This window comes from Pedococcus ginsenosidimutans, assembly GCF_039544395.1.
Classification (GTDB): domain Bacteria; phylum Actinomycetota; class Actinomycetes; order Actinomycetales; family Dermatophilaceae; genus Pedococcus; species Pedococcus ginsenosidimutans.
The window spans coordinates 393,576-506,533 of record NZ_BAABLO010000001.1; the positions used below are offsets into that span (position 1 = coordinate 393,576).

At 72.5% G+C, this 112,958-nt stretch carries 106 protein-coding genes, 2 tRNA genes and 1 other RNA gene (2 of these 109 cut by a window edge); 43 read left to right on the forward strand and 66 right to left on the reverse strand.

Annotation, left to right across the window (positions count from 1 at the left end; translation table 11 throughout):
• The 5 genes from ABEA42_RS01955 to ABEA42_RS01975 all read left to right on the forward strand — a co-directional run.
• On the forward strand, positions 1-245 hold the 3' portion of the coding sequence (locus ABEA42_RS01955; protein ID WP_345500787.1) for a hypothetical protein. It extends 109 nt beyond the left edge of the window; 245 of the gene's 354 nt are visible here — the last part of the coding sequence; its start codon lies beyond the left edge, outside the window; it ends in the stop codon at positions 243-245.
• Positions 242-1,771 (forward strand): sodium/solute symporter, encoded by a 1,530-nt coding sequence (locus tag ABEA42_RS01960; RefSeq protein ID WP_345500788.1) that lies wholly within the window; start codon positions 242-244, stop codon positions 1,769-1,771. The genes ABEA42_RS01955 and ABEA42_RS01960 overlap by 4 nt, the downstream gene beginning before the upstream one ends.
• Positions 1,772-1,975: 204 nt before the next feature.
• Positions 1,976-2,308 carry a DUF485 domain-containing protein gene (locus ABEA42_RS01965; protein ID WP_345500790.1) on the forward strand — a complete coding sequence of 111 codons (333 nt, stop codon included), beginning with the start codon at positions 1,976-1,978 and terminating at the stop codon, positions 2,306-2,308.
• Positions 2,305-3,948 (forward strand): solute symporter family protein, encoded by a 1,644-nt coding sequence (locus tag ABEA42_RS01970; RefSeq protein WP_345500792.1) that lies wholly within the window; start codon positions 2,305-2,307, stop codon positions 3,946-3,948. The genes ABEA42_RS01965 and ABEA42_RS01970 overlap by 4 nt, the downstream gene beginning before the upstream one ends.
• Positions 3,949-4,088: 140 nt before the next feature.
• Complete coding sequence (locus tag ABEA42_RS01975; RefSeq protein ID WP_345500794.1) at positions 4,089-4,721, forward strand: AMIN-like domain-containing (lipo)protein; 633 nt, start codon at positions 4,089-4,091, stop codon at positions 4,719-4,721.
• Here the strand turns inward: ABEA42_RS01975 and ABEA42_RS01980 are convergent.
• A complete protein-coding gene (locus tag ABEA42_RS01980) occupies positions 4,696-5,694 on the reverse strand; it encodes a hypothetical protein (RefSeq protein WP_345500795.1) in 999 nt (332 codons plus the stop codon). The genes ABEA42_RS01975 and ABEA42_RS01980 overlap by 26 nt on opposite strands.
• 140 nt (positions 5,695-5,834) lie before the next feature.
• On the opposite strand from ABEA42_RS01980, the gene acs reads away from it, so the two are divergent.
• From acs to ABEA42_RS01995, 3 genes are all read left to right on the forward strand, one after another.
• Entirely contained in the window at positions 5,835-7,835 is a 2,001-nt protein-coding gene (acs, locus tag ABEA42_RS01985; RefSeq protein WP_425571967.1) for an acetate--CoA ligase, read from the forward strand.
• Between the two features lie 97 nt (positions 7,836-7,932).
• Positions 7,933-8,301: a hypothetical protein gene (locus tag ABEA42_RS01990; RefSeq protein ID WP_345500796.1), complete on the forward strand. Its 369-nt coding sequence runs from the start codon at positions 7,933-7,935 to the stop codon at positions 8,299-8,301.
• Between the two features lie 93 nt (positions 8,302-8,394).
• Positions 8,395-8,838: a ferritin-like domain-containing protein gene (locus ABEA42_RS01995; RefSeq protein ID WP_345500797.1), complete on the forward strand. Its 444-nt coding sequence runs from the start codon at positions 8,395-8,397 to the stop codon at positions 8,836-8,838.
• Here ABEA42_RS01995 and ABEA42_RS02000 read toward each other — a convergent pair.
• On the reverse strand, positions 8,813-9,610 hold the full coding sequence (locus ABEA42_RS02000; protein WP_345500799.1) for a glycerophosphodiester phosphodiesterase family protein: 798 nt from the start codon (positions 9,608-9,610) through the stop codon (positions 8,813-8,815). The two genes, ABEA42_RS01995 and ABEA42_RS02000, sit on opposite strands and share 26 nt — an antisense overlap.
• A gap of 171 nt (positions 9,611-9,781) precedes the next feature.
• On the reverse strand, positions 9,782-10,624 hold the full coding sequence (locus ABEA42_RS02005) for an IclR family transcriptional regulator (protein WP_345500800.1): 843 nt from the start codon (positions 10,622-10,624) through the stop codon (positions 9,782-9,784).
• Positions 10,625-10,728: 104 nt separating this feature from the next.
• Here ABEA42_RS02005 and aceB point away from each other — a divergent pair, with 104 nt between their 5' ends.
• Positions 10,729-12,336, forward strand: a complete 1,608-nt coding sequence (gene aceB / locus ABEA42_RS02010) for a malate synthase A (protein WP_345500801.1) — start codon at positions 10,729-10,731, stop codon at positions 12,334-12,336.
• Positions 12,337-12,406: 70 nt separating this feature from the next.
• Here aceB and ABEA42_RS02015 read toward each other — a convergent pair whose 3' ends face one another.
• The 23 genes from ABEA42_RS02015 to ABEA42_RS02125 all read right to left on the reverse strand — a co-directional run bounded on the left by ABEA42_RS02015 (position 12,407) and on the right by ABEA42_RS02125 (position 40,112).
• Entirely contained in the window at positions 12,407-13,720 is a 1,314-nt protein-coding gene (locus ABEA42_RS02015) for a guanine deaminase (RefSeq protein ID WP_345500803.1), read from the reverse strand.
• Entirely contained in the window at positions 13,717-14,556 is an 840-nt protein-coding gene (gene xdhC, locus ABEA42_RS02020; RefSeq protein ID WP_345501411.1) for a xanthine dehydrogenase accessory protein XdhC, read from the reverse strand. The genes ABEA42_RS02015 and xdhC overlap by 4 nt, the downstream gene beginning before the upstream one ends.
• Position 14,557: 1 nt before the next feature.
• Entirely contained in the window at positions 14,558-17,017 is a 2,460-nt protein-coding gene (xdhB, locus tag ABEA42_RS02025; protein ID WP_345500805.1) for a xanthine dehydrogenase molybdopterin binding subunit, read from the reverse strand.
• Positions 17,014-18,513: a xanthine dehydrogenase small subunit gene (locus tag ABEA42_RS02030; RefSeq protein WP_345500806.1), complete on the reverse strand. Its 1,500-nt coding sequence runs from the start codon at positions 18,511-18,513 to the stop codon at positions 17,014-17,016. The genes xdhB and ABEA42_RS02030 overlap by 4 nt, the downstream gene beginning before the upstream one ends.
• 203 nt (positions 18,514-18,716) lie before the next feature.
• The gene (locus tag ABEA42_RS02035) at positions 18,717-19,451 is read right to left on the reverse strand and encodes an aspartate/glutamate racemase family protein (protein ID WP_345500808.1); all 735 of its coding nucleotides are present in this window, start codon (positions 19,449-19,451) and stop codon (positions 18,717-18,719) included.
• The gene (locus tag ABEA42_RS02040; protein WP_345500809.1) at positions 19,448-20,995 is read right to left on the reverse strand and encodes an NCS1 family nucleobase:cation symporter-1; all 1,548 of its coding nucleotides are present in this window, start codon (positions 20,993-20,995) and stop codon (positions 19,448-19,450) included. Before ABEA42_RS02040 ends, ABEA42_RS02035 begins: the two co-directional genes overlap by 4 nt.
• A gap of 98 nt (positions 20,996-21,093) precedes the next feature.
• A complete protein-coding gene (locus ABEA42_RS02045; RefSeq protein ID WP_345500811.1) occupies positions 21,094-21,783 on the reverse strand; it encodes a GntR family transcriptional regulator in 690 nt (229 codons plus the stop codon).
• Positions 21,784-21,837: 54 nt separating this feature from the next.
• Positions 21,838-22,680 carry a bifunctional allantoicase/(S)-ureidoglycine aminohydrolase gene (locus ABEA42_RS02050; RefSeq protein ID WP_345500813.1) on the reverse strand — a complete coding sequence of 281 codons (843 nt, stop codon included), beginning with the start codon at positions 22,678-22,680 and terminating at the stop codon, positions 21,838-21,840.
• Positions 22,677-24,074: an allantoinase AllB gene (gene allB, locus ABEA42_RS02055; protein WP_425571969.1), complete on the reverse strand. Its 1,398-nt coding sequence runs from the start codon at positions 24,072-24,074 to the stop codon at positions 22,677-22,679. The genes ABEA42_RS02050 and allB overlap by 4 nt, the downstream gene beginning before the upstream one ends.
• A 14-nt stretch (positions 24,075-24,088) precedes the next feature.
• Positions 24,089-24,970 (reverse strand): fumarylacetoacetate hydrolase family protein, encoded by an 882-nt coding sequence (locus ABEA42_RS02060; protein WP_345500815.1) that lies wholly within the window; start codon positions 24,968-24,970, stop codon positions 24,089-24,091.
• A gap of 11 nt (positions 24,971-24,981) precedes the next feature.
• Complete coding sequence (locus ABEA42_RS02065) at positions 24,982-26,112, reverse strand: glycerate kinase (RefSeq protein WP_345500816.1); 1,131 nt, start codon at positions 26,110-26,112, stop codon at positions 24,982-24,984.
• Positions 26,113-26,119: 7 nt separating this feature from the next.
• A complete protein-coding gene (gene gcl / locus ABEA42_RS02070; protein ID WP_345500818.1) occupies positions 26,120-27,898 on the reverse strand; it encodes a glyoxylate carboligase in 1,779 nt (592 codons plus the stop codon).
• A 73-nt stretch (positions 27,899-27,971) separates the two neighbouring features.
• Positions 27,972-28,856: a 2-hydroxy-3-oxopropionate reductase gene (locus ABEA42_RS02075; RefSeq protein WP_345500819.1), complete on the reverse strand. Its 885-nt coding sequence runs from the start codon at positions 28,854-28,856 to the stop codon at positions 27,972-27,974.
• Between the two features lie 27 nt (positions 28,857-28,883).
• Positions 28,884-29,717: a hydroxypyruvate isomerase family protein gene (locus ABEA42_RS02080; RefSeq protein WP_345500821.1), complete on the reverse strand. Its 834-nt coding sequence runs from the start codon at positions 29,715-29,717 to the stop codon at positions 28,884-28,886.
• 158 nt (positions 29,718-29,875) lie between these two features.
• The gene (gene uraH / locus ABEA42_RS02085) at positions 29,876-30,199 is read right to left on the reverse strand and encodes a hydroxyisourate hydrolase (RefSeq protein ID WP_345500823.1); all 324 of its coding nucleotides are present in this window, start codon (positions 30,197-30,199) and stop codon (positions 29,876-29,878) included.
• Entirely contained in the window at positions 30,199-30,693 is a 495-nt protein-coding gene (gene uraD, locus ABEA42_RS02090) for a 2-oxo-4-hydroxy-4-carboxy-5-ureidoimidazoline decarboxylase (protein WP_345500824.1), read from the reverse strand. Before uraD (ABEA42_RS02090) ends, uraH begins: the two co-directional genes overlap by 1 nt.
• Positions 30,690-32,624, reverse strand: a complete 1,935-nt coding sequence (uraD, locus tag ABEA42_RS02095) for a 2-oxo-4-hydroxy-4-carboxy-5-ureidoimidazoline decarboxylase (RefSeq protein WP_345500825.1) — start codon at positions 32,622-32,624, stop codon at positions 30,690-30,692. The genes uraD (ABEA42_RS02090) and uraD (ABEA42_RS02095) overlap by 4 nt, the downstream gene beginning before the upstream one ends.
• A gap of 90 nt (positions 32,625-32,714) precedes the next feature.
• Positions 32,715-34,097, reverse strand: a complete 1,383-nt coding sequence (locus ABEA42_RS02100) for a nucleobase:cation symporter-2 family protein (protein WP_345500826.1) — start codon at positions 34,095-34,097, stop codon at positions 32,715-32,717.
• A gap of 22 nt (positions 34,098-34,119) precedes the next feature.
• Positions 34,120-35,037, reverse strand: a complete 918-nt coding sequence (gene pucL, locus ABEA42_RS02105; RefSeq protein ID WP_345500828.1) for a factor-independent urate hydroxylase — start codon at positions 35,035-35,037, stop codon at positions 34,120-34,122.
• Between the two features lie 190 nt (positions 35,038-35,227).
• A complete protein-coding gene (locus ABEA42_RS02110; protein WP_345500829.1) occupies positions 35,228-35,737 on the reverse strand; it encodes a helix-turn-helix domain-containing protein in 510 nt (169 codons plus the stop codon).
• Between the two features lie 109 nt (positions 35,738-35,846).
• On the reverse strand, positions 35,847-36,470 hold the full coding sequence (locus ABEA42_RS02115) for an HNH endonuclease signature motif containing protein (protein ID WP_345500830.1): 624 nt from the start codon (positions 36,468-36,470) through the stop codon (positions 35,847-35,849).
• 958 nt (positions 36,471-37,428) lie between these two features.
• Positions 37,429-38,694 (reverse strand): DUF6986 family protein, encoded by a 1,266-nt coding sequence (locus ABEA42_RS02120; RefSeq protein WP_345500832.1) that lies wholly within the window; start codon positions 38,692-38,694, stop codon positions 37,429-37,431.
• On the reverse strand, positions 38,691-40,112 hold the full coding sequence (locus ABEA42_RS02125; RefSeq protein ID WP_345500834.1) for an NAD-dependent malic enzyme: 1,422 nt from the start codon (positions 40,110-40,112) through the stop codon (positions 38,691-38,693). Before ABEA42_RS02125 ends, ABEA42_RS02120 begins: the two co-directional genes overlap by 4 nt.
• A gap of 129 nt (positions 40,113-40,241) precedes the next feature.
• Here ABEA42_RS02125 and ABEA42_RS02130 point away from each other — a divergent pair, with 129 nt between their 5' ends.
• Positions 40,242-41,099, forward strand: coding sequence for a PaaX family transcriptional regulator (locus ABEA42_RS02130; RefSeq protein WP_345500835.1), 858 nt, complete (start codon positions 40,242-40,244; stop codon positions 41,097-41,099).
• Here ABEA42_RS02130 and ABEA42_RS02135 read toward each other — a convergent pair.
• The gene (locus ABEA42_RS02135) at positions 41,065-41,496 is read right to left on the reverse strand and encodes a RidA family protein (RefSeq protein WP_345500836.1); all 432 of its coding nucleotides are present in this window, start codon (positions 41,494-41,496) and stop codon (positions 41,065-41,067) included. The genes ABEA42_RS02130 and ABEA42_RS02135 overlap by 35 nt on opposite strands.
• 80 nt (positions 41,497-41,576) lie before the next feature.
• Between ABEA42_RS02135 and ABEA42_RS02140 the strand changes: the two genes are divergently transcribed.
• From ABEA42_RS02140 to ABEA42_RS02180, 9 genes are all read left to right on the forward strand, one after another.
• Positions 41,577-42,482: a fumarylacetoacetate hydrolase family protein gene (locus ABEA42_RS02140; protein WP_345500838.1), complete on the forward strand. Its 906-nt coding sequence runs from the start codon at positions 41,577-41,579 to the stop codon at positions 42,480-42,482.
• 37 nt (positions 42,483-42,519) lie between these two features.
• Positions 42,520-43,005, forward strand: a complete 486-nt coding sequence (locus ABEA42_RS02145; RefSeq protein WP_345500839.1) for a cupin domain-containing protein — start codon at positions 42,520-42,522, stop codon at positions 43,003-43,005.
• Positions 43,002-43,925, forward strand: coding sequence for an acyl-CoA thioesterase (locus ABEA42_RS02150; RefSeq protein WP_345500841.1), 924 nt, complete (start codon positions 43,002-43,004; stop codon positions 43,923-43,925). The genes ABEA42_RS02145 and ABEA42_RS02150 overlap by 4 nt, the downstream gene beginning before the upstream one ends.
• A complete protein-coding gene (locus tag ABEA42_RS02155) occupies positions 43,925-45,622 on the forward strand; it encodes an AMP-binding protein (RefSeq protein WP_345500842.1) in 1,698 nt (565 codons plus the stop codon). Before ABEA42_RS02150 ends, ABEA42_RS02155 begins: the two co-directional genes overlap by 1 nt.
• Positions 45,619-48,027 (forward strand): bifunctional salicylyl-CoA 5-hydroxylase/oxidoreductase, encoded by a 2,409-nt coding sequence (locus ABEA42_RS02160; RefSeq protein WP_345500843.1) that lies wholly within the window; start codon positions 45,619-45,621, stop codon positions 48,025-48,027. The genes ABEA42_RS02155 and ABEA42_RS02160 overlap by 4 nt, the downstream gene beginning before the upstream one ends.
• Entirely contained in the window at positions 48,024-48,446 is a 423-nt protein-coding gene (locus tag ABEA42_RS02165; RefSeq protein WP_345500844.1) for an acyl-CoA thioesterase, read from the forward strand. Before ABEA42_RS02160 ends, ABEA42_RS02165 begins: the two co-directional genes overlap by 4 nt.
• 123 nt (positions 48,447-48,569) lie before the next feature.
• Positions 48,570-49,910, forward strand: a complete 1,341-nt coding sequence (gene nhaA / locus ABEA42_RS02170; RefSeq protein WP_425571970.1) for a Na+/H+ antiporter NhaA — start codon at positions 48,570-48,572, stop codon at positions 49,908-49,910.
• Between the two features lie 63 nt (positions 49,911-49,973).
• Positions 49,974-50,369, forward strand: coding sequence for a phage holin family protein (locus ABEA42_RS02175; RefSeq protein WP_345500847.1), 396 nt, complete (start codon positions 49,974-49,976; stop codon positions 50,367-50,369).
• Positions 50,370-50,433: 64 nt separating this feature from the next.
• Positions 50,434-51,348 (forward strand): alpha/beta fold hydrolase, encoded by a 915-nt coding sequence (locus ABEA42_RS02180; RefSeq protein WP_345500848.1) that lies wholly within the window; start codon positions 50,434-50,436, stop codon positions 51,346-51,348.
• 89 nt (positions 51,349-51,437) lie between these two features.
• On the opposite strand, the gene ABEA42_RS02185 is transcribed toward ABEA42_RS02180, so the two are convergent.
• From ABEA42_RS02185 to nth, 3 genes are read right to left on the reverse strand one after another with little or no spacing between them, the layout of a single operon-like run.
• On the reverse strand, positions 51,438-52,649 hold the full coding sequence (locus ABEA42_RS02185; protein WP_345500849.1) for a MarP family serine protease: 1,212 nt from the start codon (positions 52,647-52,649) through the stop codon (positions 51,438-51,440).
• Entirely contained in the window at positions 52,650-53,348 is a 699-nt protein-coding gene (locus ABEA42_RS02190) for an NUDIX hydrolase (protein ID WP_345500851.1), read from the reverse strand.
• Positions 53,345-54,061, reverse strand: a complete 717-nt coding sequence (gene nth / locus ABEA42_RS02195; RefSeq protein ID WP_345501415.1) for an endonuclease III — start codon at positions 54,059-54,061, stop codon at positions 53,345-53,347. The genes ABEA42_RS02190 and nth overlap by 4 nt, the downstream gene beginning before the upstream one ends.
• 208 nt (positions 54,062-54,269) lie before the next feature.
• Here nth and ABEA42_RS02200 point away from each other — a divergent pair, with 208 nt between their 5' ends.
• The gene (locus ABEA42_RS02200; protein WP_345500852.1) at positions 54,270-54,947 is read left to right on the forward strand and encodes a Crp/Fnr family transcriptional regulator; all 678 of its coding nucleotides are present in this window, start codon (positions 54,270-54,272) and stop codon (positions 54,945-54,947) included.
• Positions 54,948-55,056: 109 nt separating this feature from the next.
• On the opposite strand, the gene ABEA42_RS02205 is transcribed toward ABEA42_RS02200, so the two are convergent.
• From ABEA42_RS02205 to ABEA42_RS02220, 4 genes are read right to left on the reverse strand one after another with little or no spacing between them, the layout of a single operon-like run.
• Complete coding sequence (locus ABEA42_RS02205; protein ID WP_345500853.1) at positions 55,057-55,881, reverse strand: MBL fold metallo-hydrolase; 825 nt, start codon at positions 55,879-55,881, stop codon at positions 55,057-55,059.
• Positions 55,878-56,714 carry an NUDIX hydrolase gene (locus tag ABEA42_RS02210; RefSeq protein WP_345500854.1) on the reverse strand — a complete coding sequence of 279 codons (837 nt, stop codon included), beginning with the start codon at positions 56,712-56,714 and terminating at the stop codon, positions 55,878-55,880. The genes ABEA42_RS02205 and ABEA42_RS02210 overlap by 4 nt, the downstream gene beginning before the upstream one ends.
• A gap of 12 nt (positions 56,715-56,726) precedes the next feature.
• Positions 56,727-57,203 carry a RidA family protein gene (locus ABEA42_RS02215; RefSeq protein WP_345500856.1) on the reverse strand — a complete coding sequence of 159 codons (477 nt, stop codon included), beginning with the start codon at positions 57,201-57,203 and terminating at the stop codon, positions 56,727-56,729.
• 3 nt (positions 57,204-57,206) lie between these two features.
• Positions 57,207-57,362, reverse strand: a complete 156-nt coding sequence (locus ABEA42_RS02220) for a DUF4177 domain-containing protein (protein WP_140742397.1) — start codon at positions 57,360-57,362, stop codon at positions 57,207-57,209.
• 35 nt (positions 57,363-57,397) lie between these two features.
• Between ABEA42_RS02220 and ABEA42_RS02225 the strand changes: the two genes are divergently transcribed.
• From ABEA42_RS02225 to ABEA42_RS02235, 3 genes are read left to right on the forward strand one after another with little or no spacing between them, the layout of a single operon-like run.
• Positions 57,398-58,171, forward strand: a complete 774-nt coding sequence (locus ABEA42_RS02225) for an alpha/beta hydrolase family protein (RefSeq protein ID WP_345500858.1) — start codon at positions 57,398-57,400, stop codon at positions 58,169-58,171.
• Between the two features lie 9 nt (positions 58,172-58,180).
• Positions 58,181-59,230, forward strand: a complete 1,050-nt coding sequence (locus tag ABEA42_RS02230; RefSeq protein WP_345500860.1) for an ArsA-related P-loop ATPase — start codon at positions 58,181-58,183, stop codon at positions 59,228-59,230.
• Entirely contained in the window at positions 59,230-60,396 is a 1,167-nt protein-coding gene (locus tag ABEA42_RS02235) for an ArsA family ATPase (protein ID WP_345500861.1), read from the forward strand. Before ABEA42_RS02230 ends, ABEA42_RS02235 begins: the two co-directional genes overlap by 1 nt.
• Before the next feature lie 97 nt (positions 60,397-60,493).
• Here ABEA42_RS02235 and ABEA42_RS02240 read toward each other — a convergent pair whose 3' ends face one another.
• The gene (locus tag ABEA42_RS02240; protein WP_345500862.1) at positions 60,494-60,826 is read right to left on the reverse strand and encodes a WhiB family transcriptional regulator; all 333 of its coding nucleotides are present in this window, start codon (positions 60,824-60,826) and stop codon (positions 60,494-60,496) included.
• A 311-nt stretch (positions 60,827-61,137) separates the two neighbouring features.
• On the opposite strand from ABEA42_RS02240, the gene ABEA42_RS02245 reads away from it, so the two are divergent.
• Positions 61,138-63,597: a transglycosylase domain-containing protein gene (locus tag ABEA42_RS02245; protein WP_345500864.1), complete on the forward strand. Its 2,460-nt coding sequence runs from the start codon at positions 61,138-61,140 to the stop codon at positions 63,595-63,597.
• Positions 63,598-63,654: 57 nt separating this feature from the next.
• On the opposite strand, the gene ABEA42_RS02250 is transcribed toward ABEA42_RS02245, so the two are convergent.
• A complete protein-coding gene (locus tag ABEA42_RS02250) occupies positions 63,655-64,119 on the reverse strand; it encodes a GatB/YqeY domain-containing protein (RefSeq protein WP_345500866.1) in 465 nt (154 codons plus the stop codon).
• Between the two features lie 75 nt (positions 64,120-64,194).
• Here ABEA42_RS02250 and ABEA42_RS02255 point away from each other — a divergent pair, with 75 nt between their 5' ends.
• Positions 64,195-65,124 (forward strand): metallophosphoesterase, encoded by a 930-nt coding sequence (locus ABEA42_RS02255; protein ID WP_425571971.1) that lies wholly within the window; start codon positions 64,195-64,197, stop codon positions 65,122-65,124.
• A gap of 106 nt (positions 65,125-65,230) precedes the next feature.
• A tRNA-Pro gene (locus ABEA42_RS02260) sits at positions 65,231-65,307 on the forward strand.
• Between the two features lie 78 nt (positions 65,308-65,385).
• Here ABEA42_RS02260 and ABEA42_RS02265 read toward each other — a convergent pair.
• The 5 genes from ABEA42_RS02265 to ABEA42_RS02285 form a co-directional block, all read right to left on the reverse strand.
• Complete coding sequence (locus ABEA42_RS02265; RefSeq protein ID WP_345500869.1) at positions 65,386-66,048, reverse strand: Type 1 glutamine amidotransferase-like domain-containing protein; 663 nt, start codon at positions 66,046-66,048, stop codon at positions 65,386-65,388.
• A 132-nt stretch (positions 66,049-66,180) separates the two neighbouring features.
• Positions 66,181-66,513: a hypothetical protein gene (locus ABEA42_RS02270; protein ID WP_345500870.1), complete on the reverse strand. Its 333-nt coding sequence runs from the start codon at positions 66,511-66,513 to the stop codon at positions 66,181-66,183.
• Positions 66,514-66,543: 30 nt separating this feature from the next.
• Positions 66,544-67,923: a DUF4331 domain-containing protein gene (locus tag ABEA42_RS02275; RefSeq protein WP_345500872.1), complete on the reverse strand. Its 1,380-nt coding sequence runs from the start codon at positions 67,921-67,923 to the stop codon at positions 66,544-66,546.
• A gap of 3 nt (positions 67,924-67,926) precedes the next feature.
• On the reverse strand, positions 67,927-68,199 hold the full coding sequence (locus ABEA42_RS02280; RefSeq protein WP_345500874.1) for a hypothetical protein: 273 nt from the start codon (positions 68,197-68,199) through the stop codon (positions 67,927-67,929).
• Positions 68,200-68,366: 167 nt separating this feature from the next.
• On the reverse strand, positions 68,367-68,585 hold the full coding sequence (locus ABEA42_RS02285; protein ID WP_345500875.1) for a hypothetical protein: 219 nt from the start codon (positions 68,583-68,585) through the stop codon (positions 68,367-68,369).
• Between the two features lie 374 nt (positions 68,586-68,959).
• On the opposite strand from ABEA42_RS02285, the gene ABEA42_RS02290 reads away from it, so the two are divergent.
• The gene (locus ABEA42_RS02290) at positions 68,960-69,538 is read left to right on the forward strand and encodes a TMEM165/GDT1 family protein (protein ID WP_345500877.1); all 579 of its coding nucleotides are present in this window, start codon (positions 68,960-68,962) and stop codon (positions 69,536-69,538) included.
• Here the strand turns inward: ABEA42_RS02290 and ABEA42_RS02295 are convergent.
• Entirely contained in the window at positions 69,535-72,669 is a 3,135-nt protein-coding gene (locus ABEA42_RS02295; RefSeq protein WP_345500879.1) for a sensor domain-containing protein, read from the reverse strand. The genes ABEA42_RS02290 and ABEA42_RS02295 overlap by 4 nt on opposite strands.
• Positions 72,666-73,250, reverse strand: a complete 585-nt coding sequence (locus ABEA42_RS02300; RefSeq protein ID WP_345500881.1) for a hypothetical protein — start codon at positions 73,248-73,250, stop codon at positions 72,666-72,668. Before ABEA42_RS02300 ends, ABEA42_RS02295 begins: the two co-directional genes overlap by 4 nt.
• A 259-nt stretch (positions 73,251-73,509) precedes the next feature.
• On the opposite strand from ABEA42_RS02300, the gene ABEA42_RS02305 reads away from it, so the two are divergent.
• Positions 73,510-74,595 carry an S-(hydroxymethyl)mycothiol dehydrogenase gene (locus tag ABEA42_RS02305; RefSeq protein ID WP_345500883.1) on the forward strand — a complete coding sequence of 362 codons (1,086 nt, stop codon included), beginning with the start codon at positions 73,510-73,512 and terminating at the stop codon, positions 74,593-74,595.
• Positions 74,596-74,606: 11 nt separating this feature from the next.
• Positions 74,607-75,260, forward strand: coding sequence for an MBL fold metallo-hydrolase (locus ABEA42_RS02310; RefSeq protein WP_345501417.1), 654 nt, complete (start codon positions 74,607-74,609; stop codon positions 75,258-75,260).
• A 63-nt stretch (positions 75,261-75,323) separates the two neighbouring features.
• Here ABEA42_RS02310 and ABEA42_RS02315 read toward each other — a convergent pair whose 3' ends face one another.
• The gene (locus ABEA42_RS02315; protein ID WP_345500885.1) at positions 75,324-75,470 is read right to left on the reverse strand and encodes a hypothetical protein; all 147 of its coding nucleotides are present in this window, start codon (positions 75,468-75,470) and stop codon (positions 75,324-75,326) included.
• A 93-nt stretch (positions 75,471-75,563) separates the two neighbouring features.
• Positions 75,564-75,812, reverse strand: a complete 249-nt coding sequence (locus ABEA42_RS02320; protein WP_345500886.1) for a DUF2630 family protein — start codon at positions 75,810-75,812, stop codon at positions 75,564-75,566.
• A 188-nt stretch (positions 75,813-76,000) separates the two neighbouring features.
• On the opposite strand from ABEA42_RS02320, the gene ABEA42_RS02325 reads away from it, so the two are divergent.
• The 3 genes from ABEA42_RS02325 (at position 76,001) to ABEA42_RS02335 (ending at position 77,992) form a co-directional block, all read left to right on the forward strand.
• Positions 76,001-76,552, forward strand: a complete 552-nt coding sequence (locus ABEA42_RS02325) for a hypothetical protein (protein ID WP_345500888.1) — start codon at positions 76,001-76,003, stop codon at positions 76,550-76,552.
• 61 nt (positions 76,553-76,613) lie between these two features.
• The gene (locus tag ABEA42_RS02330; protein WP_345500890.1) at positions 76,614-77,177 is read left to right on the forward strand and encodes an RNA polymerase sigma factor; all 564 of its coding nucleotides are present in this window, start codon (positions 76,614-76,616) and stop codon (positions 77,175-77,177) included.
• Entirely contained in the window at positions 77,174-77,992 is an 819-nt protein-coding gene (locus tag ABEA42_RS02335; RefSeq protein WP_345500891.1) for a hypothetical protein, read from the forward strand. The genes ABEA42_RS02330 and ABEA42_RS02335 overlap by 4 nt, the downstream gene beginning before the upstream one ends.
• 9 nt (positions 77,993-78,001) lie before the next feature.
• On the opposite strand, the gene ABEA42_RS02340 is transcribed toward ABEA42_RS02335, so the two are convergent.
• The 7 genes from ABEA42_RS02340 to ABEA42_RS02370 form a co-directional block, all read right to left on the reverse strand.
• Positions 78,002-79,732, reverse strand: coding sequence for an AMP-binding protein (locus ABEA42_RS02340; protein ID WP_345500892.1), 1,731 nt, complete (start codon positions 79,730-79,732; stop codon positions 78,002-78,004).
• A 12-nt stretch (positions 79,733-79,744) separates the two neighbouring features.
• Positions 79,745-80,944 (reverse strand): pyrophosphate--fructose-6-phosphate 1-phosphotransferase, encoded by a 1,200-nt coding sequence (locus ABEA42_RS02345; RefSeq protein WP_345500893.1) that lies wholly within the window; start codon positions 80,942-80,944, stop codon positions 79,745-79,747.
• Between the two features lie 43 nt (positions 80,945-80,987).
• On the reverse strand, positions 80,988-81,872 hold the full coding sequence (locus ABEA42_RS02350) for a L,D-transpeptidase family protein (RefSeq protein WP_345500894.1): 885 nt from the start codon (positions 81,870-81,872) through the stop codon (positions 80,988-80,990).
• Positions 81,869-82,819, reverse strand: a complete 951-nt coding sequence (locus ABEA42_RS02355) for a M15 family metallopeptidase (protein WP_345500895.1) — start codon at positions 82,817-82,819, stop codon at positions 81,869-81,871. Before ABEA42_RS02355 ends, ABEA42_RS02350 begins: the two co-directional genes overlap by 4 nt.
• Positions 82,820-82,939: 120 nt before the next feature.
• A complete protein-coding gene (locus tag ABEA42_RS02360; protein WP_345500896.1) occupies positions 82,940-83,821 on the reverse strand; it encodes a LytR C-terminal domain-containing protein in 882 nt (293 codons plus the stop codon).
• A 185-nt stretch (positions 83,822-84,006) separates the two neighbouring features.
• Positions 84,007-85,098 carry an aspartate-semialdehyde dehydrogenase gene (locus tag ABEA42_RS02365; RefSeq protein ID WP_345500897.1) on the reverse strand — a complete coding sequence of 364 codons (1,092 nt, stop codon included), beginning with the start codon at positions 85,096-85,098 and terminating at the stop codon, positions 84,007-84,009.
• Positions 85,095-86,375, reverse strand: a complete 1,281-nt coding sequence (locus ABEA42_RS02370; protein WP_345500898.1) for an aspartate kinase — start codon at positions 86,373-86,375, stop codon at positions 85,095-85,097. Before ABEA42_RS02370 ends, ABEA42_RS02365 begins: the two co-directional genes overlap by 4 nt.
• A 341-nt stretch (positions 86,376-86,716) precedes the next feature.
• On the opposite strand from ABEA42_RS02370, the gene ABEA42_RS02375 reads away from it, so the two are divergent.
• The 4 genes from ABEA42_RS02375 to ABEA42_RS02390 all read left to right on the forward strand — a co-directional run bounded on the left by ABEA42_RS02375 (position 86,717) and on the right by ABEA42_RS02390 (position 91,725).
• A complete protein-coding gene (locus ABEA42_RS02375) occupies positions 86,717-87,958 on the forward strand; it encodes an MFS transporter (protein ID WP_345500899.1) in 1,242 nt (413 codons plus the stop codon).
• A gap of 45 nt (positions 87,959-88,003) precedes the next feature.
• A complete protein-coding gene (locus tag ABEA42_RS02380; RefSeq protein ID WP_345500900.1) occupies positions 88,004-89,614 on the forward strand; it encodes a B12-binding domain-containing radical SAM protein in 1,611 nt (536 codons plus the stop codon).
• A gap of 66 nt (positions 89,615-89,680) precedes the next feature.
• Positions 89,681-90,595: an ABC transporter ATP-binding protein gene (locus ABEA42_RS02385; RefSeq protein ID WP_345500901.1), complete on the forward strand. Its 915-nt coding sequence runs from the start codon at positions 89,681-89,683 to the stop codon at positions 90,593-90,595.
• Positions 90,592-91,725 (forward strand): ABC transporter permease, encoded by a 1,134-nt coding sequence (locus tag ABEA42_RS02390; protein WP_345500902.1) that lies wholly within the window; start codon positions 90,592-90,594, stop codon positions 91,723-91,725. Before ABEA42_RS02385 ends, ABEA42_RS02390 begins: the two co-directional genes overlap by 4 nt.
• Before the next feature lie 19 nt (positions 91,726-91,744).
• Here ABEA42_RS02390 and ABEA42_RS02395 read toward each other — a convergent pair whose 3' ends face one another.
• From ABEA42_RS02395 to ABEA42_RS02410, 4 genes are read right to left on the reverse strand one after another with little or no spacing between them, the layout of a single operon-like run.
• Positions 91,745-92,296: a DUF5063 domain-containing protein gene (locus ABEA42_RS02395; protein WP_345500903.1), complete on the reverse strand. Its 552-nt coding sequence runs from the start codon at positions 92,294-92,296 to the stop codon at positions 91,745-91,747.
• Complete coding sequence (gene recR, locus ABEA42_RS02400) at positions 92,289-92,888, reverse strand: recombination mediator RecR (protein WP_345500904.1); 600 nt, start codon at positions 92,886-92,888, stop codon at positions 92,289-92,291. Before recR ends, ABEA42_RS02395 begins: the two co-directional genes overlap by 8 nt.
• Before the next feature lie 26 nt (positions 92,889-92,914).
• A complete protein-coding gene (locus ABEA42_RS02405) occupies positions 92,915-93,448 on the reverse strand; it encodes an SRPBCC family protein (RefSeq protein WP_345500905.1) in 534 nt (177 codons plus the stop codon).
• Between the two features lie 4 nt (positions 93,449-93,452).
• On the reverse strand, positions 93,453-95,801 hold the full coding sequence (locus ABEA42_RS02410) for a DNA polymerase III subunit gamma and tau (protein ID WP_345500906.1): 2,349 nt from the start codon (positions 95,799-95,801) through the stop codon (positions 93,453-93,455).
• 140 nt (positions 95,802-95,941) lie between these two features.
• On the opposite strand from ABEA42_RS02410, the gene ABEA42_RS02415 reads away from it, so the two are divergent.
• Together ABEA42_RS02415 and ABEA42_RS02420 are read left to right on the forward strand one after the other, a co-directional pair.
• Entirely contained in the window at positions 95,942-96,634 is a 693-nt protein-coding gene (locus tag ABEA42_RS02415; protein ID WP_345500907.1) for an ABC transporter ATP-binding protein, read from the forward strand.
• A complete protein-coding gene (locus ABEA42_RS02420; protein ID WP_345500908.1) occupies positions 96,631-98,037 on the forward strand; it encodes a hypothetical protein in 1,407 nt (468 codons plus the stop codon). The genes ABEA42_RS02415 and ABEA42_RS02420 overlap by 4 nt, the downstream gene beginning before the upstream one ends.
• 148 nt (positions 98,038-98,185) lie before the next feature.
• Here the strand turns inward: ABEA42_RS02420 and ffs are convergent.
• Positions 98,186-98,282: signal recognition particle sRNA small type (ffs, locus tag ABEA42_RS02425), an RNA gene on the reverse strand.
• A gap of 86 nt (positions 98,283-98,368) precedes the next feature.
• Here ffs and ABEA42_RS02430 point away from each other — a divergent pair.
• Together ABEA42_RS02430 and ABEA42_RS02435 are read left to right on the forward strand one after the other, a co-directional pair.
• On the forward strand, positions 98,369-98,830 hold the full coding sequence (locus ABEA42_RS02430) for a DUF3817 domain-containing protein (protein ID WP_345500909.1): 462 nt from the start codon (positions 98,369-98,371) through the stop codon (positions 98,828-98,830).
• A gap of 41 nt (positions 98,831-98,871) precedes the next feature.
• Positions 98,872-98,959: transfer RNA gene (locus ABEA42_RS02435), tRNA-Ser, on the forward strand.
• 179 nt (positions 98,960-99,138) lie between these two features.
• Here the strand turns inward: ABEA42_RS02435 and ABEA42_RS02440 are convergent.
• From ABEA42_RS02440 to ABEA42_RS02480, 9 genes are read right to left on the reverse strand one after another with little or no spacing between them, the layout of a single operon-like run.
• A complete protein-coding gene (locus tag ABEA42_RS02440; RefSeq protein ID WP_345500911.1) occupies positions 99,139-100,080 on the reverse strand; it encodes a BadF/BadG/BcrA/BcrD ATPase family protein in 942 nt (313 codons plus the stop codon).
• A gap of 13 nt (positions 100,081-100,093) precedes the next feature.
• Positions 100,094-100,996: a carbohydrate ABC transporter permease gene (locus tag ABEA42_RS02445; RefSeq protein ID WP_345500912.1), complete on the reverse strand. Its 903-nt coding sequence runs from the start codon at positions 100,994-100,996 to the stop codon at positions 100,094-100,096.
• A complete protein-coding gene (locus ABEA42_RS02450; RefSeq protein ID WP_345500913.1) occupies positions 100,993-101,892 on the reverse strand; it encodes a carbohydrate ABC transporter permease in 900 nt (299 codons plus the stop codon). Before ABEA42_RS02450 ends, ABEA42_RS02445 begins: the two co-directional genes overlap by 4 nt.
• Positions 101,889-103,181 carry an ABC transporter substrate-binding protein gene (locus ABEA42_RS02455; protein ID WP_345500914.1) on the reverse strand — a complete coding sequence of 431 codons (1,293 nt, stop codon included), beginning with the start codon at positions 103,179-103,181 and terminating at the stop codon, positions 101,889-101,891. Before ABEA42_RS02455 ends, ABEA42_RS02450 begins: the two co-directional genes overlap by 4 nt.
• Entirely contained in the window at positions 103,178-104,248 is a 1,071-nt protein-coding gene (locus tag ABEA42_RS02460; RefSeq protein WP_345500915.1) for an N-acetylmuramic acid 6-phosphate etherase, read from the reverse strand. The genes ABEA42_RS02455 and ABEA42_RS02460 overlap by 4 nt, the downstream gene beginning before the upstream one ends.
• Positions 104,249-104,297: 49 nt before the next feature.
• Complete coding sequence (locus tag ABEA42_RS02465) at positions 104,298-105,191, reverse strand: MurR/RpiR family transcriptional regulator (protein ID WP_345500916.1); 894 nt, start codon at positions 105,189-105,191, stop codon at positions 104,298-104,300.
• Positions 105,192-105,220: 29 nt separating this feature from the next.
• Positions 105,221-106,945, reverse strand: coding sequence for a serine hydrolase (locus tag ABEA42_RS02470; RefSeq protein ID WP_345500917.1), 1,725 nt, complete (start codon positions 106,943-106,945; stop codon positions 105,221-105,223).
• 18 nt (positions 106,946-106,963) lie between these two features.
• Positions 106,964-108,328, reverse strand: a complete 1,365-nt coding sequence (locus tag ABEA42_RS02475; protein WP_345500918.1) for an exo-beta-N-acetylmuramidase NamZ family protein — start codon at positions 108,326-108,328, stop codon at positions 106,964-106,966.
• A gap of 17 nt (positions 108,329-108,345) precedes the next feature.
• Positions 108,346-110,169: a glycoside hydrolase family 3 protein gene (locus ABEA42_RS02480; RefSeq protein WP_345500919.1), complete on the reverse strand. Its 1,824-nt coding sequence runs from the start codon at positions 110,167-110,169 to the stop codon at positions 108,346-108,348.
• A gap of 190 nt (positions 110,170-110,359) precedes the next feature.
• Here ABEA42_RS02480 and ABEA42_RS02485 point away from each other — a divergent pair, with 190 nt between their 5' ends.
• From ABEA42_RS02485 to ABEA42_RS02495, 3 genes are all read left to right on the forward strand, one after another.
• Positions 110,360-110,926 carry a hypothetical protein gene (locus tag ABEA42_RS02485; RefSeq protein WP_345500921.1) on the forward strand — a complete coding sequence of 189 codons (567 nt, stop codon included), beginning with the start codon at positions 110,360-110,362 and terminating at the stop codon, positions 110,924-110,926.
• A gap of 8 nt (positions 110,927-110,934) precedes the next feature.
• Positions 110,935-111,315: a VOC family protein gene (locus ABEA42_RS02490; protein WP_345500922.1), complete on the forward strand. Its 381-nt coding sequence runs from the start codon at positions 110,935-110,937 to the stop codon at positions 111,313-111,315.
• Between the two features lie 88 nt (positions 111,316-111,403).
• Positions 111,404-112,958, forward strand: partial view of a propionyl-CoA synthetase gene (locus ABEA42_RS02495; protein ID WP_345500923.1) — the 5' portion only. It continues 353 nt past the right edge of the window; only the first 1,555 of its 1,908 coding nucleotides appear in the window; its start codon is at positions 111,404-111,406; the stop codon falls past the right edge of the window.

Sequence of the window (112,958 nt, forward strand, 5' to 3'; positions counted from 1 at the left end):
TGATGTCGGCCCAGCTCCGGCTGGCCGGGATGGTCCTGGCCTTCGGGGCCGTGGGTCTCGGCGGACTGCCGCTGCTCTTCCTGCTGGTCCCCGCGACGCGCACCCTCGAGATCGGCCGGATCCCGTTGCCGTGGCTCGTGCTCGGCGTCGTCGTCTACCCCGTCGCGCTCGTCGTCGCCCGCTACTACGTGCGCCAGAGCGAGCGCATCGAGGCCGAGTTCTCGGCCGCGGTGGGACGTCGGTGAACACGGCGTACGGCCTCGTCGCCATCGCCCTCGTCTGCACGGTGACGCTGGCCATCGGCGCGTTCGGGCTCAGGCTGTCCCGCACGACGAGCGACTTCTACGTCGCCGGGCGCACCGTCACGCCATACCGCAACGCGAGCGCCATCGGCGGTGAGTACCTTTCTGCCGCAAGCTTTCTCGGCATCGCCGGGCTGGTCTACACCAACGGGCTCGACATGCTCTGGTTCCCGGTCGGCTACACGGTCGGCTACGTCGTGCTGCTCGTCCTCGTGGCCGCGCCGCTGCGCCGGTCGGGCGCCTACACGCTGCCGGACTTCGCCGAGGCGCGCCTCGAGAGCACCGTGGTCCGGCGTCTGTGCTCGGTGCTCGTCGTCGCCATCGGGTGGCTCTACCTCCTGCCCCAGCTCCAGGGCGCCGGCCTCGCCCTGGGCGCCGTGACCGGGGCGCCGAGCTGGGTCGGCGGCCTCGTGGTGGCCGTCGTGGTGGTCGCCAACGTCGCGGCCGGGGGCATGCGGTCGATCACCCTCGTGCAGGCCGTGCAGTACTGGGTGAAGCTCACCGCCATCGCCGTGCCCGCGTTCGTGCTGCTGGCCGTCTGGCTCCGCGACGGGTCGCCCGCTCCCGCGGTCGCCGCGCAGGGCACCGGGTGGGCCGAACCGCTGGGCGGCCTTGCCGGGCAAGGACATCCGGTCTACTCGACCTACAGCCTGCTGCTGGCGCTCGCCCTCGGCACGATGGGCCTGCCACACGTGCTGGTGCGCTTCTACACCAACCCCGACGGCCGGGCCGCCCGCCGCACGACGCTGACCGTGGTGGCCCTCCTCGGCGCGTTCTACCTCTTCCCCCCGCTGTACGGCGTGCTCGGCCGGGTGTACCTCCCGCTGCTGCCCCACGGCGTGGCTCCCGACACGCTGGTGCTGCGGCTGCCCGGGGTCATGACGCCCGGCACCGGGGGCCAGCTCCTCTCGGCGGTACTGGCGGGCGGGGCCTTCGCTGCGTTCCTGTCCACCGCGTCGGGGCTGACGATGTCGGTGGCGGGGGTGCTCGACCAGGACCTCCTGCGACGCAGGCTCGGCCGGGTCACGGGTGACGACTTCACCGTGGTGCAGGGGTTCCGCCTCGCCACGGGCCTGGCGGTCCTGGTGCCGTTCGTGGCGTCCCGGCTGGTCGAGCCCGTGGGGCTGGCCACCATGGTCAGCCTGGCCTTCGCGGTGGCGGCCTCGACCTTCTGCCCGCTGCTGGTGCTCGGCTCCTGGTGGCGCGGACTGAGCACCGTGGGTGCCGCCGCGGGCCTCGTGGTGGGCGGCGCCTGCGCGGCGACGGCAGTCGCCGCGACCGTGCTGGCCGGCCCGATCCCGGGGTGGCCCGGGGCATTGCTGGGCCAGCCTGCGGCCTGGTGCATCCCCATCGCCTTCGCCACCGCGGTGGTCGTCTCCCTCGCCACCCCGGGGCGGGTGCCGCGGCACACCGCGCGCACCATGGTCCGCCTGCACACGCCGGAGGACCTGGTGCTCGACCGCGACTGACCTGCCGCTCGGCGTCGCCAGCCGACCGTTCGGCGCAGGGGAGCCGTCCACCCGCCGACCGCACCCCCCGTACGGCGCGGGACCCCGCGGCGTACCTCCCGCGCCGGCGCCGTCGCCGCCACAGTGGCGCGCAGGCCGCCCACCGCGGCCCCTGTGGTCGTCTCGCACGGCGGCCACGCCACGTCACCCACCTGGAGGTGTCCCGTGAGCAACGACGCTCGCACGGATCACGACCCCTTTGTCGACCTGCAAGGGTCGCAGGAGTTCGCGGAGCTGAGGTCCCGGTTCCGCAAGTTCGTCTTCCCGCTGACCGCGCTGTTCCTGGCGTGGTACTTCCTCTACGTCCTGCTCTCGACCTACGCGCCGGGGTTCATGGGCACCAAGGTGTTCGGCAACGTCAACATCGGGCTCATCCTCGGCCTCGGCCAGTTCGTGTCGACCTTCGCGATCACGATCATCTACGTGCGCTGGGCCGACCGTGAGTTCGACCCGCGCGCCGCCGAGCTGGCCAGGACCATCGGGGAGGACCACCGATGAGCGCTGCTGTCGCACCCTCGCTGCTGCCCACGGCCACCAACGTCGGCAGCCCCACCCTCAACATCACGATCTTCGGCGTCTTCGTCCTCATCACGCTCGGCATCGTCATCCGGGCGTCGAAGAACAACCGCAGCGCAGCCGACTTCTACGCCGGTGGGCGCGCGTTCACCGGACGGCAGAACGGCATCGCCATCGCCGGTGACTACCTGTCCGCGGCGTCGTTCCTCGGCATCGCGGGAGCCATCGCCCTCAACGGCTACGACGGCTTCCTCTACTCGATCGGGTTCCTCGTCGCGTGGCTGGTGGCGCTGCTGCTCGTCGCCGAGCTGCTGCGCAACGCGGGCAAGTACACGATGGCCGACGTCCTGTCGTTCCGGCTGAGGCAGCGGCCGGTCCGCATGGCCGCGGCGATCTCCACCCTCGCGGTCTGCTTCTTCTACCTGCTGGCGCAGATGGCCGGCGCCGGCGGCCTCGTCGCCCTCCTGCTGGGCATCGACGACAAGGCGGGACAGTCGCTGGTCATCGCGGTGGTCGGCGTCCTGATGATCGCGTACGTCCTCATCGGCGGCATGAAGGGCACCACCTGGGTGCAGATCATCAAGGCGGTCCTGCTCATCATCGGGGCGGGCGTCATGTTCCTGTGGGTGCTCGGCAAGTTCGGGCTCAACCTCAGCACGCTGCTCGGTGACGCCGTCCAGGCCTCCGGCGGGAAGAAGGTGCTCGACCCCGGCCTGCAGTACGGCAAGAGCGGCCTGACCAAGATCGACTTCATCTCCCTGTCGCTGGCGCTGGTCCTCGGGACCGCCGGCCTGCCGCACGTGCTCATGCGGTTCTACACGGTCCCGTCCTCGAGGGAGGCCAGGAAGTCGGTCGAGTGGGCGATCTGGCTCATCGGCATCTTCTACCTGTTCACCCTCGTGCTCGGGTACGGCGCCGCCGCACTCGTGGGCCCCAAGGCCATCGCGGCCGCACCGGGCAAGGCCAACTCGGCCGCGCCACTGCTCGCCTACGAGCTCGGCGGCGAGCTGCTGCTCGGCATCATCTCGGCGGTCGCCTTCGCGACGATCCTCGCGGTCGTCGCAGGCCTGACCATCACGGCGAGCGCGAGCCTGTCGCACGACATCTACAACTCGGTCATCAAGGAGGGCACCGCGTCGGCGGAGGAGGAGGTCCGGGTCGCGCGCATCACCGCGGTCGTCATCGGCATCTTCGCCATCCTCGGCGGCATCCTCGCCAACGGGCAGAACATCGCGTTCCTCGTGGCGCTGGCGTTCGCGATCGCGGCGTCCGCCAACCTGCCGACGATCCTGTACTCGCTGTTCTGGCGGCGCTTCAACACCCGTGGGGCCCTGTGGTCGATCTACGGCGGCCTCGTCACGGCGCTGACCTTGATCGTCTTCAGCCCCGTGGTGTCGGGCAAGCCCGTCGACGCCGCGACCGGCAAGTCGCTGTCGATGTTGCAGGGCACCGACTTCCACTGGTTCCCGCTCGACAACCCCGGCATCGTCTCCATCCCGCTGGCCTTCGTCCTGGGCTGGCTCGGGACGGTGACCAGCAAGGAGTACAACGCCGCCAAGTACGCCGAGATGGAGGTGCGCTCGCTCACCGGTCACGGGGCCGAGAAGGCGACCACCCACTAGGCGAACCCGGTCCGGCGCCTCGCCGGACCGGCCCCGGACCACGGTGCCGTGTCCCCGCAGGAGGGGACACGGCACCGTGCACTCCCGGTCAACCGCGGTGGGGCGCAGGACGTCCATGGGGTGTCCGAAGGGAGGACGCCATGAACACCACGAACACCGTGGGCAGCACCAGCAGGACCCGAACCACCCGCCTGGCGATCCGGTCACTCGCGGTGGCCGCCGCCCTGGGCGGCATACCCGTCGCCGCGTCGACCACGCTGCCCGCGACCGCATCGACCACCTCCGCCACCACCTCCGCCACCACCGCTGCCGCGCCGTACTGCGGCATCACGTGGGGCTCCCTCGCGAAGACGTCCAGCCGGATGGTCCCGGGGCCCGTCACGGGGGTCCGTTCCGGCCGCCACACCTGCTACGACCGGCTGGTCGTCGACCTCGGGGGCAGGGCGCCCGGCTACACCGTGAAGTACGTCAGCAACGTCTACACGCAGGGCCAGGGCGCGCTCGTGCCGCTGCGCGGCGGCGCCAGGCTGCTCGTGGTCGCCAACGCCCCGGCGTACCGGCCGGACGGCACCGCGTCCTTCGTCCCGAGGAACCGCAGGGAGGTCGTCGACGTCACCGGCTACACGACCTTCCGCCAGGTGGCGTGGGCCGGCACCTTCGAGGGCTACACCTCGATGGGGCTCGGGGTGCGGGCACGACTGCCGTTCCGGGTCTTCACGCTCACCGACGCGACCACGAGCCGCCTCGTCATCGACGTCGCCCACCACTGGTGACGCGACCGCCGGACGACCAGCTCGACGCGTATGGGGCCCTGCCGTGGGTGGCGCGCCCCGACCGGTAGCGAGGTGGTCGTCCGCCGGCCGTCACCCGGCGCCCGCCGGGCTTAACCCGGCGCCCGCCGGGCGTCAGACGGCGGAGGGGGGAGGAGCGGCGGCGCAGGGCGCCATGGCCGGCTCGCAGCACCACGATGACCACGGCCAGGACCGCCGCGGTGACGAACCACCGGGTCGACGACGACGCCAGCGCCTGGGAGTGCGTCCACCACTGGGTCCGCACGAAGTCCCACGCGGCGTCGGCCACGGTGCGCGCCTGCTGGCCCACGGGGACACCGCCGGCGCCGGGGCGCACCAGGTCCCAGCCGTAGGACAGCGCCCTGGCCAGCAGCGCGAACACCAGCCACGTCACCACGAGGCGCACGAGGCTGAGCAGCGTCGGCGCGACCCGCTGCCAGGTCGCGACCGCGAACGGCAGCGCCAGGGCCAGAGCCAGCGCCAGCCCCCGGGGCCAGGTCGCCGGCGATAGACCCGCCACGACGGCCAGCACGGTGGCCGCCGCCAGTGGACCCTTGGCCCCTCGCGCCCCAAGGAGGATCCCGACCAGGGCCGCCCCACCGAGGAGCACGGCGAGCACCTCCTGCTCGTGCGGGTAGCGGCCCGTCGGGGTGTCGACCAGCCAGCCGAGGCCGCTCGCGAGGACGACCACCAGCAGCCTCGGCCACGGTGAGCGCACGAGCAGGGAGACCGAGGCGGCGGCTGCGGTGGCGCCGAGGAACAGCGCGTCCCCCGCGAAGACGTCCAGCGGGAGGTGCGGCCACGGGCGGACGCCGAGGAAGCCCACCGGCCACCACAGCAGCGCACCCGCGAGGAAGCCCAGGACCGGCAGCGCCCGGCGCACGGAGGCTCGCCGGGTCGACCCCGTCGAGCTGCGGCGGGACTGGTCCGACGTCGTCGTCGTGGTCGTGGGCACGGCCTGCAGGCTAGCCGCTCGGCGAGGCCCGGTGGCCGTCGGACGACCGCGCCGACCGCTCCCCTTGCAGACCGGGCCCGTATGCGGGTTGGCTGGGAGCCGCAAGCCACCGACGTCTTCACCCCTTCCCAGGAGGAACCGTGCCCGAGACCGCGTCCGAGAGCGGGACCACGAGCCCGTCCGCCAGCCAGCCCGCGAGCCAGGCACCGGAGCAGGACCTGTCCCCCTCGCCGGAGTTCGCGGCCGGCGCCAACGGCACCGCGGAGCTGTTCGAGCAGGCCGAGGCGGACCACGAGGGCTTCTGGGCCACCCAGGCGCGCGAGCGCCTCACCTGGGCCAAGGACTTCGACCGGACGCTCGACTGGAGCGAGGCACCGTTCGCCAAGTGGTTCGTCGGTGGCGAGCTCAACGTCGCCCACAACTGCGTCGACCGCCACGTCGACGCCGGCAACGGCGACCGGGTGGCCATCCACTTCGAGGGCGAGGGCGGCGACACCCGCACCATCACCTACGCCGAGCTCCAGAAGGACGTGGCGAAGGCCGCCAACGCCCTGGAGTCCCTCGGCGTCGCCAAGGGCGACCGCGTGGCGATCTACCTGCCGATGATCCCCGAGGCGGTCGTCTCGATGCTGGCCTGCGCCCGCATCGGCGCCCCCCACTCGGTGGTCTTCGGGGGGTTCTCCGCCGACGCCCTGCGCACGCGCATCGCGGACGCCGAGGCCAAGGTCGTCATCACCGCCGACGGCCAGTTCCGGCGCGGCAAGCCCGCCCCGCTGAAGCCCGCGGTCGACGCCGCCGTGACGGGCGAGAGCCCGGTCCACAAGGTCCTGGTGGTCAAGCGCACCGAGGGCGAGGTCGAGTGGGACGACGCCCGTGACGTCTGGTGGCACGACGTCGTCGACAGCGCGAGCGACCAGCACGAGGCGGTGCCCCACGACAGCGAGCACCCGCTGTTCATCCTCTACACGTCGGGCACCACGGGGAAGCCGAAGGGCATCTTCCACACCACCGGCGGCTACCTCACGCAGGCCGCATACACCAACTCCGTGGTCCACGACGTGCACCCGGAGAGCGACGTGTACTGGTGCACGGCCGACATCGGCTGGGTCACCGGCCACTCCTACATCGTCTACGGCCCCCTGGCCAACGGGGCGACGCAGGTCATCTACGAGGGCACCCCGGACACCCCGCACCAGGGCCGCTGGTGGGAGATCGTCGAGAAGTACAAGGTCTCGATCCTCTACACCGCGCCCACGGCGATCCGCACCTTCATGAAGTGGGGTGACGACATCCCCGCGAAGTTCGACCTGTCGTCGCTGCGGGTGCTGGGGTCGGTCGGCGAGCCGATCAACCCCGAGGCCTGGCTCTGGTACCGCAAGCACATCGGCGGCGACAGGGCCCCCATCGTCGACACGTGGTGGCAGACCGAGACCGGCGGCATCATGATCAGCCCGCTCCCCGGAGTCACCACGCTCGAGCCGGGTTCGGCCCAGCGCCCGATCCCCGGCATCAGCGCGGAGATCCTCGACGACGAGGGCCAGCCGCTGCACGACCCCGAGGCCGTCGGCTACCTCGTCCTCACCAAGCCGTGGCCCGGGATGCTGCGGGGCATCTGGGGCGACCCGGAGCGTTACCGCGAGACGTACTGGTCGCGGTTCGGCGAGAAGTACTACTTCGCGGGCGACGGCGCGAAGTACGACGAGAAGGGCAACATCTGGCTGCTGGGCCGGGTCGACGACGTCATGAACGTGTCGGGCCACCGCCTGTCCACCGCGGAGATCGAGTCGGCGCTGGTGTCGCACCCGTCGGTCGCCGAGGCCGCGGTCGTCGGCGCGACGGACGAGACCACGGGCCAGGCGGTGTGCGCGTTCGTGATCCTGCGCGGCGGGTTCGCCGACCACGGCGACGAGACCGTGCAGGAGCTGCGCAACCACGTGGCCAAGGAGATCGGCCCGATCGCCAAGCCCCGCCAGATCATGGTGGTCGCCGAGCTGCCCAAGACGCGCTCGGGCAAGATCATGCGACGCCTGCTGCGCGACGTGGCCGAGAACCGCGAGGTCGGCGACGTCACGACCCTGGCCGACTCCTCGGTGATGAACCTGATCAAGCAGGGGATGTCGGGGTCCTCCTCAGAGGACTGACCGACACCGGGGTGCCGTCGCCTGGCCTGGTCGGGCGTCGTCTCGATGCCAGCTCTGGTGGACGTCGTCCACCAGTCCTACATCGCATGATGGTGCAGTGACGGCCTTCTACCTCTACGTCCCCGCCGTGGTGCTCGCGGTCTGGCTCGGGCACGCGGCGTGGTCGTGGACGCGCCCACACCGGCGCGACCCGTTCGGCGTGCTGCTGCTCGCCGGGCTCCCGGTGGCGACCCTCGTGGCGTTCGTCGCCTTTGCACTGGCGCACGACCCGGAGCGGGGCCAGTACGACGCCCTGCCGCGCGGCGACCACGGGGACCTTCGCGTCCGGCTGCTCGTCGTCGTCCTCGAGCTCGTCGCGGCAGGCGTGGTCGTGCTGGCGCTGGAGGGGGTGCTCGCCGCGGTACGGACGTCGCGGCGCCGTCGGGTCGGGTCGGCGCCACCCGTCCGGGTGCCCGAGGGCTCCTGAGCTCGACGAGGCACCGCAGGTCAGGGTGTGTCAGGGTCGAGGTCCGACACGCCGGCACGGATGCAGGGCCGGCCGACACGAAGGAGCACGTCCATGTCAGCTGACGAGAAGGTCGCCAAGGACCTCGTGGAGACCCTCAAGGACGGCCGCAACGGTTTCGCGTCCGCGGCGGAGAAGCTGCGCGACAGCGAGCGGCCCGAGGTGGCCGCCACCCTCCAGCGCCTGTCCGAGCAGCGCGAGGCGTTCGCCCGCGACATCGTGGCCATGGGGCACGAGTACGGCGACGACGTCGAGGAGAGCGGGTCGGTGGCGGCTGCGCTGCACCGCGGCTGGCTCTCGCTCAAGGACGCCCTCACCGGCGATGACGCGTCGGGCGTGCTCGGCGCCGCGGTGACCGGGGAGGACCACGCGGTGTCGGAGTACGAGAAGGCCCTCGCTGAGGACCTCAGCGACGGCTTCCGCTCGGTCGTCCAGCAGCAGCACTCCGCCATCGTGGCCGCCCGCGACGAGGTCAAGGCGCTGCAGCAGGCGTCCTGACCGGTGCCCTCGCGCCCGCGGGCAGCCACTGCCCGCGGGCGATGAGCACCTCACGCAGCAGGTCGGGTCGGTCGGTGATGACGCCGTCGACCCCGGCGTCGAGCACCCGGTGCATGTCCGGGACGTCGTCGACGGACCACACGACGACCCGCACCCCGATGCGGTGGGCGCCCTCGACGAGTCGTTCGACGAAGACAGGCACCCTGCCGAGGCGCAGCGGCACGTGGGCGAACTCCCCCGTGGCCAGTCGCGGTGACGGCCTCGCCCCGGTCCGCGACGACGACACCAGGGCGGACAGCGAGCGCCAGCCGAGCGCGGTACGCACCCCCGGCACCTCGCGCCGCACCGTGGCGAGCGCACCGTCCCAGGCTCCGGCGAGGCAGACGCGCTCCCGGATTCCCCTGCGCCGCAAGAGCTGCACGAGCGGCGCGATCGCGGCACGGTCCTTGAGGTCGATGGTGAAGCGCGCGTCGGGGAAGGCCTCCAACGCCTCGGCGAGGGTAGGCACCGGCTCACGCCCGTGGACGCGCAGGCGGCGCAACGCGGCGAGGTCGTGGTGCCGCACCTCTCCCCTGCCGTCGGTGACCCGGTCGAGCGTGGCGTCGTGGAAGCACACCAGCTGCCCGTCGGAGGTCAGGCGCACGTCGGTCTCGAGGTAGCGGAGCCCGAGCGCCGAGGAGAGCCCGAAGGCCGCCAGCGTGTTCTCCGGGGCGAGGGCGGCCCCGCCCCGGTGGGCGAGGGCCAGGGGAGCGGGCTCGGAGCCGTAGGCCATGGCCCCAGCCTGCCGTCGGCGGCGACTCCGGTGGACCGGGATCCGGCCCCCCGGGCCAGAGTTCACCCGTGGGGCGGCAACCGTTCGCCTGCTGCTGCGGCCCCGGTCACCGCGGGACCCCGGAGGGCCCGGTCACCCGTGAGGCTCCCGGGGGCCGCAGTCACTCCGGGATCAGGACGACGCGGTCCCGCGCACCTGGGCGGAGATCGCCTCCGCGGCGCGGTGCAGCGGGCCCGTGGCTCGCGCCACGAACTCGTCGGTCACCCGGGTCACCGGTCCGGACAACGACAGGGCGAGGCGCTGCGGGGTCTCGGGGACGACCACCGCCACGCACCGTACGCCGACCTCCTGCTCCCCCTCGTCGAGGGCGTAGCCGCGCCGGCGGGTGCGCTCGAGCTCCGCGGCGAACTCCTCGGGGGTGGTGATGGTGTGCTCGGTGCGGGCCGGCATGCCGGTGCGGGCGAGGAGCGCCCGCACCTGGTCGGGGTCCATGTCGGCCATGATCGCCTTGCCGACGCCGGTGGAGTGCGGCAGCACCCGCCGACCGACCTCCGTGAACATCCGCATCGAGTTGCGCGAGGCCATCACCTGCCCGACGTAGACGACCTGGTCGCCGTCGAGCATGGCCAGGTTGACCGACTCGCCGAGCTCGTGGGCGAGCTGCTCCATGTGCGGTCGCGCCCAGCGCCCGACCATGCGCGACGTCGTCTCACCGAGGCGGATGAGGCGTGGGCCGAGGGAGTACTGGCGCGACGCCTCCTGCCGCACGTAGCCGAGGTCGACGAGGGTCCGCACGAGGCGGTGGATGGTCGGCAGCGGCAGGTCTGCGTCGTTCGCGAGCTGCGACAGGCTGATCACGCCGCCGGCGTCGGCCATCGTCTCGAGGATGGCGAACGCGCGCTCGAGCGACTGCACGCCGCCCGTCTTGGCGGGAGCGGCGGCGGTGTCCGCGGCAGCGCTGGCCGCGGTGGTGTCCGTGGCAGCGGTGTCCGCGGCGCCCTGGCCGGTGCTCATATATCTCTCCCCACGCGGCGAATGAGAAGAAGATTCCGTATCATGGAACTATCCTAGTGCACCGAGCACGTGCGACGCCCTTCGACAGTGAGGATGAGCCACCGATGTCCGACATCACCGTGACCGGGGGCCCGGTCGAGCGCAGCGACGAGGTCCTGACGCCCGAGGCGCTCGCCTTCCTCGCCGAGCTGCAGACCCGGTTCGGCCCGCGCCGCGACGAGCTGCTCGCCGCCCGGAGGGCACGGCGCGAGGAGGTCTCGAAGACGGGCCGCCTCGACTTCCTCGAGGAGACCAAGGACGTCCGCGAGGCTGACTGGACCGTCGCCGAGGCACCCGCCGACTTCCGCGACCGCCGCGTCGAGATCACCGGCCCCACCGAGCGCAAGATGGCGATCAACGCCCTCAACTCCGGCGCGAAGGTCTGGCTCGCCGACCTCGAGGACGCCAACACCCCCCACTGGGCCAACGTCGTCGGCGGCCAGGTCAACCTGCGCGACGCCGTCCGCCGCACGATCGCCTTCACCTCCCCCGAGGGCAAGGAGTACGCGCTCAAGGACCCCGACGCCGTACCGGTCATCGTCCCGCGCCCCCGCGGCTGGCACCTCGACGAGCAGCACCTGCAGCTCGACGGCAAGCCGCTCGTCGGTGCCCTCGTCGACTTTGGCCTCTACTTCTTCCACAACGCCACCGAGCTCCTCGCGCGCGGCAGCGGGCCCTACTTCTACCTGCCGAAGATGGAGTCCCACCTCGAGGCCCGGTTGTGGAACGACGTCTTCACCTTCGCCCAGGAGCACGTCGGCGTGCCGCACGGGTCCATCCGCGCGACCGTCCTCATCGAGACCATCCCGGCCGCGTTCGAGATGGACGAGATCCTCCACGAGCTGCGCGACCACGCCGCCGGCCTCAACGCCGGCCGGTGGGACTACCTGTTCTCGATCATCAAGTACTTCCGCGACGCCGGGCCCGAGTTCACCCTCCCCGACCGCAACGCCGTCACCATGACCGCGCCGATGATGAAGGCCTACAGCGACCTGCTCGTCAGGACCTGCCACCGGCGCGGGGCGTTCGCGATCGGTGGCATGGCGGCGTTCATCCCGAGCAAGGACCCCGAGGTCAACGAGCAGGCCTTCGCCAAGGTCCGCGCCGACAAGGAGCGCGAGGCCGCCGCCGGGTTCGACGGCTCCTGGGTGGCCCACCCCGGCATGGTCGAGCTGTGCAAGGAGGTCTTCACCGACGTCCTGGGCGACGAGCCCAACCAGCTGGCCAAGCAGCGCGACGACGTCACGGTCACCGCCGACGACCTGCTCGCCGCCGGCCTGACCCCCGGCGACCGCACCGAGGAAGGCCTGCGCGGCAACATCACCGTCGGCATCGCCTACCTCCAGTCCTGGCTGCGCGGCAACGGCGCCGTCGGCATCCACAACCTCATGGAGGACGCCGCGACCGCAGAGATCTCGCGCTCGCAGATCTGGCAGTGGCTGAACAACGAGGTCACCCTCACCTCCGGCGAGAAGGTCACCCGCGAGCTCGTCGACCGCCTCGTCGAGGAGGAGTACGCAGCGCTGCGCGAGTCCGTGGGCGAGGAGGCCTTCGCCCAGGGCGAGTGGGAGGCCGCCCGACGGCTGTTCGTCGAGTGCGCGCTCGACCCCGACTTCCCCGACTTCCTCACCCTCCCCGCGTACGACGAGGTGCTCGAGCTCGAGAAGGCCTGACCCGGCCGTCGGCGCACCTCGCCGACGAGCGACGGACGCCCGCCCCCTGCAGGGGGCGGGCGTCCGTCGTTCAGCGGCTCGCGGGGCGGCGGAACCGTCCTGCGGCGATCTGGTCGCCCCCGACCCAGACGCCCTCGATGTCGGTCGTGGTGCCGAGGGCGAACACCTTGGCCAGGGCGTCGAGGGTGGAGCGGGCGTTGCCGAGCCCGACGTCGAGCGGGTTGCCTGCCTGCGGCAGCACCCACACCGCGTCGAACTGCTTGCCCACCGACAGGTCGCCGACCTCGTCGGCCAGCCCGAGGGCGTCGGCGCCCGCCGCTGTCGCCAGCCAGAGCAGGTGCGCCGAGGTCAGAGCCACGCCTTCAGCGGCGAGCAGCTGCTGCATGAAGTAGGCCTGCAGCCCCTCCTTGAGCAACGAGAAGCCTGTCCCCGCACCGACGTCCGAGCCCAGCGCCACGCGCACGCCGTGGTCGAGGTGCCGGCGGAGCGGGAACAGCCCGCTGCCCAGCGCGGAGTTGCTCGTCGGGCAGTGCGCCACCGAGGCGCCCTGGCTCGCGAGCAGGGCCAGCTCCTCGTCCACGGGGTGCACGTTGTGGGCGAGGACCGAGTTGCGGTCCACGAGGCCGTGGTTGGCGTAGGTGTGGACGTAGTTGGTGCCCCCGAACAGGCGCCGCACCTCCGCGACCTCGAAGAGGTTCTCGTTGACGTGCGAGGTGAACCACGACCCCTGGACCTCCTTGAACGTCGCCGCGCACGACTCGAGCATCGCGTCGCTCGCGGAGAAGGAGAACCGGGGTGTCACGGCGTACCGCAGGCGCCCGTGGCCGTGCCAGCGCTCGGCGAGGCCCCGGGCCTCGCCGTAGGCGCGGTCGGGGGTGGACAGGAGCTCGGGTCGCAGGCTGCGGTCGGAGACGACGAGCCCGGTCGTGACGCGGAGCCCGGCGACGTCCGCCGCGGCGAACATCGAGTCGACGGCGGTCGCGAAGTGCGACCCGAAGACGAGGGCGCTGGTGGTGCCCGCGTCGACGAGGCCGGTGACGAAGTCGCGGGCGACACCCTTGGCGTAGGCGACGTCGGCCAGCCGGGCCTCCTCCGGCAGGGCGCACTGGTCGAGCCAGTCGAGCAGCGGCATGCCGAGGCCCCCTATGACCCGCACCTGGGGGAAGTGCACGTGCGTGTCGACGAACCCGGGCAGCAGCATCCCCCCGGGCAGGTCGATGACGACCTCGTCAGGGTGCTCGGCGCGCACCGCGGCGAACGGTCCGCGCGCGGTGATGACCCCCGCCTCGTCGACGACGATGCCGCCGTCCTCCTCGGCGCGGAGGCCACCCCCGGCGAACGGGTCGACGGGGGTGTCCACCAGCCGCGCCCGGTAGAGGGTCACGTGGTCACCCCCTCGTGGGCCGCGGGGGCCACGGCCGCCCGCTCGGCCTCGAACACGCCGACCAGGGCCGCGGCCACGCTGACGGCGATGGTCGCCGGTTCCTTGCCCGTGAGGCCCGGAAGACCGATGGGAGTGGTGATCCGCTCCAGGTCTGCTGGCGAATGACCTTCTGCCGCAAGGCGTTGTCGGAACCTGCTCCACTTCGCGGAGGAGCCGATGAGGCCGATGGACGCCAGGTGGCCGCAACGCAGGGCGGTGTCGCACAGCGCCGCGTCCTCGGCGTGGTCGTGGGTCATGACCAGCACGTGGGTGCCGCGTGGCACCTGCCCCAGGACGAGCTCGGGCACCGGGGCATGGTGGACGTGCACACGCGCGACCGCATCCTCGAGCGCGGCGAGCCGGCGGGCCTCCACCTGGTCGGCGCGGGAGTCGACGAGGTGAAGCTCGATGTCGTGGCGGGACAGGATGTGCGCCAGCTCCAGGCCGACGTGCCCCATCCCGAAGATCGCGACCGAGGGTGCGACAGCCAGGGGTTCGAGCAGGATGACGACCTCGCCACCGCAGCACTGCTGGCCGTGCTCGGCCCGTGCCTTGTCGTTGAGGGACAACGAGATCTGCGCAGGAGCGGTTTCTCGGTGCTCGAGCATCGCCCGGGCCCGGGCCACCGCCGTGGCCTCGAGGTTGCCGCCGCCGATGCTGTCGAAGGCCTCGTCGGCGGTCACGACCATCTTGGCGCCGGCGTCCCGCGGGGCGTGGCCCCGCACGGTCACGAGTGTGACCAGCACCCCGGCGCGGCGCTCACCCCGCAACCGCTCGACGGCTGCCAGCCAGTGCACGTCAGGCCCCACCGGTGGAGCCCTGCGCCGCGAGCTCGGAGTGCGGCCGCAGCGGCCGGTCGTCGGCGTCGGGCTGGTCCGGAACGATCCCGGGGGCGCCGTCGACCACGTGGCCGTGCTCGGGCTGCCCGGCGCCCCCGCGGCGGGCCTGCTCCAGCGCCCACCACACGGCCTCCGGTGTCGCGGGCGACGCCAGGTCGACGCTGGTGCCCGCTGGCCCGAACGCCGCCGCGGCCTGCCGCAGGGCCTCGCGCACCGAGAAGGCCAGCATGAGGGGCGGCTCGCCGACCGCCTTGGAGCCGTAGACGGCACCGTCCTCGTGGGCGCGCCCGAGCAGCGCGACGTTGAAGACCTCGGGCATCTCCGAGAAGCTCGGCAGCTTGTAGGTGCTGGCGGCCTGGGTCGCGAGCCGTCCCCGGGTCGGGCGGTCGCTCTCGTCCCAGCGCAGGTCCTCCAGGGTCAGCCAGCCCGCGCCCTGGACGAACGCGCCCTCGACCTGGCCGATGTCGACCAGCGGAGACAGGCTGTCGCCGACGTCGTGGACGATGTCGACGCGGCGCGTGCGGTAGGCGCCGGTGAACCCGTCGACCTCCACCTCGGTGGCGGCGACGCCGTACGAGAAGTACTTGAACGGCGAGCCGTGCATGAGGGAGGAGTCCCAGTGCAGGCCCTCGGTGCGGTAGAAGCCGGCCGCCCACAGCTGGACCCGCTGGAAGTAGGCCTGGTTGACGAGCTCGGCCCACGGCACCGACTCGCCGCCACCGACCGAGGTCACCAGTCCGTCGGCGAACCGGATGTCCGACGGGTGCACCCCGAGCCGCCGCCCGGCGACCTCGCGCAGCCGCTCCAGGACCTGCTCGCAGGCGTTCTTGACCGCGCCGCCGTTGAGGTCGGCGCCCGAGCTCGCGGCAGTGGCAGAGGTGTTGGGCACCTTGTCGGTGCGGGTGGGGGCGAGGCGGACGGTCGACAGCGGCACGCCGAGGGTGGTCGCCGCCACCTGGAGCATCTTGGTGTGCAGGCCCTGGCCCATCTCGGTGCCACCGTGGGTGACCAGGACCGAGCCGTCCTTGTAGACGTGGACGAGCGCGCCCGCCTGGTTGAACGCGGTGAAGTTGAACGAGATCCCGAACTTCACCGGCGTCATGGCGAGCCCGCGCTTGGTGTGCTCGTGCGTGGCGTTGTACTCCGCGATCTGCGCCTGGCGCGCCCGGACGTCGCCGGTCTCGAGGACCTGGTCCCAGCAGTAGCCGGTGCGCTCGGGGTGGCGCACAGGCTGTCCGTACGGCGCGCTCTGGCCCTCCGCGTAGAAGTTGCGGCTGCGCAGGTCGATGGGGTCGATCCCGAGCAGGGGCGCGCACCGGCCGAGGATGTCCTCGATGACGAGCATCCCCTGAGGACCACCGAACCCACGGAACGCGGTCTGGGAGGTCTTGTGCGACTTGGCGATCCGGCCGTTCACGCGGATGTTGGGGATCCAGTAGGCGTTGTCGATGTGGCACAGCGCCCTGGCGAGGACCGGCTCGGACAGGTCGAGGCTCCACCCGCCGTCGGAGGTCAGCGTCGCGTCGAGCGCCTGGAGGTGGCCGGCGTCGTCGAACGCCACCCGCCACTGGGCGTGGAAGCCGTGCCGCTTGCCCGACATGGTCATGTCCTGGTTGCGGCTGAGGCGGAGCCGCACCGGGCGGCCGGTGAGGCGGGCGCCCAGGGCGGCGATGGCGGCGTACCCGTGCGGCTGCATCTCCTTGCCCCCGAAGCCGCCTCCCATGCGCAGGCACTGCACCGTCACCTCGTTGCTCGGCACGCCGAGGACGTGGGCGACGATGTCCTGGGTCTCGGTGGGGTGCTGGGTGCTGCTCTGGATGAAGACCTGGCCGTTCTCGTCCACGAGGGCGAGGGAGGCGTGGGTCTCGAGGTAGAAGTGCTCCTGGCCGGCGAACTCGAGCTCGCCGCTGAACACGTGGGCGGCGCCGTCGAACCCGGCATCGACGTCACCACGCTCGACCTTGGGGCGCGCGCCCTGGAAGCTGTCGGCGGCGATGGCCTCGCGCACGGTGACGATCGCGGGCAGGGGCTCGTAGTCGACCTCGACGGCCAGCGAGCCCAGGCGGGCGGCCTCGAGCGTCTCCCCCAGCACCCAGCAGACGGCGTGCCCGTGGAACATCACCTCGGACGGGAAGAGCGGCTCGTCGTGCTTGACGCCCGCGTCGTTGACCCCGGGGACGTCCTCGGCCGTGAGCACGCGGACGACCCCCGGCACCGCGAGGGCGGGCCCGGTGCGCAGCCCGGTGACCCGGGCGTGGGTGTGCGGCGCCTGCACGGGGTGGGCATGCAGGACACCGTGCGTGCGCTGGACGAGGTCGTCGGTGTAGAGCGCGTGGCCGGTGACGTGCAGGGCTGCCGCCTCGTGGGGGATCCCTTGTCCGACAACGGGGTTCGCGGGGCGCTCGGAGAGTGCACTCATGCTCCCACCTCCTGCGGGGTCGCGGTCTGGGCATGCAGCTTGAGCAGGGCGGTGCCGAGCATCGCCGAGCGGTAGGGCGCGCTGGCCCGGTGGTCGTCCATGGGGGTGCCCTCACGGGCCATGACCTCGGCCGCCTCGCGGGCCACGTCGGTGGTCCAGGGCCTGCCCTCCAGGGCGGCCTCGGTCGCGAGCGCGCGGATCGGGGTGGCGGCGACGCCACCGAGACCGATGCGCGCCTTGGCGACGACGCCGTCCCGCACGTCGAGGGCGAAGCCGACGGCCACGCTGGAGATGTCGTCGAACCGCCGCTTGGCGATCTTGTGGAACGCCGTCGTCGTGCTGACGGGCATCGGGATCCGCACGGCGCGGATCAGCTCGTCGTCGCGCCTGACCGTCTGCCGGTAGCCGGTGAAGTAGTCGGCGAGCGGCACCTCCCGGTCGCCGGCGGCGGACGCCAGCACGACCACGGCCTCCAGCGCCAGCAGGGCCGGTGGGGTGTCACCGATCGGCGAACCGGTCCCGAGGTTGCCGCCGATGGTGGCGCCGTTGCGGATCAGCCGTGAGGCGAACTGCGGGAACAGCTGGTCCAGCAACGGGACCCGGCCCTCGAGCAGGCGCTCGCACTCGGTCAGGGTGAGCGCCGCGCCGAGCTCGACGACGTCGTCGCCGACCTCGAACGTGCGCAGCTCGGGCAGCCGGTCGATGCCGATCGCGTACGGCGCGCGGGAGCCTCGCAGGTTGACCTCGACCCCCCAGTCGGTGGACCCGGCCACCAGGACGGCACCGGGGTGCTCGGCGAGCAGGCCCAGCGCCTCGGGCAGCTCCGCCGGGCGCGCGTAGGTGCCGGTCGTCCCCACGAGCCGCGTGGCCGCCGCCGGCGGCGGGGGCGATGCCTGCCGCGCGGCGTACGGGTCGCTTGCCTCGGGGGCGCCGAGGGCGTAGGCGGCGTCGCGGATCGGCCGGTAGCCGGTGCAGCGGCACAGGTTGCCGCTGAGGGCGTGGAGGTCGAAGCCGTTGGGGCCGCACTCGTGGGCGTCGTGCGGCGCGGCACCGCCCTGCCCGCTGGTCGAGGCACCGTCGGAGCCACCGTCCACGGCTGCGCGGTCCGGCCGGTAGTACTCGGCCGCCATGCTGCAGACGAAGCCGGGCGTGCAGTAGCCGCACTGCGACCCGCCGCGCACGGCCATCTCGCGCTGGACCGGGTGCAGGGCGTCGGGGGACCCCAGCCCCTCGGCGGTGACGACCTCCTGGCCGTCGAGGGCGGCGGCCGGCAGGAGGCAGGCGTTGACCGCCGTCCATCGGGTGCCGTCGCCCGTGCCGTCGGGTCGCGCCACCATGACCGAGCAGGCGCCGCACTCCCCCTCGGCGCAGCCCTCCTTGGCCCCCGTCAGCCCCTGGCCGCGGAGCCAGTCCAGCGCGTTCGTCGCCGGGTCCGTGCCGTCCAGGGAGCAGGGCGCCCCGTTGACCGTGACCCGGTGTCCGTCGTTCGCAGCCATCGCGCGCTCCCGTCGCCCCGTCGTTGGGGTCCATCATCCACCAGCCCGTGCGGGCGGGTGCATGGTTGCGGTGCGTGGGGCGGGCCGTCGGTTATCCATGCAGAACAACGGTCGCCGGAGGTGCTGACGACGGTAACCTCAACAAACTGTTGATTCAAGGGTTTCGTGGACCCGGTTCCGCGATGTGGGACCGGGTGGCCCCCTCACCGCCGGCCGAAGCCGGCCAGCAGGCCCGTGTACGCCTTGGGGGGCGGTGGCGCGAGCTCCCCGTGGGTCGACGGGCGAAGGCCCTGCCGGACCAGACCCTCGGCCATCACGGTCGCCGCGGCCACCCCGTCGACGACCGGCACGCCCAGCTCTGCGGTGAGCAGCTCGGGCAGCCCGGCCATGCCCGCGCAGCCGAGCACGATCGCGTCGCTGCCGTCCTGGGCCATCGCCGTCTTCGCGAAGGCGAGGATCACGCCGTACGTCCGGTCGCGGTCCTCCTCGAGCTCGAGGACGGGGATGTCGCAGGCGTGCACCCCGGCGCACTGGCGCTCCAGGCCGTAGACGCGCGCGAGGTCCCACGCACGGCCGACGGTCCGGCTCAGCGTCGTCACGACGCTGAACGAGCGGCCCAGCAGCGACGCGGTCTTCATCGCGGCCTCGGCGATGCCGATGACCGGCCTGGACGCCACCTCCCGGGCGGCGTCCAGGCCGGGGTCCCCGAAGCAGGCCAGGACGAAGGCGTCCGCCTCGGCGTCCTCGCGGATGACCTCGAGCAGGCCGGGCACCGCGAGCGCCTCGTCGTAGTGGCTCTCGATCGACGCGGGGCCCATGGCGGGCGTCCGGCCCGTCACCACCGTCCCCGGGCCGGCGACCCGTCGGGCCTCGCCCTCGATGAGGGCGGTCATCGACGAGGTGGTGTTGGGGTTGATGACGCTGATCCGGATGGTCACTTGACGCACGTCTTCTGGTCGAGCGGGCGGTCGGAGACACCCATGCGGGGAGCGAGCAGCGCGTAGGCGACGAAGCCGACACCGCACCCCATGAACCAGCTGTAGTCGTCGAGGACCTTGGCCCCGGGGACGAAGACGACGGCCAGGGCGCACAGGGCCGCGAGGGCCGTGGCCCAGATGGCGGGCGGGTTGTAGCCGCGCTTGTAGTGGTAGGCGCCGGACGGGTCGAGCGTGAACAGGTCGTCGACGCAGACGCGCTGCTTGTGCACGACGTAGTAGTGGGCGATGAGCACCCCGAAGAGCGGGCCGATGAACGCGCCGAGCGTGTCCAGCGTGTAGTGGATCGTCTCGGGGCTGTTGTAGAGGTTCCACGGGGTCAGCAGCACCGACCCGACGGCGGCGATCATGCCGCCCATCCGCCAGCTGATCTTCTGCGGCGCGACGTTGGAGAAGTCGAACGCGGGGCTGACGAAGTTGGCGACGATGTTGATGCCGATGGTGGCGGTCGTGAAGGTCAGGGCGGCCAGCACGAGGGCGTAGGTGTTGTCGATGTGGCCGACGGTCTCGACCGGGTCGGTGATGAGCTTGCCGTAGACGGGCAGCGTCGCCGCGGCGGTGAGGACGGTCAGCAGGGAGAAGAAGACGAAGTTCACCGGCAGGCCCCAGAAGTTGCCCTTCTTGACGGCCTCGAAGGTGCGGCCGTAGCGGGAGAAGTCACCGAAGTTGAGCATCGGACCGGAGAAGTAGGACACCACCAGGGCGGTCGCCGCGAGCATGGTGGTGAACACCTGGGTGCCGCTGAGGCTGTGGTCCGACAGGTTGAGGTCGACGCTCCAGCCCGCCTTGGAGAGCAGGTAGACGCACAGCGCGATCATCACGACGTACACCGCCGGGCCGGCGAAGTCGATGAACCGTCGGATGGTGTCCATGCCGGTCCAGAACACCGCCGCCTGGGCCACCCACAGGATCGCGAACGTGACGTAGCCGAGCGCCGACAGGCCGAGGAAGCCGTGCTGGCCGACGTTCGACCAGGGCTCGAGCCCCGGCCAGATCCGCACGAGCAGGATGTCGAGCGAGGCCGAGGCGAGGTAGGTCTGGATGCCGTACCAGGCCACGGCGATGAGGCCGCGGATGATCGCGGGGATGTTGGCGCCGAGCACGCCGAACACCGAACGGCAGATCACCGGGTAGGGGACGCCGGTGCGCTGGCTCGGCTTGGCGACGAGGTTGCAGAAGAAGAGCACGATCGAGATGCCGACGATGAGGCAGACGAACACCTGCCAGCTCGTGAGGCCGAGCGCGAACAGGCTGCCTGCGGTGATGTAGCCGCCGACGCTGTGCACGTCCGACATCCAGAACGCGAAGATGTTGTACCAGGACCAGTTCTGGTCCTCCAGCGGTGCGAGGTCCTCGTTGGCCAGGCGCGGGTCGTAAGCGGGCTTGATCAGCCCGGTCCCCGCTCCGTGGTCGTGGGGGCCGTGGTGCGTCGCGTAGCCGGCGGCCTCGGCGGCGGACTCGGTGAGCGGCTGCTGGATCTGGGTCATGCTGACCTCCCGGTCTGAAGTTGCTCAAACCCTAGGGAGACAACGGTTTCCGGGGAATGTCGTGAACCGTATATCTGCGTATATCTGTTGCGCCGCGGTTAACTCTGGCCGCCGCGCGTCACGGCGGCGCACAGTCGCTCGTGGTGGGCCAGCGCGGTCTCCCGCAGCCGGTCGGCATCGCGCGCGACGAAGGCCGCGAGCATCTCCTCGTGGTCGGCCCGCATGTCGGCGCGCTCGGCCTCGGTGGTCCGCATCATCGTCTGCACGGGCTCGGTGACGTTCCAGGCGATGTCCAGCATGTGCAGCAGGCGCGGCATGCGGCACGGCTCGAGCAGGGCCATGTGGAAGTCCCTGCTCGCCCGCTGGAAGCCGTCGGCATCGGCCGCCTCGACCGCCGCGCCCATGCGGGCGTGCGCCTGCGCGGCCCGCTCGTGGTCCGCAGTGCCGGCGTTCCTGACCGCGGCGTCGAGGGCAGCCGCCTCGAGCGCGCCCCGCACGACGTACAGCTCGTCGATCTCGGCCGGGCTCAGCTGGGTCACGGTGTAGCCGAGCCGTGGCTGGTGGTCGAGCAGCCCCTCACCCAGGAGGGTCTTGAGCGCCTCCCGGACGGGGATGAGGCTGACGCCGAAGAACGCAGCCACGTCGTCCAGCGGGATCGGGCTGCCCGGGGGCACCTGCCCGGACGCGATGACCCGGCGCAGCTCCGAGAGGACCTGGGGCCCGGAGACGTACCCGTCCGGGCGCACGAGCAGGCCGACGATCCCCGACCGTCGACGCGGCTGGGTCATCGCACCTCCTCGAGGTCGGGTTGCTGCGGCTGGAGTCCGCCGACTCCCCCCGGGTCAGACCAACTGCCTGCTCAGCACCGCGTGCCGGTTGACGTCCTTGTAGAGCAGGTAGCGGAAACGCCCGGGACCTCCTGCATAGCAGGCCTGCGGGCAGAACGCCCGCAGCCACATGAAGTCACCCTCCTGCACCTCGACCCAGTCGTTGTTGAGCAGGTAGACGGCCTTGCCCTCGAGGACGTAGAGCCCGTGCTCCATCACGTGGGTCTCGGGGAACGGGATCGCCCCGCCCGGCTCGAAGTTGACGATGTTGACGTGCATGTCGTGGCGCACGTCCACCGGGTCGACGAACCGCTGGGTGGTCCAGGCGCCGTCGGTGTCGGGCATCTCGCGGCCCTCGACGTCGGCCTCGTTGGTCACGAACGCCTCGGGCACGTCGATGCCGTCGACCCGCTGGTAGGCCTTGCGGACCCAGTGGAAGGTCGCGGCCTCGTCGCCGGTGTTGCGCAGGGTCCAGCGCTGCCCCGGGGGCAGGAACGCGTAGCCGCCCGGCGCCAGCCGGTGCTCGTCGTCGTCGAGCGTGAGCGTGAGGCTGCCGGCCACGACGAACAGCACACCCTCTGCGCCGGGGTCGCCCTCGGGCCGGTCCGACCCGCCTCCGGGCTGGACCTCGACGATGTACTGCGAGAACGTCTCGGCGAAGCCCGACAGCGGCCGCGCGATCACCCACAGCCGGGTCTGCTCCCAGAAGGGCAGCTGGCTCGTGACGATGTCGGTCATCGTGCCGCGCGGCAGCACGGCGTAGGCCTCGGTGAACACCGCGCGGTCGGTGGTCAGCTGCGTCTGCGGCGGCAGGCCCCCCTTGGGCACGTGGTACCGGGGCGGGGTGGGGGCGGTCATGGCTGTCCTCTCCTCAGGAGCTGCCCGCGCGGGGCGGCGTCGGTGTCGACGGGTGTGCCGTGCAGCCAGGTCTGGCGCACGACCCCGGTGAGCTCGCTGCCGGCATACGCCGACACGGGGTTCTTGTGGTGGAGCGCGGTGACGTCGACGGTGAAGCGCTCGTCGGGCGCGAAGACCACGAGGTCGGCGGTGGCGCCCACCTCGATCCGGCCGCGGTCGTGCAGGCCGACCTGGTCGGCGGTGTTGCGCCCCATCCAGCGGACCACGTCGACGAGGTCGTGGCCGCGCCGGCGCGCCTCGGACCAGATCGCGGGCAGGCCCAGCTGGAGCCCGGCGATGCCGCCCCACGCCTGGGCGAAGTCACCCACGTCGAGGAGCTTGAGGTCGGCCGTGCTGGGCGAGTGGTCGGACACGATGGTCGCGATGGTGCCGTCGGCGAGACCCTGCCAGAGCCGCTCGCGGTTCTCGTGCTCGCGGATCGGCGGGCAGCACTTGTACTGCGTGGCGCCGTCGGGGATGCCCTCGGCCTCCAGCGTGAGGTAGTGCGGGCAGGTCTCGACCGACAAGGCCAGGCCCTCGGCACGGGCCCCGGCCAGCACGGGCAGGGCGTCGGCGTCGGAGAGGTGCAGGATGTGCGCCCGGCCGCCGGTGTCGCGCACGGCGTCGACGACGGTGCGGATGGCGCGCTCCTCGGCCTCGCGCGGGCGTGAGCCGAGGAAGTCGGCATACGCCCGACCGCCCGGCGACACCGACGCGTCGATCACCTCCGCGTCCTCGGCGTGCACGATGAGCAGCCCGTCGAACGACGCGATCTCGGCGAGGGCCTCCCGCATCTCCGGGGTCGTGAGGTGGGGGAACTCGTCGACCCCCGAGTGCAGGAGGAAGCACTTGAACCCGAAGACCCCGGCGTCGTGCAGCGGCGCCAGGTCGGCGACGTTGCCCGGGACCGCGCCGCCCCAGAACCCCACGTCGACCCACGACTGGTCGCGCGCCACGTCCTGCTTGGTGCGCAGGGCGTCGACGGTCACGGTGGGCGGGATGCTGTTGAGGGGCATGTCGATGATCGTGGTGACGCCGCCGGCTGCCGCAGCCTTGGTGGCGCTGGCGAAGCCCTCCCACTCGGTGCGACCCGGCTCGTTGACGTGCACGTGGGTGTCGACCAGGCCCGGCAGCAGCACCTCGTCGGGCGCCAGCTCCACCACGCGCGTGCCGTCCGCGACCTCGGCGTCGTACGGGTCCACCGCCACCACCCTGCTGTCGGCCACCACGACGGTGGCCGCCACCTCGCGGTCGCCGACCACGGCCCGTCGGGCCCGGAACGCCACCTGCTCGGCCACGGGGATCCTCTCGCTCGACGGCGGCGCCGGGGTGCCCGGCGCGCGACTGCCTGCCATGTAACCAGTACCGGTCATCCTGCCGCTGCCTCCTCGTCGAGGGCGATGGTTCCGTACCCGGGGTCGACGACCCTGGTCCGTTGCTGCCCGAGGACTCCGCCGTCCGCCTCGACCACCTGTCCGTGCCGCAGGTAGGGGCGCGGCTCGGGCCGGCCCATCGCGACACCGGCCGGGGTGCCGGTGAGCACCACGTCGCCGGCCTCGAGCGTCATCAGGCCGCTGGTGTAGCAGAGCAGCTCGCCGATCCCGAAGACCATGTCGCAGGGGCTGCCGTCCTGGCGCAGGTCACCGTCGACGGAGAGCCGCAGCCGCACCCCGCCCACACCCGGCGACCCGAGCTCGTCCGGCGTCACCAGCCACGGGCCGAGCGGGCAGAAGGTGTCGGCCGACTTGCCCTTGGTCCACGTCCCGCCGCGCTCGAGCTGCAGCGCGCGGTCGGAGACGTCCTGGGCGAGGACGTATCCCGCCACGGCGGCGAGCGCGCGGTGCGGGTCGCACTCGCCGCGCAGGTCGCGCCCGAGGACCACGCCCAGCTCGACCTCGTAGTCGGTCGTGGTCGAACCGGGGAGCATGACCACGTCGTCGGACGGCCCGCTGACCGACGTGGGCGACTTGAGGAAGACGACCGGCTCGGCCGGCAGTGGCATCCCCGCTTCGGCCGCGTGGTCGCGGTAGTTGAGCCCGATGCCGACGACCTTGCCGGGGCGGGCGACCGGCGGACCGAACCGCAGGGTGCTCGCACCCGGCGGTGGGGCGAGGCCGGGCAGCGTCGACGGGTCGAGGTCGGCGAGCGAGGCGAGGAACGCCGCGTCGACGTCCTGGGTCAGCCCTGCCAGGTCGAGCAGTGCGCCGTCGGCGGCCACGACCACCGGCCGCTCCGCGCCGGGTGCACCCACCCGGGCGACCCTCATGACGCACCACCGAGGTGGTCGCGGGCGATCCGTGCCCCGATCCGCTCCAGGAGCGGTCCGGGTCGTTCGAACGCCTCGCGCTCGTCGCCGGCCTCGGCCAGCAGCGGGTACGCCGCGCCGATACCGGCCGCGCGCAGGGTCGCCTCGTCGAGGGCGACGCGACCTGCCACGGCGACGACGGGGACGCCCTTGTCGCGGGCCATGGCGGCGACGGCCGTGGGGGCCTTCCCGCGCAGGCTCTGCACGTCGAGGGAGCCTTCGCCCGTGATGACGAGGTCGGCGGCGCACACGGCGTCGGCGAGCCCCGTCAGCCCGGCCACGAGGTCGGCGCCGGCCTGCATCCGGGCACCGAGGACGGCGAGCAGGGCGAACCCCACTCCCCCCGCGGCTCCGGCGCCCGGCTGGTCACGCAGGTCACGCCCCGTAGCCTCGGCCACGACGTCGGCCCATGCCGACAGCGCCAGGTCGAGGGTCTGCACGTCGTCGGGGCCGGCCCCCTTCTGCGGGCCGTAGACGGCCGCCGCGCCGTGCGGGCCGGTCAGCGGGTTGTCGACGTCGCACGCGACGACCAGCTCTGCGTCGGCGAGCCCGGGGTGGAGCTCGGAGAGGTCGAGCGACACCACCTCGATGAGGGCTCCCCCGCCCGCGTGCAGCGCCCGGCCGCGCGGTCCGCTGACCCGGGCGCCCAGCCCCTGCAGCATCCCCGCCCCGCCGTCGGTGCCGGCGCTCCCGCCGATGCCGACGACGACCCGGCGACAGCCGGCGTCCAGTGCCGCGGCCACGAGCTCGCCGGTACCGCGGCTGGTGGCGGTGAGCGGCGCGAGCCCACCCTCCCCCAGCCGCGCGAGTCCCGACACCTCGGCCAGCTCGACCACCGCCTCGTCCCCGCGCCGCCCGTAGGAGGCCCAGCACGGCACACCGGTCGGGCCGGTCGCACGCACCGGCACCCGCTCGAACCCGGCGGCCTCCGCCGCGGCCAGCGTCCCGTCGCCGCCGTCGGCCACGGGCACGACGGTCACCTCGACGCCCGGGACGACCGAGCGGAGGCCCACCTCGAGGTGGGCCGCCACCTCGGCGGCGGTGAGCGTGCCCTTGAACTTGTCGGGGGCGAGCAGGACGCGGGGCACGGCCGCCTCAGTCCAGGTTCGCGAAGACGGCGGTCGGGGCGTGGTCACCGTGCTCGGCGAGCTCCTCGAACTCCGTGACGTTCGCGATCGAGGTGCCCATCGACACGTTGGTGACGCGCTCGAGGATGACCTCGACCACCACGGGCACGCGGTACTCGTGGGCCATCACCTGCGCCTTCTCGAGAGCCGGGAGTATCTCTTCGGGCTCGGTGACGCGGATCGCCTTGCAGCCCAGTCCTTCCACGACCTTGACGTGGTCGACGCCGTAACCCCCGACCTCGGGGCTGTTGAGGTTGTCGAAGGACAGCTGCACGCAGTAGTCCATGTCGAACCCGCGCTGGCTCTGGCGGATGAGGCCGAGGTAGGCGTTGTTCACCAGGACGTGGACGTAGGGGACGTTGAACTGCGCCCCGACCGCGAGCTCCTCGATCATGAACTGGAAGTCGTAGTCACCCGAGAGCGCGACCACCGTCTCGTCGGGGCAGGCGGTGGCGACACCGATGGCCGCGGGCACGGTCCAGCCGAGCGGGCCCGCCTGGCCGGCGTTGATCCAGTGCCGGTCCCGGTAGACGTGGAGCAGCTGGGCCGCCTGGATCTGCGACAGCCCGATCGTCGAGACGTAGCGGACGTCGCGGCCGAACGCGCGGTTCATCTCCTGATAGACACGCTGCGGCTTGATCGGGGTGACGTCGAAGCTGGTGCGCCGCAACAGGGTGCGCTTGCGCTGCTGGCAGGCGTCCGCCCACTCGGAGCGGTCCTTGAGGCGGCCGGCGTCGCGGCGCTCACGGGCAGCGGTGACGAACAGCTCGAGGGCCGCCTTCGCGTCAGAGACGATGCCGTAGTCGGGCGCGAAGACCCGGCCGATCTGGGTGGGCTCGATGTCGACGTGGACGAACGTGCGCCCGGCTGTGTAGGTCTCGAGGTCGCCGGTGTGGCGGTTGGCCCAGCGGTTGCCGATCCCGAGGACGACGTCGGACTCGAGCATCGTGGCGTTGCCGTAGCGGTGGCTGGTCTGCAGGCCCACCATCCCGGCGTTGAGGCGGTGGTCGTCCGGGATGGTGCCCCAGCCCATCAGGGTCGGCACCACCGGGACACCGGTGAGCTCCGCGAGCTCGACGAGCAGGTCGGCCGCGTCCGCGTTGATGACACCGCCACCGGCCACGATGAGCGGCCGCTCCCCTGCCTCGAGCAGGTCGAGCGCCTTCTCCACCTGCGCGCGGGTCGCGGCGGGCTTGTAGACCGGCAGCGGGGCGTAGGTCTCGACGTCGAACTCGATCTCGGCCATCTGGACGTCGATCGGCAGGTCGATGAGCACGGGGCCCGGCCGGCCGGAGCGCATGAGGTGGAACGCCTGCTGGAACGTGCCCGGCACCTGCGCCGGCTCCAGCACCGTGACCGCCATCTTGGTGAGGGGCTTGGCGATCGAGGCGATGTCGACGGCCTGGAAGTCCTCCTTGTGCAGCTTGGCGACCGGCGCCTGGCCGGTGATGCACAGGATCGGGATCGAGTCGGCGCTGGCCGAGTAGAGCCCGGTGATCATGTCGGTGCCGGCCGGGCCGGAGGTCCCGACGCAGACGCCGATGTTGCCCGGCTTGGCGCGGGTGTAGCCCTCGGCCATGTGGGAGGCGCCCTCGACGTGCCGGGCGAGCGTGTGGTGCAGGCCGCCGTTCGTCTTCATCGCCTTGTAGAAGGGGTTGATCGCCGCCCCGGGCAGGCCGAAGACGTTGGTCACCCCCTCCTTCTTGAGGATCTCGACGGCCGCTTGGGCCGCGGTCATGCGTGCCATGGTGGTGCTCCTGGTCCGGGGTGGTCTGGGTGCTGTCGGTGTGCCCTGGGGGCGTGGGGCCGGCGGCCTCGGGTCAGCCGGCGAGGCGGCCGGAGAGCCGCTCGACGCCGCGCAGGAGCGCGGAGTGGTCGAGGCCGCCGTCGCCGTTGGCGCGGGCGGAGGCCATGAGCTGGGCGACGAGGGCGCCCAGGGGTACGACGACGCCGGCCTCACGGGCCGCGGAGGTGACGATGCCCATGTCCTTGTGGTGCAGGTCGATCCGGAATCCCGGCGTGAAGTCGTGCTTGGCCATGTTGCCCCGCTTCTGGTCGAGCACCTTCGACCCGGCCAGACCGCCGCCGAGGACGTCGAGCGCCGCCTCGAGGTCCACGTCGTAGGCGTCGAGGAAGGTTACGGCCTCGGCGAGCGCCTGGATGTTGGCCGCGACGATGAGCTGGTTGGCCGCCTTGACCGTCTGGCCCGCGCCGTTGCCGCCGACGTGGACGACGGTCTTGCCGACGCCGTCGAACAACGGCTTGGCCTCCTCAAAGTCGGCGCCGTCGCCGCCGACCATGATGGACAGGGCGGCGTTCTTCGCCCCGGCCTCGCCACCCGACACCGGGGCGTCGAGGAGGCGGAAACCCTTCTCCTTCGCGGTCTTCGCGAGCTCCGCGGTGACGTCGGGCCGGATGCTCGAGAAGTCGATGACGAGGGTCCCGGGCTTCGCACTGTCGAAGACCCCGCCCTCCCCGGTGAGGACGTCCTGCACGTCGGGGCTGTCCGGGACCATGACGGCGACGACGTCGACGTCCTCGACCGCCTCGGCGACCGAGCCGGCGGCGCGGCCCCCGGCGTCCACGAGGGGCTGGGTCTTGTCGGGGTGCAGGTTGTAGCCGACGACGTCGTGCCCGGCCTGCTGGAGGTGGACGGCCATCGGGCTGCCCATGATGCCGAGGCCGATGAAGGCGATGCTGGTCATGTCGTTCTCCTCGAAGGGTTGTCGTCGTCAGTTCGCGTGGCGGCGCTCGCGGGGGAGCCACGCCAGGCTGTCGGGGGTGGACGCGGTGGTGGGCTTGTACTCGAGGCCGACCCAGCCGGCGTACCCGCGCCGGGCGAGGTGGCCGAGGTGCCGTTGCAGGTCGAGCTCGCCCGTGCCGGGCTCGCCGCGCCCGGGGAAGTCGGCCACCTGCACGTGGAGCGTGCGTTCCGCGTACGCGGTGATGGCCGCCTCCACGTCGTCGCCGTTGGCGGCGAGGTGGAACAGGTCGAGCAGGAACCCGACGTTGACCGCACCCGTGGCACGCACGTCGTCGACGACGGCGACGGCGTCGGCCGCGGTGCGCAGCGGGTAGGGCTTCGGACCGCTCACGGCCTCGACGAGGACGCCGGCGCCGATCCGGTCGGCCGCCTTGGCCGCGAGCGCGATCGACTCGCGGCCGAGCTCGTCCTGCTGCTGCGGCGAGGCGCCGTCGACGCGGTTGCCGAAGAGGGCGTTGAACGCCTGGACACCGAGCTGCTCACCGATGCCGACCGTGACGTCGACGTTGTCGCGGAACTGCTGGACCCGGTCGGGGACCGAGAGCACCCCGCAGTCGGGGCCGGCGAGGTCGCCGGCGAAGAAGTTGAGCCCGACCAGCCTCACCCCCGCGTCGCGCACCGCCGCCACGAAGGCGTCGACCTCGGTGTCGGAGGGGACCGGCTGGTCCGGCCAGGGCCACCAGAACTCGACCGCGTCGAACCCGGCCGCCTTCGCCGCCGCAGGGCGCTCGAGCAGCGGCACCTCGGTGAAGAGCAGCGAGCAGTTGGCCTCGTAGCGCAGTCCGTGGTCGGGAGTCGTCATGGCGTTCAGTCCGATCTGTTTTCCGTATTGCGGAATTTGTTTTCCAACTAGTGAGAGGTTATGAGGAGGCGGCGGACGCCGTCAACGGTCGGCACCCGCTGTCTCACGCTCCGGCCCGGATATATCCGGGCGTCAGCGCCACGCGGTCCGCGACCGGCTCAGCTGCCCCGGTAGGTGCTGTAGCCGTAGGGGTTGAGCAGCACGGGCACGTGGTAGTGCGGGTCGCCCGTGACGGTGAACACGACGACGACCTCGGGGTAGAACCCGGGCACTCCCCGGGCGGCGAAGTAGCTCCCGGAGGCGAACCGCAGCCGGTAGTCCCCGGGCTCCAGGCGTTCCGGGCCGATCGACGCCACCCGCCCGTCGCCGTCGGTCACCCCGTCACCGATCGCCGTGCCGTCGAGGCCCTCGAGGACCACACCGATCCCGGCGGCGGGCCGGCCCAGGCTGGTGTCGAGGACGTGCGTGGAGAGGGTGCTCATCACGAGACCACCTGTCGGAGTCGGAGCAGCGCGATCTCGCGCAGCTGGGTGACGGTCTCGGCGCGCTCGGCGTCGTCGTCGTTCTCGAGCCGGCGCCGCAGCTCCGCCAGGATCTCGGGAGCCGACCGGCCGGCGGCCCGGATGAGGAACACCCGGTCGAACCGCTCCTCGTACGCGGCGTTGCCGGCGGCGAGCTCGCGCGCGACCCCGTCGTCCGACGGGTCCACCCCCGCCTGCTCGCGGGCGCTGAACGCCGCGTGGTGCTGGGGGCTGGAGGCCCGCTCACCGATCCGGGGGTGGCCGGCGAGCGCGGTCGCGAGCTCGTGGTCGTCGAGGTGGGCGGCCGCGGTGGCGGCCGCCTCCTCGAGGGCCGGCCAGTCGGCGTACGGGCGCTCGTCGCGCACCGCGGCCACCCAGCGGGGCACCGGCAGGCACGCGGCCAGCCGCTCGTCCACCTCCTCGGGCGGAAGGGCGTTGAAGTCCTCCAGGCTCATGGGCTCTCCAGGGACCGGGTGCGGGCGGAGTGGATGGGGTTGGCGTCGGCGACGAGGTCGTCGAAGCGGTACCCCGCGATCTTGGCAGTCTCCACCAGCGCGGCGGCGTGCTCCTGCGCCGGCGAGTTGGCCAGCCGCTGCCACCCGGTGCGGACCACCTGGTCGAAGGAGTCACGGTCGCGCACGCAGGTGACGAGGGGGAAGCCGAAGCGCTCGCGGTACCGGGTGGTGAGCTCCGAGAGCTCGCCGTGCGCCTTCTCGTCGAGGCGGGTCAGGCCGAGGCTCGACTGGTCGCGCAGGGAGTCCTCGCCCTCGCCGCCCTCGGCCACGCTCTCGGCGCCGAGGTCGGGGTAGGCGTCGATGAGGGCACGCTGCTCCTCCTCCGTCGCGGAGAACAGGGCCTCCTGGAAGGAGCGGCGCAGGTCGATGGTGTCGGCGAACGGGCGCGAGTCATAGGCCCGCTCGACCGCCCACCGCGGCCCCTGGAACAGGCCACCGAACGTGTCGACGAACTCCTCACGGGTCATCTCGTTGACCTGCGACAGCCGCACGAGCCGGCCCGGCGCCCCCGCCACGGCAGGGCCGCGGTCGGAGCCCACGTGGTGGAACAGCAGGTTGAGCACGATGGCCGTGATCGACCCCAGGGTGATGCCGGAGCCGAGGATGATCTGCGCCCAGCTCGGGACGGCCTTGGCGACGTCGGGCTGGGCCGTCACGTACATCGCCAGGCCGACGCTCGTCGCGACGATCACGACGTTGCGGTGGTCGTGGAAGTCGACCCGGGAGAGGGTCTGGAAGCCGACGACGGCGACCGTGGCGAACATCGCCAGCGCGGCACCGCCGAGGACCGGGTGCGGGATGCCGGCGACGATCGCGCCGGCCTTGGGGATGAGGCCGATGACGATCATGATCAGGCCGGCCGTGGCCACGACGTAGCGGCTCTTGACGCGGGTGAGCCGCACCAGGCCGACGTTCTCGGCGAAGCAGGTGTAGGGGAAGGAGTTGAAGACACCGCCGATCGTGGTGGCGAGGCCGTCGGCCCGCAGGGCGCGGGCGATGTCCTCACGGCCGATCCGCTTCTCGACGATCTCGCCGGTGGCGAAGACGTCACCGGTGGTCTCGACGGCGGTGATGAGCATGACCACGACCATCGAGATGATCGCGGCGACCGAGAACTTGGGCCAGCCGAAGTGGAACGGCGTGGTCACGCCGATCCAGCCGGAGCCCGCGACGCTGTCGAAGTGCGCGTCACCGAGCGCCCAGGCCACGAGCGTGCCGACGACGAGGCCGACGAGGACGGCCACGGTCGCCATGAAGCCCTTGAAGATCCGCTGGATGGCGACGATCAGGGCGAGCGTCCCGAGCGCGTAGGCGAGGTTGCGGCCGCTGGTGGGGTCGAGCGTCGGGCCGGCACCACCGGCGGCGTCGGCTGCGGCGACCGGCAGCAGCGCCAGGCCGATGATCGTGATCACCGAGCCGGTGACGACCGGTGGGAAGAACCGGATGAGGCGGCTGAAGTAGGGCGCGATGAGCAGCGTGAACAGGCCCGCGACGATGACCGCGCCGTAGATGACGAGCAGCCCGTCCGTGCCACCACCGGCCGCGAGGCCGATCGCGATCATCGGCGACACCGCCGTGAACGTCACGCCCTGCAGCAAGGGCAGCCGCACTCCCACCTTCCAGAACCCCACCGACTGGATGATCGAGGCGATGCCGCAGGTGAACAGGTCGGCGTTGATGAGGTGGATGAGCTCCTGGGTGCTGAGCCCGATCGCGCTGGCCAGCAGGATCGGGACGATCACCGCGCCGGCGTAGAAGGCCAGCACGTGCTGGAAGCCGTAGACGGCCAGCTTGGGGACGGGCAGCACCTCGTCGACGGGGTGGCGCGAACGTCGCGGGGAGGGAGCGGGTCGAACGGTGGCTGCACTCATGACAGGCACCTTCCTGTGTTCGGGAGGGAGGGTGGAGCGGGTGGTCGAGCGATTGCGTTGGAGCAGTGGCCGGAGCCGCAGGTGGAACGGTTAGTGCTTGCGCAGGGCGCTCGCCTGGTCGGGTCGGACCAGCACGGGTGGCGCGCCGGACACCACGGAGGGCGAGCGCCCCACCCCGCCGCGCATGACGTTGAAGAACAGGTTGAGCAGCACCGCGACCAGGCTGGCGGCACTGATGCCGGAGTCGAAGATCGTGGCGAACCACTGCGGGAACTCGGCGTAGAAGGCGGGGACCGCGATGGGGATGGTGCCGACACCGAGGGCGGTGGCCACCAGGACGATGTTGAGGTTGCCGTCGTAGTCGACCTTGGACAGCGTGCGTATGCCGCTCGCGGCCACCGAGCCGAACAGGACGATGCCGGCACCGCCCAGGACGGGCTGGGGCACACCGGCCACGACGCGACCGAGTACGGGCAGGAGGCCGAGGGCCACCAGTACGGAGCCGCCGGCGGTGACGACCCACCGGCTGCGCACGCCGGTGATGGCGACGACACCGACGTTCTGGGCGAACGCGCTGGCCGGGAAGCTGTTGAAGACCGGGGCGATCGCCGTCGCGAGCATGTCGGCGCGCAGGCCGTCACCGACACGGCGCGGACTGGTCCCGGTGCCGACGATCTCACCCACCGCGAGGATGTCGGCGGTCGTCTCGGTCATGATCACGAGGATGACGATGATCATGGAGATGATCGCGCCGACCTCGAAGACCGGCGTCCCGAAGTGGAACGGTGTCGGGAAGGCCACCCAGCTCCCCGTCCCGACCCCGGAGAAGTCGGTGCGGCCGAGGGCGAGGGCGAGCACCGTGCCGACGACGATGCCGAGCAGGATGGACAGCCGGCTCACCGGGCCCTGCACCAGGCGCGAGAGCAGCAGGATGACGAGCAGGGTGAAGGCGGCCAGCCCGATGTTGCCGACCGAGCCGTAGTCCGGCGCCTTGTCGTTGCCGCCCATCGCCCACCGCACCGCGACCGGGAAGAGGGACAGGCCGATGACGGTGATGATGACCCCGTTGACCACGGGCGGGAAGAAGCGCACGACCTGGCTGAAGAACGGGCTGATCGCGAGCCCCACGAGCCCGGCCACGATGATCGAGCCGAACACCGCGGGCAGCCCTCCCCCGCTCGTGGCGACCGCGGTCATCGTGGAGACGCTCGCGAACGAGATCCCCTGCACCAGCGGCAGCTGCGAGCCGAAGAACGGGATGCCGACGCTCTGCAGGATCGTCGCGAGGCCGCTGACGAAGAGGGCTGCCGAGACCAACAGGGCGATCTCGGTGCCGTGCAGGCCGGCCGCACCGCCGACGATGAGCGGTGGGGCGATAACGCCGCCGTACATCGTCAGGATGTGCTGGACGCCGTAGGCGTAGGTGGACGCGAGCGGGAGCCGCTCGTCCTCGGGACGTGTCGTCGTTGACACGGGAGGCACCTGGTCCGACCGGTCAGCAGAAGCCGGGGACGGTGAGCCAGGCGTCGCCCGGGTCGCTGCCGTCCTCGCGCTGCACGGTGGCCTCGATGAGGCCGTAGGGACGGTCCGCGGCGATGAAGACCTCGCCGGGGTTGTCGAGCCCGAACGGCGACAGGTCGACGAGGAAGTGGTGCTTGTTGGGGGCGGAGAACTTGATCTCGGCGACCTCGGGGTGGGCGGCGAGCACCGCGGACCCCATGGCGTAGAGGCTCTCCTGCAGCGCCCGGCTGTACGTCGTCGCGAACGTCTCGAGCATCACCTGGCGGATGTCGTCGAAGGACTTGTTCCAGTCGGTGCCGTCGGCGACGGCGTCGTCCTCGTAGCGCCAGCGGGCGACCAGGGAGGTCGCAAGGATCCGGTCGTCGGTCTCCTGCAGCGTCGTGTAGTCGTCCTTGAGGAAGCCCTTGAACTCCGAGCCGGTCGACTTGAGGACGACGAGGTCCTTGACCCCGGAGACCACCCAAGCCCTGGTCCCGTCGCCGGTGCGCTGGCGGGTGACGACCGTGGTGCGCACCTCGCCGCCGCGCTTGACGAACGCGTGGTCGTGACCGGCGCCGCCGACGTCGATGCGGTCCCAGGCGTACTCCTCGACCTCGATCCGGCTCGCGGTGGCGGCCGGCGTCACGGCGAGGAACCGGTCGCCGAGGGTCAGCGCGTAGTCCTCGGGCGAGGTCACGCCGTGCTCCTTGGCGAACGCGAACGCGGTGTTCTTCTGCGTGTCGGTCGGCAGGACGTTGGCCTGGTCGCCGGTCTCGTGGGCCGCGCGGAAGTCGCCGCGCAGGGCGGTCGAGACGTTGAGGTCGCGGATCTCGTGGCGGGCCGTGTCGCGGTAGATGCGTACGACGCGGTTCTCCGCCTTGCCGTACTGGTTGGGTCCGAGGACGAAGCTCATGGTGCTCCTTGGGGCTGCGGTGCCGTGGACGGGGCGGGCGGGCCGGCGGGTGGTGGCCGGTCGTGCCGCGGGCGCAGAGTTGGCGTCCTGTGTCATATCGCGTCTCTTCCGTGATGCGGAAACGCGTTTACGAATAGTGGAACATTAGGACGGCGGCCCCCGTCCGTCAACAGTTTGTTGAGAAAATTCGTCAGGACTGTGCGGCGTCGGTCTCGCGGATGCGGTTCAGGTAGTTGTAGACCGTGAAGCGGGTCAGGCCCAGCGCCTCCGCGACCGTCTCGGCCGAACGCCGCATCTCGAAGGCCCCGCGCTCCTCCAGCAGCCGCACCGCGTGCTGCTTCTGGGCGCGCGGCAGCCCGGACAGGCTGCCGCCGAGCTCCCCCTCGACCTCGGCGATGAGACGGGCCAACCCGTCGGAGAGGTCGGTCGTGACCCCCACCACCGGGGGTGCGACGTCAGCGTCGAGGTCACTGACCGTCAGGGTCACCCGCGTCGCCCCGTGCGCCAACGCCCCCTTGATCGCTGCGCCGACAGCGTCCACGACCACCTGCGCGTCGCCCTCCACGGACGTGCCGAGCGGGCCGAGGTCGGGGGTCAACCCCACCTGGCGCAGCGCGTCGGCGGACGCGGTGACGTGGGAGGGCAGCTGGTCGTCCTCACCGTGGAACGGCTCGGTCGTGAACTCCACCCGGACGCGCATGGCGTCACGCTACTTCCCCCGGCCCGCAGCCACGTTCAGGGCCCGGGCCTGCGGTGCCCCACCGGTCCGGATGAGGGCTCTCGGTCGGCGCGCACGCCGACCGGCGGGGTCAGAGGACGCGGACCAGGCCGCGGTCGGGGTTGGCGGGATCGTCGAGCCAGGACACGAACTCGGGTTCAGGTTCTGGTGGTGGCACCGCCGTGAGGTGTCGTCGGCCGAGGGCGGTGTCGGGTGGGAGCTCGAGGTCGGTCCATCGGAGGGGTCCGCCGGTGGGTGGGCGGTATGCCGTGCGAGTGTCGTCGAGGTCGAAGTCCGGGTCCCCCTCGGGTGGTGGGGCGGTCTCGCCCGGTCGGGGTGGGCGGATGGGCAGGCCGTAGCGGTTGGTGACTACCAGCCCGTCGGGGCGGGTGGGGTCGACGGTGATGGTGTGGTCGCCGCGGTCGATGCCGTCGTGGTGGGTGGGGCAGAGCAGGACCTGGTTGTCCACGTCGGTGCGGCCACCGTCAGACCACGCCTCGAGGTGGTGCACCTCGGTGAACGCGGTGGTGGTGCAGCCGGGGAACCGGCATCCGCGGTCGCGGTCGGTGATGAGGCGTCGGGTGCGGTCGGGCAGGATCCGCATCGCCCGACCCACCGACACCGGTGTGCCCTCGGTCTCCCAGACGGGCCGCACCGTGCCGTCGCTGATGAACCGTCCGAGCAGCCGCAGCGGGATCGCGTGACCACCGGACACCCAGGCGCCGTCGGTGTCCAGGTGCAGTACACCCGGTAGTGCGACGCCCGGCTGGTCGACGTCACCGACGCCAGGGACCGGTTGGCCATCTCCTCCAACGCATCGGCGTAGGTGGGCAGGCCTGCGTGCCGGTCGTCCTCCGCGACGTGGTCGACAACGGTGTCGGCAGCTGCGGTGTCGCGGCGGCGGGTGAAGAGCGCGTCCTTCGCTTCCTTCACCGCCTGCTCGACCAACGCGCCGACGGTCGCGGGGGCGGAGTACCGCAGCTGGAACCGGCCGTCGGCGTCGTAGTGCATGAACAGCTCCGGCTTCGCGCACGCCCGCTGCTCTGACACCGACCTGGGGTCGGCCGGGACCAGCGGGTCCTGCAGGCCGGCGCTGGTCGTCGCATCGGTCGCCTCGTCGGCGTCTGCGGTGTCGCCATCAGTGTTGGTGGGAGGGGGCGCTGGGAACGCGTGCCGGGCCACCGCGCGGCGCAGCTGCGGCACCGTCGCTTCCCGGGCCAGGGCGGTGACCGACGCCTGGTACCCGGCCGGGACGGCGCGGGCGATGACCGCGACCTGGTCCAGCGACAGCTCACCCGCGCCCAGCGCAGCGGACGCCTCGACCAGCTCGGACCTCCGCCGCGCGACCCGCACCACGTCGCCGGCGTGCGCCGGCGACAACCCGGCCCGCACGACCAGGTAGTGCTCCGGGGTCTTGAACCCACCATCACCCCAGTGCGGTCCTCGATCAGCTCGGCAGCGATGTCGACCAGCTCCGCCTGCGCCCGGTTCAACCGCCCCGCCACGGCCGCGGTCCGCGCCCACAGCTCCTGCTGCCGGCGGTGCCGGGACTGCGCGAGCGGGCTGGTCGGCATACCTCAATCGTACAGGTGTTCGAACAGCAACGGGAGGGCTGTCCCCACGAAAATGCTTGCAGCGCAACCCGATCCGTCGACGGCAGGACAGCGCAGCGGCTACTTGGCGCGTCGGGCGAGCACGTCCATCCGAGCGCGGTCGATCCCCGTGAGGGCCTCGACCTCGTCGGCGTCGACGGCCCCACAGTCCAGGCCCCGCACGACGAAGTCGGCCAGCGCCCTCGCCGTCGCGGGCTCGTCCATGACACCGGACTCGAGGCTGCCCACGTAGTTGCGCAGCCGCTCGGCGGCCGCCGGCAGCCCCTCGCGGTAGAAGGCATAGGTCGCGGCGTACCGGCTGGGGAGCTGGGCGGGGTGGAGGTCCCAGCCCTGGTAGTAGCCGCGCTCGAGCGACCGGCGCACGAGGCGCGCGTGGAGGGCCCAGGCCGCGTGGACCCGGTCGCGGTCGCCCACGGGCAGGACGTTGGTCGAGCCGTCGGACAGCCGCACCCCGGTGCCGGCTGCCGCGACCTGCATGACGGCCTTGGCGTGGTCTGCCGCAGGGTGCTCCATCGACTGGTAGGCCGCTGCGATGCCGCACGAGGCCGAGTAGTCGTAGGTGCCGTAGTGCAAGCCGGTGCACCGACCCGCGGCCGAGTGGACCATCCGGGCCACCAGAGCCGTGCCGTCGGGGCCGAGGATGGACTGCGGCGTCTCGACCTGGATCTCGAAACTCATTGCACCCGAACGCAGCCCGAGCCCGGACTCGAGTCGTTCGCAGGCCAGGACCATCGCCTCGACCTGGTCGACGGACGTCACCTTCGGCAGGGTCACCACGAACCCGTCGGGCAGCCGCCCGTCGACCGTCACGGCCTCGATGAACCGCGCCAGGCTGCGCACACCACGGGCCCGGGTCGGTGCCTCGAAGCTCTTGAAGCGAATCCCGGTGAAGGGCGCTGCGTCCCCCGCATCGAGGGAGGCCAGCAGGGCTGCGGCGGCCTCGTCGACCGCGCCGTCCTCCTCGTCGTCGTCGCGCGCGCCGTACCCGTCCTCGAGGTCGATGCGCAGGTCCTCGACCGGCTCGCTCGCGAGCTTGGCGCGGACACGGGTCACCACCTCGTCGGCGAGGTGGACGGGCAGCCCGAGCACGGCGGCGTACTCCGCGGCGCTGCCGGCGTGCTCGTCCATCGCAGCGAGCGCCTCCTTGCCCCACCGGGGCACCAGGTCGGCGTCGTACCTGTCGGCCGGGACGTAGACGGTGTGGACGGGCTGCCGCTCCGCCCGCTCGCCCGGGAACCCCTTGGCCAGCAAGGCATCCGCTTGGGCGAGGTGGACGTCGATCTCGTCGGTCAGGGCGGTCGCGTCGAAGGTCGTGCGTGCAGTCATGCGTGGGCGTCCTCGGGGTCGTCGGTGTGGCGTTCATGGGCGCCCGCGGCGTGCCGCACCGCAGCCGCGACAGCAGGCGCGACGTCGGGGTCGAAGACGCTGGGCACGATGTAGCTGGCGTTGAGCTCGTCGCGGTGCACGCAGTTGGCGATGGCGGTGGCCGCGGCGATCATCATGTCGTCGGTGATGTCGCTGACCCCGGCGTCGAGCAGCCCCCGGAAGAAGCCGGGAAACGCGAGCACGTTGTTGATCTGGTTGGCATAGTCCGAGCGCCCGGTGGCGACGACGGCGGCGTGCCGGCTGGCGGCGACCGGGTCGACCTCGGGGTCGGGGTTGGCGAGCGCGAACACGATCGCGTCCGGGGCCATGGTCGCGACGTCGTCGCCGTCGAGGAGGTTCGGCGCCGACACCCCGACGAACACGTCGGCACCGGCGAGGACCTCCTTGAGGGTGCCGCGGACGCGGCGGGGGTTGGTGTTGCTGGCGATCCACCCGCGGAACTCGTCGCGGTGCTCGGCGTCGGGGTCGAGCGCGCCGTGCCGGTCGCAGCCGACGATGTCGGTCGCGCCCTGGGCGTCGAGCAGCCTGATGATCGCGTGGCCCGCGGCGCCGACACCGGAGACGACGATGCGGACGTCGCCGATGTCCTTGCCCACCACGCGCAGGGCGTTGGTCAGCGCCGCCATGACGACGATCGCGGTGCCGTGCTGGTCGTCGTGGAACACCGGGATGTCGAGCTCGTCGCGCAGCCGGCGCTCGATCTCGAAGCAGCGCGGGGCCGAGATGTCCTCGAGGTTCACGCCGCCGTAGACCGGGGCGAGCGCCTTGACGATGGAGATGATCTCCTCGGTGTCCTGGGTGTCGAGGCAGACCGGCCAGGCGTCGACCCCGGCGAACCTCTTGAACAGGGCCGCCTTGCCCTCCATGACCGGCAGGGCTGCGGCGGGGCCGATGTTGCCCAGGCCCAGCACCGCCGAGCCGTCGGTCACCACGGCCACGGTGTTGCGCTTGATCGTCAGGCGGCGGGCGTCCTCGGGGTTGGCCGCGATGGCGAGGCAGACCCGGGCGACCCCGGGGGTGTAGGCGCGCGACAGGTCGTCACGGTGCTTGAGCGGCACCTTGGGGTTGACCTCGAGCTTGCCGCCGAGGTGCAGCAGGAACGTGCGGTCGCTGACCTTGCGGACCTTGACGCCCGGCACCGCGGCGATCGCGGCGGTGATGCGCTCGGCGTGGTCGGCGTCGGAGGCGTTGCACGTCACGTCCACCACGAGGCCCTGGGCGCGGGACTCGACCACGTCGAGGGCGGTGAGGGCGCCACCGGCGTCGGCCACCGCCGCCGCCAGCGTCCCCGTGGTGTCGATGGCGGCGGGCGCCTCGGCCCGCACGGTGATGGAGTAGCCCGGGCTCGGTGCTGCCATCTGACGACCTCACAATTCCACGATATGGATTTCGGCTTCTGTCCTACGGAAGACTAGAGGCGCTGACCGGCAGCGGACAAGGACCGGTCCGACCCGTGACCGGCCGCGCGCGCCGGATACATTCCTCCCGTGACGACGACGGAGCTCGACGGGGGCACGGAGCGGGGGGCACTGCCCCCACGCGCGCTCATCGTCACGATGCTCGGGTTGTACGTCCGGGAGTTCGGCGGCTGGATCAGCGTCAGCGCCCTCATCCGCCTCATGGCCGCGGCCGGTGTCGACGAGCAGGCCGTCAGGTCCTCGCTGTCGAGGCTGAAGCGCCGGGGGATCGTCGAGGCCGAGCGTCGGGCCGGCGTCGCCGGCTATGCCCTGTCGGAGTACGCACGGACCGTGCTCGAGGTCGGGGACCGCCGCATCTTCGCCCAGCGCGAGCAGCAGGCCCGCGACTGGGTGGTCGTGGTCTTCTCCGTCCCGGAGTCGGAGCGCCAGAAGCGGCACGCGCTGCGCTCGCGCCTGTCCTGGCTCGGGTTCGGCACCGTCTCCTCCGGGGTCTGGATCGCGCCGGGCCACCTCGCGGACGACGCGCGCGAGGTGCTGCTCGGCGACGGCCTCGACCCGTACGTCGACCTGTTCCGGGCGGAGTACCTCGCCTTCGGCGACCCTGCCGCCAAGGTCGCCCGGTGGTGGGACCTCGACTCCCTCGAGCAGCTCTACACCGACTTCCTCGACGCGCACGAGCCCGCCCGCGCAGCGTGGGAGGCACAGCGACACGTGCCGCCGGGGCCGGAGGCCTTCGCCGACTACGTCCGGGCCCTCACCGCGTGGCGCCGGCTCCCCTACCTCGACCCGGGCCTGCCGACCGACCTGCTGCCCGCGTCGTGGTCGGGCACCAAGGCTGCGGAGACGTTCTTCGAGCTGCACCGCCTGCTCGCCGGCCCCGCCCACGACTTCGTCACTGCGGAGGCCGGAGCCGCTCGTCAGGGATGACGGCGACGCCGACGATCTCGATGAGCGCCTCGGGCTGCCACAGCGCCGTCGTGCCGATGCCCGCCATCGCGGGGTACACGGGTCCGGCCAGCTCGCGCCAGGCGCGGCCGATCTCGCGCCCGTGCGCCTGGTAGTCGGGGATGTCGGTCAGGTAGATCGTGATGCTGACGAGGTCCTCGGGGACACCGCCGGCCTCGGCCAGGGTGGTGAGGACGTTGGAGAACGCCTGCCGGAACTGCTCGACGATCCCACCCGGGACGATCTGCATCTGAGCGTCGAGCGCCGTCTGGCCGCCGAGGTAGAGGGTGTTGCCCGACAGCGTGCCGTGCGAGTAGCCACTGGGCGTCGGCAGCGAGGTGGGGTTCACGGGGACCGGGGACAGCGGGTGGGCGGGCATCGAACCTCCAGGGACGGTGGGCGTGGTCCGAGCCTAGCCGACCTATTGACGTTTGACGACGGTCGTGAAAATCTCGCTATATGCAGTTCGGCACCGTCGCCCACGCGGGCACGACCCGCGCCGCCGCCCTCACCGACGACGGCTGGCGTGCGCTGGCTGCCCCTGCCGCGCGAGCCGGGGACCGTGACGGGCACGACGCCGACGGGCACGACGCCGAGGGGTACCCAGCGGACCTGTCCGCCTTCCTCTCCGCCGGCGGCGCACTGTCGTCCGACGCGCCGCTGGGCGAGGTGCTCGCGGGCGCCGAGCCGCTCGCCCCGCTGCCGCGACCGGCCAAGGTCATCTGCTGCGGCCTCAACTACGGCGAGCACATCCGCGAGACCGGTCGCGAGCTGCCGAGCCACCCGACCCTGTTCGTGAAGTACGCCGACAGCCTGGTCGGCCCGACCGACGACGTCTGCCTGCTCGCCGGCACCGACGTCGACTGGGAGGCCGAGCTCGCCGTGGTCGTCGGCGCGACCATCCGCCACGCCGACCGGGTCACCGCTGCAGCGGCCATCGCGGGCTACACCGTGGCCAACGACGTGTCGGTGCGTGACTGGCAGTACCGCACCCTGCAGTGGTTCCAGGGCAAGGCGTGGGACGACTCGACCCCGACCGGCCCCGTCGTGGTGACGCCGGACGAGGTCGACCCCACGGCCGGGCTCACGATCACCTGCCGGGTCAACGGCGAGGAGGTGCAGCGCGACAGCACGAAGACCCTGGTCTTCGACAGCGCCGACCTGCTCGCCTACATCTCGACCTTCACCACCCTGCGTCCCGGCGACCTCGTCCTCACCGGCACCCCCGGCGGGGTCGGCACCGCCCGGGACCCGCAACGGTTCCTCGCCGACGGCGACGTCCTCGAGACCGAGGTCGAGGGAATCGGCCTGCTGCGCAACACGATCCGCCTGTCCCCCAACCCGAGCCTGACCACCCGAGCCTGACCACCCGAGCCTGACCACTCGACCGAGGAGACCCACCGTGGAACCCGACTTCAGCAAGTACGAGCTCGAGGGCGACAACTCGATCTACGCCGACGTCAACGGCCTCGTCGTCCCGGTCGTCACGCGGGGCGGCCTGGAGGCCGGCGACACCGGGCAGTCCGGCGGCGCCACTCGGATCAGCGGCGTGAGCATCCAGCACACGCCGGCACGGCGCCTGTGGTTCGGGAAGGTCAGCAACGAGGCGGGGTACCGGTCGGTGCCGCACCACCACGGCGAGGCCGAGACCGGCGGCTACGTCCTGTCGGGCCGCGCGCGCATCTACTTCGGCGAGCGCTTCGAGGACTACATCGACATGGCCGAGGGCGACTGGGTGTTCGTACCCCCCTTCATGCCCCACGTGGAGTGCAACCTCGACCGCAACAACCCGCTCACCTGGATGACCGCCCGCACCCCGGAGAACATCGTCGTCAACCTCCCCCAGGTCCCCGACGCCGACCTCCGCCACTGGTCGGACCGCCCGTGACCCCCACCTCCGAGGTCCTCACCCGGGCGCTCGCCCTCGCCCCCACCGAGCCGCAGCACTTCGACGTCGCGTTCACCGCGACGACCCAGCCCTGCCCGTGGCCGAAGGCCTACGGCGGCGACATGGTCGCCCAGGCAGCCGCGGCCGCGATGCTCACCGTCACCGACGGCAAGACCCTGCACTCGATGCACAGCTACTTCATGCGTCCCGTCGACATCGGCGCGCCGGTCACCTACGAGGTCGAGGTGCTGCGCGACGGCCGCGGCTACGCCACCCGCCAGGTGCGCGCCTTCCAGAACGGCAAGGCCGCCTACACCTGCCTGGCCGGCTTCGCCGCCGGTGAGGACGGGGGCCGGTACGCCGCGTCGGCGCCGTCCGGCCTGCCTGCGCCTGACGAGCTGCCCGGCTCCGCGGAGTACCTCGCCGACCGTGAGGTGGGCGGGGGCTCGACGATGACCGAGGAGTCGAAGGAGTACTGGTCGGGCGGCCGCAGCTTCGACATGCGCCACGTGCCGGGGCCGGTCTACCTCGAGGTCGACGGCGGCAGCGCCGCGCACCAGGCGTTGTGGGTCAGGCCCTTCGACGCCCTGCGGCCGGTCGACGGGCTCACCGACACCCAGCGCGACCTCGCCGCCCTGGCCTACGTGTGCGACTACACGATCCTCGAGCCGGTGCTGCGCGTCCTCGACCTCCCGTGGGCGGCGCCCGGGCTGGTCACGGCCAGCCTCGACCACGCCATGTGGTTCCACCGCCTGCCGGCACCGGGCGTCCTCGACGGCTGGCTGCTCTACGCGCAGGAGGCCGTGGCCGCCGACTCCGGTCGCGGTGTCGGCCTCGGCCGCTTCTTCACCCCCGACGGTGAGCACCTCGCCACCGTCGTCCAGGAAGGCATGATCCGCGCCACCTCCGGAGGTCACTGATGTCGACCACGCCAGACGCCGCCGACGCGACGGCCACCCTCTCGCCGAGCGGGCACACCGACACCTTCGCGCGCGACCACCTCCCGCCGGTGGAGCAGTGGCCCACGCTCGAGTTCACGACCCCGGACCTGCAGTACCCCGAACGGCTGAACGCGGCCGTCGAGCTCCTCGACGCCACGGTCACGACCCACGGCCCCGACCGCCCCGCGCTGCGCACGCCTGACGGCACGGTGTGGAGCTACGGCGAGCTGCAGCGGGCCGTCAACCAGGTCGCTGCCGTGCTCACGGAGGACCTCGGGCTCGTGCCCGGCAACCGCGTGCTGCTCCGTTCCCCCAACAACCCCTGGACCGTGGCTGCCTGGCTCGGCACGCTCAAGGCCGGCGGGGTCGTGGTCACCACCATGGCTGCCCTGCGTGCCCGCGAGCTCGGGCCCGTCGTGGAGAAGACGCGGCCCGCGGTCGCGCTGGTCGACCACCGCTTCCTCGAGGACGTCGAGACCGTCCGCGACACCGTGGCACCCGACCTGGTCGTCGTGCCCTACGGCGGCGACACCGACGACGACCTCACCCGTCGCGTCACCGCCAAGTCGGGCTCCTTCATTGCCGCCGACACCGCGGCCGACGACGTCGCGCTCTTCGGGCCCACCTCAGGCAGCACCGGCGTCCCCAAGATCACCACGCACTTCCACCGCGACGTGCTGTCCATCGACAACACCTTCGGCCGCCACGTCCTGCGGCTGCGGCCCGACGACGTGGTCGCCTGCACCGCGCCGTTCGCCTTCACCTTCGGGCTGGGCATGCTCGTGGTGTTCACCCTGCGCGCCGGCGCCTGCGCCCTGCTCACCGAGTCGGCGACGCCGGCCCAGCTCGCGGAGCTGGTGCAGCAGCACGGGGTGACCGTCCTCGCGACGGCCCCGACGGCGTACAAGCAGATCATCAAGGCCGGTCACCTGCCCAGGCTGGCCGGGCTGCGCGCAGCGGTCAGCGCCGGTGAGCACATCGCCCAGGAGGTCTGGGAGGCCATCCGCCGCGAGCTGGGCCTCGCCGTCATCGACGGCATCGGCGCCACCGAGATGCTGCACATCTTCATCTCCGCCGCGGGCGACGACATCCGCCCCGGCAGCACGGGCAGGCCCGTCCCGGGCTACCGCGCCACGATCCTCGGTCCCGACGACCAACCCGTGGCCCCCGGCACCGAGGGCCGCCTCGCGGTCATCGGTCCCGTCGGCTGCCGCTACCTCGACGACGACCGGCAGCGCGGCTACGTCGTCGACGGCTGGAACGTCACCGGCGACACCTTCGTGCAGGACGAGGACGGCTACTTCTTCTACCGCGCCCGCACCGACAGCATGATCGTCTCCTCCGGCTACAACATCGGGGCGCCCGAGGTGGAGGCCGCGATCGACAGCCACCCCGACGTCGTCGAGGCCGGCGTCGTGGGCGAGCCCGACCCCGAGCGCGGCTCCATCGTCAGCGCCTTCGTCGTGCTCCGCGAGGGCGTCGTCGGCGACGAGGCCAAGGCCCGCGAGATCCAGGACCACGTCAAGGCGACGCTGGCGCCGTACAAGTACCCGCGCCGGGTGCGCTTCGTCGACCAGCTGCCGCGCAACACCAGCGGCAAGCTCCAGCACTTCAAGCTGCGCGACCTGACGCGCGACCAGTCCACCCCCGACCCCACAGGGAAGGCACCGTCATGAGGATCGCCATCGTGGGTGGAGGCCCCGGCGGCCTCTACCTCGCAGCCCTGATGAAGCAGCTCGACGCCGGCCACGACGTGACGGTCTGGGAGCGCAACGCCCCCGACGACACCTTCGGCTTCGGGGTCGTGTTCTCCGACGAGACCCTCGGCGGGATCGAGAGCGCCGACACGGCCATCTACGGCGCGATGGAACGGCAGTTCGCGCGGTGGACCGACATCGACGTCGCCGTCGACGGCCGCTCGTCCACCATCGGCGGACAGGGGTTCGCCGCGATGAGCCGCAAGGAGCTGCTGCGCATCCTCCAGGCGCGGGTCGCCGAGCTCGGCGTGCAGGTCCACTACCGCACCGAGGCGCCCGACACCGACCGGCTGCGTGCCGAGTACGACCTGGTCGTCGCCTCCGACGGGCTCAACTCCCAGGTGCGCACCCGCTACGCCGATGCGTTCGGCCCCAGCCTCGACCGGCGGCACAACAAGTACATCTGGTTCGGCACCGACCTCGTCTTCGAGGCGTTCCAGTTCATCATCCGCAACACCGAGTTCGGGACCATGCAGATCCACGGATACCCCTACTCCGACCAAGGATCCACGTTCATCGTCGAGATGCACGAGGACGTGTGGCGGCGTGCCGGGTTCGACCGCACGGAGGACGAGGTCTTCCCCCCGGGCGTCTCCGACGAGTACGCCGTGCAGCGCGTCGCGGAGATCTTCGCCGACGACCTCGGCGACCACCGCATCCTCACCAACAACTCCAAGTGGCTCAGCTTCACGACGGTCCGCAACGAGCGCTGGCACGACGCCAACGTCGTGCTGCTCGGCGACGCAGCCCACACGGCCCACTTCTCCATCGGCTCGGGCACCAAGCTCGCGATGGAGGACGCCCTGGCCCTGGCTGCCTGCCTGCACGAGCACAACTCCGTGCCGAAAGCCCTTGCGGCTTATCAGGAAGAGCGCAAGCCGGTGGTCGAGTCGACGCAGCGCGCCGCCCAGGCGAGCCTCGAGTGGTTCGAGAACATCGGCATGTACGCCGACCAGCACCTCGACGAGTTCGTGTTCAACCTCCTCACCCGCTCCCGCCGCATCACCTTCGAGAACCTCAAGGACCGCGACGCCGAGTTCGCGGCGCGCATCCAGGCCGCCTACGCCCGCGCCGCCACCGGTGCGGCCGCGGACGAGGCGGCGCCGGCGATGTTCCAGCCGGTGCGGATCGGCCCCCTGGAGCTGAAGAACCGCGTCGTGCTCTCCCCCATGGACATGTACTCCGCGGTGGACGGCGTGCCCGGCGAGTTCCACCTCGTGCACCTCGGCTCGAAGGCCCTCGGTGGCGCCGGGCTGGTGATGTCGGAGATGACCTGCGTGTCACCCGAGGGCCGGATCACCCTGGGCTGCCCCGGCCTGTGGAACGACGAGCAGCGCGACGCGTGGGCCCGGGTGACGGGGTTCGTGCACGAGCACAGCACCGCCAGGATCGGGCTGCAGCTCGGGCACTCCGGCCGCAAGGGCTCGACCCAGCTCATGTGGGAGGGCATGGACGAGCCGCTCGAGGACGGCAACTGGGAGGTCGTCGGGCCGTCCGCCCTGCCCTACGGCGACGGCTGCCACGTGCCCCGCGAGATGACCCGCGCCGACATGGACCAGGTGGTGTCCGACTTCAGGGAGGCCGCCCGCCGCGGGGTCGAGGCCGGCTTCGACCTCGTCGAGGTCCACGCCGCCCACGGCTACCTCCTCTCGTCGTTCCTGTCACCCATCTCCAACGTGCGCACCGACGAGTACGGCGGCCCGCTGGAGAACCGCCTGCGCTTCCCCCTCGAGGTGTTCGACGCCGTACGCAGCGTGGTTCCGGACCACGTCCCCGTCACCGTCCGCATCTCGGCCACGGACTGGGCGCCGGACGGCAACACCGAGCACGACGCCGTCGAGATCGCCCGCGCCTTCATCGAACACGGCGCGGCTGCCATCGACGTCTCGTCCGGGCAGGTGACCAAGGACGAGAAGCCGGCGTTCGGGCGGTCCTACCAGACGCCGTTCGCCGACCGGATCCGCCACGAGGTGGCCCGGCCCGCCGGGGTCGCGGTCATCGCGGTCGGGGCGATCTCCTCGCACGACGACGTCAACTCGATCCTGCTCGCGGGTCGCGCCGACCTGTGCGCCCTCGGCCGCACCCACCTCTACGACCCGCAGTGGACCCTGCACGCCGCGGCGGAGCAGGACTACGCCGGGCCTGCCGCGCAGTGGCCGGTGCAGTGGCAGGCGGGGCGGCGCAGGCCACCGACCTCGCGCACCGACCGGGTGCCGCCGCGGCTGGCGCTCCTGCGGGACGGCGGGGCGGACGACGTCCACCTGCGCTGGCGCCCGGGCGCGGCCGAGGTCGCCCCCGCCACGCCTGAGACCGTGTCGGCGTGAAGGACCCCATCGCCTCGGCCACCCTGCGCTCACGGATCGAGTGGATCGACACCGACGCCGCCGGGATCTACCACAACAGCACCGTGCTGCGCCTCGTCGAGTCCGCCGAGGCGTCGCTGGCCCGCGAGCGCGGCCTGCACGGCTACTTCCCGGTGGCGCCGCGGGTGCGCTACGAGGCGGACTTCGAGGCGCCCCTGTTCTTCGGGCAGGAGGTCACGACCACGGTGTCCGTCACCGAGCTCGGCACCTCGTCGATGACCTTCGACTTCGAGGTCTGGGGCGAGGCGTTCGAGGGGGCGCCGCGTGAGCGCGCGGCCCACGGCCGCTACGTCACCGTGCACCTCGACCGCAGCGGGCCGGGACGGCCGTCGAGCGCGCCGTGGCCGGCCGAGTGGGTGGAGCGCCTCACCGCGGGGTGACGAGGCTTGTCGTGGCGACCCCGCCCGCTACGCTGGTCGTGGTGAGCCGGGAAGCCTGGTCGGCGTCGCTGCCAGCACGCGTGGCGGCGTCTTGACGCTGTCACCGACCCCGAAAGGCCCCTCGTGAGCCTGAACCCCCTGCGCCCGCGCCTCTTCGCCCGCACCACGTGGCAGGAGGCCCAGTACGTCGCTGCGGCGCTGCGCACCGAGACGGTCGGCGGCGCCCTGCTGCTCACCGCCGCGGTGGCCGCCCTGGCCTGGGCCAACTCGCCGTGGTCCGACGCGTACTCCGCCCTGCGCGACCTGCAGGTCGGCCCCCACGCGCTGCACCTCGACCTCACCCTCGGCCAGTGGGCGGCTGACGGCCTGCTGGCGATCTTCTTCTTCGTCGCCGGACTGGAGCTGAAGCGCGAGTTCCTCGTCGGCGAGCTGCGCAGCCCGGCCAAGGCGGCCCTGCCGGTCGCGGCCGCGCTGTGCGGCGTGGCCGTTCCCGCCGCCCTCTACCTCGCCACGGTGAGCCTCCTCGGCGGCGGGGGCGACGCGCTGCGCGGCTGGGCCGTCCCGACCGCGACCGACATCGCGTTCGCCCTCGCGGTGCTGGCCGTCATCGGCACTCACCTGCCCTCGGCCCTGCGCAGCTTCCTGCTGACGCTGGCGGTGGTCGACGACCTCGTGGCCATCACGATCATCGCCGTCTTCTACACCCAGAGCCTCGACCTGCCCCTGCTCGGGCTCGCCCTGCTGCCGCTGGCGGCGTTCGCCTGGCTGGTCCAGCGACGCATCGCCCACTGGTGGCTGCTGCTCCCGCTCGCCCTGCTGACCTGGGGGCTGGTGCACGCGTCCGGCATCCACGCGACGGTGGCCGGCGTGCTGCTCGGCCTCGTCGTCCCGGTGCGCCCGCGCGCCAGCGTCCCCCGGGTCAGCACCCTCGACGCCGACACCGACGTCGCCCACCGCTTCGAGCACCGGCTGCGGCCGCTGTCGGCAGGGGTCGCGGTCCCGGTGTTCGCGTTCTTCGCCGCGGGGGTGCAGGTCGTCGGGGGCGGTTTCGGCGACAGCCTCGCCGACGAGGCCGCGGCTGCGGTGGTGGTCGCCCTCGTGCTCGGGAAGGTGGTCGGCGTCCTCGGTGGCACCTGGACCTTCGCGCGGTTCACCCGCGCCGAGCTCGACGACGACCTCGCCTGGTGGGACGTCGTCGGCCTGTCGATGCTGGCCGGTATCGGGTTCACCGTCTCGCTGCTCGTCGGCGAGCTGGCCTTCGGCACGGGCAGCCCACGCGACGAGCACGTCAAGCTCGCCGTGCTCACCGGGTCGGTGCTCTCGGCCCTCCTCGCGACCGTGGTCCTGCGCGCCCGCAACCGCGTCTACCGCCGTCTCGAGGAGCTCGAGTCGCGTGACGACGACGGCGACGGCATCCCCGACGCCTTCCAGGGCACGGATGTGCAGGCGCCGCCACGCGGTTAGGGTTGGGGCGCGCCGGGTAGCGACACCGCACACCGGCACCGAGGGAAGCAGAGGTGAGGGCACATGACCGCCAACCAGGCAGGCCCCGAGCGCACGCTCGGCCAGCTGGTGGCCGACGCCACGCACGACATGTCGACCATCGTCCGCAGCGAGATCGCGCTCGCGAAGGCGGAGATCACCACCGAGGCCAAGACCGCTGGCAAGAGCGCCGCGATGTTCGGGGCGGCCGCGTTCGTCGGGCTGCTCGGACTCATCTTCCTGTTCCACACCATCGTCGCCGTCCTCGACATCTGGCTGCCCGAGTGGGCCGGCTACCTCATCACCACGGCCCTGCTGTTCGCCGTCGCGGGCATCCTCGCCCTTGTCGGCAAGAACAACATCGCCAAGGTCAACGGCAAGCCTGAGCGCACCATCAAGAACGCCCAGGAGACCGTCCAGGCGCTCAAGTCCGGCGACTGATCCCCGGCACCCCTCCTCCCCGGAGCGGGTCCCCGAGACCGCGCAGCACGGCATACTCCCCCGCATGAGTCTCGACGCCTCGATGGCCCTCATCGACGGCCCGTGGGAGCACCGCTTCGTCGCGGCCAACGGTGCCCGCTTCCACGTCGCCGAGCAGGGCGAGGGACCGGTCGTGCTGCTGCTGCACGGGTTCCCCCAGTTCTGGTGGGCGTGGCGGCACCAGATGCAGGCCCTCGCCGACGCCGGGTACCGCGCCTGCGCCATGGACCTGCGGGGGTACGGCGCGTCGGACAAGCCCCCGCGCGGGTACGACACGCGCACCTCGGCGACGGACGTGGCCAGCGTCCTGCGGTCGCTCGGTGCCTCCCGCGCCGCGGTCGTCGGCCACGGGTGGGGCGGCTGGATCGCGTGGAGCATGCCGACCCTGCAGCCCACCGTCACCCGCGCGGTCGCCTCGCTGTCGATGCCGCACCCGCTCGTCTTCCGCCGGGCGTCGTTCACCAGCACCCGCCAGACCCGGGCCAACGCCTACCTCGCCGGCCTGCAGCGGCCCTTCGTGCCCGAGCGCCAGATGACGGTGCACGGCGGCTACGTGCAGAGGCTGCTGCGTGAGTGGGCCTCACCGGAGGGCATCTGGCCCTCGCCCGAGGAGGCCAGGGTCTACGCCGACGCCATGGCGCTGCCGTTCGTGGCGCACTCCGCGGCCGAGTACTACCGGTGGCTCGTGCGCAGCCAGGCCCGTCCCGACGGCTGGCGCTTCGCGGCCCGGATGAGGACCCCGATCAGCGTGCCGGTCCTGCAGCTGCACGGCGAGCGCGACGGCGCGGTGCTGCCGTCGTCGGCCGGTGGGGCGCAGGAGTGGTGCACCGGCCGCTACGAGCGCGCCCTCATCGCCCACGCCGGGCACTTCCTGCCGGAGGAGGCGCCGCAGGAGGTCAACGAGCGGCTGGTCCGCTGGCTCGACTCCCTGCCCTCGTAGCCCGAGGGGGCAGGTTCAGCCGGCGACGCAGGGGCGGGTTCAGCCGGCGACGCAGGGGCCGGGTTCAGCCGGCGACGCAGGGGCCGGGTTCAGCCGGCGACGCAGGGGCCGGTGTCGACCGGCGTGGACGCGCTGGCGGCCGCGGCGAGGACCGGCCGCGCCTCGTTCATGGTCAGGGCGTAACCGGTGCTGGCGTCGTCGAGCGACTTGGCGAAGATGACCCCCACGACACGGCCGTCGGTCGACAGCAGCGGGCCACCGGAGTTGCCGGGACGCACCTGCGCGTAGAGCGAGTAGACCTCGCGGCTGGTGCCGGGGCGGCCGTAGATGTCGGACCCGTGCGCCTGGATGACCTCGCGGACCCGGGCCGCGTCGAGGCGGTAGGGGCCGTCGAGGGGGAAGCCGGCGACGACGCCGCTGTCGCCGCGCTGGAGGTCCTGGCCCTGCCGCAGCGGCTGCGCGGGCAGGTCCGGCACGGACAGCACGGCGAGGTCGCGCCGGGTGTCGAAGAGGACGACCCGACCCGTGTAGGAGCGCCCGGTGCCGTGCACCCGGAGGGTCGCGGTCTGCATACCGGCCACCACGTGGGCGTTGGTCACCACGCGCCCCGGCGACACGACCCACCCGCTGCCCTCCTGGCCGCGGTTGCAGGACGTCGCGACGCCGGTGATCTTGATGACCGAGGCCGCCGCCTCGCGCACACCGGCGGTCTGCGCCACCGACTGGTCCGGCGGGGCGACCGGGACGATGCGCTCGGCCTCGAGCCCGTTGAACACGCGGGGGAAGCCCTCACGGTCGAGCACCTCCCGGAAGCCGGCGAACAGCCTCGAGGTGCCCGGCGGGACGAACCCGTCGATGACCCGCAGGACCCGTGACTCACCGATCGCCTTCGCGATGGGGGCCGGGGCACCGCCACGCAGGGCACCGGCGATGAACCACACCAGCACCGCCGCGGAGAGCACCACGGCGACCGCGCCCAGCCCGGCGTCGAAGACCTGGGCCGGCTTGATCCGCAGCCGCGAGCGCAGCCGGCCACCGACGGCCACGGCGATCGCCTGCCCGGCCGAGGCGAGGATGAAGACACCCGCGATGAGGACCACGGTGCGCAGCAGTGGTGCGTTCTCGAGGTCGCTCCAGGAGCTGACCGCCAACGGCAGCAGCCACATGGCCAGCGCACCGCCGGCCAGGAAGCCGGCCAGCGACATGACGCTGACCACCAGGCCCTGCCGGTAGCCGGTGACGGCGTAGCTGATGAACAGCACGATGAGCAGCAGGTCGAGGAGGGTGAGTCCGAGGAACATTCAGGCTCGGCCTTCCGTCGCGGTCTGGGTCAGGGCGTCTCGCGGCCCACCGGGCCGGTAGCGGTCGGGGAGCGGTCGTTCCACCCCACGGTCCCACGGGATGGTCAGCCCGCCGAAATCGAGCACGGCCGACAGCAGTCCGGCGGTGAAGCCCCAGACGAACAGGCCGTCGAACTCGAACCCCGGCCCGACGTAGCCGCTGGGGTGGGTCACGGTGAACCGGGCCGCTGGGTCGAGCAGGTCGGCCAGCGGGGCACGGACGGCGCGGTGGACCTCGGCAGGGTCGATGTCGTCGACGTGTCCGGGCTCCCGCCACCAGGCGAGCACCGGGGTGACCACGAACCGCCGTGGGCTGAGGTAGATGTCGGGCAGCTCGGCCACCACCTCGATGGTGGCCGGGTCGATCCCGACCTCCTCACGGGTCTCGCGGAGCGCGGCGGCGGCGTCGGACTCGTCGTGGGGCTCGCGCTTGCCCCCCGGGAAGGAGATGTCGCCGGGCTGGGTGCGCAGGGTGTGGGCGCGCTCGGTGAGCACGACGTCCTCGCCACCGTCGGGGGCGGGACCGAACAGCAGCAGCACGCTCGACCGGCGCCCACCGCCGGGCGGCGGCGCGAACCGGTCGAAGAACCCGCGGTCTGCCGCCGCGATCCCGTCGCGGGCGCGGTCCATCCACTCGGGGCGCGGACGACGAGCGGTCACGACGCGTCGGCGGCTTCGACGACGTCGGCGGTGGGCGCGGCGTACGGGTTGTCGGCGCCGGCGGCCAGCTCGAACTTGAGCAGCTTGGCGGCCTTGACGGGGTCGGTCTCCCCCGCGCCGTACGAGGGGCACAGCCGGGCGACGGGGCACGCGCCGCACGCGGGCTTCCTCGCGTGGCAGGTGCGCCGGCCGTGGAAGATCAGGACGTGCGACAGCATGGTCCACTCCTTGCGGGGGATCAGCCTGCCGACGACCTCCTCGACCTTGACCGGGTCCTCCTCCGTGGTCCAGCCGAACCGGCGCACGAGGCGGCCGAAGTGCGTGTCGACGGTGATGCCCGGGATGCCGAAGGCGTTGCCGAGCACCACGTTGGCGGTCTTGCGGCCCACCCCGGGCAGCGTCACGAGGTCCTTCATGCGCGGGGGCACCTCGCCATCGAAGCGCTCGACGAGGTCGGCGCCCAGCTTCATCACCGAGCTGGTCTTCGCGCGGAAGAAACCGGTGGGCTTGAGCAGCGCCTCCATCTCCTCGCGGTCGGCGCCGGCCAGGGCAGCGGCGTCGGGATAGCGGGCGAACAGCTGGGGCGTGACCTTGTTGACCATGACGTCGGTCGTCTGCGCGGACAGCACCGTGGCCACCAGGAGCTGCAGCGGCGTCTCGAAGTCGAGCTCGCAGTGGGCGTAGGGGTAGTGCTCGTGGAGCACGCGGTACATCTTCCGGGCACGCCTGGTCAGGGCGACCGGGGACTCCTCGCGGGGCGGCGTGGCCGCGGCGGGGGTGACGGATCGGGGCACCCGGCCAGCCTACGGGTCACTGCTGACGCAGGGCCCGGGTCTCCGCGCCCAACAGCACGGACCCGCTCCCTCCACGGGCCGCGGTCACCCCGGCGGGGGCCCTCGACGGCATGGCACACTGTCGCCCGTGGATCACGACGTGGTGAGAAGAGCCCCGCTGTTCGCTGCCCTCGACGAGGAGGCGTCCACGACGCTCATGCAGTCGATGACGCAGACCCGCCTCGAGCGTGGCGACGTGCTCTTCAACGAGGGCGACCAGGGCGACCGCCTCTACGTGATCCGTGAGGGCAAGGTGAAGCTCGGCCGCCGCAGCAGCGACGGGCGCGAGAACCTCGTGGCGATACTGGGCCCCGGCGAGATGTTCGGCGAGCTCAGCCTCTTCGACCCCGGCCCGCGCACGATGACCGCCACCGCGGTCGCCGAGACCCAGCTGCTCGGCATCGGCAACGAGGACCTCAACGGGCTCCTCGCCGGGCGCCCTGCAGTCGCCAAGGTCCTGCTGGCGGCCCTGGCCAAGCGCCTGCGCCGCACCAACGAGAACCTCGCCGACCTCGTCTTCACCGACGTGCCCGGCCGCGTGGCCAAGGCCCTGCTCGACCTCTCGGCGCGCTTCGGCCGTCCCGTCGAGGAGGGCGTCCTGGTCGCCCACGACCTCACCCAGGAGGAGCTCGCCCAGCTCGTCGGCGCCTCCCGCGAGACGGTCAACAAGGCGCTCGCCGACTTCGCGACCCGCGGCTGGCTGCGCCTCGAGGCCCGCGCCGTGCTCATCCTCGACGTCGAGCGCCTCAAGCGCCGGGCCCGCTAGGCCCCCTCTCTCCGTCCCCCGGTCCCCTCTCCGCGACTCATTGCCCGCCGGGCACCGGAACAGGCTCCCAACCGGGCCCTGGCGGTGCACCCGGGGCAAGAAGTCGGGATCAGGGGTGGGTGCGCAGGTACTCCAGCTGCGCCGCCACGCTGAGCGCCGCCGCCGGCCAGACCTCGCGGGGCACGTCGGCGTACACCCGCTCCACCACCGCCTGCACCGGGTCGTCGGCCTGCGCGGCGCCGTCGGCCAGCGCCTGCCGCACCTGCTCGAGGCGCTCGGCGCGGTGCCGGCGGTAGAAGGCGACCATCGCCGAGGCGTCCGGCACGACAGGCCCGTGCCCCGGCAGGATCGACGTCACCGACCCGCCGCCGGTGAGGGCGGCGAGGCGCGCGAGCGAGTCGAGGTATGCAGCGAGCTCGCCGTCCGGGTGCGCGACGACGGTGGTGCCGCGGCCGAGGACGGTGTCGCCGGTGAGCAGGGCATGGTCGGCGGGCAGGGCGAACGAGACGGAGTCCGAGGTGTGGCCGGGCGTGGCGACGACCCGCAGCTCGAGCCCACCGGCCCGCACGACGTCCCCGTCCCCGAGGTCGTCGTGCCCACGGCCGACGGCCTGCGTCGGCGCGCCGGTCAGCTCGGCGAACCGCCCGGCGCCCTCGGCGTGGTCGGCGTGGCCGTGGGTGAGGACAGTCCGGGCCACGCGGGCACCGCGCTCCTCGACCGCTGCCACGACGGCGCGCAGGTGCGGCTCGTCCAGCGGCCCGGGGTCGACGACGACGGCCTCGGTGGCCCCCGGCTCGAGCAGGACCCAGGTGTTGGTCCCGTCGAGCGTCATCGGGCCCGGGTTGGGGCACAGGATGCAGAGGGCACGCTCGGTGGCCCGGCCGCCGTGCCACGCGCCCGCTGCCGCCGACGGCGCCGGAGCAGTCCCGCTCATCGCGGCAGCGTCGCCCGCAGGACGACTCCGTCACCGGTGTCGACGAGCTCGGGCTGGACGGTCTCGACCACCGGGCGCTCGGCGATGAACGCCGCCGCCGACGTGGCCGCGGCGACCTCCTCGACGGCGACGACGGTGGGCGGCAGCATGAGCGCCTCGCCGCGCGACCAGGCATCGAGCAGCTCGGCCGGCCGCACCCAGGCGGCGAGGTCGGCCTCGGTGGTCCGGTCGTCGGCCCGGTGGCCGGCGGGGACGGCCGCGGTGAAGAACCGCGTGTCGTAGCGGCGGGCCTCGAAGACCGGGGTCACCCAGTGGGCGCGGTAGCCCAGCAGGTCCGAGCGCAGCACGAGGCCGTGCTCCAGCAGCACCTCGGACAGCGACGCCTCCCTGTCCAGGAGCCGTCGGCGCTGCTCGCGCCAGTGGTCGTCGTCGACGTCCTCGACGACCGAGTCGGCGGACGGCCCCGCCAGCAGGACGCCGCACTCCTCGAACACCTCGCGCACCGCCGCCGCGACCAGCTCGCGCGCCCGGGCCTCGTCGACCCGCAGGAGCCGGGCCCACTCGGCCGGGGCCGGGCCGGCCCACGGCAGCTCAGCCTCGGCGTCGCGGGCGTCGACGCCACCGCCGGGGAAGACCATCATGCGCGGCGCGAAGGCCATGGTCGCCACCCGGCGCAGCATGAAGACCTCGACCCCCTCGGCCCCGTCGCGGACGAACATCACGGTCGCCGCGAGGCGGGGCTGGGGGGCCGAGGAGGGCTGCGGGTCGGCGAGCCAGGCGTCGATGCGCTCGTGCAGCGACGGCGAGTCCGCCACCGGGAAGTCGCGGATCACCGCGTCGGGCTCCTACTCGTCGGCGAGGGCGACGACGATCTCGACCTCGACGGGGGCGTCCAGCGGCAGGACGGCGACGCCCACGGCGGAGCGGGCGTGGATGCCCGCGTCGCCGAACGCCTTGCCCATGAGCTCGCTCGCACCGTTGATGACACCGGGCTGCCCGGTGAAGGACGGGTCCGAGGCGACGAACCCGACGAGCTTGACCACCTGGGTCACCTTGTCGAGGTCGCCCACGATGCCCTTGACGGCGGCGATGGCGTTGAGCGCGCAGATCTCTGCGAGCTTCTTGGCGTCCTCGGCGGGGACGAGGCCGTGGCCGTCGCCGACCTTGCCCGTCTGCACGAGCTCACCGGACACCATGGGCAGCTGCCCGGAGGTGTAGATGCGGCGTCCGTCCTGGACGGCCGGGACGTACGCGGCCACCGGCTTGGCGACCTCCGGCACGGACAGGCCGAGCTCGGCCAGGCGATCTTCGACTGCACTCATTGGTCAGGCCTTCTCCCGCTTCAGGTACGCGACCAGCCCGTTGCCGTCGGGTCCGGTGAGGACCTGCACGAGCTCCCAGCCGTCCTCGCCCCACTGGTCGAGGATCTGCTTGGTCGCGTGGACGATCAGCGGCACGGTCGCGTACTCCCATTTCTGCATGTCCGCAGCCTAGCCACCGCTGGCAGGATGGGTGCATGGCCTCTGTCGGCAGGCGTGACCCCATCCAGGTGCTCGACGAGCGGGCCGCCCCGCCGACCCGCACGACTCCCTACGGCGACCACGAGGTCCAGGTCTACGACGTCCGCATGCCGGAGCGCGTCACCCGCGCCCTGACGGTGGTCGTGGTGCACGGCGGCTTCTGGCGGCTCGACTACGACCGGGGCCACGCGAGCCGCCAGGCGCAGGCCTTCGCCGACGCAGGGCACCCCACCGCGGTGGTCGAGTACCGGCGTCCCGGGATGACCGGGGGCGGCTGGCCGGGCACCGCGGAGGACGTCGCGGCGGCGGTCGGCGCGATCCGCCGTGACCCCGACCTCGCGCACCCCCTCGTCCTGGTCGGGCACTCCGCCGGCGGGCAGCTCGTCGCGTGGGCCGCCGCCCAGCCGTGGGCCCATGGCTTGCGCGGGGTCGTGAGCCTCGCCGGGGTCCTCGACCTCGCGCACGGCGAGGCCACCGATGTCGGCGGCGGCGCCATACCGGCGTTCCTGGGCGGCACCCCGGCACAGGTGCCCGAGGCGTACGCGGAGGCGGACCCGGCGCGGCTGTCGCCGGCCGTTCCCGTGGTCCTCGTGCACGCCGTCGACGACGAGGTGGTGCCCTACGACCTGACCACGCGGTACGCCGCGCGGCACCGGGGTCCGGGGGTGCGGCTCGTGCCCGTGGAGACGGGGGGCCACTACGGCCTCATCGACCCCGAGCACCCCGCCTTCGCCGAGGTCGCCGCGGCCGTGGACCTGCTCGCCTCCTAGGCTGGCTCCATGCCTGCGTCCGTGGACCGACCCGTGCGCGCCGCTGCTGCCGGCACCACCGGCGGGGCCGGGCACGACCCCTCCAAGGTCCGCCTGCACGTCGTCACCGGCAAGGGCGGCACCGGCAAGACGACCGTCGCCGCAGCGCTCGCGCTCGGCCTGAGCCGCCAGGGCAAGCGGGTGCTGCTCGTCGAGGTCGAGGGCCGCCAGGGCATCTCCCAGACGTTCGACGTGCCGCCACTCGGCCACGCCGAGACGCGCATCGTCCACGACCGCAGCGGGGGCGAGCTGTGGGCCATCTCGGTCGACGCCAAGCAGTCGCTCGGCGAGTACCTCCAGAAGTTCTACAAGGTCGGCCGCGCCATGGGGCTGCTCGACAAGTTCGGGGCGGTGGACTTCGCCACGACGATCGCCCCGGGGCTGCGGGACGTCCTGCTCATCGGCAAGGTCTACGAGGCCGCGGGACGCCGCGCCGGCCGGGGCGGGGGGCTCGCCTACGACGCGGTGGTGCTCGATGCGCCTCCCACCGGTCGGGTCGTGCGCTTCCTCAACGTCAACGCCGAGGTCGCCGACGTCGCCCGGGTGGGTCCCATCCACAGCCAGGCGGAGTCGATCACCCGCATGGTCCGCAGCCACACCACGGCCGTGCACGTCGTCACGCTGCTGGAGGAGATGCCCGTGCAGGAGACCGTCGACGCCCTCGCCGACCTGCGCGCGGCAGACCTGCCGCTCGGCGCGATCGTCGTCAACCAGCTCCGGGACCCCCTCCTCTCCGACGACGACCTCGCCGCCGTGCGCGCGGGTCGCACCGACTCCCTCGCCGAGGGCCTGGCCGCGGACCTCTCCTCGGTCGGGGTCAAGGCGGGCCCCACCGTCGTCAACGGCCTCCTGGCCGACGCGCGCGAGCACGCCGACCGCCTGGCCCTCGAGCGCGAGCAGGACGCCGTCCTCGCCGAGCAGGGCCGCCTCACGGTGCGGCTGCCCCTGCTGCCCGAGGGCACCGAGGGCGGCGGCATCTCCGTGCTCGCGGACGCCGTCGCCGAGCAGGGACTGGTCTGATGGCCGCCCGCCGTGCCACCTCGACCCCAGGCCTCGACCTCGGGGCACTCCTCGCCGACGAGCAGGTCGGGATCGTCGTGTGCTGCGGCGCCGGTGGTGTCGGCAAGACGACGACCGCCGCGGCGCTGGGCCTCTGGGCTGCCGAGCACGGGCGCAAGGTCGTGGTGCTGACCATCGACCCGGCCAAGCGGCTGGCCCAGTCCCTCGGCCTCACCGAGCTCGACAACACCCCCCGGCCGGTCGCCGGGGCCGGGGCCGGGGGTGGCTCCCTCGACGCGATGATGCTCGACATGAAGCGCACCTTCGACGAGGTGGTCGAGCAGCACTCCGCCCCCGACAAGGCCGCGCAGATCCTCGCCAACCCCTTCTACCAGGCGGTCTCCAGCTCCTTCGCCGGCACGCAGGAGTACATGGCCATGGAGAAGCTGGGTCAGCTCCGGGCCGAGGCCGACCGCACCGGCCGGTGGGACCTCGTGGTCGTGGACACCCCGCCGTCGCGCTCGGCGCTCGACTTCCTCGACGCCCCCAAGCGGCTCGGTTCCTTCCTCGACGGCCGCTTCATCCGGCTCCTGACGGCCCCGGCCAAGGCCGGCGGCCGGGCGGGGTTCAAGGTGTTCAGCGTGGGGGTACAGGTGGCCACCAGCACGATGTCCAGGCTGCTCGGGGGTCAGCTCCTGCAGGACGTGCAGACGTTCGTGGCGGCGCTCGACACCATGTTCGGCGGGTTCCGCGAGCGGGCCGACCAGACCTACGCCCTGCTCAAGGCGGAGGGGACCGCGTTCGTCGTCGTCGCCACTCCCGAGCGGGACGCCCTGCGCGAGGCGTCGTACTTCGCCGGCCGCCTCGACGAGGAGGGGATGCCGCTCGCCGGGCTGGTCGTCAACCGGGTGCAGCGCGTCGCCGCGCCGTCCCTCAGCGCCTCCCGCGCGCTGGCCGCCGCGGAGCAGCTGGCCGACACCACCGACAGCCCCACGGGGGCCACCACGGAGGGGCTGCTGCGCCTGCACGCCACCCTGGCCGACACCGCCGACCGGCAGCAGCGCCAGGTCGCGCGCTTCACCGCCGGGCACCCCGGCATACCGCTGGTGGAGGTGCCTGCGGAGGCCCAGGACATCCACGACCTCGAGGGGCTGCGCGAGGTCGCCACGGCGCTCACCGCCGGCTGAGACCCGCTCGACGACGTCGCAACCGTCCCGGAAAAGACCTCGAACCGGCCACCTCTGGAAAGGTGACCGGCCCGGGTGGCTGGTGGGGGTGGTGCGCTCAGGCGCTCTGCTCGTCGCGGGACTGGCCGCGGGCGGCTGCGAAGAGGTTGGTCCAGGAGGTGATGTTGGGGCGACGCTTGAGCAGGGCCCGGCGCTCACGCTCGGTCATCCCGCCCCAGACACCGAACTCGGTGCGGTTGTCCAGCGCGTCGGCGAGGCACTCGGCGATCACGGGGCAGCGCTGGCAGACGATCTTCGCGGTCTGCTGTGCGGCGCCCTGCACGAAGAGGGCGTCGGGGTCCGTGGTGGAGCAGGAACCCAGCGGGGCCCAGTCCTCGACCCAGCCGCTCGCAGCACCCTGTCGGGTGGGTCGCGCCGGTGCGATCGTCATCTCAGTGCCTCCAGATGCTGCTGGTTCAGGTGCATGTGCGTGCGCCTTATGTCCGTCTCGATGTGTGGAAACCATAGGAAGGGTTGGCACTGCAACGACATGGCCCATTCGTGTAGTTCTGCGATGTCCGAAGGGACTAGTCATTCCGAACCATGTCTCCGAGACCTCGATGGGCCATGGTCGGAGGGCTCGGAACAGCCCGCCGACTGGTCCCTCTGGGCCACTCCCACCGTCACCCCCGGCACCAGGAACCGACCCTTTCCCGCGCGCGCACGACCGGTCCCTTCACCTTCGGCAGTTACCCTGTCGGCATGTCTGGACGCGCCACCAACCTCGGCAATGTCGTCAGCCTGCTCGGAGCCTTCGTCGCCTCGGCGATGGTCATGGGCCTGCTGGCGGCCGGCCTGCTCATCCCCGCGGTCGGTGCCGCGGGCAGCGCAGCGACCTCCGGGGTGAAGATGTTCGACGACCTGCCGGGCGAGTTCACCGCCTCGGCGCTGTCGCAGCAGTCGCGGATCGTCGACGCCAAGGGCAACGTGCTGGCGACGCCCCAGCAGGAGAACCGCATCATCGTCAACCTCAAGGACGTCGCGCCGATCATGCGCAAGGCGCAGGTGGCGATCGAGGACAGCCGCTTCTACGAGCACGGCGGCGTCGACCCCCGGGGCATCCTGCGTGCGGCCGTGTCCAACGCCCAGGGCGGCGACACCCAGGGCGCCTCGACCCTGACCCAGCAGTTCGTCAAGCTCACGCTGCAGGAGAACGCGCTGCGCAACAACGACGAGGAGGCGGCCAAGGCCGCGGTCCGCGTCAGCGCCGCCCGCAAGATCCAGGAGATCAAGTACGCGGTCACCCTCGAGAAGGAGATGACCAAGGACCAGATCCTGCAGGGCTACATGAACCTCGCCTACTACGGCGACCTGGCCTACGGCGTTGAGGCCGCGTCCCAGCACTACTTCAGCATCCCGTCGGCGAAGCTCAACCTGTCGCAGGCCGCCCTGCTGGCCGGCCTCGTCCAGAACCCCAGCCGCACCGACCCGATCCACTTCCCCGAGCGGGCACAGGCCCGGCGCAACGTCGTGCTCGACCGCATGCACGACCTGGGCATCGTCACCGACAAGCAGTGGAAGGCCGCCAAGGCCATCCCGGTCAAGAAGATGCTCAAGGTGAAGAACCCGGTCAGCAACTGCATGGCCTCGAGCGAGCCGTACTTCTGCAACTACGTCATGGAGTACCTCAAGGACACGAGCAACCACGGCCTCGACGCCCTCGGCAAGTCCACGCCCGAGCGCATCAAGAACCTCACCGGTGGCGGCCTGACCATCCAGACGACGCTCGACGCGACGGTGCAGGCGCAGGCGCGGCAGGACCTGGTCAAGAGGGTGCCGTTCGCCAACAAGGCCCTGCCCAAGGACCCCGCGGACAGGTCCAAGCTCGGCCTGTCGCAGATGGTCGGCAGCGCGGCCTCGGTCGTCGAGCCGGGCACCGGGCGGGTCCTCGCCATGGTGCAGAACAGCAAGTACCCCACCACCCAGAAGCAGCAGAACCAGTACGGGTACACCCAGGTCAACTGGAACGTCGACTCCAAGTACCAGGGCACGACCGGGTTCCAGTTCGGGTCGACGGCGAAGATGTACGCCATCGTCCGCGCCCTGGAGACCGGCACCCCGGTCAACGGCACCGTGCCCTCGAAGTTCGCCAGCCCGACCAAGCCGGCGTACTACTCCCCGCAGGAGCAGGGCTCGTGCCACGACACGAAGGCCTACCCGATCCGGAACGACTACCCGATCGGGGGCAGGCCGATCCCGATCAAGAAGGCGACCGCCGACTCGATCAACACCGCGTTCGCGTCGCTGACCTTCAAGCTCGGCACCAAGAACGTCCTCAACACCATGAAGAAGATGCAGCTGCACACGGGCGCTGGTCCTGACCTGCCCTGCTACCCCAGCTCGGTGCTCGGGACGGGCGTGGTCACCCCCCTGACGCTGGCGTCGTCGTACGCCACGCTCGCCAACAACGGCAAGTACTGCCCCCCGAACCCCATCCTGTCGATCACCACGGCCGACAAGAAGCCGCTCAAGATCGGCGCCCCCACCTGCAAGCAGGTTGTCGACCCCGACGTGGCCAAGGGTGCGACCCAGCTCCTCGAGGGCGTCATCAAGGACGGCACGGGTGTCCGCGCCAAGCTGGGGGCTCGCCCCGCAGCCGGCAAGACCGGCACGACCGACGACCACGTGGAGTCGTGGTTCGTCGGCTACACCGCCCAGCGCGCGACGGCCGTGTGGGTCGGGACGCCGTACTCCCAGCAGGGGATGAACCGCATCACCCTCGCCGGGCAGTACTTCAAGGGGGTCTTCGGTGGAGACATCGCGGCGCCCATCTGGAAGGACATCACGGACGCGGCGTCGGCCGGGCTGCCGATCCGGGACTTCGACACCCCCAGCGACAAGGTCCTCAACGGCGACCGGGTCGCGGTGCCGTTCGTCGGCGGCATGACCGTCGAGGAGGCCACGGCCCGCCTCAAGGAGGCCGGGTTCAACGCCCAGGTCGCCGGCAGCACCAACAGCGGCTACGCCCAGGGCATCGTGGTCTACACCGACCCGAGCGGCACGGCCATGCGCGGCTCGACGGTCAGCCTGTACACCTCGACCGGCTACGTGCCCCCGCCGCCGAAGGCGACGCCGAAGCCGACCAAGACCCCCAAGCCGACGGCGACCACGACGCCCACGCCGAAACCGACCAAGACGAAACCACCGAAGCCCAAGGGCTAGGTGCACGACGAAGGCCCCCACCACCTGGTGGGGGCCTTCGTCGTCGGTACGGCGCCGTCAGCGGGCGGCGAGCGCCGCCTTGACCACGGCGGCGACCCGGCCGCCGTCGGCGCGCCCGGCCACGACCGGAGAGGCGGCCTTCATGACCTGCCCCATCTGCTGCATACCCGTGGCGCCGGTCTGCTCGATGGCTGCGGCGACGATCGACGCGAGCTCGTCGTCGGAGAGCTGAGCGGGCAGGTAGGCCTCGAGGATCTCGAGCTCGGCCTCCTCCGTGGCCGCGAGCTCGGGGCGCCCGGCGCCGGTGTAGGCAGCCGCAGCCTCCTTGCGCTTCTTGGCCTCCTTCGCGAGGACCTTGAGGACATCATCGTCGGTGAGCTCACGGGACTCGGAGCCGGCGACCTCCTCGGTCGTGATGGCGGTGAGGACCATGCGCAGCGTGCCCGAGCGCACCTGGTCTCGCGCGCGCATGGCGTCGGTGAGGTCGCGCTGGACGGTGGCCTTGAGGCTCTGCTCGGTCATGGGCCCAGTCTCGCAGGCAGTGCGCGTCGCCCCCAACCGACTTGTCCCGCTCCCCGGTTTGCGAGGATGGGGCCGGTGAGCACACTTCTGCGGACGGTGGGTGGCGCGGCAGCCCTGGGGGCGGCCGGGCTCGGCTGGGCCGGCCTCGTCGAGCGCAACTGGTTCACCCTGCGGCGGTTCACCGTGCCGGTGCTGCCACGCGGCGCCCGGCCCCTGCGGATCCTGCAGATCTCCGACCTGCACCTCATGCCTGCCCAGCAGCGCAAGATCGAGTGGGTGCGCGGCCTCGCCGGCCTGGCCCCGGACCTCGTGGTCAACACCGGCGACAACCTCGCGGCCCTCGACAGCGTGCCCGGCGCCCTGCGCGCCATGGAGCCGCTGCTGGAGGTGCCCGGGGTCTTCGTCATGGGGTCCAACGACTACTACGCGCCGGTGCCGAAGAACCCGGCCCGCTACCTCACCCGGCGCCACGCGCAGGCGCCTCCCGGGCGCACCCTGCTGCCGGTCGAGGACCTGCGCGCCGGCATGGTCGCTGGCGGCTGGACCGACCTGGACAACGCGCGCACGACGGTGCGCGTGGGTGGCACGGAGCTCGAGCTCGTCGGGACGGACGACGCCCACATCCGCCTCGACCGGTACTCCTCGGTCGCCGGACCGGCGTCCACCTCCGCGGCGCTGACGATCGGTGTCACGCACGCGCCCTACCAGCGCGTCCTGGACCCCATGGCCGCCGACGGGGCGCGCCTCATCATCGCCGGGCACACCCACGGTGGGCAGCTCGCGCTGCCCGTCTACGGCGCCCTGGTCACCAACTGCGACCTGCCGACCAACCGCGCCAAGGGGCTCTCGCGGTGGTGGCCCGGCGCAGGGTCGACGCCGTCGTCGCGTGCTCCCGCCGACGCCGCGTGGCTGCACGTGTCCGCGGGCCTCGGCACCTCGCCTTACGCGCCGGTCAGGTTCGCGTGCCGGCCGGAGGCCACCCTGCTCACCCTCCTGCCCCGCTAGCCACCGGGGCCGATTGGGAGGCATGGTGGGCCGTGGGCTAGCATTCCTTGTCGCTGCCCATGCCGGTGCCTGACGGACGTCAGACCTGGTCCGGCAGCGACTGCCACGGGGTGTGGCGCAGCTTGGTAGCGCGCTTCGTTCGGGACGAAGAGGCCGCAGGTTCAAATCCTGTCACCCCGACCACACGTCAACAGGTCAAGGCCCTCCACCGCACCGGCGGGGAGGGCCTTTCCCGTCCCCGCGGTGCGGTGGCCGCCCGGGTCACGACCCGAACTTCCTCCAGCGCCCCTCGGAGACCACCTCGACGGAGCCGTCGGCGACCTTGATCGCCGTCTGCTCGTCGATGGCGTAGGCCGGACCACCGAGGTCAGCAGCCCACCGTTCCGCGTCGGCCATGGTGTTCGTCGGGAACGCGTCCAGGTGCGGGAAGATCGAGAAGTCGACGGCGCCCAGGGTGCGGTCGTCGGGCGCCGCCGGCCACTCGACGAAATACTGCCCGATGCGCGGGGTCATCACCATGCTGCCGGCGCTGACCCCCACCCAGACCAGGTCGGGCATCGAGGGCAGCAGGTCGGCGAGCCCGGACTCCCGCATCCAGTGGGACAGGTAGGTGGCATCACCGCCGTCGACCAGGAGCACGTCCGCCTCACGGACCCACGGGACCCACCGCTCCTCGCCGATGGTGGGCAGCGCGGTGAGCTCCAGGACACCGAGCGACGCCCACCCCAGCCCGGAGAAGTTGCGCCAGGTCGGGCCCGCGGCGAGGAACCCCTGCACCGACGACGGCCCGCACATGGGGTGGCCCCACTGCGCCGTCGGGATGCACAGTGCGCGGCACTCCGGGACCGGCTTGGGGAGCAGCTGCACCAGCGCCTCGTGGATGCTCGGGTTCGTGACGCCGCCGGACGTGAGCAAGAGCTTCAAAGGGGTCTCCCGGTGCGTGTGGGGAAGGGACGCAACGGAAGACCCGCGAAAGCGCCAGGACTCATCGGTCGCCCGGGCACATCATGCCGTGGCCGGCGGCTCGGCCGGGCGTGGCCGGCGGGCCCGAGGGCGTCAACCCCCGGGCCACACCACCGAGGCCACCTCGCCGCCGGTGACGTGCGCCGTCATGACGACCTCGTTCCCGGGCAGGGGGACCAGCTCGTAGTCGCCCTCGACGAGGTCCGGGTAGACGAGGGTGTGGACCGGTCCACCGGGTCCGGGCCGGGCGACGACCGCCACGTGCGGGTGGTGACCCGCGGTGGCGGCCGCCGTGGTCCCGGCAGGGCGCACCTCGACCTCCAGCCCCTCGGCGCTCGAGGGCATCGACACGACCAGCGCGCCGTGGCTGCCACCGATGTCGAGCAGGACCGGGCCCTGGCCCGCGAACGGGTTCTCGTGGTTCATGGCTCGGCTGCTCTCGATCGGTGGGACGGGTCAGGCCGCAGGGGTGCCGGGGGTGGTCTGGTAGCCCCCCGCGGGGTCGGCCAGGTAGGGGAAGGAGTGGAGGTAGGGCCGGTTGGTGTTGCTGGTCCCGTCCGTGAGGCCGGCGCTCGCGGCGTCCGGGGTGAAGCCCGGGTCGACGAGGGGGATGGTCGCCCCCGCGACGGCACGCAGCTCGATCGCCACCACGTCGTCGACGACCCGGCGCCCGTTGGGGAAGCCGGCGGCATCGCCCGCGACCAGCCCGATGGGGTTGGGGTTGCTGCTGGGTGGCACCGCGACGTTGAGCCGCAGCATGTCCGCCTGCCTGGCGCCGGTGTAGTTCTGGAAGCCGGGCACGACGCCACCGGGGATGCCGGTGAGCAGGATCGCGAGCAGGTCCGCACGGTTCTTCGTGTACGCCGCGAGCTTCGGGAACACCCCCGGGTACAGGACGGGGAGCAGCCGGGCGAGCTCGGGCTTCGCGACGTACTTGGCGAACTGGGCGTCGTCGTACGGCGCGGTGGCGTTCCAGCGGTCCTTCTCGGCCATCGGGGTGATGACCTCGTTGAACAGCGGGTTGCCGAGCCGGGAGACCTGGCCCCACGGCCCGTGGTCGGAGTAGCGGCCCGTGGCGTCGTCCCAGATGCGCGAGCGCTGGCGGCTCGCCGAGGCCCACACCCCGATGGTGGAGGTCGCGGCCATGACGTCGGTCGGCCGTACCCCGCCCCTGGTCAGGTCCGTGACGGGCACCTGGATCGCGATGCTGTGCACGTTCAGGCCCTGGGTGCCGTTGACGCCCACGGCGGCGGCGGACGGGATGAGGTGCAGCATCTCGAACGGTCGCAGCGTGCCCAGGTCGAAGATGCTGCCGACGTCGACGTGGAAGCCCTCACCCCGCTGCCCCGCGAACACGGTGCGGCCGCCCTGGATGGCGTGCACGGCTGCGGAGGTGAACCTCCCGTAGTGGGGCGTCGACCGCGGGCCGATGTTGACCGGCGGGCACGTGAGGTTGCTGGCCAGGGTCCGCGGCCGGTCGCCCCGGGCGACCCGGGTCACCGAGTAGTACTGCGGCCGGTTCCAGTTCGGGTCGGTGATGGAGCCGATCGGCCCGGTGTTGTAGAGGAAGGTGTCCTTGTTGCGGATCCGGGTGGTGAACCTGAACTGGTAGGTCACGTCGGACATGGCGTCGCCGCGGTTGCTGACGTGGATCTCGTAGAGCACGTCGTCGCCGAACTCGTAGAAGTTGGGGCCACCCTGCGGGTTCTGGAACGGGATGAAGTTGGCGATGAGCGTGACGGTGCCCGGCTTGTCCGGGCTGACGAACGCGTAGACGTCGGTGTTGTCGGCGACCGGGTCCTTGGAGACCTCCGGCGCCTCACGGTGCGAGGACATGGGTCAGCTCCTCGCGATCCCGGCGAGGCGGCGCACGAGGTCCGCGTCGTGCACGGTCACCTCGTCCTCGCCGTACATGACGGTGATGCGCCCCGACCGGGGGTCGGCGACGTAGGCGACGAGCCGGTCACCGGTGGCAGCGGGCCCGGGACCCGCATCCGGTACGGCTCCACGGGCACCGGCGGCCAGGGCACCGGGTGCGGCAGCAACGGCTGCGGCGGCAGCGGCTCCGGTCCCGGCCGCAGCCAGGAACGTCCGCCGAGTGGCATCGGACATGATCTCTCCTCGGGACGGCACGGCCGTCGGGAGGCCGCGCTGGACGGACCACCCACACCCGACCGGGCGCCTGCACCCGAGTGACCCACCTCACATTCGAGGCCGTCGCCCCTCCGGATGGGTCCCCCAGAAGACGTAGCCACCACACGTCGTCAGGGGCGGCCCGCTCAGGACGTGCGGAGGCACTCCTCGACCCGGTCGGCCAGGACCGCGACGGTCGGGTGCCCGGCGAGCAGTTCGCCCATCCTCGCCTCGTCCCACACGGAGCCGGGCAGCTCCCAGCCGTCGTAGTCCGTGTCGATCGTGAGGTGGCCGCGTCCGGCGAGCGCGGTCAGCAGGGTGCTCTTGCCTGCCCCCGACATCCCCGTCACCAGCACCCGTGCCATGGGGGCAGCGTAGGGGCCCTCGTCAGCCGTGGTGGGTGCTGTGGCGGACCCGGGTGAGCGAGCCGACCACGAGACCGACCACTCGTGGAGTCGGTCCAAGTGGCGACCATCGCAGACCACGCAGGGCGGGGCCGGAGAACTGCTCGATTCGTCCGGCGCCGCCCCCGCCGGGTACCGTGGACGTCGAAAGGGAGTAGTCCCCAATCGCCGCGTCGACACACTGACCCCCGGGTCCGGTGCGGTGGGCCACCGGATCCACAGCGGTGGCGGACGAGACTTTCGACCAGCACACGCACCCATTCATCGGACGTGCCTGGTCGAAGGGACGTCCAGACACGCTCTCCTCGGCCCGGCGGCGAGGAGACGAGTCCCCCATGTACGCCTTCCTGTTGAGCACCGCGGTCATCTTCGTGGCCGAGCTCGGCGACAAGAGCCAGCTGATGGCCATGACCTTCGCGACGCGGTACACCGTGCGCCAGGTGCTCATCGGCATCACCATCGCGACCGCGGTCGTCCACCTCGCCTCGGTGGGCATCGGCCAGGTCGTGGGCAGCCAGTTCGCCGACAGCCAGTGGATCATCTCGATCGTCGCCGGCGTGGCGTTCATCGTCTTCGCCGCGTGGACCTTGCGGGGCGACGAGCTGACCGAGGACGAGGCCGACAAGGCCCGACGCAGCACCGGCAAGGCGGTCATCGCCGTCGGCATCGCCTTCTTCCTCGCCGAGCTCGGCGACAAGACCATGCTCGCGACGATCACCCTGGCGACCCAGGAGGGCTGGCTGGGGACCTGGATCGGCAGCACCGTCGGCATGGTCGCGGCGGACGCCCTCGCGATCGGCGTCGGGGCGGTCCTCGGCAAGAAGCTCCCCGAGCGGGTCATCAAGATCGGGGCGTCGGTGGCGTTCCTGGTCTTCGGCCTGGTCCTCATCGCCGAGGGCCTCGGCTGGTTCTAGGCCGGGGCCGGGTCCGCCAGGGCGTGGAAGGCCTGTGACCCGGCCTCGGACCCGAGGGCGTCGAGGAAGGCGTCGAGGTCGGTGGGGCGCCCGATGTGGTGGCCCTGCGCGAAGTCGACGCCTTCCTCCTCGAGCACCCGCAGGATGGCCGGCGAGGTGACGTACTCGGCCACGACCTGCTTGCCGAGGCGGTGGGCGATGCCGACCACCGAGCTCACGATGGCGCGGTCGGTCGCGTTGACGTCACAGGCGGCCACGAACTCGCCGTCGATCTTGACGTAGTCGAACGGCAGGTTCTTGAGGTAGTGGAACGAACCGAAGCCGGCGCCGAAGTCGTCGAGCGCGAACCGGCAGCCCCTGGCCGTCACGCGCTCGGCGAAGCCCCGGGCCGACTCGAGGTCAGACACCGCGGCCGTCTCGGTCACCTCGAGGACGAGCCCGGCAGGGTCCACACCGTGGCGGTCGAGCGTGTCGAGGATGACGCGCTCGAGCACGAGGTCGCCCATGCTGCGCCCGGACAGGTTGACGGCGAGCTCGAAGTCGGGCTGCACGGCTCGGCACCGTGCCAGCAGCGGCACCGCGTGCTCGACCACCCAGCGGTCGACGGCGAGGATGAGGCCGGACCGTTCGGCGTGCGGGAGGAACTGCGCCGGCGACACCGCGTCGGCACCCTCACCGAGGCGGAGCAGCGCCTCGGCCCCGGTGACCCGTCCGGCGCGCAGGTCCCAGATCGGCTGGAGCTGGAGCCGGAAGCCTCCCTCGGCCAGTGCGCGCTCCAGGCGCTCGGTCACGGTGGGCGCGACTGCCTCGGCGACCACGGCGTCCTTGGAGGCCACGGTGCCGTCGGTGGCCACGGCGCCCTCCGTGGCCGCGGGCAGCGCGGGGCCGCCCACGGTGGCCCCCGGCCGCAGGACCGCCCAGCCGTCGCGACCCGCGTTCTTCGCCTGGTACATGAGCGCGTCGGCGCTGGACAGCAGCTCCTCGGCCGAGCCGGAGCCACCCTCGATGACCACGGCGCCCACACTGGCCGTTACCGCCTCGGCCGCAGGTCCCAGCGCCGTCTCGTGGGCGCGGACCGCGGCCACGAGGTTCTCGGCGACGAGCTCGGTGCCCGCCAAGTCGGTCTCGAGGAGGAGGACCGCGAACTCGTCGCCACCCAGCCTGGCCACGACGTCGGTGGCCCTGACGCTGCGGCGCAGGACCCCGGCCAGCCCGACGAGCAGCTCGTCGCCGGCGCTGTGGCCCAGGGTGTCGTTGACCTCCTTGAAGTGGTCGAGGTCGATGAGGAGCAGGGCTCCGCGAGCGCCGTACCGTCGGCAGAAGTCCAGGTGCCGGTCGAGCTCGGCGGAGAACTTGCGCCGGTTGGCCAGCCCGGTGAGGGCGTCGTGGTCGGCGAGGTGGGCCAGCTGCTGCTCGTAGACGAATCGCTCTGACACGTCGGCGAAGTTGACCAGCACCTCTCCGTCGGCACCGGCGAGGACCGTGCTCGAGAGGCTCAGGTGAACCTGGTCCCAGGCGGGCGTGACGACGGTCCAGTCCACGTGCCCGGTCGGAGCCTCACCGCTCGTGGCGTCGGCGAGCATGCCGGCGATCGTCGCGTCCTCGGCGCCGCCGAGGTCCGCGAGGGGCATACCCACCAGCTCGTCCTCGCGGCGGCCGAGGAGCGCGCACAGCGAGGGGTTGACCTGCCGGATGACCCCGTCGCGGCCCAGGACGGCGATGCCGTGGGGGGCGTCCACGAACAACCGCTGCACGCGGTCGTGGCTGGCACGCAGCTCGCGCTCGCGGGCGCGGTCGCGGCTCACGTCGCGGGCCATGATGAGGGCCGCGCCGGAGGTGGTCGACGTGCCGGGCAGGGGGCTCACCCACACCTCGTGCTCGTCGCCGGTCTCGACCGCCGTGAGCTCGACGATGCCCTCACGCCCCTCGATGGCCGCCTCGACCAGGGGCAGGAGCAGCTCGGCGTTGCGCGGGCTGAAGACCTCGTCCACCTGCCGGCCGGCCGCGGTCGCCAGGCCCTGGCGTCGCGCGCCGCCGCCGGTCGACAGGGACACCTCGAGGGTCCGGTCGACCACCAGCACGCTGGTGTCCGGGAGGTGGTCCATCGAGACGCGCCACAGCGCCTGCGCCTCCTTGAGCTCGCGGCGCAGCTCCACGGCCGCCGTGGTGTCGACGGCCACCCCGAGGTACCCGACGAGGTCGCCGGCGTCGCTGCGCAGCTCGGTCACGGCGAGGCGTACGGCGATCCGGCGTCCGTCCTGGCGGATGTAGGTCCACTCACGGCTGGGCATCTGGTGCTCGGCGAGCGTGGCGAACACCTCGATGCCCGGCTCGACCCCGAGCTGCCCGGCCGCGGTGGCGAGCTCCTCGGCGTCGTGGACGAGCTCGTGGACCGGCCGGCCGAGCGCCTCGGCCGCCGTGTAGCGGAGCATCTGCTCGGCACCGAGGTTGAAGTCGGTGATCCGCCCCTGGGGGTCGGTGGCGATGATGCTCGTGAGCGTGGCCCCGCCCATGATGCCGCGCAGCTGGGCGGCGGACTCCCGCTCGGACCTGCTCTCCCGGGCGAAGCGCCGGACGACGGACTGCACGACCGGTGCGGCGAGCAGTGCCACCCCTGCCCAGAGGACGGCGGGCCGCCACTCCGACCCGAGGTCGCGCGCGTCGCTCAGCAGGGCCGGGGCGACGAAGGCCGAGGCCGCGAGGACGGCGGCGACGGCGAGGTCCCCGAAGGTGCCGAAGAGCGCGAGCCACACGACCGGTACGCCGACGAGGGTGCCCACCCCGGAGGCGGCACCTCCCAGCGCGTCACGCAGCAGGCCCACGCAGACCAGGACGAGCCACGGCCCGACCGGGTCGACCCAGGTCCGGCGCCGTCCGCGCGCCGCGACCCAGATCGCGACCAGGGCGACCCCGAGGGCGGCGAGGGCGAGCCCCACCTGGGGGGAGAGCCGTTGCGGCGAGGGGGCCACCACGGCGCCGACCGCGCCGAGGAGCAGCACGGCGAAGGGCACCACGTCCTGCTCGGTGGGGCGCGCGCCCGTGGCGACCCGCGTGAAGTGGCTGCCGACCCGGACGGCCAGCGACCGGACACGGGACGCGCCCGTCACCTCGCCCACGCCGTCGCCACTCACGACGCCGCCTGCGGGGCGCCGAGCGGGATGATCGCGTAGATGTCCGCCGTGGCCGACTCGTGGTCCGAGCTCGCCCAGCTCGGCTTGAGCAGCACGAGGTCCGGCAGGACCCACTCCGGGCCGCGGTAGCCCTCGAGGGCGGCCACAAGCCGCTCGAGGTAGGGCAGGCTCGTGTCGGCGGTCACCTCGCCCACCGGGACCTGGGGCTTGAAGCGCCGCCGGTCGACGTGCAGCCCCATGGTCTGCGCCACCTCCGGGATGGCCCGCGCGATGCTGCGCATCTGGTCCACCTCACCGACGAGTGGCGCGCACACGGTGAGGTCGCCCTCGCCCGCGAGCGCGGAGCAGCCGGCCATGGCCAGGCGCGGCGCGGGCGGCCACTCGGTGGTGGCCGCGACGAGGCGGTCGGCCAGCCGGGCGGCATCGGCCCGGGCGAGGTTGCCGAAGCTCGTGACGTGGACGTGCATGTCGTCCACGGACACCGGTCGGAACTCCTCGTGGCGCCCGGCGACGGAGCGGACCACGTCGGCGAGCTCCGCCACCACGTCGTGGGGCGGGAAGAAGGCAGCGTGCAGGAGCATCGTGCCCCTTCCCGGCGACCCGGCGACCCGTTGCCTGGGTGCTGACCGGTGCTGCGCCGCCTACTCGTGCGTGCGTGGTGCTGTGGATGATAGGGGTGGTCTGTACGAGTTCACGCCCATTTGCTGACCTCTCGCCGGGCATCCGACCGATCGGCTGAGGACGGTCTGGCCGCTCGGTCCCGTGAGTCGCACCCACGGCCGCCCGGGATGTGGCGGGACGCCTGTGGCAGGGCCCCCGCACCCCGCATAGGGTCGACGCATGCCACAGACCGTCAAGGGCGTCATCGCCCGCAGCAAGGGTGCCGACGTCGAGCTGGTCGACGTCGTCGTGCCGGACCCCGGGCCCGGGGAGGCCGTCGTGCAGGTCCAGTCGTGCGGCGTCTGCCACACCGACCTGCACTACCGCGAGGGCGGCATCAACGACGAGTTCCCCTTCCTGCTGGGCCACGAGGCCGCCGGTGTCGTCGAGGCGGTCGGTGAGGGCGTCACCGAGGTCGCGCCCGGCGACTTCGTCATCCTCAACTGGCGGGCCGTCTGCGGCCAGTGCCGCGCGTGCGCCAAGGGCAAGCCCTGGTACTGCTTCAACACCCACAACGCGAAGCAGAAGATGACCCTCGAGGACGGCACCGAGCTGTCCCCCGCCCTCGGCATCGGCGCCTTCATCGAGAAGACCCTCGTGGCCGCCGGCCAGTGCACCAAGGTCGACGCCGAGGCCGACGCCGCCGCCGTGGGCCTGCTCGGCTGCGGCGTGATGGCCGGCTTCGGTGCGGCCGTCAACACCGGTGGCGTGGGCCGCGGCGACTCCATCGCGGTCATCGGGTGCGGCGGCGTCGGCAACGCGGCCATCGCCGGTGCCGCCGTCGCGGGGGCGACGACGATCATCGCGGTGGACGTCGACGACCGGAAGCTCGAGGGTGCGAAGTCCTTCGGCGCCACCCACACGGTCAACGGCAAGGACGAGGACGTCGTCGAGAGGGTCCGTGAGCTCACCGGTGGCTTCGGCGCCGACGTGGTCGTCGAGGCGGTCGGTCGGCCCGAGACCTACGAGCAGGCGTTCTACGCCCGCGACCTCGCAGGCACCGTGGTCCTGGTCGGCGTGCCCACGCCCGACAAGCAGGTCACCCTGCCGATGATCGAGATCTTCGGTCGCGGCGGTGCGCTGAAGTCCAGCTGGTACGGCGACTGCCTCCCCTCGCGCGACTTCCCCATGCTCGTCGACCTCTACCGCCAGGGCCGGTTCGACCTCGACGCCTTCGTGACGGAACGCATCGGCCTCGGCGACGTCGAGGCTGCGTTCCACAAGATGGAGCGCGGCGAGGTCCTGCGCTCGGTGGTGGTGCTGTGAGCGACCCGGGTATGCCGTCGATCGCCCCCTCTGCGGGGGGCGTGCGGGTCGACCGCATCGTCACCTCCGGCACGTTCGAGCTCGACGGCGGCAGCTGGGACGTCGACAACAACGTCTGGGTCGTCGGCGACGACAAGGAGTGCGTCGTCATCGACGCCGCCCACGACGGCCGGGCGATCGTGAAGTCGATCGACCGTCAGCGCAAGGTCGTCGGCGTCATCTCCACGCACGCCCACAACGACCACATCAACGCCGTCGGCGAGGTCTGCGACGGCACGCGCGCTCCGGCGTACCTCCACCCTGCGGACCGGATGCTCTGGGACGAGCTCTACCCGGTGACCCCCGACCACGAGCTGGCCGACGGCCAGGTCATCACCGTCGGTGACGTCGACCTGCACGTCATCCACACCCCCGGCCACACGCCCGGCTCCTGCTGCCTCTACGCCCCGGCCCTGGGGGTCGTGTTCACCGGCGACACCCTGTTCAACGGCGGCCCGGGTGCGACCGGGCGCTCCTACAGCGACTTCGGCACGATCATCGAGTCGATCCGCGACAAGGTCCTCACGCTGCCTGACGAGACGGTGGTGCTCACCGGCCACGGGGACCCGACGGTGATCGGCGCGGAGGCACCGCACCTGCAGGAGTGGGTCGACCGCGGCCACTGACAGGACAGGCCGGGTGGCCGCCGTGGGCGAAGGCCCTGCCCCGCGGTCCGGCCCCGCGGTGTCCTAGAGGACGTACACGGCGAGCAGCGTCAGGACGACGGCCGCGATGTAGAGCACCACGACCGTGGCCGTGACAGCGACCGCGGTGTGACCCACCCACCACCTCGAGGAGTGGTGGGGCACGTGCAGGTGGTCGTGTGTCGTGGACATCGTGCGCATGGTGCGCACCCCCTCACATCGGGTACCCGGCTCCCTTCGAGGGTACGACCAGTGCGCGGCTGGCTCCCGCGCCACGCCGTGGGGTCAGCCCCGGTAGCTCTCCACGACCTTGGCGTCACGGACCTGTGCGGCGCCCGGGTCCTCACCGAACTCGCGCCGGGCGCGGCGCTGCCGCAGCAGGTCCCAGCACTGGTCCAGCTCGACCTCGATGCTCCGGAGCCGCTGGTTCTCCTCCTCGACGCTGATCTCGCCGGCCCCGAGCTGCGAGCGCAGCCCGTGCTCCTCCTCGATCAGCCCCTTGATGCGTGCCTGGATGTCGATGTCGTCGGCCATCCGCCCACTATCGCACCGGGTTCCCTCCCCCGCGAGGGTTGCTGGGCCCGGGCCGGTGCCACGCCTCCGTCCGCAAGCCCACGCACCTGTACGTAAAGACTTGGTCAACTACGGCGATCGACGTAACCCCGGAGGTCCATCGTCGATGACGACCGTGGAACCCGTCCCCCAGCAGCAAGGAAACCGACATGGCCCGCACGCTCCCCCTCCGGCGCAAGGTCCTCGGCGCCGGAGCCGCCGCAGCCGTCCTCGGCGCCATCGGCTTCGGTGCCGCCCAGGCGGCGACCAGCCCTGTCTCGCACGTCCTCCCGGCCGTCTCCGCGACCACGGCGACCTCCTCGGACGACGACACCGCGGAGCCCACCGAGACCGAGACGGCCGAGCCCACCAAGACCGAGACGGCCGAGCCCACCAAGACCAGGACGTCGGAGACCTCGGAGCCGACCGAGACCTCCGAGACGTCCGAGCCGAGCGAGTCCGAGACCTCGCACGCCCCGGCGCCGACCCACAGCCACCACACCCACACGTCGACGGCCACCCACACCGAGTCCGACGACCAGGGCGAGGACGCCGACGACCAGGGCGACGACGACCAGGGCGAGTCCACCCCCACGTCCACGTCCACCCACGACGACGAGGGTGATGACCAGGGCGAGCACAGCGGCGACCACGGGGACGGCGGCGACCACGGTGGCGGCGACGACGGTGGCGACCACGGCGACGACCACGGCGACGACTGAGCGACGCGCCCACCGAGACTCCCCCTCCGCGGAGCACCCGGCACTGGCACCCTGACACACCGTGCACCCGGTCACCGACGAGCTCGTCGCTGCTGCGACGGCAGGCGAACCCGGGGCGCTGCGCTCGATCTACGAGGCGCTGGCGCCCCGGGTCCTCGGCTACCTGCGCTCGCACGGGTCCACCGACCCCGAGGGGCTGACGCAGGAGGTCTTCCTCGTCCTCTTCCGGCGCCTGCCGGAGCTCGTCGGCGGAGCCGCCGGGCTGCGCACCTTCACGTTCTCCCTCGCCCACGCCCGGGTCGTCGACGAGCTGCGTGCCCGGCAGCGACAGCCGGTGACCGTGCCCTACCTGCCCGAGACGGACGAGCGCTCCAGCGACTCCGCCGAGACCGAGGCGGTCCGCGCCCTGGGCGCCGAGCAGGCGCTGGCCCTGGTGGGCTCACTCAGCGACGGGCAGCGTGAGGTCGTGCTTCTCCGTGTCGTCGCCGGCCTCAGCCTCGAGGAGACGGCCCTCGCCCTCGGTCGCTCTGTGGGTGCCGTCAAGCAGCTCCAGCGCCGCGGCCTGCTCGCCCTGCGCTCCCTCCTCCACGACCCCGGCGTAACCCCACGAGCGGCCCGACGATGACACCTGACGACATGAGCCCCACCCCGCGCCCCGGCGACCAGTCCCTCGATGCCCCCACGGCCGAGGCGGTACTGGGGTCTGCGCGACCGTCGGGCGACGCGCCCCTCGACGCGGTGCTGGACTCCCTGCGGGACCTCGGCAACGGACCGGCCCCCGAGCCCACCGGGGAGCTCGCCGCCCTCCTCGGCGCCTCCGGCTCCGCCCCGGCCTCCGTGGCGTCGGCCCGCGCGGCCCGTGCGCGCCGGGCCCGGAACGCCGCCACCGGGACGACGGCGGTGGCAGGCATCCTGCTCGTCACGGCCACCGCCGCTGCCGCGCTCGGCACCCTGCGCGAGCCACAGTCCCCCGCCCGGCCCACGCTGCCACCAGCCGTCGTGGTCCCTGCGCGCCCAGAGCTGCCGCACCCCGCCGGCACCGACCCTGCCGACCTGCCGGCAGTCCCGGCTGCCGCGACTCTCACCTCCGGCAGACCCTCGACGCCCGCCCACCGGCGCGCAACCCGTCCGAGCCCGCTCGGCGCCACCCCACGAAGGGCCACCGAGGACGGGGACTCCCGCGAGGCCGGCACCGAGGGCGAGGACGCGCCACCCGAGCAGCACGCCGCCGGCTCGTCGCACGAGGGCGACGACGCACCCGAGCCCGTCGTGACCGGTGGCTCGACCCACGAGGACGACGACGCGGACCACCCGTCGTCGACGAGCACCTCGGGGAGCCACGACGGCGACGGTGACGGCAGCCGGACCTCGACGGGCGACGACGGCGACGACGGGGGCTCCGACGGCGGCGACCACTCGGGGGACGCCCTCGACCGGTAGCGGACCGGATCAGGCGCGCGGTCCTCCCTTGAGCTCGGGGAACTGGTCGTCCCGGAACTCCTCCGACAGCGACCGGCCCCCGTCGAACGCACGCTGCTCGCGGTCGCGCAGCTCGACCCTGCGGATCTTCCCCGAGATCGTCTTGGGCAGCTCGTAGAACTCCACGCGACGGACCCGCAGGTACGGCGCGAGGTGCTCGCGCGCGTACGCCAGGATCGCCCGCGCCGTCTCGGCGTCGGGCTCCCACCCGGCTGCCAGCGCGACGTATGCCTTGGGCACGGCGAGCCGGGTCGGGTCGGGCGCGGGCACGACGGCCGCCTCTGCGACGGCGGGGTGCTCGATCAGCACGCTCTCGAGCTCGAACGGCGAGATCTTGTAGTCGCTGGCCTTGAACACGTCGTCGGTGCGGCCGATGTAGGTGATGTAGCCGTCGGCGTCCCGCTGGGCCACGTCACCGGTGTGGTAGAAACCGCCCGCCATCGCCTCGGCCTGCCGTTCGGGGTCACCGAGGTAGCCGGTCATGAGGTTGACCGGGTGCTTCGAGAGGTCGAGAACGATCTCCCCCTCGTCGCCGACCTCGCCGGTGAGCGGGTCGACCAGGGCCACCGGCACCCCGGGCATGGGCCGGCCCATCGAGCCCGGCTTCACCCGGTCACCCGCGATGTTGCCGATCTGCAGGGTCGTCTCGGTCTGGCCGTAGCCGTCGCGGATGGTCAGGCCCCAGGCCTTCTCGACCTGGCTGATGACCTCGGGGTTGAGCGGCTCCCCGGCGGCGAGCAGCTCGCGCAGCGACCCGCCTCCGCCCCCGAGGTCGGCCTGGATCAGCATGCGCCACACCGTCGGTGGCGCGCAGAACGTCGTCACGCCGGCCCGTCGGATCTGCTCCAGCAGGGCCGCCGCGTCGAACCGCGTGTAGTTGTAGACGAAGATCGTCGCCTCCGCGATCCACGGCGCGAAGAAGCACGACCAGGCGTGCTTGGCCCAGCCCGGCGAGCTGATCGCGAGGTGCACGTCCCCCGGGCGCCCTCCGATCCAGTACATCGTCGAGAGGTGCCCGACGGGGTAGGAGACCTGCGTGTGCTCGACCAGCTTGGGCTTGCTCGTCGTCCCGGAGGTGAAGTAGACGAGGAGAGGGTCGGTCGCGGCGGTGACACCTTCGAACGGATGGCCTTGCGCTGCATACGAGTCCGCGTAGGGGTGCCAGCCATCGACGTCGCCGACGACGACGCGCAGGTATTCGCCGCGCACCTCCTCGAACTTCGCTGCGTCCGCGGCGTTGGCGACGACGACGCGTGCACCCCCGCGGTCGACGCGGTCACGCAGGTCGGCCGGCCCGAGGGCTGCGGTGGTGGGCATGATGACCGCGCCCAGCTTGGCGACCGCGAGCATCGTCTCCCAGAGCTCGACCTGGTTGCCGAGCATGAGCAGGACCCGGTCGCCCTTGCCGACGCCGAGCCCGGAGAGCCACACGGCGACCTGGTCGGACCGGGTGGCCATCTCGTCGTAGGTGACCCGCTGCTCGGACCCGTCCTCCTCGACGATCCACAGGGCGAGGCGGTCGTTGCCGCGGGCCACCACGTCGAACCAGTCGACCGCCCAGCTGAACCGGGGACCCACGACGGGCCAACGGAACTCGGCCATCGCCCGGTCGTGCTGCCCGGAGAGGGCCAGGAGCTGGTCGCGTGCTGATCGGTAGGCCGCGGTGCCGGGGTGCGGGGCGGTGGAGGACGACGTCGTCATGCCCCGACCCTGCTACGACTGGCCGAGGTCGGCAAGCAGCGTCGTGAACCACTCCACCGAGGTGTCGAACGCCTTGCCACCCTTGATGCGGGAGAACTCGATGGCGCGCAGCTCGTCCCCCCTCTCCTCGTCCTGCCCGACGACGCCGGACTCGCCGCGCAGCGCCGCGTCGACGGCGTGGTCGGTGCACTGCCGGATGAGGGCGAGGTCCGCGGCGTTGGGAGCTGCGGAGCGGGAGAAGTAGCCGCTCTTCTGGACGAGCACCTTGTCGGCACCGAGCAGCTCGGCGAACTGCTTGGCGAACCACTGGCCCGGGTTGACCTTGTCGATCTGGACGTGCCCGAAGGGGTCCCGGGGCACCTCCGCGCCCGACGCCTCCATGGAGGCGACGATCTCGGCGAGCCCCGCACCCTCGGAGACGAAGAGGTTGACGCCGTCGAGCTCGTCCATGAGGCCGCGCAGGCGTGCCGCCTCCTGCTCGATGTCGAACGGCCGCTCCGGCACGAAGACGCCGTGCACGTCCCAGCGCTCCGGCGCGTTCTCGAGCCAGCCGGCGAACTGCGCCTGCTGCACCCAGCGGTGGTGCTCGAGGGCGGTGGCCGCGGTGAGCCAGCCGCAGTTGCGCCCCATGACCTCGTGGACGATGAGCATGCGGGGGTTGGAGGAGTGCTCGGCCACGATGTTGCGCGCGTAGACCGCGCCCTGCTCCGCCGCGGTCCACGCGCCGAGCGACTGGCGGATCGGGACAACGTCGTTGTCGATCGTCTTGGGCAGGCCCACCACGGTGAGCTCGTACCCGTTGGAGTGCAGGTAGGCGGCGAGGTCGGCGGCCGTGCCGTTGGTGTCGTCGCCGCCGATGGTGTGCAGCACGTCGACCCCGTCCCTGGTCAGCTGCTCGGCCGCCACGTGCAGGGGGTCCTGGCCCTCCTGCACGAGCCCGCGCCGTACGCAGTCCTCGACGTTGGTCAGCTTGACCCGGCTGTTGCCGATGGGGCTGCCGCCGAACGCGTGCAGCCGGTGGGCGTTGGCGCGCACCTCGTCGGTGACCTCCACCGAGTCACCGGTGAGCAGCCCGGCGTACCCGTTGCGGTAGGCGATGACGCGCACGTCCGGGGCGATCTCGGTGTAGCGCTCGATGAGTCCCCCGACGGCTGAGGACAGACAGGGCGCGAGCCCTCCCGCGGTGAGCATGGCGACGGTCTGCACAGGCATGGGGCCACTCTGCCGTGTGGCGGCGGGTGCGGCCAGAGGACCCTCAGCGAATGGACATCACGGCGCCGGGCCGCTCCCACTGCATCACGGCGAGCAGCGGCCCGGCGGGCAGCGAGATGCAGCCGGCGGTGCCGTGGCCGAGGTCGACGTGGAAGAAGATCGCCGACCCGCGCCCCGGGGTGCGCGACTCGTTGTAGCCGACGACCTGGGCGTAGTCGTAGGCCGGGCTGTTGAGGAGCTCCTCCGCGGAGCTCCACCGTCCGTCGGCGGGCGTGCGCTGGTGGGTGTTGTAGAGCGACGAGCCGCTGTCGTCCACCCAGACGTCCCTGCTGTCGACCCTGAACCAGCCCATGGCCAATCCCGGGTCGGCCCGGACCCCGAAGCCACCGCGCAGCGGGAACGTGCCTATCGGCGTGCGCAGGTCACCCTCCCGCTTGGCCGAGCTCACACCGTTGCGGCCGACGTGGCCGGCGTAGGGACCGAGCGACAGCAGGTAGCGGCCCCCGGACCGGCGGCAGGCGCGGACCGTCGCCGAGGAGCCGGACGAGGTGACGAGGACGACCTGGGCGGCGCTGACGCCGGCAGGGACCTGGCACGTCGCGGCCGACGGGGTCGGCGAGGGTCGTGGCGACGGCTTCGGTGCGGGGCGGCTCGAGGGGCGGGGCTTCGTGCTCGACCTGGTCGCCGAGGGACGGTGCGTGGCCTTCGGTGTGGCACGGGTGGTCGACGGTGGCCGCGCGGTCGTCGTGCGCGGGGGTGCCGTGGTCGTCGTCGTGGCGGTCGACGTCGGGCTGGGCGGCGTCGTGGCGGGCGCCGCCTCCTGCTGGTCGGATCCGCAGCCCGCAGCGAGGAGGCCGAGCGCGGTCGCGGCGGCCACGACGGCCGCGGTGCGCGCGCGCGTGCCGACGCGGTTCGGAACGCCGCTCATCGGTCGAAGTGCTGGAGGTCGGGGTTGCTCCACAGGCCGCCCCAGCGCAGCCCCTGCGAGGTGAAGGCGCGCACCGCTGAGCTGCTGCTCGAGGAGAACACCCCTGCGGCCGGCCCACGTCGGGTCAGCCAGTAGCGGTCGGGGTACACGGTGCCGTTGTCGGCGACGTACGGGTTCTCGAAGTCGTTGACGTCGATGGCCGTGCCGTAGGCGTGCTTGCTGTAGACCTTGCTCGCCTCCTCGCCGCCCACGTAGCGGCAGTTGAAGGCGGAGGTGTTGTCCGCCTCCATCGCGGCGTAGTCGTCGGCGCCCGGTCCCTTCGGGTTGTGGCCCCAGCCCGAGTCCATCGGCTTCATCTGGCGGATGCGGAAGTGCTGCTCGTAGAGGCTGGTGAAGGCGGCTGCGGCCTCGTCGGCGATGGACGCGTTGACCACCAGGGACCCGCGGGACCGCTTGCCGTCGAACCCCCAGAAGTTCACCCGCACCCACCGCAGCTGCGCGCGGCCCACGGGGCAGCCGGCCGTCCAGGAGTAGCCCACCATACGCGACCACGCCGAGTCGGGCACCGCCCCGACGGTGGCGTTGGCGCCCGCGCCCACCGCAGGCTCGTTGGTGGGGAACCGCACGGCCGGCTCGGCGCCGGACCGGGGCACGGGGGGCAACGAGGTCACCGGCTTCGGCGCGGTCGCCCGGGGGCTCGGCGACGCCGTGTGGCGGGTGGTCTGTCTGGCCACCGTCCGCGCAGTGGTGGGTTTCGTCGCCTTCGGCGTGGTGGCCTTCGGCACCGCCGAGGTCGTGGCGGTGGGAGTCGGCAGTGGCGGGACCGTCGTGTACGTCGTCGCCGCGGTCACGTCCGCCGCGGGGGCCGCGGGGTCGCCTCCACACCCGGCGACGAGGGTGAGGGGCAGCACCAGGAGGGGCACGGCATACCGGTGTGGGAGGCGCATCGGGCCACCACTGTGCCCGTTTCGTCCCCTCGGGACAAGCACGGTCCACGGCCCGGGCCTGCCGGGCGCCGCCCTCCGCGGGCGGCGCCCCGAGCAGGACGGGTCAGTCGTCGGCCCCGGTCAGCTGTCGGCGCAGGGCCGGGCGACGGTGGGGGTGGGCAGCTTGGGGCGGGCGGGCAGCGGCGGCACCTCGGCGAGGGGCACCAGGGCGGTGTACGCGTTGCCGATCACGAGGTCGAGCCCCGTGCCCCGGCGGTCGTCCTTGAGGAGCTGGGCGCCCGGGACGTGCTGCTTGAGCAGGGCGGCGGCGAGGTCGCCGTCCTCGCCGTAGCGGATCACCGCGGTGCCGAGCTGCAGGGTGCGCAGCGGGTCGTTGGAGACGTCCTTGACCTTGAAGCCGCGCGCCGCGACCTGGTCGGCGACGGTCTTGGCGAGGCCGGTCTTGTACGTCGTGTTGTAGACGTTGACCGCGACCTCGGACGGGATCGGCTTGAGCCGGGCGGGCAGCGGCACGAGGCCCTTGAAGCCGAGACCGACCACCACGTCCACGGTCCTGGTGGTGCGGGTGTCCTCGAAGAGCTTGGCCCCGGGGATCTGCGACGCGACGAGCAGCGCCTGGTCGAGACCCTTGGGACCGTGGTGGACCACGGCGGACGGCGTCACGTACCAGGAGTCAGGCGCGTTGCTGATCCCACCGACGGAGAACTTCCGCTTGCCGAGGCCGGCCGCGACCTTGGCCGCGGTGCCGCTGACGCCGGTGGCGTTCATGACGTTGACGGTGAAGGAGCCCCGGGCAGGTGCGGGGACGACGGTGGGCTGGCACGCCGCCTTCGGCGGCGCCGGCGTCATCCACCCGCTGGAGTAGGCAGCCGTGATGCTCGCGGTGCCGAGCAGCACCCCCGGGACGGTGACGAACAGCATGATCTGGCGCAGCCGGTGGCGCCGCCAGACCCTCGTCGGAGTGCGGTCCTCGTCGTCCATGTCCTCTGCCCCCTGGCTCATCATCGTGGAGCCCCAATCGTCACATCAGTCACACGAGTCACATGTCAAGCGACACGCGCGACGACGCGTTCGTCACCGAGACGTGACGAACGCGGCCCCGGCCACCATTGTCCGTCACGCCCCCGTGGCGCGGCGCCCGCGCCCAGCGCGTGGACCGATGCGTCCAGCCGGTGGGACCCCTGCCCTCAGGCGACGACGGCGAGGTCGCGGGCGACCAGCTCGGCGACCTGCACCATGTTGAGCGCCCCGCCCTTGCGCAGGTTGTCACCGCAGATGAAGAAGTCGAGGGTGTTGGGGAAGTCGAGCGCCTGGCGCAGCCGGCCCGCGAACCGCGGGTCCGAGCCGACCGTGTCGTTGGGGGTGGGGAACTCGGCCGTCTCCGGGTCGTCGAGGACCACGACCGCGGGTGCCTCCACGAGCGCCTGGCGGGCCTCGTCGACGTCGATCGGCCGGGCGAAGGTCGCGTGGACCGCCACCGAGTGCGTGGAGATCACCGGGACCCGGACACAGGTCGCGGAGACCCGCAGGTCCGGCAGGCCGAGCACCTTGCGGGTCTCGTTGCGGATCTTCAGCTCCTCGGTCGTCCAGCCGTCCTCGGCCGCGGTCCCGATCCAGGGCAGGACGTTGAGCGCCAGCGGCGCGGGGAACGGGGACTCCGTCCCGAGCTCGAACTCGATGAGCCGTCGCACGTCGCCGGGCTGCTGCCCGAGCTCCCGGTGGCCGGCCACCACCTCGAGCTCGTCGTGCAGGCGCGCCATACCGGCCCGTCCCGCACCGGAAGCCGCCTGGTAGGTGGCGACGACGAGCTCGGTGAGCTCCCACCCGGCGTGCAGGACCCCGAGCGCGTCGATCATGGTCAGCGTCGTGGCGCCGGGGTTGGCGATGATGCCCCGGGGGCGGTTGCGGACCTGGAGCGGGTTGACCTCGGGCACCACGAGCGGCACGTCGGGGTCACCGCGCAGCGCAGAGCTGTTGTCGATGACGACCGCGCCGCGCTCCGCCGCGATCGGCGCCCAGACGGCGGCGACCGGGGCCGGCAGGTCGACCAGCGCGATGTCGACCCCGTCGAAGAACTCGGGGGTGAGGTGCTGGACGACGACGTCACGACCGCAGACGGTCAGCTCGGTCCCGGCGTCCTCGGGCGCGGCAGCAGCCCGGATCTCCCCCCAGATGTCGGCCCGCATCGCGAGCACCTGCTGGGTGACCGAACCCACCGCGCCCGTCGCACCCACCAGGGCCAGGGTCGGCCTGGGGGCCCTCGAGGCGAGTGAGGTCACCGGCCGCTGCCCCCGTAGACCACTGCTTCCCCGTCGGCGGAGTCCAGGCCGAACGCCGTGTGGACCGCCCGGACGGCGTCGTCGAGGACGTCGGCGCGGGTGACCACGGAGATGCGGATCTCCGAGGTGGAGATCATCTCGATGTTGACCCCGGTGTCGGCGAGCGCCTTGAAGAACGTGGCCGAGACGCCGGGGTGCGAGCGCATGCCGGCGCCCACGAGCGACAGCTTGCCGATCTGGTCGTCGTAGAGGATCGAGCCGAAGCCCACCGACTGCTGCACCTTGCGCAGCGCCTGCACCCCGGTCTGGCCGTCGGTCTTCGGGCAGGTGAACGAGATGTCGGTCAGGCCGGTCTCGGTCGCCGACACGTTCTGGACGATCATGTCGATGTTGATCTCGGCGTCGGCGCACGTCTGGAAGATCTCGGCGGCCTTGCCGGGGTGGTCGGGGACGCCGACGACCGTGATCTTCGCTTCGCTGCGGTCGTGGGCGACACCGGCGATGATGGGGGCTTCCACGGTGTCTCCTGCGTTGGTGGTGGTGGGGGTGTCCGTGACGATGGTGCCCTCCTTCGCGGAGAAGGAGCTGCGGACGTGGATCGGGATGGCGAAGCGGCGCGCGTACTCGACGCTGCGCAGGTGCAGGACCTTGGAGCCGGACGCGGCCAGCTCGAGCATCTCCTCGTTGGAGATGCGGGAGATCTTGCGGGCGGCGGGGACGATCCGGGGGTCGGCCGTGAAGACGCCGTCGACGTCGGTGTAGATCTCGCACACGTCGGCGCCGAGCGCCGCGGCGAGCGCCACGGCGGTGGTGTCGGTGCCGCCACGGCCCAGCGTGGTGATCTCCTTGGTGTCCTGGCTGACCCCCTGGAACCCGGCGACGATGACGATGTGCCCCTTGTCGAGGGCGTCGGTCACGCGTCCGGGCGTCACGTCGATGATCCGCGCCTTGCCGTGCGAGGAGTCCGTGATGACGCCCGCCTGGCTGCCCGTGAAGGAGCGGACGGTGTAGCCGAGGTCGGCGATCGCCATCGCGACCAGTGCCATGGAGATGCGCTCCCCCGCGGTGAGCAGCATGTCCATCTCGCGCGGCGGCGGCTGGGGGCTGACCTCGTTGGCGAGGTCGAGCAGCTCGTCGGTGCTGTCGCCCATGGCCGACACGGCCACGCAGACGTCGTTGCCGGCCTTCTTCGCCTCGGCGATGCGGCGGGCGACCCGCTTGATGCTGGCGGCGTCAGCCAGCGATGAGCCGCCGTACTTCTGGACGACGATCGGCACGGTGGGACTCCTGGGGACCAGACGACGGTGCAGGGGGCGCACGTGGGGTCCACGTCCGCGCGGAACGACCAGTCTAACGACCGTCCTCATGGTGGGACGCGGCTGCCGCATGCCGGACGCCGACCCCTGGACCGGTGGCCCGTCGCGCAGGGACGCGGTCGGCCTCTCGGGGGATTGACCAGCAGGTTGTGGCGGCGAACGGACCGATGTCCGTTTACAGTGCATGCTGCTGCACCGGAGGCGGTGGGTGGCGCCCGCCTCGTACGGGGTGCCGCGGGTCGAGCAGGGACCCCGTCGATGCCGTCGCGCACGCCGGGTGAGACACGTCAGGGGTTGTGACCATGGGTGCCAGGAGCCGAGGCCGCGGCGCGCTCTGGCACATCCGCGACCTGCGCGTCATCCTCCCCGCCCGGGTGCTGTCCTACACCGGGGACACCCTCACGCTGTTCGCGCTCACGCTGCGCGTCCACGACGAGGGCGGCGGCGCGAGCGGCATGGCGCTGCTACTGGCGGCCTTCGCGCTGCCCATGGCCCTGACCGTGGGGATCGCCGGCCACGTGGCCGACCGCTCGGACTCCCGGCGCATCCTCGTCTGCGCCTCCCTCGTGCAGGCTGCCGCCCTCGCCGGCCTCGTCCTGACCGGCACGGGGCCGCAGATGTACGTGTTCGTCATCGCCCTCCAGCTCGGCCAGTCGTTCGCCAACCCGACCTGGGCCGCGCTCCTGCCGCGGGCCGTCGGCGAGCACAACCTCGGCCGGGCCACGGCGGTCCAGCAGGGGGCGCTCGCCGTCACCGGGGTCATCGGGGCCGCGGTGGCCGGCGTGACCGCCGGCCACTTCGGGCACGACGCGCCGTTGTGGATCGCGCTCGGGGCGTTCGTCGCCCTCGCCGCTGCCGCGGCCGCCGTCCGGACCCGCCGGCACGGCGACCCCCACGGCGCCCCCCTCACGCTCGCGGCGCAGGTCTGGTCGGCCGCCGGCTTCCGGGTCCTGCACGCCGACCCGGTCAGCTGGACCCTGCTGTCGTCGATGGTCCCGTTCGTCCTCGCGCTGGAGACGGCCAACGTGCTCGAGGTCTTCCTCGTCCGGGACAGCCTCGACGCGTCGACCACCGTCTTCGGCCTCGTCCAGGCGGCCAGCGCCGCCGGCACCGTGGCCGGCGCGGCCTGGGCGTCCACGATGCGCACCGAGCGCTCGCGCGTCCGCCTCGCGATCGGTGGGGTGGCCGGCGCCGGGGCCTCCATGCTCGTGGCGGGCGCCGCCCCCGACGAGGTGGTGCTGGCCCTCGCCTTCGCTGGCATCGGGCTGTTCGTCATGGCTTCGACCGTCTGCCTGTGGCCGGTGCTGCTCACCCGCACCGTCGAGGCGGACCGGGGCAAGGTCAGCGCGGCCGCGAACGGTGCGAGCCGACTCGCCTCCATGGTCGCCCTCGGCCTGGGGGCGCTCGCCGGCGGCTACCTCGGGCCCCGGTGGTCCTTCGCCGTGGCCGGGCTGACCGCGATCGTCGTCGCCGCCCGGAGCTGGCACCACCTCAAGGTCGTGATGCTGGTCGACGCCCCCGACCACGCGCCGACCGGCCGCTGACCGGCCGCTGACTCGAGACGCAGACAGGAAGAGACGACCGACGCCATGCGCAGCCAGACACCGGTCCCGGTGATGCGGGCCGACCTCACCGGCATGCGGATCTGCCTGGTCCACGCCAACCCCTGGCAGGCCTGGCGCCCCGTGCCCCCGTACGGCCTGCACCGCCTGCGCACCGCCCTCGAGGCGTCCGGCGCGGTCGTGTCCATCGTGGACCCGTACCTCGAGCGGCCCGAGGACGAGGCGGAGGGCCACCTCACCACCCGCCTGCGCGAGCTGGCCCCCGAACTCGTGGGCTTCTCGCTGCGCGTCGTGGACACCCTCGTCCCGGTCGAGACGACGGACGGCTCCGACCTGTCCAGTGACAGCACCCCGCTGCTGCGCCAGATCCGGGGGCTCGTCGACGCCGCGCGGAGGGGCGCCCCGGAGGCCACCTTCGTCGTCGGCGGCGCCGCGTTCCCGACCGCTCCCCAGCTCCTGCTGGGCGAGCTCGGCGTCGACCTCGGCATCCTCGGCAACGGCGAGGCCGCGGTGGTCGACCTCGCGCACCGGGTCCGGACCTCCGCGCCGTTGAGCGGGGTCGACGGCCTCGTCCACCGGGGGTGCACCCTCCCCGTGCGCCCGGCGACGGCCGCGCTGGGTACGACGACGCGACGTGACCCGTGGTGGGCCCCTGTCTTCTCCGTGCCGGTGCGCACCCGCACCGGCTGCGGGATGTTCTGCTCCTACTGCACGTCCTCCAACACCTCCGGGGTCAACGCCAACTACTCCCTCGACCTCGTCCTCGACGAGATCGGCGAGGTGGTCACCCGGTCGCGCGAGGTGGGGGTCGTCGCCGACATCCACTTCGCCGACGAGGAGCTCAACCTCCCGACCGAGGACCACGCCGTCGCGGTGCTGCAGGGCATCGTCGACCGCGGGTACGCGCCGGACCTGCGCTGGTCCGGCTACCTCAACCCGCGCCCTTTCTCCGACCGGCTCGCCGAGCTCGTCAAGGCCACCAACGGCTACCCGGAGATCACCGTCGACTCCGCCGTCGACAGCGTCCTGCTGGCCAACCGGCGCCCGGTGCGACGCCGCCACCTCGACCAGCTCGTCGACGTATTGGTCCGGCACGAGGTCACCTCGGTGCTCAACCTCATGTTCGGCATGCCGGGAGAGACGTGGGAGACGGCCCTGGAGACGGTCGCGTGGGCGCGCCGGGTCCCGGAGGCCGTGCAGGTCACCTGGGGCGTCGGGGTGCGCGTCCTCCCCGGCCTGCCCGTCGCCGCGGTCGCCGCCACCGAGCCGCAGCACGTGTACGCGGGGGCGGGGCCGAGCTTCGAGGAACCCAGCCTCTACTGCCCGCTCGGCCCGCCGCGCGCGGTCGGTCGCCGGCTCAACGAGCTGCTTGGCGGCCGGCCCAACATCGACCAGATCCCCGCGGGCGAGAGCGTGTGGAAGAGCACCGGCGTCCTCGCCGTCGCCTACCGGCTCGTCGCCGCCGGCGCCGACGTCGACACCTGGGTGCGCGAGGTCGTCGACGTCGCGAGCTGCGCCGGGCCGGTCTCAGCCCGGCTGCTGAAGTCGGTCGACCTCATCGCCAGGTGGAACGACCGGCTCGACCTCGCCGAGGCGACCCCGTTGTCAGCGGCCCCGGCGCCCCCGGTGCACCGCTAGTACCGGTTCGGCACCACTTCGCCGAAACCGGCGTCCGGGCTCCACGCAGGCGCTACCTTCCCCTGCATGACCATCGAGGTTCAGGGGGTCCGCCGCGCGTTCGGCGACGTCCTCGCGGTCGACAGCATCAGCCTCACGGCCAACCCCGGTGAGGTCACTGCGCTGATCGGTCCCAACGGCTCCGGCAAGACGACTCTGCTGCTCATGCTCGCGACCCTCCTGGTCCCGGACCAGGGCGCGATCCGCATCGACGGGCTCGACCCCGTCACGCAGCCCATGCAGGTGCGGTCGCGGATCGGGTGGATGCCCGACGGGTTCGGCACCTGGGACGCGCTCACGGTCAGGGAGGTGCTCCTCACCGTCGCCGCCGCGTACCGGATCGCGCCCGAGCTGGCACGGACCCGGACCGACGCGCTCCTCGCGACCGTGCACCTCGACGACCTCGCCGACCGCCGGGCCCGCGTCCTGTCACGCGGGCAGAAGCAGCGCCTGGGGCTGGCCAGGGCACTGGTCAACGACCCCAGCGTGCTGCTGCTCGACGAGCCCGCCTCCGGGCTCGACCCGCGCAGCCGTATCGAGCTCCGGGACGTGCTGCGCGGCCTCGCCGCCCAGGGCAAGACGGTCCTCGTGTCGAGCCACATCCTCACCGAGCTCCAGGAGGTGGCCGACCGCGCCGTCATCGTGGCGCGCGGCCGCAGCCTGCAGACCCAGAGCCTCGACGCCGAGTACGCCGTGACGGCCACGGCGTCCTGGCGCATCGACTCCCTCGACCCCGACGGCCTCACGGCCTGGCTGGCCGACCACCACGTGCCCGCGCGCCGGGTCGGCGGCGGCCTCACCGAGGTCGAGGTCGCCGGTGAGGAGAACGCCGCCCGGCTGCTGGCCGACCTGGTCCGCGACGGCATCCGCGTCACCGGCTACGCGCGCAGCCAGGGCGCCCTCGAGTCGGCCTACCTCGCAGCGACGGAGGACCGGCGATGAGCTGGCACGGGATCAGGACGGTCGCGGCCCTGGAGCTGCGCCAGCGGGTGCGGACCTCCAAGTGGCCCGTGGTCCTCGGCATCTGGGTGGCCGTCATCGCCCTCGTGGCGTTCCTCGCCTACTACGCCACCAACGACGAGCAGCTGCGCTCCGGTGAGTCGATGTACGACGTGGTCGTGTTCTTCGTGCTCGGGCTCGCCATGCTCATCGTCCCCTCGCTCACGGCGACCTCGGTCAACGGCGACCGAGAGCACGGTGTGCTCGCCACGCTGCAGACCACGCTGCTCACGCACTGGGACATCGTGCTCGGCAAGCTCGTCGCGGCCTGGGCGCTGTCGATGGCGTTCCTCGTCAGCGCGCTGCCCTTCATGGCCTGGGCCTGGTTCGAGGGCGGCATCTCCTTCGGGCGGATCCTGCTGTCGCTGCTGGTCCTCGTGCTCGTGCTCGCGGTGGTCTGCACCGTCGGGCTGATGTTCTCCACCCTGACGGCCAGGCCCATCGCCTCGGCGGTGCTCACCTACCTGACCATGGGCGCACTCGTGTTCGGGACGACCATCGGCTTCGCCCTCTCGGCGTTCCTCGTCACCGACAAGGAGCAGCAGACGGTCTTCGGGATCCCCGACAACTGGTACGACACCCACCAGCCGCCGAACATCGACCCCTCCGACCCCACCCTCACGCAGGAGCAGATCGACCAGCTCATGAAGGCTGGTCAGCCGACCCGCGCCGACTGCACGACCTTCACCCGGACCGCCGACGTCGCGCACACCGAGCGCATCTGGTGGATGCTGCCGCTCAACCCGTTCGTGGTCGTGGCCGACGCGGCGCCGTCCAAGCCGCGCCACCAGTCCAACGAGGTGGCGACGGCAGGTTTCACCCCCATGCGCTGGATCAGCGGCGGCGCCAGGCTCGCCCGCAACGGCCCGGGCGGGGTCAGCGACGAGTGCTGGGTCGACGACACCAGCGCGTCCTCGTCGTCCGACCCCATCGAGAAGGCGCTGCAGACCTCGCCGGTCTGGCCGTACGGGTTGGCCTTCCTGCTCCTCGCCGGTACCGGTGCGGCGACCGTGGCCGGGCGACGCCTGCGCACCCCGGTCCGCCGACTGCCGAACGGGACCCGGATCGCCTGAGCCGGTTGCCCGGTCCCGGTCAGGGGTGGAGCGCGTCGAACTCCGCCTCGGAGATGGTCTCGGCGTCGGCGTCGAGCCGGATGTGGCTGAGCAGGGACTGCAGCACGCGCAGCGCCGAGGCCGCCCGCTCGCCCCAGTCGGACAGGTAGCTGAACTGCCACCACCAGAGCGCCTCGGACACCCGACCCGCGTCGTAGTGGCGCAGGCCGTGCGACAGGGCCCCGGCCACGACCGCGACGTCGTTGGACAGCGACCCCGTGGTCAGCTCGGGCGAGGTCACCGGGTCGACGACGTCGGCGTACTCGTCGAGGCCCTCGAAGAGGTTGGCGAACCCGGTGCGCAGCGGGTCGAGCTCGGCCTCGGCCGTGTCGGCCTCGAAGCGCTCGGCCGGCACGATGTCCTGGATCGCGGCGAGCCTCGTGCCCATGACCAGGGCCTGCGACAGCGCCAGCAGGGTCATGGGGATGGCTGCGTCGGGCGCGGAGCCGGAGGCCACCTCGGTCACGGTGGCGAGGTAGTGCCGGGCGTCACCGGCAGACTCGTCGGCCAGCACCTTGAGGTCCTCAGACATCGAGCAAACGCCTTCCTTCGAACGCGCGGCCGAGGGTGACCTCGTCCGCATACTCCAGGTCTCCACCCACGGGCAGTCCCGAGGCGAGCCGGGTGACCTTGAGCCCCATGGGGCGCAGGAACCGGGCGAGGTAGCTCGCGGTCGCCTCGCCCTCGAGGTTGGGGTCGGTGGCGATGATGACCTCGGTGACCTCGCCGGAGGCCAGCCGGGTCATGAGCTCCTTGATGCGCAGGTCGTCGGGGCCGACACCCTCGATGGGGCTGATCGCGCCGCCGAGCACGTGGTAGCGGCCGCGGAACTCCCGCGTCCGCTCGATGGCCACGACGTCCTTGGGCTCCTCGACGACGCAGATCGAGCTGACGTCGCGGCGCGGGTCGGCGCAGATGCGGCACTGCTCGCCCTCCGCGACGTTGCCGCAGGTGGCGCAGAAGCGCACCTTGGCCTTGACCTCGGTGAGGGCGTCGACCAGCCGCTTCACGTCGACGGCGTCGGACTGCAGGAGGTGGAAGGCGATGCGCTGGGCACTCTTGGGACCGACCCCGGGCAGTCGCCCGAGCTCGTCGATGAGGTCCTGGACCACGCCTTCGTACACACGGGTGAGCCTATGCCCTGCCGGTGTCAGCCACCCGACCGGACGCGCTCGCGCAGCCCTGCCGCCAGGCCCATGACCGTCAGCTGGTCGACGAGGCCGCCGAGCCGGCCGGCCAGCACCGGGTGCTTCACCGGGGCCATCCGCAGCCGCAGGTGCAGCCGGGTGCCCGACGCCCCCTCGGGACGCAGCCGCAGGCACCACGTGAGGTGGGTGTGTCCCCGGGTGGAGGTGTGCAGCAGGTGGGCGGACGGCTCGAGGGACGCGACGGTGAAGGTGGCGTCGCGGCCACCCCAGTCGGGGATGACGTCGCCGACGGCCAGCCCGAGGTGGCGCTGGTCCAGGTGCCGCAGGCCCCGGCGGGCGGGCGGGACCAGCCGCTCGAGGAGCGCCGGGAGGTACCACCCCGCCCTCCGCTTGCCGAGCTGCACCAGCCACGGCCAGACCTGGTCGGGCGGTGCCGGGAGGCTGAAGGCGCGGTCCATGACCACGTCCGCGCCCGCCAGCAGGTCGTCACCGGGGAGGGTGGCGGCGCGTTCGGCGGCAGTCGGACGGGTCAGCACGGCGTCAGCCCTCGTCGATGACCCTGCCGCCGAGGATCCGCTCGATGACCGGGCGGCCCACGTCGCCGACCGCCTCGATGTCCTCGTCGTCGTCGCTGGCGGCGCTGTCGTCCGCGACGTAGGTCTCCGGCGTGCGCTCCGGCTCCTCGGCCGCGACCTCGGCCTTGGCCCGGGCGAGGAGGGAGCCGGGCTGGGCGGGGGCGACGGCGATGGCCGGGGACCCCGGTGCGGGCTCGGTGGCCCACGACGGGCCGCTGCTGGGTGCCGAGGCGGCACTGGCCCACCCGCCGTCACCGGACTCCGGGGTCGGGGCCACGGCACCGCTCGCGGCATAGGCGGCGGCAGCGCGCCCACCGGCGTCACCGGACGGCGACGCACCGGCGGCGGGACCGGGCGCGCCTCCCCCCGGCGCCGACCCACCACCGGCAGCGGCGGAACCCGGCTCGTGGAAGCCCTGCGACGTCTCCTCACGACCGACCACGGGGTGCGACTCGCCACTGGGCGCCGAGAGCCGGGCGTCCGGCACCGGGATGCCCTCGACACGGGCGTCGACCCCGAGCACGTCGATGAGCGCCTGGCGGACGAGGTCGGCGTGGGGGCCGTGCCGGAAGGTGTTGGCGATCCCCACGGTCGAGATGCCGAGGACCACCCGACGACCGTCGAACTCGTGGACCGTCGCGTGCTCGGACAGCAGGGTCCAGGTGGTGCGCTTGTGCTTGAAGATCCAGCCCAGGATGTCGGGCCACGCGCGGCGGATGGCAGCCGTGTCCAGACCGCCGGCGGCGGGGCGCTCCGGCTGCGCCTGGTCCTGCGTCGACTGGGCCGGTGCCGACTGGGCCGGTGCCGACTCGGCCGGTGCCGACTGGGCCTGGGTGGGCGGCGGCTGCTCGACTCCCTGCGGCCGCTGGGCCTGCGAAGGCTCCGGGCGGTGCTCGGAGTCGTGCCCGGGGTCGTGCTCGCGCTCCGATTCGGGATCCGGCTCCGGCTCCGGCGCCGGCTCGACGCCCTCGCGCGTCACGCCCTCGGCCGGACGCTCGACGACGGGCGTGGTCACGGTCGGTGGTGCGGAGAGCGGGGTCTCGGGCCGCTGGGCCGGTGCGGCCGGGGCGCTGGGGCCGGCCGGGACAGCGGGGGCCGCGGACGCGACCGGCTGGACGGGCGCCTGGACGCGAGCGGCGACGGTGGGCACCCCCTCGACGTCGAGGCGGCGCTCGAGGCGGTCGAGGCGCGCGGCGTACCCGCTCTCGCCGGAGGCACCCGGCAGTAGGACGCGGGCGCAGATGAGCTCGAGCTGCAGGCGCGGGGCCGTGGCCCCGGTCATCTCGGTGAGCCCGGCGTTGACGATGTCGGCGGCCCGGGACAGCGCGCCGTTGCCGAACGCTGCCGACTGCTCCCGCATCCGCTCGAGCTGGTCCTCGGGCAGGCCGCGCAGCACCGACGAGGCGCCGTCGGGCACCGCAGCCACGACGATGAGGTCGCGGAGGCGCTCGAGCAGGTCCTCGACGAACCGGCGCGGGTCGAGCCCGGTCTCGATGACCCGGTCGACCTGGTGGAACACCCCGGCCGCATCGCCCACGGCGAACGCGTCGATGGTGGCGTCGAGCAGCTCGCCGTCGGTGAACCCGAGCAGGGCGGCGGCGCTCTCGTAGGTGAGGCCCTCGTCGGTGGACCCGGCGATGAGCTGGTCGAGCACCGACAGCGAGTCACGGACCGAGCCGCCACCGGCGCGGGTGACGAAGGACAGCACCCCCGGCGCCACCGCGACGCCCTCCTGCTCGCACAGCCGCTGCATGTAGTCCGACAGCTGACCGGGCGGCACGAGCCTGAAGGGGTAGTGGTGGGTGCGGCTGCGGATCGTGCCGATGACCTTCTCGGGCTCGGTCGTCGCGAAGACGAACTTCACGTGCTCCGGCGGCTCCTCGACGATCTTGAGCAGGGCGTTGAAGCCCTGCGGCGTGACCATGTGGGCCTCGTCGATGATGTAGATCTTGAAGCGGCTCTGGGCAGGCCCGTAAGACGCGCGCTCGCGCAGGTCACGCGCGTCGTCCACACCACCGTGGCTCGCGGCGTCGATCTCGATGACGTCGACCGAGCCGGAACCACCGCGCGCGAGCGCCACGCACGAGTCGCAGACGCCGCAGGGGTCCGGCGTCGGCCCCTGCTCGCAGTTGAGGCAGCGCGCGAGGATGCGGGCGCTGGTCGTCTTGCCACAGCCGCGGGGGCCGGAGAAGAGGTAGGCGTGGTTGACGCGCCCGGTGCGCAGCGCCTGCATGAGCGGCTCGGTGACGTGCTCCTGGCCGATGACGTCGGCGAAGGACTCGGGCCGGTAGCGGCGGTACAGGGCGGTGCTCACGGAGGGAACCCTAGTCGCCGCGCCTGACACGGGGCACCCGCCGCCGACAGCCCCCGCAGCCCTCCCTGAACACTCGCTGAGGCCGTCGGCACGGGCCGGCCGGGCGCGGGTGACAGACTGGCCGCTGACGAGGGAGGTCCATGTTCGGACGACGTGCTCAGGCCAGTGCCACGGCCGCGGCTGACGGCACCCCTGCCGCGCCGGTCACCATCAAGGTGTCCAAGGCGGGCAAGGACATCGACGGGTCGGTCCTGCTGGCCCCGGTCAGCCTCACCGTCCGGTCCGGACGCTGCGTCGTCCTGAGGGGTGCCAACGGCAGCGGCAAGACCACGCTGCTCAAGATCATCGCCGGCGCCCTCGAGCCCTCCACCGGCTCCGCCACCCTCGACGACGGCCCGCTCGACGAGCGCGACGCGGCCACGCGCGCGCGGGTCGCGGCGCTGGTCGGCTCGCCCACGGCGTACCGCGACCTCACCCTCATCGACCACCTGGTGCTCATCGACTCCACCTGGGGCGGGGCCATCGACACCGCCGACGAGCGCGCCGACGACATGCTGGCCGCGCTCGAGATCGACCACCTCTCCGAGCGGTTCCCCCACGAGCTGTCCTCGGGGCAGCAACAGCTGTTCCACCTCGCGATGGTGCTGTTCCGGCCGTCGCAGGTGCTGCTGCTCGACGAGCCCGAGCAGCGCCTCGACACCCACAAGCGCGAGGTGCTGACCCAGATCCTGCTGTCCCGCAAGGCCGCCGGCACGGCACTGGTCGTCGCCTGCCACGACCCGGTGATGACCTCCGCGCTGGGCGACAAGGTCCTCGACATCACCGGCGCATGAGCGCGACCACGACCTCGGCGAGCGCTCCCACCACCGACCGCGAGCGCCTCGCGCAGGCCCGTGAGGTGATCCACGGCGGAGAGGCCGACCGGAGCGCCTCCAACGCCGTGTACGCCGCCTACGTCGCCGTCATCGCCTCGCTCGTCTACGGCGTGCCGGCGTCACGGGCGTTCTTCATCTTCGTCGACCCGGGGTGGCTGTCCCGCCACCTGACCGGGGTGCAGGGGGTGCTGGTCATCGGTGCCGTCGTGCTCGGGCTGGTGCTGCTCGCCTACCGCGTCGGCTCGATCCGCGGACCGGTGGTGCCGGACCTGCCCTACCTCGACCACGTCGCCTCCAGCGCCCTCGACCGCGCCGTCGTCCTGCGGCGCTGGTGGCGCCTCAGCCTGCTCGGGTGCCTGCTCGGGGGGCTGCTCACGGGCGCCGTCGTCGGCACGGGCATGGTGGTGGCCAAGGTGGCCTCGCCCCTGGCCCTGGTGCCCTCGGTGCTCGGTGGCCTCCTGCTCGGGCTGGCCGTCGCCGGTGCGTGGCTCTGGGGGCAGGTGCGTTCGTGGCCGACCGGCTCGCGGGGCCCCTCGACGGTCCTGCGGGAGGGGCGCTCGCTACGGGCGCTGCACCACGTGGGCCTGCGCACCCAGTCGGCCCGTGCGGTCACCGTCGGCGGTGCCGTCCTCGCCGGCGACCTGCGCGCGGCGCGGCTCGACGTCGCCGCCCCCAGCACCCGGCTGCGCCACTCGCGCCTGCGCGCCCACGGCCCCGTCGGCGTCGTCGCCGCCCGGGACGCCCTCGGGCTCCGCCGCTCCCCCGGCGCGGTCACGGCCGGGCTGGTCCTCACGGTCGGCGGCTCGTGGGCCCTGGCCCACTCCACGACACCGGGGGTGCCGAGCATCATCGCCTTCGTGGGGATCGTCGCGGCCTACCTCGGGTACGGCGCGTGGGCCGAGGGTCTGCGCCTGCAGGGCGACAACGCCGGGACGCCTGCGCTGATCGGGCTGCCGTTCCGCGACGAGGCCCGGGCCCACCTGCTCGTGCCGTCGGCGCTGTATGCCGTCGTGGCGCTCCTCACCGGCGCCGTCACCACGATCACCTCACCCTCGGCCGGCACCACCGCCATCTGGTGGCCGCTGCTCGTGACGGGGCTGGTCGCCGCGGCGCACCTCATGGCCGCCTTCCGGGGACTGCCGCCGGTGTCGCTGTTCTCCGGCGGCTCGGCCGTGATCTCCGTCGTGTTCTGGTACTCCCGCCCGCTGCTGCTCGCCGTCGTCGGCGTGGTCGCGGCGACCGCGGCGCTGGGCCGCTCGGGGGTGGGCCACGGGGTCGTGGTGGTCGTGCTCTTCACCGCCGGCACGGCGCTGTTCGGGATGCGCCGCGTACGCCGACTCGACGAGGCCCACCGCGCCTGACCCTCCCCGCGCGGCGACCCGGTGGCGCCCTGGCGGCCCGCGCTGGTCTCGGCGCAAAACGCCGGTTGCCCGGCGACCCGCGGGTAGATGTCCCGACCTTCGCCGGGCAACCGGCGTTTTTGCGGGGCAGGGCTGGAACCCCGGCAGACACGAGGACACCCCGCGTACCTGGAAGAGCTCTCCTACCCTTGCTGCATTCCTGCCCTGGGGGAGTTCGGAGAGGTACCACCACGCGGGGTGCCGGTCGCCAGTGTAGACGGGGCCGTGCCGTGGCAGCCAATCCCCTGTTGAGACACTGCTGGGAGTCGTCCGCACTGACCCGGAAGCCCCCATGTCACCGCTCGTCCTGTTCCGTCGCCTCGCCCTCGCCGAGGCCACCACCTGGGCCCTGCTGCTCGTCGGCATGGTGCTGAAGTACGTCACCCGCACCACCGAGCTCGGGGTGCAGGTCTTCGGCATGCTGCACGGCGTCGTCTTCATCGCCTACTGCATCGGCACGCTCTTCGTCGCGGTGGACCAGCGTTGGTCCGCACGCGTGACGCTGCTCGGGCTCGCCAGCGCCGTACCGCCGTTCATGACCGTGTGGTTCGACCACCGGGCCGAGCGGCGCCACCTGCTCGACCGCGGCTGGCGGCTGCGCGCCGGCGGCGAGGTGCCCCGCTCGGTGCCCGAGAAGGTGCAGGCGCGGCTGCTCGCCCGGCCGGTCGCCGCAGCCGTCGTCGCGCTCCTCGCGGTGGCCGCGCTGACCACCGTCGCGCTGCTCGTGGGACCCCCGGCGGGCTCCCCGAGCTGACGATTTCAGGACCGGGCCGGTGCCCGTGTAGCCTCGCCCGCGGAGGATTCGCATAGTGGCCTAGTGCGCACGCTTGGAAAGCGTGTTGAGTGAAAGCTCTCAGGGGTTCGAATCCCCTATCCTCCGCCACACGAGATGGCCCCCGAGCACCAGCGGGGGCCTTTCTCTTTGCCCTCCTCGCGGCGGGCCGAGTCGTTCGTGGCGGCGGCGCCACGAACGGCATCGACCGGTGCGCGGGCGCGACCGTTCGTGGCGCGAGAGCCGCGAACGGTGACGCGACGTCGGGCAGCGCGCAGCGTCGCGCGGTGTCAGCCGACGAGCAGGTACGCCGCGTGCGTGGGCAGGGTGCCCGCCTCGACGAGGTGCGCGCCGAGCAGGCGTGCCCCGTCGAGCGCGCCACCGACCGCCGGCGTGAGGTGGCGCCCCTGCGCGGTCAACCGCTCCTCCAGCGCCGCCCGGACGACGGGCGCACCGAGGACGCCTCCCGTGGCGGCCAGCACGGGGTCCTCGAGGCCGACCGCCGCGGCGAGCAGCGAGTCACCGAGCCCCTGTCCCGCGCGGGCGCACAGCGCGGCAGCCACCGGGTCGGCCGGCGCCGCACCAGCCACGGCCGGCGCGAAGCCGGCCAGGCGTTCCGGGGCGTCGGGTGCGTTCATCACCTGGCGCGGCCAGGTCGCCGGCTCGCCGTGGGCGTCGACGCCCGCCCGGAGCAGCACCGACGACCCGTCCGGCAGGCCGTCGTGGGCCCGCAGCGCGGCGCGCAGCCCCTCGAGCCCGAGCCAGGCCGCCGAACCCACGTCGCCGAGCACGTGGCCCCAGCCGTCGACGCGGCGCCAGGTGTCGCCGAAGTCGGTGCCGAACGCGACCGCCCCGGTCCCGGCCGCCATCACGGCTCCCGGGCGCAGGCCGCCGAGGGCACCGACGAGGTTGGCGACGGCGTCGCTGACGACCACGGTCCGCCCCGCCCCGAGCGTGGAGCGCACCGTCCGCATCACCTCGACGCGGTCGGCGAGGAACAGCAGCCCCCGCATCGACCACACCACGACATCCGGCGCCTGCGGGCCGCCCTCCTCCGCGAGCAGCCCGCGGGCCGCGAGGGCCAGGGTGGGCACGTCGATCCCGCCGGGCTGGATGCGCACACCCGGGGCGGTGCGCACCGGGCCGGGGCGGCCGTCGCGGCAGACCTGCACCCTCAGGCCGGACCCGCCGATGTCGACGGCCGCGACGCAGGACCCGCCACCGCTGCTCACGCGGGCGATGGGATCACTTGGACATGCCCGCGGTCAATCCGGCGACGATCTGCTTGGTGGCGACCAGGAACAGCACGATGAGCGGGATCGTGGTGATGACCAGACCCGCGAAGACGGCCGAGTAGTTGGTCGCGTTCTCGCCGAAGAACGTCGTGAGCCCGACCGGCAGGGTGTACTTCTCCTCCTTGCGCAGCAGCACCAGCGGGAAGAGGAAGTCGTTCCAGATCGGCACGAACCTGAAGACGGCCACCGTCGCCAGCGCGGGGCGCACCAGCGGCACCATGATCCGCCAGAACGTCTGCCACGGTGACGCGCCGTCGAGCGCCGCGGCCTCCTCGAGCTCCGCGGGGAGCTGCCGGAAGAACGTCGTCAGCACGAAGATCGAGAAGGGGACGCCGGACGCGCCGTACATGAGCGCCAGGCCGAACCGGGAGTCGATGAGGCCGAGGCCGTCGAACAGGTAGAAGATCGGCAGGATCGCCAGGTGGATCGGCAGCATCAGGCCGGAGAGGAACAGCGACTCCAGCGCCCGGAAGGCCCGCGAGTGCACCCGGGCGAGGGCATAGGCGGCCATCGTCGAGACGACCGTCGAGAGCGCGACGGCGCCGACGGTCACGAGCAGGGAGTTGCCGAAGTAGGTGGCGAAGCTGCCCGTCGTCCACGCCTCGCGGTAGCTCTCGACCGACACCGGAGACGGCAGGCCGAGCGGGTCGGTGATGAGGTCGGCGTTGGTGCGGAACGAGCTGACGACCATGAGCAGCAACGGCACCAGCGCGATGGCGGCGTAGCCCCACAGGAGGATGCTGGCCCCGACACCGCCGACGGGCTTCTGGCCGGTACTGCGCCGCGGCCCCTTCGGCTGCGCGAGGACCGGGGAGTCCGTGGTCGCCGTCGCGGCCGGCGCGACGACGCTCATGCCGTGATCCTCCGCTCGTGCCGGCGCAGCACCGACGTGGCCCCGACGGCGCCACCGAAGATGACGACGAAGAGGAGGGTCGCCAGCGCCGAGGAGCTGCCGATCGCGTCGACCGAGCCGGAGTCGAAGGCGGTGCGGTAGAAGAGCAGCGACACGAAGTCCGTCGATCCCGCGGGGTTGCCGGTCGAGCCGCCGAACGCGTACGGGAGCGCGAACGCCTCCATCGCGAAGATGAACGTCAGGACCGACACCGTGCCGATCGCCGGCACGAGCAGCGGCAACGTCACCTTCTGGAACGCCTGCCGGTTGCTCGCCCCGTCGACGCGCGCCGCCTCGGTGAGCTCCTCGGGCACCCCGCCGAGCGCGGCGCCGTACAGCAGCACGGGGAAGCCGATCCACTGCCACACGCTCACGAGCACGACCACCCACAGCGCGGTCTTGGGGTCACCCAGCCACGGCAGTGCCCAGGAGTCGAGCCCGACCTTCGTGAGCAGCTGGTTGACCGGGCCGAAGGTCGGCGAGAGCAGCAGCGTCCACAGGTAGCCGATGACGATCGGGCTCACGAGGTAGGGCATCGCGTAGAGCGTCTGCAGCAGCCGCCGGGTACGGGCCCGGCGGTGCAGCAGGAAGGCCACGCCCAGGCCGATGGTGTTCTGGAACGCCATCGTCCCCACGAAGAACAGGATGTTGTGGAGCAGGGCCCGGGGCAGATCGGTGGTGAACGGTGCCCGGGTGAACAGGGTGCGGAAGTTGTCCAGGCCCGCGAACGCGCCCCGTGCCGTGCCCCGCCACTCGAAGAACGCGTAGGAGAACGCCGTGCCCATCGGGTAGAGCACGAAGATCCCGAAGAGCAGCAGGGCCGGCAGGACGAACAGCAGTCCGGTGCGACGCGTCACGAGGCCGGCTTGAACCAGGTCTTGACGCCGGTGTCGAGGTCCTTGCTCACGGCCGAGGCGTCCTTGCTGCCCAGGAGCAGCTGCTGGATGCCCTTGCCGAGCAGGTCGGTGCCCGACGGTGCGCCGTAGCGGAAGTCGGTGAGCAGCAGGTAGGGCGAGCCGGTCTTCTGGTAGTTGTCGCTCATCGACTTGAGCAGCGGGTCCTTGTACTCGACGCCCGGCACCGCGGAGATCTGCTTGACGTCGTCGGCGACCATCTGGCCGAACTCCTTGGTGGACATCCACTTCACGAGCTCGGTGGCCTGCGCCTGGTGCGTCGACTTCTTGGAGACGGCGAAGTTGCCGTCGGCCCAGCCGGCCGTGGTTGCGGCGGAGCCGCTCGGCGAGCCGGGGGGAGGCGGCACCTGCATGACGCCGATCTTCATCTGCGGGTTGGCCTTCTGCAGCACCGCGAGGTCGTAGGAGCCGCCGGGCAGCATGGCGGCCTTGCCCGCGGTGAACAGCGTCTGCGCGTCGGTCACCGCGACACCGGTGACGTTCTTGGGCATGAACTTCTCGAGGTCCTTGACGACCTTGACCGAGGCGACCCAGTCGGGGTCGGTGAAGTCCTTGGCGCCGGTGGCCACCTCGTTCTGGAACGCCTTGCCACCGAAGCGCGGCGCCGCGAGGACCTCGTGCACGATCGGCAGGGTCCAGTCGTCCTTGGCGCCCACCGCGATCGGCGTCATGCCGGCCGCGGCCAGCTTGGTGTTGGCGGCGATGAACTCGTCCCACGTGGTGGGGGGCGTGATGCCGTTCTTGGCGAAGGCGTCCTCGTTGTAGAACATGACCGTCGTCTGCCTGGCCAGCGGCACCGAGTAGATCTTCCCGTCCTCCTTGCCCTTGGCACTGGCGACGACGTTCTGGTCCCAGCCGGCGAGGTCGACCTTGCCGTCCAGGGGCACGAGGGAGCCGGACGCGACCGTGGTCTGGAGCTGGCCGTAGGAGCGGACCTGCGGCACGTCCGGACCGTCGGACCCGGCGAGACCGGTCGCGAGGATCTTGTTGTACTCGGTGGCCTTGAACGCCTTGAAGTTCACCGTCACGCCGGGGTGCGCCTTCTCGTAGGCGTCGAAGATCTTCGTGTAGGCGGCCTCGTCCTCGACGCGCCACGACCACACCGTCAGCGTGGTGCCGCCGTCGCCGCCACCGGAGTCCGAGCCACCGCTGGAGGGGGCACAGGCGGCGAGGGCGGCGGTGGCACCCAGGACGGCCACGAGGGCGGTGGACCTACGGGCAGGACGGGTCATGAACGGTCTCCTGTCAGGGACTGCTGTGCAGCGGTGGCGGGGGTGGTTGCGGGGCTGGCAGTGGTGGGAGCGGCAGCGGCGCCGGCGGGTGCGAGGGCGGTGTCGGGTGCGAGGGCGGTGCCGGGTGCAGGGGCGGTCTCGGGTGCGGGGGTCGTGCCGGGTGCGGGCACCAAGGCGGCCAGCGCCTCGGCGACCGACCCGTCGTGCCGGGCGATGGCGGCCCGGGCGGTGGCGGCGTCGGTGCCGGCGAGCAGGGACAGCAGCGCGGGCTTGAGCTCGCCGTCGGCCTGCTCCAGAGCCAGCCGGGCGTCGCCCTCACTGGCACCGCTGGCCTCCTGCAGGATCCGCAGGACGCGCCCACGGAGCTTGGCGTTGGTGGCGACGACGTCGACCATGAGGTTGGACCAGGTCCGTCCGAGGCGGATCATGACGGCCGTCGAGAACGAGTTGAGGATGAGCTTCTGCGCGGTCCCCGCCTTGAGGCGGGTGGACCCCGTGAGGACCTCGGGCCCGGTCTCGGCGGCCAGGAGGTGGTCGACGTGGTGCCCCAGCGGGGCGTCGGGGTTGGACGTCACGAGGGCGGTGACCGCACCGAGCTCGCGGGCCCGCGCCAGCGCTCCCCCGACGAACGGCGTACGGCCCGAGGCGGTGAGCCCGACGGCGAGGTCACCGGCACGCAGGCCGTCCGCCTCGCGCCGCCCGGCCTCGACGTCGTCCTCGACGTTCTCGACCGCGCGCAGCAGCGCCCCGAGGCCACCCGCGTGGTGGGCCACGAAGAGGCCCTCGGGGGCGTTGAAGGTGGGGAGGAGCTCGGCGGCGTCGAGCACGGCCAGGCGCCCCGAGGTCCCGGCCCCGAAGTAGTGCACGGTGCCCCCGGCCCGAATCGAGGCGACGGCCCGGTCGACGAGCAGCGCCAGCTCGGGCAGCACCCCGGCGACGGCCGGAGCCACCTTGGCGTCGTCGTCGTTGAGGAGCCGCAGGACGTCCAGCGTCGACCGGGTGTCGATCGCGGTGGTCCCGGGGTGGCGTTCCTCGGTGGGCGCGCTGACGCTCACATGGCTGGTCACGCGGCCGAGGTTACTTTCCTACGCAGGATGCGTCAATGGTGTGAATCAGTCACGTCTGGGGGTCGACGTGACGGCTCGCCACGGCCTGCCGCGTCTCCTTGACCGCCTTGCGGGCACGGGGCAGGTTCCGTTGTGCCACAGCGATGTACAGGCAGTCGACGACGGTGAGCGCGGCGATGCGGCTGGCGGTCGCGCCCGACCTGAGGCTGGTCTCGCGGGCCGCCGTGGTGAGCACGAGGTCCGCCTCGGCCGCCAGCGGTGAGACGGGGAAGTTGGTCACGGCGACGGTCGTGGCGCCCCGGCCCCGCGCCGCGTCGAGGGCGGCGATGGTCTCGCTGGTCGTGCCGGAGTGAGAGATGCCGATGGCCACGTCACCGCGCGACAGCAGCGTGGCGCTGGTGAGGGCGATGTGCGGGTCGTTCCACGCGAAGGCCACCACGCCGATCCGGTGCAGCTTCTGCTGCAGGTCGGTCCCGACGATGGCGCTGGCACCGATGCCGTAGATGTCCACCCGCTTGGCCGCGGCGACGGCCGCCGCCGTGGCCGCCAGGGCCACGCGGTCGAGCTGCTGTGCGGTCTCCTCGACCGCGCTCGCGTCGACCCACGCCACCTTGGCGACGATGTCGTCGATGGTGTCCTTGGCGCTGATGTCGGTGTCGCTGGCTGCCACAGAGCGCGGGTGGGCACTCTCCTCCGCGAGGCCCAGGCGCAGCTGGGGGTAGCCGGGGAGCCCCAGCCGCCGGCAGAACCGCAGCACGGTCGTCTCCGACGTCTGCGCCGTCGCCGCCAGCTCGCTGATGGTCAGGGCGGCAGCGGCTCGCGGGTCGGCCAGCACGCGTTCGGCCACCCGGTCCTCCGCGGGCGACAACGAGGGGCGGATCCCGCGCAGGCGGAGCAGGAGGGGCACGGGTGGCGCGGCGGCGTCGGTGGCGCGGGGGGACATGCGCTTACCGTACGGCGTGGCCCCCCGCCTCACCGCGACCGCAGGCTCCAGCCCTTGGCGACCAGGGACTCCGGGTGCGCCTCCCCGTCCAGCAGCGTCCCTCCCGGCGCCGCCACACGGATGTCGTCGACGTACACGCCGCGCCCGAGGTAGGCCCCGTCGGTGGTGTAGCGCCAGCGCAGCACCTGGGACCCCGGCAGGAGGTCCGCCCGGGCCTGCGCCCAGCGGCGATCGCCGCTGCCCGAGACCACACCGTCGCTGGACGTCGTCTCCCCACGGTCGCGCACCGTGAACGGGACCTTCTCCCAGCTGGCTCCGCCGTCGGTGGACCGCTCGAGCGCCAGCAGGTCGGTGTCCTCGGTGTCGAGGAAGAGGTCGAACCCGAGCCGGGCACCCGCTGCGGGCACCGTGAGGGGAGACGTCGAGAGGGTGGTGGTCGAGCCGTCACGCGCACCGGAGAACCACGCCGTGTCGCCATGCTTCGGTCGCACCCTCATCGCCTGGGCGAGGCCGCCGGCCCACTCGCGCCGGGCGAGGTTGTTGCTCCCCCAGCTGCGGGACGGGTGGACGCGGTTGGTGAGCAGGATCGCGAACGAGCGCGACGCGAAGTCGATGACGATGGAGGTGCCCGTGTACCCGGTGTGGCCGGCGGTCCTGGGCCCGGAGAGGGCGTCCATGTACCAGCGCTGGTCGAGCTCGAAGCCCAGCCCGTGCGCGTCCCCGGGGAAGTCGCCGTTGAAGTCGGTGATGAGCTGGTTGACGCTGTCCCTGCTCAGGATCCGGTGACCCCGGTAGGTGCCGCCGTTGAGCAGTGCCTGGCTGAGCACCGCGAGGTCGTCAGCGGTGGAGAAGACGCCGGCGTGGCCCGCGACGCCGCCGAGCGACCAGGCGTTCTCGTCGTGCACCTCGCCCCAGACCATGCCGCGCGCGGGTGCGGTCTGGTACTCCGTCGCCGCCGTGCGGGTGCGGTCGGTCGGGTTGTACCCGGTGTCGTGCATGCCCAGGGGGCCGGTGATGCGCTCCGCGACGACCCGGTCGAGCGACTCGCCGCGCAGCCGCTCGACGAGGACGCCGAGGCTGATCATGTTGAGGTCGCTGTAGAGGTAGGTCGACCCCGGCGGGTTGGTCAGCGGCTGGTCCATCACCGCCTTGATGCGCGACGCCTTGTCCGGGTACCTGCTCCACAGCGGCAGCCACGAGGTGAACCCAGAGGTGTGGGTGAGCAGCTGGCGGACGGTGACCGCCTCCTTGCCCCCCGCGGCGAACTCCGGCAGGTAGGTCGCCACGGGCGCGTCCAGCGACACCTTGCCCTCCTCGATGAGCTGCACCACGGCGAGCGAGGTGAACAGCTTGGACACCGAGGCGAGGTCGAAGACCGTGTCGTCGCGCATCGGCACCCACTGGTCGCGCGGCAGCTCGGTCGTCGCGTCGGCGTACTTCAGGGCGTAGCCGCTCGCATCGCGCTCGACGACCTTCCCGTCGTGGCCCATCAGCCCCACCGCACCGGCATACATCGGGTGGCCGCCGGCCGGGGCCGTCTCGTGGCCCCGGATCTGGTCCACCGCGGTCGCGATCGGGGCCGGGTCGAGACCGACCGAGGCGGGTGGGGCGTCGGACAGCACGGTGTTCGGCGGGGCGAAGCCCCGGAACGGCTTGCTGAAGTCCTCAGCCACGGCGGGCGTGGGCACGAGGGCGCCGGTGGCCACGAGGGCGCAGGCGGCGACGGTCGCGGACAGGGCTGGGCGCAGGCGCATGGTGGGGCACCGATCGGGTCAGGCGGCCGGGCCGCGGTAGAGGAGGTACTGCTGGCGGCGGGCGTCGAAGGCCGCGAGCTCGTCATGCCAGGCACTCACGACCTCGTCGGCGGAGGCTCCCCTGGTGACCTGCTCGCGCAGCCGGGTCGAGCCGGACAGCTTGTCGATCCAGTAGGGACGGGCGGGGTCGTAGCTGTCGTAGCGCCAGGCGAAGTCGGGGTACAGCGCCTTGGCCGCCACGAGCATCTCGACGCCCACGCGCATCGGGTCGAGGGCGGACGGGTCGGTCACGTGCACCTGGACACCGCCGCACACGAGGTTGACGTGCTTGCTGAACGTCGGGGTGAAGTACGCCTCGCGGAACCCGACGCCCGGCAGGTCGAGCGCTGCGAGGCGCTCGGCCCAGCGGTGGTCGACGTAGGGCGCCCCGACGAGCTCGAACGGCCTGGTCGTGCCGCGGCCCTCCGACAGGTTGGTGCCCTCGAACATCCCGGTGCCGGGGTAGACCAGGGCGGTGTCGGGCGTCGGCATGTTGGGGCTCGGCATGACCCACGGGAGGCCCGTGGCCGCGAAGGTCACGTCGCGGCGCCAGCCGCTGACCTCCACGACGGACAGCTCGTCCAGGCGTCCGCCGGCGTCGGCGGTGAGGAACTCGCCGTCGAAGTAGCGGGCGAGCTCGCCGACGGTCATGCCGTGCGCCTGCACGATCTCCTTGGCACCCACGCCGGAGGTGTAGGCCGTCGTCATCATGGGCCCGAAGGCCTTGCCGCCCAACGGGTTCGGGCGGTCGAGGACGACGAACCTCGCCCCCGTCGCGACCGCGGCCCGCATGGCCGTGTACATGGTCCAGATATAGGTGTAGAAGCGCGCACCGGCGTCCTGGATGTCGAAGACGACGGTCTCGACCCCGGCCTTGCGGAACAGCCGCTCCATCGTGGTGACACCGGCGCCGTAGGCGTCGTAGACGGTCAGGCCCGTGCGCGGGTCGGTCGAGGTCCCCTCGGAGCTGCCCGCCTGGGCGGTCCCGCGGAAGCCGTGCTCGGGGCCGAACACGCCGACGATGTCGACGGTGCCCGCCTCGTGCATCTCGTCGACCACCGTGCGCAGGTTGCCGAGGATGCCGGTCGGGTTGGTGATGATGCCGACCCTCTGGCCGGACAGCGTCGACCACCCGTCGGCCGCGGCACGCTCGGCACCGGTCGTGACCGGCCGTCGCGGGAACGACCCGCCGGCCGGGGCTGCGGCCGGGCCCGCTGCAGCGCGGGGGGCCGAGGTCCCGGCGGTGGCGGCGCGGGCCGAGGAGGCGGACGCCGCGCCCAGTGGCAGGGCCAGGGCTCCCGCACCGGCTGCGGTCAGGAGCTGTCGTCGGTCGAGGTGTGCCATGTCAGTCCTCCCGCGCCTCAGTAGGTGAGGCCGTGGCCGAAGGGGTAGAGGACCCTGGACGGGTCGCCGGCGACGGGGATGTCGACGGGCAGCTTGCCGGTCGGCGCCACCGTGCCGCCGATCACGCGGGCCACCGCCTCGATGGCGACCGGGCTGTAGGAGTAGGTCGCCAGGTAGGTCGGTGCCTGGGTCAGGTACGCGATGTCGTAGGGGTCGCGGGTGGCCACCACGACGACGGGCTTGCCGGTGGCGAGGAGCTGCTTGACGAGCTTCTGCTGTCCTCCGCGCGGGTCGGTGACCGAGGTGTCCCAGGCCTTCATGGTGGTGACGACGACGGCGTCCTGCGTGGCGGCGGCCGCGACCGCGCTCGCCACCTGGGCGTCGGTCGGCGACGTGCCGGTCTGCTTCACGGTGGTCACCGCCCCCTGCTTCGCGAGCCCGTCGGCGAGGGTCTGCGTGGTCGTGACGCCGTACCCGGTGACGAGGACCTTCGCGCCGGAGGTGGCGAGCGGGAGGGTGTGGGTGTCGTTCTTGACCAGCGTCGTCGTGCGGTCGGTGATGGCGTCGGCCGCGGCCAGGTGCTCCGGGGTGCCGACGACCGAGTCGAGGGCGGTCGGGTCGGCGTAGGGGTGGGCGACGATGCCGCGCGAGTACTTCAGCTCCAGCACCCGGGTCACCTTGGCGTCGAGGTCGGCCCGGCTGATCCGGCCGGTGTGCACGGCGTCGAGCACCGCGGCGTACGCGTCGTCCATCGCGGGGGTCATGAGCAGCTGGTCGGCACCGGCGGACAGGGCCCGCACGGCGACCTCGGCGTCGCCGTAGAGGTCGCGCACGCCCTGCATGGCGAGGGAGTCGGTGACGATGACGCCCTTGTAGCCGAGCTCGCCCCGCAGCAGGCCGGTGAGGATGGGGCGGCTCAGGGTCGCGGGGTCGCCGGAGTCGTCGAGCGCCGGGAAGTTCAGGTGCGCCGTCATGATCATGTCGATCCCGGAGGCGATCGCCGCCTTGAACGGCGGGGCGTCGACCTGCTCCCACTGCTGGCGGGTGTGCGTGATGATCGGGAACGCCACGTGGCTGTCGGTCGCGGTGTCGCCGTGGCCGGGGAAGTGCTTGGCCGAGGAGGAGATGCCTGCGTCGTCCTGGTAGCCGCGGACCTGCGCCCCGACCATGTCGGCGGCCAGACCCGGGTCGGAGGAGAACGAGCGGGTGCCGATGACGGGGTTGAGGGCGTTGACGTTGACGTCGGAGTCGGGCGCGAAGTCGGTGTTGACGCCCATGGCCTTGAGCTCCTCACCGGTGATCCGCGCGGCGGTGCGCGCGTCGTCGGTGCTGCGGCCCGCGCCGAGCGCCATCGAACCGGGGAACTGCGTCGCCGGCGGCCCGATCCGGGTGACCACACCCTGCTCCTGGTCGGTCGCGACCTGGAGGGGGACGTGGACCTTCGAGTCCTGGGTGAGCGCTGCCTGCTGGAGCCCGTTCGAGAGGCCGGTGATCTGCTGCGGGTTCTGGACGCTGTCGGTCCACGCGAAGTAGATGACGCCGCCGAGGTGGTACTTGCGCACGACCTCTGCGGGGCTCGCGACGCCGTACAGCGGGATGTTGCGCGCGTCCGGGGTCGTCGCGTCCTTGCCGTAGACGTTCTGGATGAAGAGCTGGCCGACCTTCTCCTCGGTCGTCATCCGCGCGAGGGTGGAGGTGACCCAGCCGTGCTCCGCGGCGGGCGGCAGTGGCGGTGCAGCCGAGGGGGGTGCGGCCGCCGCGGTGGACAGCCCCGCACCGAGGAGGGCGACACCGGCGGCGCCGGCGATGACGGAACGGCGGGACAGGACTGACCCTGACATGGGTGCCTCCAGATAAGTGAACGATTCACCATTGAATGACTCTTTGCGGAACTTACCTACGTAGCGGGATGGCGACAAGGGGTTCGCCTGTCCGGTTTGGTCAGGATTTCGTCAGGTCTCGCGGTCCGTCCCGCGCGCCGTGCGCGGAGGAACGGTGACCGCGGTCGACCCGGCGGAATAGGGTCGACCCATGGCGCGACAGATCCGCTGGCGCGGAGTCCTCAGCCCCGACACCGCCGGCGACGGCCGGTCCCCGGAGCGGACGACCTGGCGCCCCGGCGCCCCCGGCAGCCCCGTGGTGCCACCGCAGTCGATCCTCGAGACGGTGCGGCTGCTCCAGGTCGGGGCGGTCCTCAGCCTGCTCGAGATCCCCCGTGCCCTGCTCACCAGGGGCGCCCTGCACACCGCGTTCGCCGCCGAGGCCAGGTCGCAGGGTGCCACCGTCAACGCGCGCGACCTCGACAGCATCGTCACCCTCAGCCTCACGATCTCCGCGGCCTGGGCCGTCGTGTCGGCCGTCGCCTGGTTCAGCCTCGCGCAGGCCGCCGCCCGGGGGTCCTCGTGGGCGAGGTGGCTCGGCTGCGCCTTCTTCGGCATCGCCCTGGTCGTGTTCTTCGCCGGCCTGCTGCCCACGGCGGGTCTCTTCGCCCGGGTGCTCGCGCTGTCGCTGCTGCTCGTCGGCGCCTGGACCCTGGTGCGCTGGTGGCACCGTGACTCCTCCGCGTGGATCCGCTACACCAACCGCCCCACCGGCTAGGGCTGCCCGTGCCCGGCCGCCTGCACCACGTCGTCCTCGACTGCCGCGACCCCCACGCGGTGGCGAGGTTCTGGTCCGCGCTGCTGGACCTGCCCGTGACGTGGTCCAGCGACGACTGGGTGGTCGTCGCCGTCGACGACACGACGTCCGGGATGGCGTTCCAGCTCGCGCCCGACCACCAGGCACCGGTGTGGGGAGACCCCACTCGTCCGCAGCAGGTCCACCTCGACGTCATGGCCGACGACCCCGTCGTCCTGGGCGCCGAGGCCGTGGCGCTCGGCGCCCGGCTGCTCAGCCCCCCGGGCGAGCACGTCTACGCCGACCCCGCCGGCCACCCCTTCTGCCTGGTGCCCCGCCCGGGCTGGGCACCACCCGTCACCTCCCCCTGACGACCACTCGCCGCGGCGCGTGGCACTCCCGCCGCAGGGGCGACGGACACCTCTGGCGCCCCTGTGGCCCGCGCCCCACGATGGACCCATGAGCAACGGTGCCTACCGCGCGGCGTACGACGAGAGTCTGGCCGACCCGGACGCGTTCTGGGGCCGCGCCAGCCGGCTCGTGGACTGGGTCACCCCTCCCCCGCGCGTGCTGGACGACGACCGGCCCCCGTTCTACCGCTGGTTCACCGGCGGCACGCTCAACACCTGCTTCAACGCCCTCGACCGCCACGTCGCCGCGGGTCGCGGGGCGCAGGCCGCGCTCCACCACGACTCCCCCGTGACCGGGACGAAGACGACGTTCACCTACGCCGAGCTGCTCGACCGGGTCGCCACCTTCGCGGGGGCGCTGGACTCGCTGGGCGTCACCAAGGGCGACCGGGTCGTCATCTACATGCCGATGGTCCCGGAGGCCGTCGTCGCCATGCTGGCCTGCGCCCGCATCGGCGCGGTCCACTCGGTCGTCTTCGGCGGCTTCGCCCCCGCCGAGCTCGCGGCACGCATCGAGGACGCGCGCCCGACCGTGGTCGTCGCGGCCAGCTGCGGCATCGAGACCACCCGGGTCGTCGAGTACAAGCCCATGCTCGACGCGGCCCTCGACCGCAGCAGCCACAAGCCCGAGTCCGTCATCGTGCTCCAGCGGCCGCAGGCGCGTGCCGCCGTCGGTGAGCGCGACACCGACTGGGAGGAGCTCGACTGGGACGAGCTGGTCGCCGACGCCGAGCCGGCCGACTGCGTCGAGGTGGCCGCCACCGACCCGCTCTACATCCTCTACACCTCGGGCACGACCGGCCGCCCGAAGGGGATCGTCCGCGACAACGGCGGCCATGCGGTGGCCCTGCGCTGGTCGATGGAGAACGTGTTCGGCATCGGTCCCGGCGACGCGTGGTTCACCGCCAGCGACGTCGGCTGGGTCGTCGGCCACTCCTACATCGTCTACGCGCCACTGCTCACCGGCGCGACCACCGTGCTCTACGAGGGGAAGCCGGTCGGCACCCCCGACGCGGGCGCGTTCTGGCGCGTCATCGCGGAGTACGGCGTGAAGGGGATGTTCACCGCCCCCACCGCGTACCGCGCCATCAAGCGCGAGGACCCCGAGGGCCGGCTCATGCGCGGGCACGACCTGTCCTCGCTGCGGACGGTCTTCCTCGCCGGCGAGCGGCTCGACCCCGACACCTATGCCTGGGCCTCGGAGCGGCTCGGCGTCCCCGTCGTCGACAACTGGTGGCAGACCGAGACCGGGTGGCCGGTCGCCGCGAACCTGCGTGGGCTCGAACCCATGCCCATCAAGGCCGGCTCGCCGACGGTGCCGTGCCCCGGGTACGCCGTGCACGTCCTCGACGAGCGCGGGGAGCGCCTGCCGGCGGGCCGGGAGGGCGCCATCTGCATCCGGCTGCCCCTGCCCCCGGGCACCCTGCCGACGTTGTGGGGTGACGACGACCGCTACGTCGCGGGCTACCTGTCGGCCTTCGACGGCTACTACCTCACGGGCGACGGGGGGCTCGTCGACGAGGACGGCTACCTCTACGTCATGGGGCGCACCGACGACGTGCTCAACGTCGCCGGTCACCGGCTGTCGACGGGTTCGATCGAGG

Excerpts from the sequence above, each read along its gene's own strand:
- ABEA42_RS02480 (WP_345500919.1), bottom strand. The coding sequence starts at position 110,169 with ATGTCAGGGTCAGTCCTGTCCCGCCGTTCCGTCATCGCCGGCGCCGCC.
- ABEA42_RS02340 (WP_345500892.1), bottom strand. The coding sequence starts at position 79,732 with ATGACGACGTCGTCCTCCACCGCCCCGCACCCCGGCACCGCGGCCTAC.
- pucL (WP_345500828.1), bottom strand. The coding sequence starts at position 35,037 with ATGAGCTTCGTCCTCGGACCCAACCAGTACGGCAAGGCGGAGAACCGC.
- ABEA42_RS02000 (WP_345500799.1), bottom strand. The coding sequence starts at position 9,610 with ATGGCCTACGGCTCCGAGCCCGCTCCCCTGGCCCTCGCCCACCGGGGC.
- ABEA42_RS02050 (WP_345500813.1), bottom strand. The coding sequence starts at position 22,680 with ATGACCGCCCCCACCCCGCCCCGGTACCACGTGCCCAAGGGGGGCCTG.
- ABEA42_RS02040 (WP_345500809.1), bottom strand. The coding sequence starts at position 20,995 with ATGACCCAGATCCAGCAGCCGCTCACCGAGTCCGCCGCCGAGGCCGCC.
- ABEA42_RS02300 (WP_345500881.1), bottom strand. The coding sequence starts at position 73,250 with ATGCTCCTGCACGCTGCCTTCTTCCCGCCCCACGACGTGGTGGCGGAG.
- ABEA42_RS02415 (WP_345500907.1), top strand. The coding sequence starts at position 95,942 with ATGTTCGGACGACGTGCTCAGGCCAGTGCCACGGCCGCGGCTGACGGC.
- ABEA42_RS02375 (WP_345500899.1), top strand. The coding sequence starts at position 86,717 with ATGGGTGCCAGGAGCCGAGGCCGCGGCGCGCTCTGGCACATCCGCGAC.
- xdhB (WP_345500805.1), bottom strand. The coding sequence starts at position 17,017 with ATGAGTGCACTCTCCGAGCGCCCCGCGAACCCCGTTGTCGGACAAGGG.
- ABEA42_RS02245 (WP_345500864.1), top strand. The coding sequence starts at position 61,138 with ATGTCTGGACGCGCCACCAACCTCGGCAATGTCGTCAGCCTGCTCGGA.
- ABEA42_RS02325 (WP_345500888.1), top strand. The coding sequence starts at position 76,001 with ATGGCCCGCACGCTCCCCCTCCGGCGCAAGGTCCTCGGCGCCGGAGCC.
- ABEA42_RS02225 (WP_345500858.1), top strand. The coding sequence starts at position 57,398 with ATGGCCTCTGTCGGCAGGCGTGACCCCATCCAGGTGCTCGACGAGCGG.
- ABEA42_RS02290 (WP_345500877.1), top strand. The coding sequence starts at position 68,960 with ATGTACGCCTTCCTGTTGAGCACCGCGGTCATCTTCGTGGCCGAGCTC.
- ABEA42_RS02430 (WP_345500909.1), top strand. The coding sequence starts at position 98,369 with ATGTCACCGCTCGTCCTGTTCCGTCGCCTCGCCCTCGCCGAGGCCACC.
- ABEA42_RS02240 (WP_345500862.1), bottom strand. The coding sequence starts at position 60,826 with ATGACGATCGCACCGGCGCGACCCACCCGACAGGGTGCTGCGAGCGGC.
- ABEA42_RS02160 (WP_345500843.1), top strand. The coding sequence starts at position 45,619 with ATGAGGATCGCCATCGTGGGTGGAGGCCCCGGCGGCCTCTACCTCGCA.
- ABEA42_RS02235 (WP_345500861.1), top strand. The coding sequence starts at position 59,230 with ATGGCCGCCCGCCGTGCCACCTCGACCCCAGGCCTCGACCTCGGGGCA.
- ABEA42_RS02175 (WP_345500847.1), top strand. The coding sequence starts at position 49,974 with ATGACCGCCAACCAGGCAGGCCCCGAGCGCACGCTCGGCCAGCTGGTG.
- ABEA42_RS02280 (WP_345500874.1), bottom strand. The coding sequence starts at position 68,199 with ATGTCCGATGCCACTCGGCGGACGTTCCTGGCTGCGGCCGGGACCGGA.
- ABEA42_RS02045 (WP_345500811.1), bottom strand. The coding sequence starts at position 21,783 with ATGACCCAGCCGCGTCGACGGTCGGGGATCGTCGGCCTGCTCGTGCGC.
- ABEA42_RS02310 (WP_345501417.1), top strand. The coding sequence starts at position 74,607 with ATGCCGTCGATCGCCCCCTCTGCGGGGGGCGTGCGGGTCGACCGCATC.
- ABEA42_RS02390 (WP_345500902.1), top strand. The coding sequence starts at position 90,592 with ATGAGCTGGCACGGGATCAGGACGGTCGCGGCCCTGGAGCTGCGCCAG.
- ABEA42_RS02080 (WP_345500821.1), bottom strand. The coding sequence starts at position 29,717 with ATGACGACTCCCGACCACGGACTGCGCTACGAGGCCAACTGCTCGCTG.
- ABEA42_RS02030 (WP_345500806.1), bottom strand. The coding sequence starts at position 18,513 with ATGGCTGCGAACGACGGACACCGGGTCACGGTCAACGGGGCGCCCTGC.
- ABEA42_RS02140 (WP_345500838.1), top strand. The coding sequence starts at position 41,577 with ATGCAGTTCGGCACCGTCGCCCACGCGGGCACGACCCGCGCCGCCGCC.
- ABEA42_RS01970 (WP_345500792.1), top strand. The coding sequence starts at position 2,305 with ATGAGCGCTGCTGTCGCACCCTCGCTGCTGCCCACGGCCACCAACGTC.
- ABEA42_RS02320 (WP_345500886.1), bottom strand. The coding sequence starts at position 75,812 with ATGGCCGACGACATCGACATCCAGGCACGCATCAAGGGGCTGATCGAG.
- ABEA42_RS02155 (WP_345500842.1), top strand. The coding sequence starts at position 43,925 with ATGTCGACCACGCCAGACGCCGCCGACGCGACGGCCACCCTCTCGCCG.
- ABEA42_RS02445 (WP_345500912.1), bottom strand. The coding sequence starts at position 100,996 with ATGAGCGTCGTCGCGCCGGCCGCGACGGCGACCACGGACTCCCCGGTC.
- ABEA42_RS02305 (WP_345500883.1), top strand. The coding sequence starts at position 73,510 with ATGCCACAGACCGTCAAGGGCGTCATCGCCCGCAGCAAGGGTGCCGAC.
- ABEA42_RS02345 (WP_345500893.1), bottom strand. The coding sequence starts at position 80,944 with ATGCCTGTGCAGACCGTCGCCATGCTCACCGCGGGAGGGCTCGCGCCC.
- ABEA42_RS02380 (WP_345500900.1), top strand. The coding sequence starts at position 88,004 with ATGCGCAGCCAGACACCGGTCCCGGTGATGCGGGCCGACCTCACCGGC.
- ABEA42_RS02270 (WP_345500870.1), bottom strand. The coding sequence starts at position 66,513 with ATGAACCACGAGAACCCGTTCGCGGGCCAGGGCCCGGTCCTGCTCGAC.
- ABEA42_RS02125 (WP_345500834.1), bottom strand. The coding sequence starts at position 40,112 with ATGGCAGCACCGAGCCCGGGCTACTCCATCACCGTGCGGGCCGAGGCG.
- ABEA42_RS01975 (WP_345500794.1), top strand. The coding sequence starts at position 4,089 with ATGAACACCACGAACACCGTGGGCAGCACCAGCAGGACCCGAACCACC.
- ABEA42_RS02220 (WP_140742397.1), bottom strand. The coding sequence starts at position 57,362 with ATGCAGAAATGGGAGTACGCGACCGTGCCGCTGATCGTCCACGCGACC.
- ABEA42_RS02230 (WP_345500860.1), top strand. The coding sequence starts at position 58,181 with ATGCCTGCGTCCGTGGACCGACCCGTGCGCGCCGCTGCTGCCGGCACC.
- ABEA42_RS02135 (WP_345500836.1), bottom strand. The coding sequence starts at position 41,496 with ATGCCCGCCCACCCGCTGTCCCCGGTCCCCGTGAACCCCACCTCGCTG.
- uraH (WP_345500823.1), bottom strand. The coding sequence starts at position 30,199 with ATGAGCACCCTCTCCACGCACGTCCTCGACACCAGCCTGGGCCGGCCC.
- ABEA42_RS02470 (WP_345500917.1), bottom strand. The coding sequence starts at position 106,945 with ATGCGCCTGCGCCCAGCCCTGTCCGCGACCGTCGCCGCCTGCGCCCTC.
- ABEA42_RS02185 (WP_345500849.1), bottom strand. The coding sequence starts at position 52,649 with ATGTTCCTCGGACTCACCCTCCTCGACCTGCTGCTCATCGTGCTGTTC.
- uraD (WP_345500824.1), bottom strand. The coding sequence starts at position 30,693 with ATGAGCCTGGAGGACTTCAACGCCCTTCCGCCCGAGGAGGTGGACGAG.
- ABEA42_RS02005 (WP_345500800.1), bottom strand. The coding sequence starts at position 10,624 with ATGAGCACCGGCCAGGGCGCCGCGGACACCGCTGCCACGGACACCACC.
- ABEA42_RS02285 (WP_345500875.1), bottom strand. The coding sequence starts at position 68,585 with ATGGCACGGGTGCTGGTGACGGGGATGTCGGGGGCAGGCAAGAGCACC.
- ABEA42_RS02215 (WP_345500856.1), bottom strand. The coding sequence starts at position 57,203 with ATGAGTGCAGTCGAAGATCGCCTGGCCGAGCTCGGCCTGTCCGTGCCG.
- aceB (WP_345500801.1), top strand. The coding sequence starts at position 10,729 with ATGTCCGACATCACCGTGACCGGGGGCCCGGTCGAGCGCAGCGACGAG.
- ABEA42_RS02205 (WP_345500853.1), bottom strand. The coding sequence starts at position 55,881 with ATGAGCGGGACTGCTCCGGCGCCGTCGGCGGCAGCGGGCGCGTGGCAC.
- ABEA42_RS02455 (WP_345500914.1), bottom strand. The coding sequence starts at position 103,181 with ATGACCCGTCCTGCCCGTAGGTCCACCGCCCTCGTGGCCGTCCTGGGT.
- gcl (WP_345500818.1), bottom strand. The coding sequence starts at position 27,898 with ATGGCACGCATGACCGCGGCCCAAGCGGCCGTCGAGATCCTCAAGAAG.
- ABEA42_RS02275 (WP_345500872.1), bottom strand. The coding sequence starts at position 67,923 with ATGTCCTCGCACCGTGAGGCGCCGGAGGTCTCCAAGGACCCGGTCGCC.
- ABEA42_RS02395 (WP_345500903.1), bottom strand. The coding sequence starts at position 92,296 with ATGTCTGAGGACCTCAAGGTGCTGGCCGACGAGTCTGCCGGTGACGCC.
- ABEA42_RS02420 (WP_345500908.1), top strand. The coding sequence starts at position 96,631 with ATGAGCGCGACCACGACCTCGGCGAGCGCTCCCACCACCGACCGCGAG.
- uraD (WP_345500825.1), bottom strand. The coding sequence starts at position 32,624 with ATGAGTGCAGCCACCGTTCGACCCGCTCCCTCCCCGCGACGTTCGCGC.
- ABEA42_RS02120 (WP_345500832.1), bottom strand. The coding sequence starts at position 38,694 with ATGACTGCACGCACGACCTTCGACGCGACCGCCCTGACCGACGAGATC.
- ABEA42_RS02350 (WP_345500894.1), bottom strand. The coding sequence starts at position 81,872 with ATGAGCGGCGTTCCGAACCGCGTCGGCACGCGCGCGCGCACCGCGGCC.
- ABEA42_RS02315 (WP_345500885.1), bottom strand. The coding sequence starts at position 75,470 with ATGTCCACGACACACGACCACCTGCACGTGCCCCACCACTCCTCGAGG.
- ABEA42_RS02465 (WP_345500916.1), bottom strand. The coding sequence starts at position 105,191 with ATGTCCCCCCGCGCCACCGACGCCGCCGCGCCACCCGTGCCCCTCCTG.
- ABEA42_RS02475 (WP_345500918.1), bottom strand. The coding sequence starts at position 108,328 with ATGGCACACCTCGACCGACGACAGCTCCTGACCGCAGCCGGTGCGGGA.
- nth (WP_345501415.1), bottom strand. The coding sequence starts at position 54,061 with ATGTACCGCGTGCTCCACGAGCACTACCCCTACGCCCACTGCGAGCTC.
- ABEA42_RS02110 (WP_345500829.1), bottom strand. The coding sequence starts at position 35,737 with ATGCGCGTCCGGGTGGAGTTCACGACCGAGCCGTTCCACGGTGAGGAC.
- ABEA42_RS02180 (WP_345500848.1), top strand. The coding sequence starts at position 50,434 with ATGAGTCTCGACGCCTCGATGGCCCTCATCGACGGCCCGTGGGAGCAC.
- ABEA42_RS02250 (WP_345500866.1), bottom strand. The coding sequence starts at position 64,119 with ATGACCGAGCAGAGCCTCAAGGCCACCGTCCAGCGCGACCTCACCGAC.
- ABEA42_RS02485 (WP_345500921.1), top strand. The coding sequence starts at position 110,360 with ATGGCGCGACAGATCCGCTGGCGCGGAGTCCTCAGCCCCGACACCGCC.
- ABEA42_RS02075 (WP_345500819.1), bottom strand. The coding sequence starts at position 28,856 with ATGACCAGCATCGCCTTCATCGGCCTCGGCATCATGGGCAGCCCGATG.
- allB (WP_425571969.1), bottom strand. The coding sequence starts at position 24,074 with ATGGCAGGCAGTCGCGCGCCGGGCACCCCGGCGCCGCCGTCGAGCGAG.
- ABEA42_RS02335 (WP_345500891.1), top strand. The coding sequence starts at position 77,174 with ATGACACCTGACGACATGAGCCCCACCCCGCGCCCCGGCGACCAGTCC.
- ABEA42_RS02360 (WP_345500896.1), bottom strand. The coding sequence starts at position 83,821 with ATGAGCCAGGGGGCAGAGGACATGGACGACGAGGACCGCACTCCGACG.
- ABEA42_RS02355 (WP_345500895.1), bottom strand. The coding sequence starts at position 82,819 with ATGCGCCTCCCACACCGGTATGCCGTGCCCCTCCTGGTGCTGCCCCTC.
- ABEA42_RS01995 (WP_345500797.1), top strand. The coding sequence starts at position 8,395 with ATGTCAGCTGACGAGAAGGTCGCCAAGGACCTCGTGGAGACCCTCAAG.
- ABEA42_RS02385 (WP_345500901.1), top strand. The coding sequence starts at position 89,681 with ATGACCATCGAGGTTCAGGGGGTCCGCCGCGCGTTCGGCGACGTCCTC.